Below are 88,626 nucleotides of genomic sequence, written 5' to 3'. Positions count from 1 at the left end.
CGACTACCCCGTGCACCTCGAGGTGGTGGCCGTCGGAGCGTCCGTCCCCGCCTCCGGCGCCCCCTCGCCGGCGGTCTCGCGGTGGTCCTCGCCGCCGCGGCGCTCACGCTGGTCGGCGCACCCCCCGCCTCCGCCAATCGGTTCTACGACGCGTGCACGACGGACGGCAGGTTCACTGTGCCTGCGAACGTCCACACCGCCGACGTCACCGCCCGGGGCAACCGAGGAGCCGACGGTCAGGACTTCGACAGCGTGGGGAACACCGGGGGCACCGGCGGCGCCGGCGCGGCTTTCACGCTCTACGACGTGAAGGTGACGCCCGGTCAGACGATCTACTGGGGAAGCCTCCGGAGCGGGGGCTTCGAGGGGGGTGGGGACGCCAAGTGGGTGTCCTTCAGCGAACCCGACGAGAACTGCGACCCCGTCGGCGGCGATGTCATCGCCGTCGCCGCGGGCGGAGGAAGCGGATCGAACGCGACCATCCTGTACGACGGCTCCGACGGCGGTGCCGCCGGCCGGCCGGGCGAAGCGGGCCACGGCACCGGCGGCTTCCCCGGGGGCGGCGGCGGCGGCGCGACGATCGACACCCCGGGGACCGGCGGCAGCGGTGGCGACACCGCCTACCTCGGCGGCTTCCTCGATGCCGTCCCGACGTTCGGCTCGGAGGCGAGCGGCGGGACCGGGCACATGTTCTGGGACGGCCTGGGCGCCGACCCTCACGGCTTCGGCGGAGCAGGCGCGCGGGCCTCGGGCGACGTCTACGCCAGCGGCGGACAGGGCGGCGCCGGATCGGCGGGCGGCGGCGGAGGCGGAGCGGGCGGCGGCGAGTTCATCTACACCAACCTGGGAGCAGCCGGCGGCGGAGGCGGAGGCGGAGGGAGCTGGCCGATCGCCGATCCCGGACTCAGCCCCTACAAGGTCGGCGACGCACTGGTCGCCTGGCTCCCCGACGCCACCATGACGGTGAGCGCGTCGACGACCGCGATCGACGTCCCCACGACCCTCACCGCCACTCTCTCGAAGAACTCGTACCGGGACGTCGACACCGGCTACACGAGGAAGCCGGACCAGATCGGCGGAGGATCGATCTCGTTCACCGAGTTCACCGGCCAGACGCAGCGACCGCTCGGCACCGTCACGCTGACCGGTGCGGAGACGTCCGAGACCGTGAGCATCGAGGTCCCGGAGGGATTCGCGCGCGGGAGCCACGAGATCCGCGCGCTCTACACCGGATTCAACGGGTACAACCGGGATCCCGTCGTCTACGCACGGACACCGATCACGCGCTCGACCTTCACCCTCACCGCGCAGACCGGGCAGACGATCGCGTTCCCGGAGCTGACCGGCCTCGACACCGACGGTCGGGACCTCGTCCTGCAGGCCACCGCGTCCTCGGGTCTGCCGGTGACCTACGTCAGCACCACTCCTGACGTGTGCACGGTGACCGCGGGACGCGCGGTCGGCCGGGTCGGCGGGCTCTGCTCCATCACCGCCTCCCAGGCCGGGGGCACGGGCTGGACCGCGGCTCCGGACGTCGTCCGCACCAGGACTCTCTCGCCCAGGTCCCAGTCGGTCGCGTTCGCTCTGGCGGGCTACGCGTACTCGACCGGCTCCTACTCGGTGACCGCGACGTCCACCTCGGGTCTCCCGGTGGACTTCACGACCACGACGCCGGAGGTCTGCCGGCTCGACGGCACTCCGTTCCTCTTCGAGGGACTGAGCCGGTCCGTGTTCGCGGGCGTCGCCGCGGGGACCTGCGTCGTCCGCGCCGGCCAGCCCGGCGACCAGCGCTACGCGGCGGCCCCGGCGGTCGAGACGAGCTTCACGGTGGTCGCGAAGCCGGTGGAGGAGGTGGTGCGGAAGGCGCAGAGCATCGACTTCCTCCTCCCCACGAGCGCTCTCACGACGGATGAGGACGCCGACCTCCGCGCCAGTGCCGGCAGCGGTCTGCCGGTCACGGTCACGAGCACGACCCCGGAGGTCTGCTCGATCATCGGCGGCACCTCCGTGCGCACCCTCCGCCCGGGCACCTGCACCATCCGCTTCGACCAGGAGGGCTCGGAGCTCTACCTCCCCGCGCCGCAGCGCACCGGATCGTTCACCGTCGACCGCCTCCCGCAGAGCATCGTCTACGACTACCCGCACGGCATCGACACCGCGCGCTCCGCCACCTACTCCCCCGTCGCGACAGCCACGTCGGGGCTTCCCACGACCTACGGCGCGACCGGCGGCTGCACCATCGCCGACGGCGTGGTGACCTTCACCGAGGTCGGCGAGGAGTGCGTCGTCACCGCCGACCAGCTCGGGAACGCGGACTACGCGCCCGCTCTGCAGCGGTCGTCCACCTTCACGGTGCGGAAGGGACCCCAGACGATCACCCTCGCCCCGACCCCTCCCACGACCGGAGCCGTCGGCGACACCGTCACCCTCACGATGACCGCGAGCTCGGGCCTGCCCGCCTTCGCCGTCGCGTACGACGCCTGCCGCACGACCCGGGTCGATCCGGGCTCCGTCGACATCCTCCTCACCGCTGTCGGCACCTGCTCGTACTACGCGTTCCAGCAGGGCGACTCCACCTATCAGCAGGCACCGAACGTCGCCGGCACCGTTCAGGTGACCCTCCCGGCCCAGACGATCGCCTTCACCTCCACTCCCCCCTCCCCCGCCGTCCCGGGCGGCACCTACACGCCCGCCGCGACGGGCGGCGCGTCCGAGCAGCCGGTCGTGCTCGCCGCCTCGGGCGCCTGCACCCTGACGGACGGCGTCGTCACCTTCGGAGGCGCCGGCACCTGCACCGTCACGGCCGATCAGGCCGGGGACTCCGGTCATCTCGCCGCTCCGCAGGTCTCGCAGACCATCGCGGTGGGCCTGGCCGCCGGGTCCGTCTCGTTCGGCGGCGAGGCTCCGGGCGACGCGGTCGTCGGCGGATCGTCCACGCCGGTGATCGTCCGAGGCCCCTCCTCCGCGGATCCCCGCCTCACCGCCTCGGGGGCCTGCTCGGTCTCCGGGGGCTCGGTCTCCTACGACCACGCCGGCACCTGCACCCTGACCCTCGAGCAGGCCGGCGACGCTGCGCACGCCGCTGCTCGCGCCGACCGCGCCTTCACGATCGGCAGGGCTGCGCAGACGGTCGCCTTCACCTCCACCGCTCCCGCGGCGGTCGTCGGAGGAACGTGGACTCCGACCGTCACCGGCGGCGCGTCGAGCGCCCCGATCGTCCTCGGGACCGCCTCCGCGGCCTGCACCGTCGCGAACGGCACCGTGACCTTCGCCGCTCCGGGAGACTGCGTGCTCACCCTGGATCAGGCCGGCGACGCCGACCGGAACGCCGCCCCGCAGGCGACCCGCACCCTCGTGGTGACCGCCGCGTCGATCCAGAAGAAGCCGCAGACCGTCGCCTTCACCGCGAACACGTCGGCGACCCCGACCACCGGAGTCGCCTACTCCCTCGCCGCGAAGGCCTCCTCCGGTCTCCCGGTGGCCTACACCGCCACCGGCCCGTGCACCGTCACCTCGGCGGGCACCGTCACCCTCACCGGGACCAGCGCCTGCACCGTCACCGCCGCTCAGGCCGGTGACGGCACCTGGGCCGCCGCGACCGCCACCCGCATCGTCAAGGTCGTCCCGGGCAGCCGCGCCGACCTCAAGGTCGCCCTCACCCCCACCGCCACGAGGATCACCGGGAGGACCCTCACCGCGACCGCCACCGTCACCAACGTCGGCACCCGCGACACCGGATCCACCGTCATCCAGATGATCGTCCCCACCAGCGTGACCGACACCGGAGGCGCCACCCGCACCCCCGGCAAGATCGCCGGGACCACGGTCCTCACCTGGAAGATCCCCACCCTCGCAGCCGGACAGAGCACCACCCGGACCATCGTCCTCACCCCCAGGACCGGCACCTCCACCATCACCGCCAAGAGCTCCACCGCGATCGGCGACCCCACCCCCGGCGACAACACCCTCACCAGGAGCTACAAGAAATAGGCACGGCCGGGGGCGGCAGCGGAGGCGGTCCGGCGCGGTCCGGCCTGCCGCCGTCCGTCGTCCCGCGACACCGACCGGGCGGGATCCGACAGGCCTGAGCCCCCGACGGCCCGGATGCGCCCCGCCGCGCCGGTCCGGAGGCGTCCGCACGGCCCGGCGCCGGTGACACGCGGCGCGGTTCTGCCAGGATCGACACCAGCACGCTCATCGTCTCGATCCGGTCCGCCGGGTCCCTCCTCGACAAGGACGGCACTGTGGGAATTCGCGAGTACGGACGTCTTCTCCGCCGGGGCTGGCTCGTCATCTCGATCTTCGTCGCCCTCGGCCTCGCGGCCGCCTCCGTGGCGACCATGGCGTCGGAGTCGGAGTACCGGGCGCAGACGACCGTGTTCGTCTCCGTCGCGACCGCCGACAACCAGTCCAGCGCCGAGGTCGGCGCGTCCTTCACCAGCGCCGAGGCCCGGGTGGCCTCCTACGTCGCGCTGGTCGACTCGAGCTCGGTGCTGCAGCCCGTCATCGACGACCTCGGACTCGACATGACCGTCGGCGACCTGGCGGGCGAGGTCACTCCGGCCGCGCTCCCCGGCACGGTCATCATGAGCATCGACGTGGTCGACGCCGACGCCCAGCAGGCCGCGCGGATCGCCGACGCGGTCGCCGAGAGCCTGCGCAGCTACGTCGCGCAGATCGAGCGCCCCGTCACGGGCGGCGCGAGCCGGGTCGACGTGAAGGTGCTCGAGGCCGCCTCCGTGCCGGGCTCGCCGCTCAGCCCCGACCTGCTCGTCTACCTGGTGCTCGGCGGAGCGACCGGCCTCATCCTCGGCGTCGGTGTCGTCGTGCTGCGCTCGCTCGGCGACTCCCGCATCCGCTCGGCGAAGGACGTCGCCGCTGGCACCACCCTGCCGGTGCTCGAGTCGATCCCCTTCGACACGGCCGTCCGCCGCTCCCCCCTCGTCGTGGACGGCCGCAGCGCCGTCGCCGAGTCGTTCCGGATGCTGCGCACGACGCTCCTCTTCGGCTCCGGCACCCACGAGCGCACCCTGCTCGTCACCTCCGCTCGCGAGGGCGACGGCAAGAGCACGGTGGCCGCGAACCTCGCCGTCTCGATCGCCCAGATCGGCCGCACCGTGGTGCTGATCGACGCCGATCTGCGCGACCCGGCGCTGTCGACCGTCTTCCGCCTCCCCACGGGCGGACCGACCCTCGCCGAGCTGCTCCGCACCGGCACCCTGCCCGCCGACGGGTCGCTGCCCGTCAGCGCGCAGGGCGTCACGGTGCTCACGGCCGGCGGCAGCCAGGCGAACCCGAGCGACCTGATCGGCACCCCCGCGATGGAGCGCGTGATCGCGCACCTCTCGCGCCGCTACGACCACGTGATCGTCGACTCCCCCGCGATCCTCTCGGCCACCGACGCGGTGCTGCTGGGCAAGATGGTCGCCACGACCGTCCTCGTCGCGGGCGCCGGCGTCTCGTCCTCGGCCGACCTCGTCGCCGCGGCCGACCGGCTACGGGACGTCGGGGGCGACGTCCTCGGGACCGTTGTCGCGCAGGCTCCCCGCAGCACGGTCGTCGCCGCCGCGGCGACGGCGTCCGCCTGAGACCCGCGAGCGCTGCAGCCGGTGCCGACGCCCCTCCCCGCGGGGAGTGACGACGTGCGCCCCGGTGCCGGCGCGCGGCCCGTCGAGGTGGGCGGCGTTGCGCGAGGGTGAGGGCTCGCGGACCCGGGCGGTGCCCGCGCGCACCGCCTGCTCGGCCCGCCCCGCCACGACGCCCATGCCGCAGACGATCCAGAGCGTGTACGCCACCGGACCCTCCTGGAGCGTCGGCAGCACCGTGTAGCTGACCAGCGTGCCCGCGACCACGGCCGTGGGCAGGAAGCCGTCGAGCGTCGGCGCGCGCAGCCCGCGGAGGAACAGGTACACCAGCAGCGCCGCGAACAGCAGCATCACGATGATCCCCGACTCGATCGCGAGCACGAGGAAGAAGCTCTCGACGAGGACGCTGTCGGTCGAGTACAGCTGCGCGCGCGGGCCGACCTTGCCGAGGCCGAAGCCGAACGGGTGCGCGACGAGCAGCGGGATGTTCTCGAGCAGGCTGTCGCTGTGGCCGATCAGCGACGGGTCGGCGACGTGCGAGATCACCTTGTCGATGTAGAGGTAGAGCGTGACTCCGCCGACGGCCGCGGCCGTGGTCACGGTGAGCATCGCCCACACCAGCATCGGCTTCGCGCGGAACAGCGCCCAGGCCACCAGGGTCACCGCGAGCATCGCCAGGCCGATGTAGCCGCTCCGGGACTGCGTCAGGTAGACGGCCACCAGCGGCAGGAGCGTCAGAGCGCCCTTCAGCCACAGCGGCCAGCGGGGGCGGGTCCACAGCACGGCGAGCGCGATCGTGACGGCGACGGCGCTCTCGTTCGGGGCGCTGTAGGGGCTGAAGCCGCGGGGCACGATGCTGCCGGCGACGAAGAGGGAGGAGGGGAACGGCGTCCCGGGAGCCAGCGGGAACACCCCGAGGGTGAACAGCCAGTCGAGCCCCTGGTTCCAGGTGAGGATGGTCGTGATCGAGGAGAGCTGCAGCGCGACGACGAACGCGGTCGCGAGGATCCCGAGGTGGCGCTTCTCGATCACCGCGGGCACCACGATGAGCGCGAGGAACGGCAGGAAGTCGTTGCGCCAGCCGTAGGCGGCCTGGATCGGGTTCTCGGTCCACACGGCCGAGACGGCGCCGAGGCCGACGATCATCAGCACGAGCACGACGATCGGCACCGGCACCCGCTTGATCCGCCCGCTGACCAGCACGAGCAGGAAGAGTCCGAGGATGGTGGCGTCCTTGATCGCGCCGAACGCGGTCGCCGAGGCGCCCGGCAGGAACGCGGAGGCGACTCCGTTCGCGGGGAGGGCGAAGACCAGCAGCAGGACGCCCAGCCACGGCAGGCCGAGCCCGTCGCGGCCGAGGAGGGCGCGGAGCGTGCGGCGGGTGCGCACCGCTCCGCGGGCGACCGTGCGGGAGCCGGCCCGGGGCAGCGGCGCCGCGGTGCGGGTCATGCCGCGCCGCCCCGCATCGTGAGGCGCCGGACGACCAGCGGGACGTCGGAGGGCCGCGGGACGATGGTCCGCGCCGGGGGCCGGATCGCGAGCACCATCACCACCAGCGCCATCAGGATCCCGCTCGCGTTGGCGATGGCGGCGGCGATCGCGCCGTTCGCCGGGCCGAAGGCGAACAGGAGCACGAGGCAGGTGATCAGCCCGGCGCCCTGCGCGACGGTGAGGCTGATGCCGCGGTTGCGCGCCGAGAGCACCTCGCCCGCGCTGACGGTGACGACCACGAAGACGGAGCCGAGGATCGCGAAGAAGACCGCGGGCATCGCCTCCGCGAACTCGTCGCCGAAGAGGAACGGCACGCCCCAGGGGGTGACGACGGCGAGGAACACGGCCGAGGCCAGGCCGACCGCGAAGGCCGAGCGCAGCGCGTCGCCGGTCGCGGTGACGCGGGCGCCGCCCTCCGTCCGGCTGATGTCCGAGAAGACCGGAGCGGCGACCGCGTGCGCGAGGAACACGGGCAGCGTGCCGATCGTCACGGCGACCGAGTAGAGGCCGGCCTGGTGCGAGCCGATCAGCGGCAGCATGATCACCTGGTCGAGGCGCTGGTACGCGGCGTCCGAGGCCTGCGCGCCGTAGAAGGTGACGGAGCCGCGGACGAGCGGCCGCCAGGGCGCCGGAGCGGCTCCGCGGGGTCGGTCGAGCAGCGAGCCGATCAGCGCGGTCATCACGGAGCCGGCGAAGTTCGACCAGATCACGCCCGAGACGGTGATCGAGTCGAGGAGGAACAGCACCACGATCCCGCCGACGTAGACCAGCGGCTGCGTGGCCTGGAGCAGCGCGACCGCTCCGAAGCGGCGCTGCGCCCCGACGACGCCGATGTCGATCATCCAGCAGACCATGAGCGGGGTCCCGGTGATCGCGACGAACACCGCGATCGTGGCCGCCTCGTCGAGCGCCGAGAGGAGGGTGGAGGTGAGCAGCCAGGCGATCAGCGCCGCCGGGATCGCGGTCAGCAGCGCGAGCCGCCTGGCCGTGCGCACAGCGCCGAGGTCGCCCGCCGCGGCGAGCACGCGCCGACGGATCTCGAGGGGCATGCCGAGCGCGAGCACGATCGGGATCAGGTACATCGAGGCGAGGGCCGCGGCCGTCTCGCCGCGTCCGCTCGGGCCGAGGGCCTGCGCGATCAGCGGGGCGCTGACCAGCCCGAGCGCCGCCACCGAGAGGCGGCTCGCGAGCATGGTGATCGGGGAGTTCAGGAGGCGCAGCAGCCCGCTCACGAGGCCTCCGCGGCCCGGGCGCCGACGGCGGCGAGCAGCCGCTCCTCGAAGCCGTCGAGAGCGAAGGTGCCGGTCTCGTCGTGGACGGTCAGGTGCATGCTGTCGCGCAGCGGCGCGACCTCGACCCAGACGCCGAGCGGGAAGCGCAGGTGGGCGGGCATCCCGCCGACCATGGTGTCCGGCTCGATCCGCGGCAGCAGCTCCTCCGGGACGGGCACCTCGGTGGAGGGGAGGGAGACGTGGATCTCCCACGGCACGCGGGGCGTCCCGCGCGGCGTGCGCAGGGGTGCCAGCGGGTGCTGCACGAGGGTCTTGATGCTCAGCAGCGCGCTCGCGAGCAGCCAGGTCGCGGGGAGGCCCGACCTGGTGGCCGCGGACAGCCGCTCGAGGAGTGAGGTCGCGGACCAGTCGTCGGCGCGGAGGCGGCCGAGCGGGAGGGACGGCGAGAGGTTGCCGCTGACGTCGGTGCCCTTCGCGACCCAGCGGCGGCCGTCGACGGGGACGACGACGCGGAAGTCGAGGCCGTCGGCGGCGCAGTCCTGCAGGCAGCGGAGCACGAGGCTCGCGGTCTTGAGCGACACCGGTGGGCGGGCGGGGCGCCGGCCGTCGCGCGCCTTCTCCGGGGTCGCGGCGATCGCCCGCAGAGTCTCGGGGCCGAGCACCGCGGTCACCAGGCGCGCGCGGCGGTCCGACTCCTCCTTCGAGAGGGTCGCGTCGAGCTGGTAGCCGGTGCCGGTCGCGGCGGTCAGGGTGCGGAAGGTGTCGCGGGCCCTCCTGGCGCCGGCGAGACCGGTGAGCTCGAAGCGCTCCACGATCTCGCGCAGCGGAGCGGCGGCGAGCGGCTTCGGAGCGGTGCCGTCGGCCCCCGGGGCGCCCAGCTTCTCGATCACGAGCGCGACGACCGCGGTCGCTCCGGTGCCGTCGAAGAGGCTGTGCGGGAGGGTGAAGCCGACCGTCGCGCCGTCGAACAGGATCCGGACCGGCAGCTCGCCCGGCGCGAACTGCGGGGCCAGCAGGCGGTGCGCCAGGTCCTCGCGCTCGAGCGGGCCGGCGACGATCCGCACGGCGCGCTCGGCGGCGTCCAGGGCGGCCGCCGCGTCGATGCGGCGCCACCCGCGGAGCCGGGTGCGGCGCCGCAGGAGCACGGCGCCCCGGGGCGAGAGGAGGAGGTCGCGCAGCGCGGTGCGCACACGCTCCGCGGTCACGCCCGTCAGCGGGCCGACGTGGTAGCTGATGAGGAGGTCGTCGTAGCCGAGGTCGCGCGGGGCCCTCACGCCCGGCTCCTGCTCGCTCCCGCGGAGGCCCGCTCGGCGATGACGCTGAGCAGCGAGCGCTCGTAGCCGGCGTTCACCTCGGCCCAGGAGTAGGAGTGCACGGCGCGCAGATGCCCGCGGTACGAGAGCCGCTCCTGCTCGATCGGGTCGTTCAGCACGGCGAGCACGCCCTCGGCGATCGCGTCCGGGGTCGGAGCGACGAAGCGCCCCGCCTCCTGGAGCACCTCGCGGTTGAAGACGGTGTCGCGGGCGACGACCGGAGCCCCGCAGGCCATCGCCTGCACGAGAGCCGGGTTGGTGCCGCCGACGCTGTGCCCGTGGAAGTAGGCCCCGGCGTGCTGCCAGAGAGAGTGGAGACGGGTGTCGTCGCTGACGTGCCCGAACCAGTGCACCCGCGCGTTCTGCTGCGCGAGGGCGCTGACCGCCTGGTCGATCGGACCGCCGTAGCCGGAGGAGCCGACGACGACCACGTCGTGGGTCCGCGCGATCCGCTCGGCCGCCTCGATGAACTCGGGCACCGTGTTCTCGGGGACGAAGCGCGCCACGATCAGCGCGTAGCCGCGGTGGGTGAGCCCCGGCTCGACCGGGTGCTCCGGCGGGACGTCGCCGCCGTAGGGGATGACGTCGCCGTCGCGGCCGAACTCCCGCTTCCAGCGCGTCTCGATCGCCGCGGCGTCGTAGACCATGCGGTCGCCGTGGCGGGCGGTCCAGACCGCGCCCTGGTGGAAGACGAACTTCGCGAAGCGGCCCCACTTGGCGCGGTCCCACTCGATGCCGTCGACGTTGACGACGGTGGGGATGCCGCGCCGCTTGAGGATCGGCAGCCAGAAGCCGTTGGCGCAGTTGAGCACCAGGGCGACGTCGGGCTTGCGCTTCGCCGCGTCGAGAGCGGCCGTGAGCCCGTAGGAGAGGGTGCTGAGCGACTTGCTCTCGACTCCCCGTGTCTGCCGGGTGATCACCCGCTCGTCGCGGTCCGGGTCCTGCAGGGCCGTGGTGCCCGGCCTTCCGTAGACCGTGACCTCCCATCCCTGCTCCGCCAGGAACGGCGCGAGACGTCGGACGGCTGTCTCGAATCCCCCGTAGTAACTGGGATAGCCCCGCGTGCCGATAATGGCGACCGACCTGCCCATGTCCCGGTTCTCCCTTTGTTGTGCGTCGCCTCGTCGCAGGCGATCGCCGGACGAAATCTGCTGTCGCAATACCAGGCGTATGCGACGGTGCACAGCATTCGTTCGACGGCCTAACTCGCACCCCCGAAGGCGGGTATTGGCGCTCATACTAGCGGCGAACGGACCGCCGTCCGCCACCGCTGGAGGGACAGGATCGCGACACCCATCAGGAAGAAGATCGAGAGGATCAGGACGGTCATCCCGACGATGATCCGCTCCCCGCCGGAGAGCTCCGGGTCGAGGAACTCGTACACGTAGCGCGACGTGAGAGCGCCCCGGGCGAAGGTGTAGGCGAACCACAGGACGGGGAACACCATCACCGCCCAGACCAGCCGGAGGTCGACCGGGCGGGCGCCCGGGACGGCGAGCAGCTCGACCAGCGCGAGCGCCGGCACGAGCACGTGCAGGACCACCGTGCTCGGGTTCAGCTGAGCCGGATCGCCGAGCACGGCGGGCCCGTAGATCACCAGGAACAGGCCCGACATGCTCAGCAGCGTGGCGGTGTTGAGGGTGCGCATCGCCGTGATCGCCCGCGACTCCCCGTGCGCCGCAGCACTCCTCCTGCCCCCGGATCGCGCGGATCGCCAGGCGCTCCGGCCCGCGATCGCGAAGGCGACCACCGAGAGGATGTTGGTCAGCGCCGTGACCGAGCTCAGGAAGTCGGCGGTCGCGTCCGAGCCCACCTGCGTCTGGGCGACGACGACCGCGTTGAGCACCACGACAGCCCCCAGCGCGGTGACGGCCCAGCGGACGAGTGCAGTGCGGCGTCGAGCTCTCATGGGGCCCTCTCCTCGGTGCGGCGACCCTCGGGCCGGTACTCGTGGGCGTCCGGGGCAGGAGTCCGTTCGCTACAGTCGGGACATCCATGAGAACCCATTCCCAGACAGGGGTCGAATGCCCGGCACAGGTTCGCACCGAGGATCCCTACGGGTCCTGCTCGATGGTAATTGGTGGATTCGCGGCCCGATCTCCAACCGTGAGGTCATGCGAGAGATCACCTTCTCCTGGGCGCGACTCTTTCCTGAGGATTCCCTTGTCATTGCCGTCCCCCTGACGGGGGTGGAGACGGCGAGACGTGAGTTAGCGGGACTCGCCCGAGTAGTGCCGACAAGACTCCGGCCGCAGGGGATCAGTGCTGTTCTCGAACTCGCTCTGCTCTCTCTCCGGCTCCGCCCGGACATCACCCTGGCGCACAACTTCACCCCCCTGACGGGGCGGTCCGCGGTGTTCATCCAGGACTTCCTCTTCCTCACGAATCCGGAGTGGTTCACGCGGAAGGAGCGCGCCTACTTCTCGCTCATGCCGCTCAGCGTCCGCCGCGCCGACGTGGTGATCGCGAGCAGCGTCGCGGAGTCGCGCCGCATCGTCCGCACGTCCGCCGCGACGAGCGCCGTGCCCGTCGGCCTCGGCCTCAACCGGGCGTTCGCCGCCGCGGAGCCCGTGGCGCCCGCCGGCGTCGACGGCCTCGACGGCTTCCTCCTCGCCGTCGGCCGCCTCAACGCGCGCAAGAATCTCGCGACCACGATCGAGGCCGCTCTCGCCTCGGGAGTGCTCTCCCCCTCCTTCCCGCTCCTCGTCGTCGGCGAGGCCTCGGGCGTCCGCACCGAGTTCCCTCCGGCCGTGCGCGCCGCGCTCGACGACGGCTCGGTGCGCCTGCTCGGACGGATCGAGACGGAGGAGCTCCGCTGGCTCTACGAGAACGCCGCGCTGTTCCTCTTCCTCACCCTCGACGAGGGCTTCGGCCTGCCGACCCTCGAGGCCCTGGCCTGCCGCACGCCGATCCTCGCCAGCGACATCCCCGTGTTCCGCGAGATCCTCGGCGAGCACGCCCGCCTGGTCGATCCGCGCGACGTGCCGGCGATCGCGGCGTCGATCCGCGAGCTCGTCGCCGACCCGCCCGAACCGCTCGATCCGGCTCCGGTGCTCGAGTACTACAGCTGGGACGCCGTGGTCGCCCGGCTGCGCGCCGCGATGGTGGCAGTGCTGCCGTGAGCGGGCCGTCCGTGTCGATCGTGATCGTCACCTACAACAGCATCGGCGTCATCCGCTCCTGCCTCGATGCGCTCGCCGGCCGTGACGAGAGCGTCGAGATCCTGGTGGTCGACAACCTCTCGCGCGACGAGACGGTCGCCGTGCTGCGCGCCGAGTACCCGGACGTCCATGTCGTCGAGAACTCCGAGAACGCCGGATTCTCGCGGGCCGTCAACCTCGGCGCCGCCCACGCCACCGGCCGCCACCTGCTGCTGCTGAACCCCGACGCGCAGATCTCGGCGGAGGTCGTCGGCTCGCTCGCGTCACTCCTCGACAGCGATCCGACGATCGGCGCCGTCTCCCCCCTCCTCGAGAACGAGGGCGAGGACGTCGTGATCGTCGCCGCCGGCCACGCCCCCACGGTCCGCCGGATGCTCCTGCACCAGACCGGCCTCTCGCGCCTCGGCCGGCGCTTCCCCTCCTTCGAGGGCCACTACCTGTTCGCCGCCGACCTGCACGGCCGCCCGCGCGACGTCGACTGGGTGAGCGGCGGCTGCCTGATGATCCCGCTGGCCGTCTGGGACCGCGTCGGCGGACTCACCGACCGCTGGTTCATGTACGCCGAGGACGTCGAGATCTGCCTCCGCCTGCGCGCCGAGGGCCTGCGCGTGGTCCTCGATCCGCGCCTGCACGCCCTGCACGCGATGGGCGGCTCCTCGAGCGGCGTCGACGGCCGCGTCGGCACCGCCTGGATCGTCAACCTCTTCGACCTCTACGGCTGGCGGATGGCGCGCTCGGACCTGCAGCAGCAGGTCTGGCGGGCGGTCGTGCTCGCGGGGATGGCGTCGCGGATGCTCGTGTACCGGCTGTCCGGCCTGCGCCCCGGACGCGCGGCGGCGGCGGCCGGCCAGCTGCGGCGGTACGGGATCTACATGCGGGCGCTGCGGGCGGCCCCGCTGACGCGCGACCGCGATCCGCTCGCCTGACGGCCCCGCTTCGTGCGGCGCTCCCCGCGCACGGTCCGCGGCCCGCGATCGAGGCGTCACGAACGGTCGCTTCCGGCCGTGCGTGACGACCGTTCGTGACGCATCGATGCCCGCCCTCGCGGCGGGAGACCGGGCGTGGTGCCGGACGCGTTCGTCGGACGTGCGATCCGGCAGCGGGCGCAGGAGAGGGGCGGCGGCCCGGGGTCCAGCCCCGAGCCTCCGCCCCTCTCCTCGCCGCTCGTCGCCGCTACTTGCCGGTGCCGCGGTACGCCACCCGGAAGGTCTCCCGGGTCCCGTCCGGTGCGGTCGCCGTCACGCGGAACGAGCCCGACGGCACCCGGGAGAGGTGCGTGTCGACCGAGACGGTCTTCGTGCGGCCCGCCGCCAGCGAGGCGACCTTCAGCTCACCGAAGGCCGTCGGGATGCTGAGACGGACCGGCGTGCTCCCCTCGTTCGTCGCGGTGGCGGTCAGCACGACCGAGCCGCCGCGCTTCACGCCGGTGATCGTCACGTCGACGTCGACCCGGGTCGCCGGGGCGACGACGGTGACGGCGGGGAGGAGCCGACTGACGCCTCCTGAGACCGCGGTGATCGAGACGGCACCCGTGCCGGGGCCCGCCGTGGCGGCGGGGAGCGGAGCGGAGCCGTCGGCGCCGGTCGTCGCGGCGGCGATCGTGCCTCCGTCGGCGAAGCGGGCCGGACCCTCGATCGTGTACGCGACGTCCGCGCCCGCCACCGGCTCGCCGGCCGCGTTCGCTGCGGTGACTCCGAGGCCGGTGATCGCCGCTCCGGTCTCGACGGTCTGCGCCGCGCCCGCAGGGGTCAGGGAGGCAACCGCCGCGGGGTCGGTGAACATCGACGGAGTGAGCGGTGTGACCGTCAGGCTCTCGAGGCGCGCCGACCCTCCGGAGGAGAGGAGCGAGACTCCCGTGCTGCTCGGGTCGGGGAAGACCTGGTCGGTGATCGTCGCGCGACCGCCCTGCGCGAACGTCTCGACGGAGGCGTGATCGACGTAGAGCTCGAGGTGCAGCTCACCGTCGTCGAGCGCCACCGGGGCGGTCTCTACCGACGGGAAGTCGGCGTCGAAGCCGACGTCGCCCGAGCGGGTGCGGTCGACGCTCAGCTGACCGGACGCGACGTCGTAGGTGATCGGCGTGCGCTGGGAGCCGTCGGCGGAGTTGCGGACCGAGAGGCCGAAGGAGTCCGCGTCCCCGGCGCTGAAGACGGCGTCGAGCTTGTAGACGCTGCCCTCGACGGCGGCCGGGAGCGCGGTCTCACCGTCGGCGATGTCCGTGGCGCCCAGCGTGAACGCCTCGTCGCCGCGCTCGAGGGCCGCGGTCTGATCGACGACCTTCTGCACGAGCTTCGGGGCGCCGTCGACGGTCTCGAGGGAGAGCTCGCGCGGGAGGGCCATCGCTCCCCGCCAGGTCCCGGTCGGGATGGCCTCGCCGTACTGCCAGTTGTTCATCCACGCGATCATGATCCGCTTGTCGTCGGGCGCGTTGTCGAAGGTGACCCCTGCGTAGTAGTCGCGGCCCCAGTCGAGCCAGTCGTAGTCGACGAGGCGGCTCTGCGCGGGCTCGTCGGACAGCATGAACTGGTCGGCGAGGATGTGGCCCCAGCCGGCGCGGTTGTTGTCGACGACCTGCAGGTGCGCCGTGCGGCCGGCGAGGTCCGCGACGTCCCAGCTCTTCCAGTCCAGCGTCTCGCTGTCGCTGCCGGTCGCGGTGCGGACGATCTCCCCGTCGACGACGAGGTTCACGCTCGTCTCGTTGGAGCGGACCTGCGCCGGGGTGTCGGCGAGCACGATGTGGTCGACCGTCAGGTGACCCCAGCCGCCGGTCGCGTCGTCCACGACGACGATCCGCGCCGCCTTCCCCTGGTAGGCCGAGACGTCCCAGCTCTTCCAGTTCAGGGCGCCGTCGTTCGTGCCGGCGGTGGTCTGAACGACCTCGCCGTCGACGACGAGCTGCACCTCGAGGGTCTGGGCGTCTCCCTCGGGGCGGAAGCCTCCGCCGACGAGCATGCTCAGGTGGCTCTTGTCGATCGTGAACTCCGGCGAGGTCAGGGTGCCGAGGTTGTCGTCGCCCTTCGGTCCGCCGTCGAAGGTGTTGATCCGCTTCTGGCCGAGGAAGAACTCGCCGCCGCTGGTCGAGGGGTTGGTGCCGCCGGCGAGGTCGCCGGTCACGGTCCAGCCGTTATCCGCGAGGCCCTGCTGGTCCGGGAACTCGAAGCCCTCGAAGAGCAGCTCGCTCCCGGCGGGCGGGTCGTTGGCGAGCTGCGTGCCGTCGACGTGCGGGTGGTTGCCGCCGCCGACGAGGAAGTTCAGGTGGTCCTGGTCCACGGTGAAGTCGGGCGACTCCATCGAGCCGATCGGCCAGTCGCCGTCGTTGAACCCGTTGATCAGTCCCGTCCCCGAGAAGCCGGTGACGGTCTGCTGGCCGTCGATCGGCCCGGTGGCGGGGGCGGAGGCGAAGGGCCCGTTCTTCCAGTTGCCGGCCTCGTTGTCCACGGTCCAGCCGTTGTAGGTGCCGTCGTCGAAGCCGGCGAGGGTCGTGCCCTCGGGGAGGGTGTCGGAGCCGACGGTCGACTCGGAGGTGAAGGTGGTGCCGTCGAAGTCGCCGACGAAGTACTGGCCGCCGGAGCCGCCGCCCACCGCCCCCGGGTTGAGGTTGACGACCATGACCCACTTGATGTTCGAGGGGTCGCCGTCGACCGCCAGCGGGAACAGGTCCGGGCACTCCCAGACGCCGCCGGTCGCGTTGGCCGGGCCGAACTCGCTGAGCTCGGTCCAGTTCCGCAGGTCCGTCGACTTGTGGAGGAGGACCTTGTGGTCGTCGGCCTCCACGGTGACGACCACCCAGTAGGAGGATTCCGGAGTGCCGCCGTCGTACCAGAACACGTGCGGGTCGCGGAAGTCGTTCTGGTCCCGGTCGATGACCGGGTTGCCCTCGTACTTCGTCCACGTCTGCCCGGCGTCGGTGCTGTACGCGAGCGCCTGCGCCTGCTTCCCGGTCTTGTACGCGGCCGTGTACATCGCCACCAGGGGCGGGTTCTCGGCGGTGCCGAATCCGGAGGTGTTGTCCTTGTCGACGACGATCGAGCCGGAGAAGATGTCCGACTCCGCGTCGCCCGGGATGGCGAGCGGCTGCTCGGTCCAGTGCGTGAGGTCGGTGCTGGTGGCGTGGCCCCAGCTCATGTTGCCCCAGCGCGTCCCCTGCGGGTTGTACTGGTAGTAGAGGTGGTAGACCCCCTCGTAGTACACGAGCCCGTTCGGGTCGTTCATCCAGTTCTTCGTCGGCGAGTAGTGGATCGCCGGACGGTAGGTCTCCGCTGCCGCGTCGAGCGGAGCGGCGGAGACGGCGGGGACGGAGAGCCCGCCGCCGACGAGGCAGAGCGCGGCGGCGACGGCCACCAGGCCGCTGCGCCGTGGGAGCGAGCGATGAGGAGAAAGCACGGAAGAACGCCCTTCGTTGCGCGTGTCACGAGTGACAACGTTGTCAATTGCTGGGCAATCTACGGACTGTCCTCCGGACAATTCAAGAGCGGTCTGCGAAAAGGATCAGATCCCGCTCCACCTCCTCTCAGTCGGGGCAGGGCACCTCGCCGGAGCCGCGGGCGATCAGCTCGGTGGGGATCACGAACGTCCGCGCCGGCTCGTCCTCGCCGTCGAGCCGGAGGAACACCCGCTCGGCGGCCGTCCGCCCCATGACCGCGGGGTTCTGCGCGATCACCGAGACGGCGGGCTCGAGGAGCTCCGCCAGGGGGATGTCGTCGAAGCCGATCAAGGCGACTCTTCCGTGCGCGCCACGACGGCGGAGCGCGGCGAGCACGCCGATCGTGATCAGGTTCTGCCCGCCGACGATGGCGGTCGGCGGCACCTCGAGGTCGAGCAGAGCGGTCGCCATCTCCTCCGCCGCGTGCTCGTCGTGGGCGCCGTGGCGCACGAACGCGGGCGGCACCGGCAGGCCGAGCCGGCTCATCTCCTCGAGGAAGCCGCGCTCCCGCTCCTGAGCGGTGAAGATCTCGGGCCGGTCGCCCAGGAACGCGATGCGGCGATGCCCGAAGGAGGCGAGGTGCCCCACTGCGCGGGCGATACCGGCGGCGTTGTCGGTGATCACCGCGTCCGCCGTGATCCCCGAGGGGACGCGGTCGACGAACACCGCAGGCGTGCCGCGGTCGACCTCGACGCCCAGGTAGGCCTGGCTGGGCGCGACCGTGGTCAGGATGAGCCCGTCGACGCGCCGCGAGACGAAGGCGTTCACCGAGGAGCGCTCACGGGCCGGGTCGTCGTCGAGGCTCGAAGCGAAGACCGCGACCCCGCGCTCGTTCGCGAGGTCCTCGACGGCACGGTGGAGAGCACCCGAGAAGGGGTTCGCCACGCTGCCCACCAGCAGTCCGAGCGTGTTGGTGCGCCCGTTGGAGCGGCGGAGGTTCCCGGCGTGCAGATCCGGCTGGTACTGCAGCTGCGAGGCGGCGGCCTGCACCCGCTCGATCGTGGCGGCCGACACGTTCGGCTCGCCGTTGATGACCCGGGAGACCGTCTTGATGCCCACTCCGGCCAGAGCGGCGACGTGCTTCATGGTCGGACGGCGGCCTGCACCGGCGCCGCTTCGATCTGACAACGATGTCACGGTCGGGTCTCGCTTTCTGGAGGATCGCTTGACCTTAGCGTCACCGAACCGATAGACCTACCTCTGACATCGTTGTCGGGAGGCTGCTCCCGCCTTATGAACAGGACTTTCAATGACGAACCGTTCCCCTCGCCTCACCCGGTACATCGGCCTCGGCTCCGTCGCGATCCTCGCGGCCCTGGGCATGACCGCCTGCTCCAGCTCCGGCCCCGGCTCGTCCGACGCCGGCTCCACCGCTGGCAGCGGAGACGGCGTCGGCGTCACCCTCATCGTCAAGACGACGACGAACCCCTTCTTCGTCGCGATGGAGGACGGCGCCAAGGAGGCGGCCACCTCCGCCGGCGTGAACCTCACGCTCGCCGCGGGCAAGGAGGACGGCGACGAGGACACCCAGATCCAGGCCATCGAGAACGCGATCTCGAAGGGCGACAAGGGCATCCTGATCACCCCGAACGGCCCCTCCGTCGTCGACGCCATCCAGAAGGCGCGCGACGCCGGTCTCTTCGTCATCGCCCTCGACACGGCGCCCGACCCCGCCGACGCCGTCGACATCACCTTCGCCACTGACAACTTCAAGGCCGGCGAGGCCATCGGCGAGTGGACCGCCGCGCAGCTCGACGGGAAGAAGGCGACCATCGCGATGCTCGACCTCTTCGACGACAAGGTCGTCTCGGTCGACTACAACCGCGACCAGGGCTTCCTCACCGGCATGGGGATCGACGTCGCCGACGACCAGACCAACGGCGACGAGGCGAAGACCGGCAGTTACAGCGGCGGCGACTACGAGATCGTCGGCAACGAGGCCACCCAGGGCGCCGAGGACGGCGGCCGCACCGCCATGGAGACGCTCCTGTCCAAGAACCCCGACGTGAACGTCGTCTACACGATCAACGAGCCCGCCGCCTACGGCGCGTACCAGGCCCTCCAGGCCGCGGGCAAGGAGAAGGACGTCCTGCTCGTCTCGATCGACGGCGGCTGCGCCGGCGTGAAGAACGTCAAGGAGGGTCTCATCGGCGCCACAGCGCAGCAGTACCCGGTGAAGATGGCCCAGCTCGGCGTCGAGGCGATCGCCCAGCTCGCCGAGGACGGCACCAAGCCCAGCACCAGCGAGGGCCTCGACTTCTTCGACACCGGCTCGCAGCTGGTGACCGACACCCCCGTCGACGGCCTCGACAGCATCACCTCCGACGACGCCGCCGGGATCTGCTGGGGCGAGTAGCCCACCACGGGCGGGGCGCTCCGGCGCCCCGCCCTCCTCCTCCCGCTCCCAGCGACTCCAGAAAGGCCATCGTGGCTCAGAAGACCACCGACCCGAATCCGCCGACCTCCGCACTCGACCTCGCGAGCGAGTTCCTCGACCGCCGCACGCCGCTGGACCGCGTCCGCGGAGTCCTGCACCGCTATCCGGCCGTCAGCCCGGCGGTCGTCCTCGTCCTGGCCGTCATCGTCTTCGGGCTCCTGAACGACCGCTTCCTCGACCCGTCGAACCTCTCGCTCATCACGCAGCAGGTCGCGGTGGTCGGCACCCTCGCCGTCGCGCAGACGCTGATCATCCTCACCGCCGGCATCGACCTCTCGGTCGGCGCGGTCATGGTCCTCACCTCGATGGTCATCGCGCAGACCGCGACCGAGAACGGCCTCCCGGCGGTCGTCGCCCTGCTCCTGGGCCTGGTCGTCGGCCTCGCGGCGGGCGCCTTCAACGGCCTGCTCGTGACGAAGCTCCGGCTCCCCCCGTTCATCGTCACGCTCGGCACGCTCAACATCTTCGTCGCGCTCACGCTCCTCTACTCGAGCGGCTCGACGGTCCGCGGCACCGACATGCCGGCTCTGCTGCCCTCCACCGGCGGCACCTTCGACATCCTCGGCGTCCGCATCAGCTACGGCGTCCTGCTGATGCTCCTCGTCTACATCGTGATCGCGTTCATCCTCGGCAAGACCGCCTGGGGCCGCCACGTCTACGCGGTGGGCGACGACAAGGAGGCCGCCCGCCTGGCCGGCATCAGCGTGAACCGCGTCCTGATGAGCGTCTACCTCGCCGCCGGCGCGATCCTCGCCATCGGCGCGTGGATCCAGATCGGCCGCACCAACGCGGCGAGCCCGAACGCCGGAGCCGACCTCAACCTCGACTCGATCACCGCGGTCGTCATCGGCGGCACCAGCCTCTTCGGCGGGCGCGGCACGGTCTGGGGCACGCTCCTCGGCGCCCTCATCGTCGGCGTCTTCCGCAACGGGCTCTCGCTCGCCGGACTCGACGTCCTCTACCAGACGCTCGCTGTCGGCGTCCTCATCATCGTCGCCGTCTCGGTCGACCAGTGGATCCGGAAGGTTCGCAAGTGACCCTCATCGACGCCGCGGGCACCGCTCCCGCCGCCGCCCGCACCCCCGTCCTGCAGGCCAAGCGCCTCGTCAAGACCTTCGGCCGCGTGGTCGGGCTCGACGGCGTGAGCCTCGAGCTCTACCCCGGCGAGGTCCTCGCCATCATCGGCGACAACGGCGCCGGGAAGTCGACGCTGATCAAGTGCCTCACCGGCGCCGAGATCCCCGACGAGGGCGAGATCCTCCTCGACGGGCAGCCGGTGACCTTCAAGCGCCCGCAGGACGCCCGCGGCGCCGGCATCGAGACGGTCTACCAGAACCTCGCCGTCTCCCCGGCGCTCGACGTCGCATCGAACCTCTACCTCGGCCGCGAGAAGCGCAAGAAGGGGATCCTCGGCTCCGTCTTCCGGATGCTCGACACCGCCGGAATGCGCAAGGAGGCGCGCGCCGAGCTGACCGAGCTGGGCATCTCGACCCTCCAGGACGTCACGGTCCCGGTCGAGAACCTCTCCGGGGGACAGCGCCAGGCCGTGGCAGTCGCCCGCGCCGCCGCGTTCGGCTCGAAGGTCGTCGTCCTCGACGAGCCGACCGCCGCCCTCGGCGTCCGCGAGTCGAACCAGGTGCTGCAGCTCGTGCGCAATCTGCGCGACCGCGGCATCCCGGTCATCCTGATCAGCCACAACATGCCGCACGTCTTCGACGTGGCCGACCGGATCCACATCCAGCGCCTCGGCAAGAAGGCCGCGACGATCACCCCGCAGTCGCACTCGATGACCGATGCGGTCGCGATCATGACCGGGGCGGCGACGGCATGAGCGCTCGCATCCTCTACGCCGAGTTCACCGCGAAGCCCGGTCACGAGGAGACGGTCGCCGGCATGATCGCCGACCTCGCCGTCCTGGTCCGCCGGGAGCCGGGCAATGTCGAGTTCACGCCCTACCGGCGAGAGGACGATCCGGCCCGGTTCTTCGTCTACGAGGTCTACCGCGACGAGGACGCCTTCCAGGCGCACATCTCGGCCGACTACGGAGCCGAGTTCAACAGGGAGCTCGGCCCGCTGATCGTCGAGCCGCACTCGCAGCTCACCTGGCTCGTCGCGGTCTGATCCGTCGCAGAAGCGCACCGTCTCTCCGGGGGCGGTGCGCTTCCGCGTCCCTCGACTTCTTCCACGCCGACGGGAGCGCCCTCGAGTTCCCCGGCAGCGACCGGATGGTCCGCGTCTCCCGCGAGGATCTGGCGGCCGTGCCGCACGCCGTGGGCGTGGCGGTCGGGGCCGAGAAGACCGCGAGCATCATCGGCGCCGTCCGCGGCTCGCTGATCAACACGCTCGTGACGGACGCAGCCACGGCGGCGGCCATCCTCGCCGCCCTCTGAGCGCCGGCCGTCGCTCCCCACTGTCCAGAAGTCGTCGCACTCGACGCCGAATGCGACAACTCCTGGGGAGTCGAGGAGGGCGATCCGCGTCAGGGCTGCGTGAACGCGACCTTCTGCACGCTGGTGCGGCCGTCGAGCGTCGTCGTCGTGATGCGCATGCTGTACGACCCGGCCGGGGCGACGGCGCCGTTCGTCAGGCGTCCGTCCCAGGCGAGGGTCTGCCGGCCCGCGAGGTGGCGGATCGACGAGGTCAGCTGCTTCGCGACTCCGCCGGACGCCGTGAGCACCGCGACACTGGTCGTCGCGCCGTCGCCGGTCATCCAGTCGAGCGTCGTCGTGCCGCCGGGGCGGGTCACCGCGGGCGCCGAGACCACGAACGCCGGCGTCCGGCCGAGCGTCGCGGTCGCGTGGCCGTCGGCGACGGCCAGCGCCGTGCTGCCCGCGGTGGTCCGGATCGACGCCGTCGCCCCCGAGACCTGCACCGAGGCCGTCGACGGGCCCGCGGTGTAGAGCGCCTGCACCGTCTCGGTCGGCGTCTGCAGCACCGTCCCGTGCAGATTCACTCCGTAGTCGGCCGTCACGTCATCGATCGAGACCGTGCCGGAGGAGATGCCCGACATCGCCTTGTAGACGAAGGCGTCCACGAGCTTCACCGGGTAGTCCCACACCCCGTCCCCGTCGCCGCCGGAGTGCGTGTAGTTGGCGTTCAGCCCGTCCGAGAACAGCGTCATCTTCTGCCACGGCGAGCCGCCGACGTTGCCGACGAGGCCCTGGAAGGTCTCCCCGGTCGCGTCCTGCAGCTTCAGGTAGACGGGGCTGGTGCTCGCGTCGCCGCTGACCCAGACCGAGACCGCTGTCGGCGAGCCGGGGAGGGTGCGCGAGGTGTGCAGCTGCGCGCCCTTCGAGGCGCCGGAGAAGTCGTACGTCAGCTTCAGCGCGCCCGAGCCGGAGTAGCCGGTCGACGTCGCGGCCAGCGAGGCGGTCCCGCCGCCGATCGGCGCCACGGCCCACCCGCTCGTGGAGGAGAGGTCGTCGACCTTCACCGGCGAGGCGGAGGCGGTCGCGCTCGCCCGGCCGACCGCGGTGCCGGTCGCGAGGACCGCGCCGACCTCCTTCAGCGCCGCGTACGCGGGCTTCTGCCGGCCGGAGCGCTCGGTCACCGAGAAGGTGTCCAGCGGCGCCTGCGGGTCGGGGCCTCCGACGAGGTTGTACCAGGCGATCGCCTTGATCCCGCGGGCCGCGGCGTCGAGGTAGGAGCGCGAGAGGTACGACGCCTGGTCGGCCTCGCTGGTGGCGCCGGTGCAGGTGGTGCAGGTCGCCCAGCTGACCTCGGTGATCCACAGGCTCCGGCCCGGCGCGCTGCGGGTGAGGAAGTTCTGCGCCGCGTCGAGGTAGGTCGGGATCGCTCCCGTCTCGGGCGCTCCGTCGACCGTGTACGTGTGGATCGCGAGTCCGTCGAAGGAGTCGCCCGCCCCGGCCGCCAGCACGCCCGCCATGAACGGGTCGCTGAACTGGTCGAGCCCGCCGACCAGCACGGTCGCGGTCGGGTCCACGGCCTTGATCGCCGTGTACGCGGCCTTCAGCATCTCGCCGTACTGGCCGGCCGTGGCGCCTCCGCGCCAGTAGTAGTCGGTGTTCGGCTCGTTCCACACCTCCCAGACGTGCACGCGGTCCTTGTACCGGGCCACGGTCGCCGCCGCGTACGACGCGAAGTCGGCGTTGCTGCGCGGCGGGTAGTACTGGGCGTCCTCGGCCGCGGTGCCGGCCGGGGCCGACGAGGCCCAGGGCGCGGAGTAGGCGAGCTTCCCGATCATGTCGACGTTGCGCGCCTGGCTGATCGCGACGGCCTGGTCGAACTTCGCCCAGTCGTAGAAGCCCTTCCGCGGCTCGACGCGCTTCCACTCGAACTCCTCGCGGGCCCAGCGCACCTGCGCGTCCTCGAGGAGGGCGGCCTGCCGGTCGGCCTCGACGGGCGAGTCCTGCTCGGTGAGGAAGCTGTTGATGCCGCTGATCGACGTGGGCGACGCCTCGGTGACCCGGGCGCTCACTCCGGTGAGGTAGGGGCGGGTCGCCGTGGCGGCTCCCGAGAGCGCGCCGTCGGCGGTCGTGTCCCAGGTGAGGCGTCCGGCGATGCTGCCGGCCATCGCGGCTCCGCTGTCGTCGGTGCCGTCGTAGGTCGCGGTGATCTCGCCCGCGGCGGCGGCGGTCCCGCCGTAGGTGCGGGTGCGGCCGGCGCTGTCGCGCAGCACCAGGGCGTAGTCGCCGGGCCCGCCCGCCGTGAAGCGGACGGTCGTGGTGGCCGCGTTCTCGCGGGAGAAGCGGGCGGCGCTCGCGGTCGGCAGGGTCCAGTCCTTGTCGAGGACGCGCAGGTTGTCGAGCACGACGGTGCCGGTGGCGGGGGCCGAGGCGCCGTTGCGCACCACGTTGATCCGCACCAGCGAGACCGGGTAGTCGAGCACGCCGTCGTCGTTGCCGAGGTGGGTGTTCGCGGCGGGCGACCGGAGGTCGATCGTCGCGGTCGTCCACCGGCTGAGGCTCATCGCGTCGACGCGGTAGAAGAACATCTCGCCGGTCGCGTCCCGCAGCTTGAGGAACACGGTGTTCCAGCTGCTGTCGCCGAGCAGGTCGACCTTGAGCGCGGTCGCGGGCTGCGTCAGCAGCGGCACCGGAGTCGTCGCGGTCTCGATCTCGGCGTCGGCGCGGGAGAGGTCGTAGGCGATCCTCAGCGCGCCCGAGCCCTCGGTGCGGGTGGCCGAGGTCGAGGGGGTCGCGGTGCCGGCGGCCTGCACCCAGTCCGTCCCGGCGGAGTCGAAGGACTGCGCGAGGCTCGCGTCCGCGTCGATCTCGGCGAGGGTCAGCAGGAGCGGGATCCCGCTGCGGGTGGCGTTCGAGGCGAGGACGCCGTCGTCCGTCCCGTCCTGCGAGAAGACGCCGCTGACGTCGCCGCGCATGCGGGTCCCGGAGTCGTCCGAGCCGTCCCAGGTCAGGGTGACCGGGCCCGCCGCGGCCGCACGCCCGGTGATCGTCTTCACGCGCCCCTCCTTGTCGCGCAGCTCGAGGCGGTGGTCGCCCGGGCCGGCCGCGGTGAAGGAGAACGAGGTGGTCGCCGAGGCGCCGGGGGTGAAGAACGCGGTCGCGGCCGTCGGCAGCGACCAGCCGGTGGCGAGGGTGCGCAGGTTGTCGAGCACGACGGTCCCAGTCGCGGGCTGGCTGCCGTTGCGCACGATGATCACGCCGGAGAGCTTCACCGGGAAGTCGAGCACCTGGTCGCCGTCGCCGCCCTCGATCAGCGCGGCCGGGGCGGTGAGGTCGACGTCGATCGTCGCCCACGCCGTCGAGCGCATCGCGTCGAGCCGGTAGGTGAAGGTCTCGCCCGAGGCGTCGCGGAGGCGCGTGTAGACGGTGTTGTAGGTGCCGTCGCCCTTGAGGTCGATCCGGAGCGACGAGGCCGGCTTCGCGATCACGGTCGCGGGGGTGGTCTGCACCGTCTCGACCAGGCCCGACGAGACGTCGTAGTCGATCCGCTGCGCGTAGGAGCCCTGGGTCTTCTGCGCGCTGGTGCGCGAGACGGCCGCCGAGCCCATCGCGACGCTCCAGCCCGACGCCGCGCCCTCGAAGCCCTCGACCACGCTGGTCGTCGACGGCTGCGCCGCGGCGACGGTCAGCAGGGTCGGAGTCGCCGAGCGGGTCCGCGACGCGGAGAACTGCCCGTCCGGGGTCGAGTCCTGCAGGAAGGTGCTGCGGATCGGGCCGTCCATCTCCTGTCCGTCGTCGGCCTTCCCGTCCCACTGCACGGCGGTCTCGCCAGGCTCTGCGAGGGTGCCGGTGAGGGAGCGGCTGCGGCCGGTGCCGTCGCGGAGGACGATCATCCAGTCGCCGGCCGTGGCGGCCGAGAACGCGAGGCTGGCGACTCCGCCCTCCGACGGCACGAGGAACTCGGTGTCGGCGACCGGCATCGTCCACCGGCTGCTCACCGCGCGCAGGTTGTCGAGCACGAGCGAGCCAGTGGCGGACTGCTCTCCGTTGCGCACGACGTAGAAGCCGGTCAGCGTCAGCGGCATGTCGAGCACGGAGTCGGCGTTGCCTCCCTCGGCGAGCACCGGGTCCTGGGTGAGGTCGATGGGCACCGTGGTCCAGGTGGTCTGCCGCATCGCGTCCATCCGGTAGGTGAACGCCTCGCCGCTCGCGTCGGTGACGCGGAGGTAGACCGTGTTGTAGCTGCCGTCGCCCTTGAGGTCGACCTTCAGCCCCGTGACCGGGCCGGTGGCGACCTCGAGCGGAGCGGTCCGCGTGATGCCGGCCATGCCGTCGGTGAGGTCGTAGTCGACGGCGAGCGCGTCGGTGCCCTCGGTGCCGGCCGCGCCGCCCCCGGCCGCGGAGGCGCGGCGCAGGGTGGCGGATCCGGTGGCGACTCCCCAGCCGGCGTCTCCGCCGTCGAAGGCCTCGACCACCGAGGTCGCGTCGGGGTCGTCGGCCGCGGCCAGGGTGAGCAGGAACGGGACGCCGGTCGTCGTCGCGGCGGCGAGGGAGCCGTCGGCCGAGTCGTCCTGGCGGAGCACCGCGCGCACGTCGCCGGTCATCGCGGCTCCGGAGTCGTCGCGTCCGTCCCAGTCGACGGCGACGGGACCCGCCGCGGCGGCCGTGCCGGTGAGGGTGCGCGAGAGCCCGGCGGCGTCCGCGAGCCGCAGCTCCCAGTCGCCCGCGGATCCGGCGTCGAAGGAGATCGCGGCGCTCGCCCCGGCGGCGACGTAGGTCGACGCGGCGACGGGGAGGGTCCAGCCGGTGGTGTCCGCGCGCAGGTCGTCGAGGGCGAACGTGCCGGTCGGCGGCTGCTCGCCGTTGCGGACCACGAGGACGCCGGCCACGGTGAGCGGCGCGTCCATGACTCCGTTGCCGTCGCCGCCGTCGCGGGCCACCGGCTCCGCGGTCAGGTCCACGGTGAGCGTCTGCCACTGGGTCGAGCGCATCGCGTCGACGCGGTGCACGAAGGTCTCGCCGCTCGTGTCGCGGACCCGCAGGTAGACGGTGTTGTAGGAGCCGTCGCCGCGGAGGTCGACCGTCAGGGACGAGGCGGGCGCGGGGATGACGGGCGCCTGCAGCGGGTCGAAGCCGAGCTCGGCGAGCCCCCCGGTGACGTCGTACGAGACCTCGAGCGACGAGTCGCCCTCCGTGCTGTCGTCGGAGACGGCCGTGGAGGCCGTGCCGGTCACCGTCGAGAGCGCGGGCGAGCCGCTCTCGAAGCCCGTCACGGGACTGGTCCCGGGAGTCGCGGCCGACGCGGCGCTCGGCGCCGTGAGCAGGCCCGCGACGAGGGCGGCGGTGACGAGGAGGACTGTTCGGGCACGGGACATGGGGGCACTCCGCTGGGCGTCGGATCGAGGATCGAACGCTCGCCTGGGGGTGGTGGCGAGCCGGCCGCATCGACGACCTGCGCGTCACGCTAGGACCGGCGGAGGTGCTCGGAAGGGCGCGGAGGAAAGCTCGATTCGCCCGCACTCGAAGAGGGGTGGCGGGCCGGGGCGGATCCCCTCGGGCGATATCACGAGGGCCGATCCGCGCGCCAGCCCTCGCAGAGAGGGCAGACGGGGCGCTGAGAGGAACGCTATCCCGTGCGGCGCCGGAGCGCACGCCTCACTTCGTTCGAGTGCTCTCAGGTCCAGTCGAGAGCGGAGCGCTCGGCCCAGTAGCGGGCCGGATCCACGGCGAGCGCCGGGAGGTCCGGGAGCTCCAGGGGCCGCGCGCGCAGGTTGTCCCGCAGCTGCTCCGGAGTCGCCGCGCCGCTCAGCACGACGTCGGCCCAGGGCTGCGCGAGGGCGGCCCCCAGGGCGACGGCGTCCGGCGCGGCGCCGGCGTGCTCGATCGGGTGCGCGACGAGCCTCCCGTTGGCGAGGGCCTCCTTGACCACCACCAGCCAGCCGTCGTCGTGCGCGGCGGCGAGCGCCCGGCCCGCGGACTGCTCGAGCGGGTTCCACGTGCTCTGGACAGCGCTGAACGGCGACTCCGGGATCGCGCGGGCGAGCTCGATCACGCGCGCCTGCTCGGGTCCGCTCGTCGAGAGGCCGACCCGCACTCCGGAGCCGGCGAGGCCGCGCAGGCGGTCCAGCAGCGGGCGGTCGGTGAGGGCCGGGCTCTCGGGAGTGATCGAGTGGACGAGGTAGGAGTCGGGCGCCGAGCCGAGCGCGTCGAGCGTGAGCGGCCACTGGCGGTCGAGCATCGCGACCGAGTGCTCCTTGCGCTCGTGCACCGGCGCGTCCATCGCCCACCCGCCGACGTACTCGTAGCCCCACTTCGACTCGATCGTGAGCGCCGCCCGCCGCTCCGGATGCCGGGCGAGCCAGCCGCCGAGGAACTCCTCCGCCCGCCCGTAGGAGCGCGCGGCGTCGAGGAAGCGGACGCCGGCGTCCCACGCCGCGTCGAGCAGCAGGTGCGTGCGCTCGCGCAGCGCGTCGACGCTCCGCTCGGCCGCGGGGCCGAGGTCGTCGTCGCGCCCTGCCGTGATGTACGCCGGCCGGCCCACGGCCGCCAGCCCGATCCCGAAGCGCTGCATCCCGCCCACGGTACGCCCGTCCCGGAGCTGCGGCAGCCGCTAGCGTCGAGCGGTGACCTCCGCCCTCGACCGCAGCATCCTCCGGCTCGCCGTCCCGGCGCTGGGCTCGCTGGTCGCCGAGCCGCTGTTCCTGCTCACCGACTCCGCCCTGGTCGGCCACCTCGGCGCCGTCCCGCTCGCCGGGCTCGCGCTGGGCGGCACGGTGCTGCAGACGATCGTCGGCCTGATGGTCTTCCTCGCGTACAGCACCACTCCGCGGGTCGGCCGGGCCCTCGGCGAGGGCGACGAGCGGAGGGCCGTGGCGGCCGGGATCGACGGCGGCTGGCTGGCCCTGCTCCTCGGCGCCGGCATCGCCGTGGTGGGCGCGCTCACCGCTCCGGCCGTCGTGGCGCTCTTCGGCGCGGAGCCGGCGGTGGCCGAGGCGGGCGTGCGGTACCTGGCGGTGAGCATGGCCGGGATCCCCGCCATGCTCGGCGTCTTCGCGCTCACCGGGCTCCTCCGCGGCTTCCAGGACACCCGCACTCCGCTGGTGATCGCGGCCGGAGGATTCGCCCTCAACGCCGCTCTCAACGCCGTGCTGATCTACCCGGCCGGCCTGGGGATAACCGGCTCCGCACTGGGGACGGTGATCGCGCAGTGGGCCATGCTCGCGGCCTACGCGGGAGTCGCGCTGCGGCTCGCCCGGAGGGTCGGCACGCCGCTGCGGCCGCACCTCGCGGGCCTGGCCTCGTCCGCGGGATCCGGCGGCTGGATGCTGCTGCGCACAGCGAGCCTCCGCGCGGCGATCCTGCTCGCGGTCGCGACCGCCACCTCGCTCGGGGCGGAGGAGCTGGGCGCCTTCCAGGTGGCGATGACGCTGTTCTCGACGGTCGCCTTCGCCCTCGACGCGGTGGCGATCGCCGCGCAGGCGCTGCTGGGCCGCCTCCTCGGCGCGGGCGACGCCGGGCAGGCCCGCGCCGTCACGAAACGCTGTGTGACCTGGGGAATCGGTGCGGGAGTAGTGCTCGGAGCGCTGGTCACCGGTCTGAGCGGCGTCCTGCCGTACGTCTTCTCGAGCGACCCGGAGGTGCTGCGGCTGCTGCCCGCGGCGATCGCCGTCGTGGGCCTCACCGCTCCGCTCGGCGGCTACGTCTTCGTGCTCGACGGCGTGCTGATCGGCGCCGGCGACGGCCGCTACCTGGCGCTCAGCGGCCTCGCGAACCTCGCCGTCTTCGTCCCGCTCGCCCTGCTCGCCCCCGCCGCGCCCGCCGAATGGCGCCTCCTCGCGCTCTGGCTCGCCTTCGCCGTCGGCTTCCTCGGCGCCCGCGCGGTCACCCTCGGGCTCCGGGTCCGCAGCGACGTCTGGCTCCGCTGACCGCACTCCTCCCCTGTGGAGAAGCCTGTGGACAACTCCGGTCAGCGCGGCGGTGCGCTGGTGTTCCCGCGGTGGAAGACGGCGTGGAAGCAGACCGCCTCCGCCTCCTCGTCGGCCAGGAGCGCGACCGCGGCCCGTCCCGCCGCACGGCCCTTCTCGACCGCGGGCTGGGCCATCGTCGTGAGGTCGTACTCGGCCGCGAGACCGGGCACCTGCACGCCGTCGAAGCCGACCACCGAGAGGTCCTCGGGCACGCGCAGCCCGCGCTCCTCCGCCGCGAGGATCACGCCCGCGGCCAGCAGATCGCTCTGCGCGACGACCGCGGTCGGCGGCTCCGCCCCCTCGAGCAGCGTGCGGCCCGCGGCGACGCCCTCGTCGACCGAGCTCGCGGCGGCGGCGACGACCGACACCTCCGGGAAGACGTCCTGCACTCCGAGGAGGCGGTCGACCGGAGTGATGCTGGGGCTCGAGCGCCAGCCGGGCGGGATCGCGCCGCGGCGCCGGTCCTTCGCGAAGGGGAGCGAGACCACCGCGACCCGCTCGTGGCCGAGCTCGCGCAGGTGCTCCGCGAGGGTGCGGCTGGCCTCGCGGTTGTCGAGCGAGATCACGGCGCCGCCCAGATCCGAGAGACCCTCGACCACGACGACCGGCACCCCCCGGCGGCGCAGCACGGCGACGGAGTCGTCGACCGACGGGCTGCAGCCGACCAGGATCATCGCGTCGACCGGGGCGGTCGCCAGCAGGCCCGCGCCGTCGCCGGTCTCGGTGAGCAGCAGGATCCCGGCGTCGACCCCGCCGAGCACGTCGGCGATCCCGTCGAGCATGGCGATCTTGATCGGGTCGCGGAACGCGTGCAGCATCCGCTCGTCCACGACGACCCCCACGATCCCCGAGCGGCCGCGGCGGAGCGAGCGCGCCCGCGGGTCGGGACCGGCGTAGTCGAGCTCGGACGCCGCGCGCAGCACCCGCTCCTTCGTGGCCTCCGAGACGGGGCCGGAGCCGCTGAAGACCAGCGAGGCGGTGGAGGGGGACACTCCGGCCCGGCTCGCGACGCGGGCGAGCGTCGGCCGGGGGCTCTTGCGGGGTTCCACGTTCCTCCTCGTGGGGGCGGCGCGCTCGTCATCGGTTGACCGTCCCCGGGGTTCCGGATAGCTTAGACCGGCTCGCTTCGAATCGATTCGACCGTGCCTCTCGATCCGGTGTCCGGATCCCGCCCGCACCAGGAGAACCGCCATGACCTCGACGTCCGCGCTCACGCGCCCGCAGCTGGTCGCCTGGCGCAACGCCGTCTTCACGATCTTCGTCCTCAGCGGGATCTCGATCGCCACCTGGGTCTCGCGCACGCCCGCCATCCGCGACGAGCTCCAGCTCTCGACCGCCGGAGTGGGCCTGCTGATCCTCTCGATGTCGATCGGCGCGATCGTCGGACTCGCGTTCTCGACGCCGGTCATGGGCGCGATCGGCGCCCGGCGCGGCATGGCGCTCGGTCTCACCGTCTCGGCGGCGGGGCTCGCGGTGCTGGGCGTCTCGGCCGACGTCATCGGCGTCCTCCCCGCGGCCTTCGCCGGCATGGCGATGCTCGGCTTCGGCAATGGAGCGGTCGACGTGATGATGAACGTCGAGGGAGCGGCCAACGAGAAGGCCTTCGGCAAGACGCTCCTGCCGCTGTTCCACGCCTTCTTCAGCCTGGGCACCGTGGCCGGCGCGCTGATCGGCGCGGGCGCCTCCGCCCTGGCCGTGCCCGTCGCCGTCCACCTCGGCGCGATCGCCGTGGTGATCGCCGTGACCGCGGTGATCGCGATCCGCTTCGTCCCGGTCCGCGAGGAGCTCGACACCTCCGGCGCGGCGACCACGGTGAAGCCGCCGGTCCGCGAGCGCGTCGCCGCCTCCCTCGGCGTCTGGCGCGACGGCCGCCTCGTCCTCATCGGCCTGATCATGCTGGGCATGGCCTTCGCCGAGGGCTCCGCGAACGACTGGCTGACCCTGGCGATGGTCGACGGCCACGGCACCGACAAGACGACCGCCGCCGTCGTGTTCGGCGTGTTCGTCGCCGCCATGACCGTCGGACGCGTGATCGGCGGACCCGTGCTCGACCGCTTCGGCCGCGTCCCGGTGCTGCGCGCCTCCGCCGGGCTCGCGATCGTCGGCATCCTGCTGTTCATCCTCGCCCCGGTCGACGCGCTCGTCGTCGTCGGCGCGGTCGCCTGGGGTCTGGGCTGCTCGCTCGGCTTCCCGGTGGGCATGTCGGCCGCGGCGGAGGGGCCGCACTCGGCCGCCCGCGTCAGCGCGGTGGCGATGCTCGGCTACGTCGCGTTCCTGGTCGGACCGCCGGCCATCGGCTTCCTCGGCGAGCACTACGGCCTGCTGAACGCCCTCTTCCTGGTGCTGGCCCTGGTGGTCGTCGCCGGGCTCGCCTCCCCCGCCGCCCGCAGCCGACGGAGCTGACCGCCCCGCTCCACGCGCCTCCGCAAGCCCCCGTGCGGCCCGGGCGCCCCGGCGCGCCTCCCCCTAGGCTTCCCAGGACGGCGGCGGAGGGGGAGCGGATGCGGTACCGAGCGCGCGACGGCGCCCTGCTCCACGTCGACGAGCACGGAGCCGGTCAGGGGCGGCCCCTGGTGGTCGTCCCCGGTGAGCCGGAGCGCCACCCCTCCTACCTCGGCTCGTTCGCCTCGATCGCCTGCACGCGCCGCGTCCTCGTGCTGCACCCGCGCGGAGTGGGCGGCTCCGCGGAGCTGCCTCCCGCTCCCCCGGCCACGACGGCCGCCGACGTGGAGGACCTGCGCCGTCACCTCGGCGTCGACGAGCTCGATCTCGCCGCGCACGACTCCGGATGCCGCGCCGTCCTGCTCGCCGCCGTGGGCGCGCCCGAGCGCGTCGCCCACCTGCTCCTGATCGCCCCCGGCACCGCCTGGCTCGGGATCGACGACCACGCTCCCCGTGAGGAGCACACCGCTCCCGCGGGCTCCGACGACACCGCGGCGATCCGCGACGCTCTGCAGCGCCTCGACTGCCCCGCCGTCGTCCTCGGCGGCGAGGACGATCCGGTGACGGGCGTCGCCGCTCTGGAGGCGCTCACCGCGCTCCTGCCGCAGGCGAGCCTGGCCGTCATCGAGTCGAGCGGCCACCACCCGTGGGCGGAGGCGCCGGCCGAGTTCGCGGTCGCGCTGCGCGCCTCGCTCTCGGTGCCGCCGCCCGCTCCTCCGCTCGGCCGCCGGCCTCCCGTCGCCGCGCGCTGAGCCGGGAGCCCGCCGGAGCCGCGCCGTCTATCCTCGACGGGTGCGTCTCGTCATCGCGCGCTGCTCCGTCGACTACACCGGCCGTCTCAGCGCCCACCTCCCGCTCGCCACCCGCCTCCTGCTCGTCAAGGCCGACGGGAGCGTCCTCATCCACTCCGACGGCGGCTCCTACAAGCCGCTGAACTGGATGAGCCCTCCCTGCACGCTGATCACGGGCGAGCCCGACGAGGAGGCGCGCGCCGCGGGAGTGACGCAGCAGTGGACCGTCGCGCACCGCAAGACCGGCGACGCTCTCGTCGTCTCGATCCACGAGGTGCTGCACGATTCGGCGCACGAGCTCGGCGTCGATCCGGGACTCGTGAAGGACGGAGTGGAGTCGCATCTCCAGCGCCTTCTCGCCGAGCAGATCGGCCTCCTCGGAGAGGGGCACACTCTCGTCCGGCGCGAGTACATGACCGCGATCGGCCCGGTCGACATCCTCGCCCGCGATTCCTCGGGAGCCGCCGTCGCCGTCGAGATCAAGCGCCGCGGCGAGATCGACGGAGTCGAGCAGCTCACCCGCTATCTCGAGCTGATGAATCGCGATCCGCACCTCTTCCCGGTGACGGGAGTCTTCGCCGCTCAGGAGATCAAGCCGCAGGCGCGGACTCTCGCCGAGGACCGCGGAATCCGCTGCGTGGTGCTCGACTACGAGGCCATGCGCGGCACCGACGACTCCCACACGCGCCTGTTCTGACAGGCACGGCGAAGGCCCCCGCGATCGGATCACGGGGGCCTTCCGCTCACCGGGCGCGAGGCCCGGGAATGCGGCGTCTCACCGGGCCGAGAGCCCGGCGGCCGCTACTTGTGGGCGGCCTGGTAGGCGGCCTGGACCTCGGAGGGGATGCGTCCGCGGTCGGAGACCGGGTGGCCGTTGGCGTTCGCCCACTCGCGGATGGCCTTGAGCTGCTTGGGGTCGCTCTTGGAGGCGGTCGCGACGCTCGTGGCGGCCGCGGGCCGCGAGCCGACGCGGCGGGCGCTCGAGACGAACTTCTCGAGCGCCGAGTGGAGCTCGGCGATGTTGTCGGGGCCGAGATCGATCTCGTAGTTGGCGCCCTCGATGCTGAAGCGGACGGTACCGCCGTCACCGGAATCGATAAGGGTTCCGTCGATATCGTCGACAAGCGTGATCTTCTGGGCCACTTTTCCTCCTGGAGTTCGCGGGACCGGACTGTCTCGACCCGGACCGGAAGAGACATTACCCCCTTTCACAATCGAGTGCGCCATGAATGGCGCCATTCGTCCCTTTCTCGCGCCATGTCGAGGGGAATGTTCAGGATAAGCGGAGGCAATCACGGCGGAATCGAGCTGTTCGCCACCAGCCGTCGAATAGAGGACACGGTGTCCGCAGACGGCCGTAACGATTCCGGACACCGATCGCGCGCATTCCCGGGAACCGGTCCCGGCGATTCCGATCACGCCGCGGTCTTCGTTAGCGTGGAGCCATGGCACGACGAGGCGGACCCCCTGCACGCCCGGCGCGACCCGGTCCGTACCGCAATGCGGAGGCTCGGGAAGCACTGGAGGCGCTCGTCGCCGCTCCCACCGCCGAGGCCGTCGACCGGCTGCTCGAGGCCTGCCTCGACGGCTCCCTCGTGGTCGACGTCACGGGCTCCCAGCCCGGAGGCGTGCCGCACGTCCGCACCGTCGCGACGACCACCGGGGAGCAGGTCCTGCCGCTGTTCACCTCCACGGACGAGGTGCGCACCGCGGTCCCCCGGCAGCAGCATCCGCGGGTGCAGATGCTGGTCCTCCCCGGACGCGAGGCCTTCGCGCTGATCCGCACCGCCGACTTCGTCGCCGTGCAGCTCGACCCCGGCTCGATCGCCCAGGTCGTCACCCGTTCGTTCGTCGAACGGGCTCTGGACGCCGAACGGCCGTAGAGTGTGGCCCCCGGCGGGGCAGCGCCGGCGTCACCCCGTTCTCCGAGGTCAGGAGCCCGCCATGTCCGACACGACCCTCGCCGCCACCGGCCTCGACGCGCGCGCCGGCACCTGGTCCTGCATCCTGTTCGACCTCGACGGCACGATCACCGACTCCGCCCCCGGCATCACCGGCACCCTCGTCGAGACCTTCGTCGAGCTGGGCCGCCCCGTGCCCGCTCCGGCCGAGCTGCTGGCCTACGTCGGCCCTCCGCTGCTCGAGGCGTTCCGCGAGCTCGGCGGGATGACCGTCGAGGAGGCACAGGCCGCGCTCGTGGTCTACCGCCGCCGCTACAACGCGGGCGGACTGTTCGACTCCTCGGTCTACCCGGGGCTGCCCGAGGTGCTCGCGCGCATCGCCGAGGCCGGCGTGCCGCTCTCGCTCGCGACCTCCAAGCCGGAGTCGGCGGCCACGCGCATCCTCGAGCACTACGGACTGGCGCAGTACTTCACGGTGATCTGCGGCGCCTCCGAGGACGAGGTCCGCAGCGCCAAGGCCGACGTCGTGGAGGAGGCGCTGCGCCGGCTCCGCGAGCTCGGCGTCGACCTCTCGGCGCCGGTGATGGTGGGCGACCGCGAGCACGACGTGCAGGGCGCCGCCGCCCACGGCGTGCCGACGATCATGGTCGAGTGGGGCTACGGATCGCCGCTCGAGGCGGTCGGGACGATCGCGCTGGTGTCCGGCGCCGAGGAGCTCGCGGACCTCCTGCTCCCGTGACCTGCGTACGATGAGGGCATGACTGGTCTGGGCGTCGTCCTCTCGTTCGTGCTGTTCCTCGGCGGGATCCTCGTTCTCGGCAACTCGTTCCTGCTGCCCGACATCGCCGGATTCCTCTTCGTCGGCGGCATCCTGATGATCTCGGGATCGCTCGCCGTCGCGTTCCACGTCCTGCCGAAGTCGCAGTAGCCGGGTCGCTCCGGGCGGCCGCCTCCGCGGCTCGCCGCTCCGCTCAGCCCAGCGTGCTCGCGTCGAGGTTGACGACTGCATTGATGTAGACCGCCTCGCCGGCTCCGGCGATCGTCGGGTTCATCCGGAGCAGCTGCTGCACCGGGATCCCGAAGCGCTGCGCGATGTCGAAGAACGTGTCACCCTGCACCACGGTGTAGCTCACGATGTCGCCCGCGCCGTCGCGGGTCGGCTGGCCGTTCGCCCCGGGAACCGCGCCGTTGTCGACGGCGAAGGCCGTCTCGGGGATGTCCGGCGTCGCGTTCGGCGTGAAGGTGACCGTCGCCTCGGGGACCGGCGCGAAGACCGTGGCCGTCGCTTGCGGGAGCGCCGCCGTGACGGTCGGGTCCGGCACCGGGGTCGGCGTCGCCGTGGCGAACACGGTGACCGTGACCGTCGGAGCCGGAGCGGGCGCCGAGCACCCCGCGAGCGCGAGCACACCGGCCAGTGCCGTCGCTCCGATGACCGTCCTGCGCATGTCCCCCGCCCTCCGCACGCCCCGCGGCGCCCGCTCCACCCTAGGAGACGGGGCTGCCGGGGGCACGTGCGCTGTCGCAGGAGGGCGGTGCTGCGGATCCACCCTCGTGCAGGGAGCTCCGCGGTCGTCCGGACCGGGTCGGCCTCACCGGGACCGGGTCAGGACGGGGGCTCGGGGAGCAGGCGCAGCCCGCCGCCGCTGTTCGCCGCGTCCATCAGGAGCTCGACCCAGGTCGGGTTGATCGTCGGCTGCCGGCTCCCCGCGAAGTGGAACTGCAGGGCGATGTTCGGGTTCATCCAGAAGGAGTGGCGGCCGCGCGCGCCCTCGGGCATCGAGTCGAGGGTGAGGCTGAAGCGCTCGTCGCGGCGGAACTTAGCGTAGATCACGATCTGGAGGTGGGCCAGGGTCCGGTCCTCGATCTCGATGACGGCGGGAGGAGTGCCGTAGAGGAATTGACCCATGCCGCCAGACTATAGGCCCCTCGGCTTATTACTAGTCCGTCTAGCTATTTCACCGCGGAGGGTTCCGCCGGGTCGGCTTCGTCCGTATCGTGCCCGTCGCCGTGCTCCGCGTCGATCTCGTCGACGGCCGCGCTCATCCGGCGGAGGAAGTTGACGACGACCTCGGCCTCGGGGGCGTCCAGGTCCTCGGCGATCTCGAGCATCCGGCGGTGCATCTCCTGGAGCGTGGCGCGCACCTCGTCGTCGCTGTCGACGGTCGCCTCCACGACGATCCCGCGCCGGTCGGTCGGGTTGGGCTTGCGCACGAGGTGGCCGCTGCGGACCAGGCGGTCGATGAGGACCGTGGTCGACGCGGACGAGATGGAGAGGTGCGAGGCCAGATCCTTGCCGGTCACCAGCTCGCCCTTGCGCTGCTGGCGGAGCAGGTACTGGATGGCGATCAGGTCCGTCTCGCCCATCGCCATCCGCTCGCGCGTGCGGCGGCGCATCGAGACCTCGGAGACGCGGTACGTGCGCATGGCGCTCAGCACCTCGACCGCACGGCGGGTGGACGACTCGTCCGGGTACCAGTACCCGGCGCCGCTCCGCAGGCTCGTGTCGCTCATCCGCACATCCTAGACCGGCTGATCACCAGGCCGTCTAGCGAGTCGCCCGCGCCTACGCTGGACCGGTGACCGCCACCCTCGTCGCCAAGGGCCTCTCCGGAGGCTATGCGCACCGCACCCTGTTCGACGGACTCGACCTGACGGTCGCCCCCGGGGACGTGGTGGGCGTCGTGGGGGCGAACGGAGCCGGCAAGTCGACGCTCCTGCGCATCCTCGCGGGCGAGACGGCTCCGCTCGAGGGCTCCGTCGTGCTCTCGCCGGGCGACGCCTTCGTCGGCTGGCTGCCGCAGGAGCACGAGCGCCGCGAGGGCGAGACCGTCGCCGGCTACATCGCGCGCCGCACCGGCTGCGCCGAGGCCTCCGCCGAGCTCGACGCCGCCGCCTCCGCCCTGGCCGACCCCGATCCCGACGGCTCGATCGCCGACCGCTACGCCCTCGCGCTCGACCGCTGGCTCGCGAGCGGCGCGGCCGACCTCGACGAGCGCACCCCGGTCGTCCTGGCCGACCTGGGCCTGTCGCTCGGCGCCGCGGCCGCCTCCTCGACGATGACCTCCCTCTCCGGCGGGCAGGCGGCGCGGGTGGGCCTCGCGGCACTGCTGCTCTCGCGCTTCGACGTGGTGCTGCTCGACGAGCCGACCAACGACCTCGACCTCGACGGCCTGGAGCGCCTGGAGGCCTTCGTCCGCGGGCTCCGCGGCGGCGCGGTCCTCGTGAGCCACGATCGCGAGTTCCTCGCCCGCAGCGTCACCCGCGTGCTCGAGCTCGATCTCGCGCAGGGCACCAACCGGGTCTACGGAGGCGGCTACGACGCGTTCCTGGAGGAGCGCGAGACCGCGCGCCGCCAGCGCCGCGAGAAGTACGAGGACTTCGCCGAGCAGAAGGCCGACCTGGTCTCCCGCGCCCGCACCCAGCGGGAGTGGTCGAGCCAGGGCGTGCGCAACGCGATGAAGAAGGCCCCCGACAACGACAAGATCCGCCGCAAGGCCTCGGCGGAGTCGAGCGAGAAGCAGGCGCAGAAGGTGCGCCAGATGGAGAGCCGGATCGCGCGGCTCGAGGAGGTCGAGGAGCCGCGCAAGGAGTGGCAGCTCGCCTTCACGATCGGCAGCGCCCCGCGCTCGAGCTCGGTCGTCTCGACGCTGAACGGCGCGGTCGCCCGCCGCGGCGCCTTCACGCTCGGGCCGGTGTCGCTCCAGGTCGACGCAGGCGACCGGATCGGCATCACCGGGCCCAACGGCGCCGGCAAGTCGACGCTGCTGTCGCTCCTCCTCGGCCGCGCCGAGCCGGAGGAGGGCGGCGCCTCTCTCGGAGCGAGCGTGGCGATCGGCGAGATCGATCAGGCCCGCGGGATGCTCGCCGCCGAGGTGCCGCTCGCGGACGCGTTCGAGGCGCTGGTGCCCGAGTGGCCGACCGCCGAGGTCCGCACGCTGCTGGCGAAGTTCGGGCTGAAGGCCGACCACGTCGGCCGCCGCGTCGGCGAGCTCTCGCCGGGCGAGCGGACGCGGGCCGCCCTGGCGCTCCTCCAGGCCCGCGGCACGAACCTCCTGGTGCTCGACGAGCCGACCAACCACCTCGACCTCGTCGCCATCGAGCAGCTGGAGGAGGCGCTCGAGGCGTACGAGGGCACCCTGCTGCTGGTCACCCACGACCGGCGGATGCTCGAGACGGTGCAGCTGACGCGGCACTGGCACGTCGAGGCGGGCGTCGTCACGGAGGCGTGACGCCCGCCGCCGCGTCAGTCCCCGGAGGCGCGGGCCGCCTCGTCCTCGCGCCAGCCGGCCTCCTTCTGCACGTACTCGTTGTCGGCGAACTCCGCGAAGTCGCTCTCGTCGGTGATCCGGCGCACCTCGAGGCGGTTGCCGGGCACCAGCGGGCAGCGCAGCGCCCACTCGCGGGCCTGCTCCTTGGAGTCGACCCCGATGATCCAGAAGCCGTTGAAGAGCGACTCGGTCGGGCCGTAGGCGCCGTCGACGACGGTCGGCGGCTCGGAGGAGAAGTCGACCACGAAGCCGGAGGAGGCGACGTCGTCGGCCAGGCCGTCGCCCGAGAGCAGCACGCCCGCCTCGATCATCGCCTCGTTGTACTGCCCCATCCGGGTGATGATCTCGTCGAACGGGATGGAGGCGTAGGCCTCCTTCGCCGCATCGGTCGCGCGCATGATCAGCATGTACTTCATCGGGTCTCCCTGGGGTCGGTGCGCGGGGGCGCACCGCTCACTCTGGCGCGTCGCGGGCACGAGCGGAACAGCGGATCCGGAGGCGCATCGTCCTCGGCGCGGCCGTGAGCCGCAACCCCCGCGCAGACCCTCGCCGAGCGGCGGAGACTGGCGACGGCCCGTTGCTCGACGGGCGCTCATCGACGGAAGGAACGACCCCATGGTGGATCTCGGAGGACTCGCGGACAAGGCGAAGAACGCCGCGAGCAGCGACAAGGGCGAGGAGCTGACCGACAAGGGACTCGACAAGGCGGGCGACGCCGCCGACTCCGCGACCGGCGGGAAGTTCGCCGGGCAGGTCGACAAGGCCCAGGAGGCCGGCGACCAGCACGTCGGCAACGACTGACCCCCGGGGCGGCCCTTCCGCGCTGTCGCGGAGGGCCGCCCGTCCGTCAGTCCCGGTCGCCCAGCCCGACGAGCAGCGCCCGCACCACGGCGACGGAGCGATCGGCCGCGTCGTCGACGTGCGCCTCGAACTCGCCGGGGGCGCAGAGGTCCGAGATCCCGCGGACCGAGACGAACGGCAGCCCGTGCACGTGCGCCGTCTGCGCGAGCGCGACCGACTCCATGTCGGTGGCGAGCGCGCCGGGGAAGTCGCTCCGCACGCGGTCCACGTGGGCGCTGGAGACGAAGACGTCGCTCGAGACGATCAGGCCGCGGCGCACCGGCGGCCCCTCGGGCAGCTCGAGCTCCGCGGCGAGCGCCGCGTCGTCCCCGGAGTAGCGGGCGGGCATCCCCGGGACCTGCCCGAGCGCGTAGCCGAACGCCCGCGCATCGGCGTCGGTCTGCACGTACTCGGCGCCGATCACGACCTCGCCCACGCGGACGTCGGCGCCCAGGCCGCCGGCGGTCCCCGCGCTCACCACGAGCGGCCGCTCGCCGGCCTCCCGCAGGATCGCTGCGGTGAGACCGCCGGCCGCGTTGACGAGGCCGATGCCGGTGCGGACGAGCAGCACCGCGCGGGAGTCGAGCTCGAGCTCCCACTGCAGGGCGTTGCCGACGGCGCGCGGCTCGGAGGCTCTGGACGCGGCGGCGAGGAACGGCGAGGCCTCCTCGTCCATCGCGACCAGGACGATCGCCGTGCTCACGCGGTGACCGTCTCCCACTCCGAGCGGTGCGCGAGGAACGTGCGCGCCGCCTCCTGCGCCCCCTCGAGGGAGTGGTTGGCGCCCCAGCCGCACTGGGTCTCGTTGGCGGCCGGGACCTCGTCGGCCTCGGTGATGTCCTGGAGCGTCGCCTCGACCAGGCCGAGCACCTCGGAGAGCTCGGGCTCGCCCGAGAGGAGCAGGTAGAAGCCGGTCTGGCAGCCCATCGGCGAGAAGTCGATCACGCGGTCGGAGTGGTTGCGGGACTTCTCGGCGAACAGGTGCTCGAGCGAGTGCACGGTGGCCATCTCGAGGTGCCCGCGGTTGGGCTGGGTGAAGCGCACGTCGTACTTGACGAGGTGGTCGCCTCCGGGCAGCGTCTTCGCGTCGGCGAGGCGCACGTACGGCGCGGCGACGGTGCGGTGGTCGAGGTTGAACGACTCGACGTTCATGCGCGGCTGATCCACGGTGGTCTCCTTCGCTGGGGGTCCCTCCATTGTCCTCCGCTCCGCGGAGCAGAGGCGGACCCCGGCGGATCCGGCTGCTTCTTCTCCGGGGCTGCGCCCGGATGCGAAGAGCTCCTCGCCGGCCACGACGAGGTACGCCGTGTCGAGCGCGATGATCACCAGGACCGCCCTGAACAGGCGCGCGGAGACCGTGCGGTCGTCCAGCGGGACCCCGCCGCCCAGACCCGCACGGAGGCGTGGAGCACCCCGGACAGCACCAGCGCGACGAGCGCCGTCACGCCGAGCACAGTGTCCGGAACGACCACCGCCACCACCTCCTCCGTCGACGGGTCAAGCGTGCCGTCGCGCCCGACGCGGCGGGGACCCGGACCCCTGAGCGGTGGAGAACGGGCCGCTCCGATCCCTGGGGAGGAGCCTCGGCCGCTCCTCAGAACAGGTCCGAGAACCCCATCGCGACGAGGTTCGCGTGCGAGGTCCGCAGGCAGTCGAGCGCGCTCCGCCCGTAGCGCTCGTCCTGCTCGACGAGGAGGTGGTCGACGCCGAGCGCGAGGCTCGTCCCGATGATCCCCGGGAAGTCGAGATTGCCCTCCCCCACCTCGGCGAACTGCACGTTCGAGGTGAAGGCGTGCACGGACCACCCGCCGGACACATCGGCGGGCGGCCCGACCCGGTAGTCCTTCAGGTGCACCAGGGCGACGCGCTCCCCGTACCGGCGCAGCGTCGTCACGGGATCGAGCCCGCCCCGCTGCACCCAGTGCACGTCGAGCTCGAGCCCCAGCAGCGGAGCCCGGTCGGCGACGACGTCGAGCAGGAGGCGGTCGTCGTGCCGCGCGAACTCGTGGTGGTGGTTGTGGAGCAGCAGCCGCAGCCCGTCGTCGCGGAGCCTCGCCGCGGCGGCCTGGCAGCGGTCGGCGAAGTCGAGCAGGGCGGCCGGCGAGGCCGCCGCGGAGGCGGGCAGCATGCCGATCCGGACCGTGCGGGTGCCGAGCGCACGGGCGTCGGCGACGATCCCGGCGAGCCCGCCCTCGAGCGCGGCGCCCGGGGAGTCTTCCGGTGCCAGGCCCGCCGAGATCGCCGCGATCTCCACGCCGAGCTCGTCCCGCGCCCGCTGCAGCTCGGCCACGGTGGCCGCCGTCAGCGGGATCTGCGAGATCTCCACCGACCGGTAGCCGATCGCTCGGACCTCCCGGAGCGTCGCGAAGGCGCCCGCCGAGGCGAACGCGTCCTTCAGCATCATCGCCTGCACGCCGATCCTGGTCACGGCAGTCCTCCCGGTCGCGGTGGGGGCCGGCGTCTCCGCGGCCCGGAACGCCCCCGACGGTAGAGGCGTGCCTCCGATCTTGTCAATCGGTTGCCAATACCCGTATGGTCGTGGCACGGCGGCGCTCCTGCCCGCCGGTTCCCGACGACGAGAACGAGGCACGCACCGTGACCACCGCACCCGCGACGACCGCACCCGAGAACCCCGCACCCTGGACCCTCTCCGGCTTCGGCGACGAGATCGACCCCGACCCGGTCGTCCAGGTCGCCGTCCTCCGAGCGCTCGGCGCACACAGCATCGAGGTGCGCAGCGCCTGGGGCCGGAACGTCGTCGACCTCGACGACGAGCGCCTCGCCCGCCTGGCCGCCGTGCTCGAGCGCGGCGGACAGTCCGTCTCGGCCGTCGCCTCGCCCATCGGCAAGGTCGACGTCGCCCTCGACCCCGAGCTCGAGGTGGCGCGCCTCGACCGCGTCATCCGCGCCGCGCACGCCCTCGGCACACCGAGCATCCGCGTCTTCTCGTTCTACCGGGGCGAGGGAGTGCCGGTCGAGAGCATCCGCGACGGCGTCCTGCTGCGCATGCGCAGGCTCGCCGATCGCGCCGAGCGCGAGGGCGTCGTGCTGCTGCACGAGAACGAGAAGGACATCTACGGCGACGTCCCCGAGCGGATCCTCGACCTGGTCGAGTCCGTCGGCTCGCCCGCCCTGCGCCTCGCCTGGGACAACGCGAACTTCGTGCAGTGCGGGGTGCGGCCCTTCGACGACGGCTGGACGGCGCTGCGGCCCTACGTCGACTACCTGCAGGTGAAGGACGCGGTGGCCGCGACCGGCACCGTGGTGCCCGCCGGCGAGGGCGACGGCCAGCTGCGCGAGACGCTCACCGCCCTGCGCGACGACGGCTGGACGGGCGTCGCCTCGCTGGAGCCGCACCTCGCGATCACGGACGCCCTCGGCGGATTCTCCGGCCCCGAGTCGTTCGGGGTGGCCGCTCGGGCCTTCCGGGGGCTCGCCTCCTCGCTCGGGATCGACCTGCGATGACCGTCCGCGCGGCGGTGATCGGCTGCGGCGACATCTCCTCCGTCCACCTCGCGGCGATCGGCACCGCACCCGGCGCGGAGCTGGTGGCGGTCTGCGACACCGACCCGGGCCGGCTCGCCGCGGCCGCCGAGAGGCACGCGGTGCCGGGCTTCCCCGAGGCGGTCCGGATGCTCGACTCCGTCCGCCCCGACGTCGTGCACGTCTGCACTCCGCACAGCACGCACGCCGCGCTGGCGGTCGCGGCCCTGGACCGCGGCGTCGCGGTGCTCCTCGAGAAGCCGCTCGCCTCCTCCGTCGCCGAGGGCGAGCAGGTGATCGCCGCGGCCGAGCGGGGCGGGGCGCGCATCGGCGTCTGCTTCCAGAACCGCTACAACCCGCCCGTGCAGCGCCTCCGCGAGCTGCTGGTGTCCGGCTCCCTGGGCGCCGTGACGGGTGCGGCCGCGACCGTGCTCTGGCACCGCACTCCCGGCTACTACCTCGACCGCCCCTGGCGCGGGATGCGGGCCGAGGGCGGCGGCGGGATGCTGATGAACCAGGCGATCCACACCATCGACCTCCTGCAGTGGCTCCTCGGCGAGGTGGTCGCGGTGAGCGGCTCCGCCTCCACGCGCCTGCTTCCGATCGAGGTCGAGGACACCGCCGACCTGGTGCTCACCCACGCCTCCGGCGCGCGCAGCGTCCTCTACGCGACCGTGGCGAACGCGTGGGACGAGCCGGTCGAGCTCCGCCTGCGCACCGAGCGCGCCACCGTCTCGCTGCGCGGTGCCCTCACCGTGCGGCGCGACGACGGATCCGTCGAGGTCGTCCCGGACACGGAGCGCCGATCCGGCGGGCGCTCGTACTGGGGCGCCTCGCACGAGCTGCTCGTGCACGACTTCTACGCCCGCCTCGGCGAGGACGAGCCCTTCTGGATCTCGCCCCGCGAGGCGGCGAGGTCGCTCGCGATCGTCCAGGCCGCCTACGCCCCGAGCGCGCCCGCGCGGATCCCCCATTCCACCCCGAACGAAGGACTCCTCCCATGACCACCGTCCGCCTCGGCATCATCGGATTCGGCGCCCAGGGCTCCTCCTACGCCCGCTTCCTCGCCGACGGCAGGGTGCGCGACCTCGTCGTCACCGCCGTCGCCGACGTCGACCCCGCCCGGGAGGCGGCGGCCGCCGCGCTCGCGCCCGGAGCGTCCTTCCACGCCGACCACCGCTCCCTCCTCGCGAGCGGGGAGGTCGACGCCGTCGTCGTCTGCACTCCGCACTACCTCCACCCCGGGATCGGCATCGACGCTCTCGAGCACGGGCTGCACGTGCTGGTCGACAAGCCGGCGGGCGTCTACGCCGCGCAGGTGGCGGAGCTGAACGAGGCCGCCGCCGCCCGTCCCGGGCAGCGCTTCGCGATCATGTTCAACCAGCGGGCTAACCCGCTCTACCGCCGGCTCAAGGAGGTCGTCGACGAGGGCGGGATCGGCCGGATCCTGCGCTCGAACTGGATCATCACCACCTGGTGGCGGCCGCAGGCCTACTTCGACCAGAGCGCGTGGCGCGCGACCTGGGGAGGCGAGGGCGGAGGCGTCCTGGTCAACCAGGCGCCCCACCAGCTCGACCTGTGGCAGTGGCTGTGCGGAGTGCCGGAGTCGGTGGTCGCGAAGGCCGGCTACGGGCGGTGCCGCGACATCGCGGTGGAGGACGAGGTGACGGTGCTCGCCGACTTCGGCGGGGGCACGACCGGCGTGCTGGTCACCACGACGCACGACCCGATCGGCACCGACCGCCTCGAGATCGTCGGCGACCGCGGCCGGATCGTCGTCGACGACTCCCGGGTCGCGACGATCACCCGGCTGAACGCCCCCGAGCGCGAGGTCAGCGCCGCCCTCAGCGCCGAGGACGTGGGCCTCCTGCTCAGCGGTCGCTACGACACCGCGGGCCTCTCCACGACGGAGCGGATCGAGTCGGCGTCGGTCTGGGGCGAGCAGCACACGGCCGTCCTGCAGGACTTCGCGGACAGCATCCTGCACGGCACGCCGCTGCTCGCACCCGGGGCGGAGGGGATCCTCGGGGTCCGGCTCGCCAACGCCATCCACTACTCGAGCTGGACGGGACGCGAGGTACCGCTCGACCTCGACGAGGGCGTGTTCCTGGCGGCGCTCAACGAGCGGATCCGCGAGGAGGGGGCGTTCCCGGAGCGGAGCTGACGGGGCGGAGCCGCGCGGACCCGCGCTGGAGGGGCCGGAGCGGTGGGCGGCCGACCGGCGACGGCGGCCTCCCGGAGCGCGGGCTCCCCGATCCGGCCCGACCCGGACGCGAGCGACGGGCCGGGCGGGCTTCTCGGCCCTGTGGCAGCATGGGCGGCGGACGGCGCCCCGTCCGCCGCCGTGCCCCTCGAGAGAAGACCGCGATCGTGCCCAGCGAAGACGCGCCCACCGGCCCCTCCGCCGCGAGACGCCGCGGCCGCTCCGCGACGACGATCTACGACGTCGCCCGACTCGCCGGCGTCGCCCCCTCCACCGTCTCCCGCGGGCTGAGCACGCCCGGACGGCTGAACGCCGCGACCGAGCAGCGGATCCGCGCCGCCGCGAAGGAGCTGGGCTACCGGCTCAATCCGATGGCGCGCGCGCTGCCGACGGGCCGCACCTCGACCCTCGGGCTGCTGGTGGCCGACATCACCAACCCGGCCTTCTTCCCCGCCGTGCGCGGAGCGGAGCGGGCGGCGTCGCTCCGCGGCTTCACGATGATCCTCGCCGAGTCGCAGGAGTCCGGGGAGCGCGAGGCCGAGGCGGCCGACCGCATCGCCGCCTCCACCGACGGGCTCGTCCTCGTCAGCACCCGCCTCAGCGACGAGGAGATCATCGCGCTGGCCGGGCGCATCCCGGTCGTCGTCCTCAACCGCGTGGTCCCCGGCGTCGCGGGGATCGTGCCCGATCTCGCCCCCGGGATCGACGCCGCGCTCGACCACCTCGCGGCCCTCGGCCACCGCTCCCTCGCCTTCATCGCCGGTCCGCCCGACTCGTGGATGAGCGCCGCGCGATGGGAGCTCCTCCTCGACCGCGCTCCGCAGCGGGGCATGACGGTCGTCGAGATCGGGCCGGGCGTCTCGACCCTCGAGGGCGGGAGGAGCGCGCTCGCGAGGGTGACCGCCTCCGGCGTCGGCGCGGTGATCGCCTACAACGACCTGGTCGCCATCGGACTGATGCGCGCGGCTCAGGAGTCGGGCGTCGCGATCCCGGAGCAGCTCAGCATCATCGGCTTCGACGACATCTTCGGCAGCGACTTCACCTCGCCGCCGCTGTCGACCATCAGCGCACCGCTGGGCCGGATGGGCGAGCGGGCGGTCCGCCGGGTGCTCGGCGACGAGGAGCCTCCGGAGCGGGCCGACGACCTGCCGACGGAGTTCGTCCCGCGCGCCTCGACGGGGCCCCGCCGCGACTCCTGACCCCGGTCCGCGCCCGGCGCGCCATCCGGTGCGACACCTCTGGCAATCGGTTGACACTCCTCGGCACCCATACTTGGATGGCCCCGTGCCGACGAAGCTGCTGAACGATCCCGACCGACTCCTGCCGATCGACCCGACGACCCGGGCGATCGCCCGCGATCTCCACGCGAGCGTCGCCGACCTGCCGATCCTCTCCCCGCACGGGCACGTGGATCCGCGCCTCCTGCTCGAGGACCGCCCCTTCGCCGACGCGTCCGAGCTCTTCCTCCGGCACGACCACTACGTCACCCGGCTGCTCCACTCCGCCGGGATCGACCTGGGCGATCTCGGCATCCCGGGAGGCGAGCGCCTCGCCGGCCCGGAGGAGGTGTGGCGCACGTTCTGCGCGCACTGGCGGATCTTCGCGGGAACCGCCTCGGGCTACTGGCTCCAGTCGATCCTCGCCGAGCAGTTCGGCATCACCGAGCAGCCCGACGCCTCCACCGCCGACGCCCTCTTCGCGGCGATCGGGGTCCGGCTGGCGTCCGACGCCTTCCGCCCGCGGGCGCTCTTCGAGCGGTTCGGGATCGAGGTGCTGGCGACGACCGACGATCCGCTGGACGACCTGGCCGTCCATCGGGCTCTGGCGGAGGATCCGGCGTTCCCGGGCCGCGTGCTGCCGACCTTCCGCCCCGACGCCTACCTCGATCCCTCCACCCCCGGCTGGCCCGAGCGCATCGCCGCCCTGGCCGCCGCCACCGGAACGAAGGAGTCCAGCTTCCCCGGATTCCTCGAGGCCCTCCGCGCCCGGCGCCGGTACTTCCTCGACCACGGCGCCGTCTCCGCCGACCACGGAGTGCTGGAGCCGCTGACCGTCGACCTCGACCCCGCCGAGGCGCAGTCCCTCTTCGCCCGCGCCCGCGCCGGCACGATCGACGCCGAGGGCAGCCGCGTCCTCGCCGCCCACCTGCTGCTGCAGTCCGCCCGCATGAGCGTCGACGACGGCCTGGTGATGACCGTCCACGCCGGGGTGCTGCGCAACCACGATCGGCCGACCTTCGAGCGCTTCGGTCCCGACACCGGCCACGACATCCCCGTCGCGACCCGGTTCGCCGAGCCCCTCCGCCCGCTGCTGCAGGAGCTCGGCAACGCACCGGGCTTCCACCTCGTCCTCTTCGGGATCGACGAGAGCACCCACTCGCGCGAGCTCGCTCCCCTCGCCGGCTACTACCCGTCGGTGTTCCTCGGAGCGCCGTGGTGGTTCCTCGACGCGCCCGACGCGGTGCTGCGCTTCCGCGCCGCCGTGACGGAGACCGCCGGCTTCTCGCGGAGCTCCGGCTTCATCGACGACACCCGCGCGTTCCTCTCCATCCCGGCCCGTCACGACATGGCGCGGAGGCTGGACGCCGCGTTCCTCGCGCGCCTGGTCGCCGAGGGGCGCATCGACTCCGAGACGGCGAGCGCCGTCATCCTGGACCTCGTCGACGCCCAGCCGCGGAAGGTCTTCAAGCTGTGAGCGGGCACGGCGGAGGAGGCGGTCTCGATCGCGCGTCCGCGGGCCTGCCGGCGGCTCCCGTCCGCATCGTCCACCTCGGCCTCGGCGCCTTCCACCGAGCGCACCAGGCCTGGTACACGCACGCCGTCGACGACGACCACGAATGGGGCATCGCCGCATTCACCGGCCGGAGCCCCCGCGCGGCCGAGGAGCTCGCCGCGCAGGACGGCCTGTTCACGCTGATCGAGCGCGGACCGGAGGGCGACTCGGCGACGGTCGTGGGCAGCATCGTCGAGGCGGTCGACGGCGCGGACGTCGCGCGTCTCGTCGAGCTCGTCGCGGCTCCAGGGACGGCGATCGTCACGCTGACGATCACGGAGGCCGGGTACCGTCTCGCCGCGGACGGCGGCCCCGACCTGGACGACCCCGCCGTCCGGAGCGACCTCGATGCCCTCCGATCGGGAGGAGCGCCGACGACCGCGCTCGGCCGCCTCCTCCTCGGCCTCACCGCCCGGCGCGACGCCGGCTCCGGCCCGCTCGCCGTCGTCTCCTGCGACAACCTCTCCGGCAACGGCCCTCTCGTGCGCCGTGGGCTGCTCCTGCTCGCCGAGCGGCTCGACCCGTCGCTCGCCGACTGGATCGACCGCACCGTCTCGTTCGTGTCGACCTCCGTCGACCGGATCACTCCGGCCGCCACGGCGGCGGACCGGGAGGCGGCGGCCGAGCTCACCGGCATCAGCGACGCCGCGTCCGTCGTGACCGAGCCGTTCCGCGACTGGGTCCTCTGCGGCGGCTTCCCCGCCGGCCGACCCGCCTGGGAGCGCGCCGGAGCCCGCTTCGTGGACGACATCGAGCCCTTCGAGCGGCGCAAGCTGCGACTGCTCAACGGCGCGCACACGCTCCTCGCCGCCACCGGCCGCCGGCGCGGCCTCGCCACCGTCGCGGAGGCGATCGCCGACCCCGCCTGCCGGAGCGCCGTCGAGGCGTTCTGGGCGGAGGCGGCGGCCGGCCTCCCCGCCGGTCTCGACGCGGACGCCTACTGCGCCGCCCTCCTCGAGCGCTTCGGCAACCCCCGGATCGAGCACCGCCTCGAGCAGATCGGCGCCGACGCGACCGCCAAGCTCCGCATCCGGATCGCGCCCGTGCTCCTCGCCGAGCGCGCGGGCGGACACGACGGAGCCGCCTCCCTCCGTGCCGTCGCCGACTGGATCGCACTGCTGCTCCAGGGCGACCGCCTGCCCGACGCGCAGCGCCCCGCCCTCGACCGCGCCCTCGGCTCCGCCCGGCCCCTCGAGGCGCTGCTGCGGCTCGTCGACCCGCGCCTCGTCGACGACCCGGCCCTCGTCGCCGCGGTCGCCGCTCAGGCGGCCTAGACCTCCACCCCGCCTCTCCGCGCGGCGCCTTCCGGCGCCGTCGGCAACCGATTGCCACCCTCGCACCGTCTCGACGCGGCGCGGATCCCGACGGGTCCGCGCCCGGGTAAAGGAGCCCGCATGACCCCCCGCACCACCGCGCCCGGAGCGCCCGCCGCTGAGAAGCTCTCCAAGCTGAGCATCGTGGGCTACGGCGCCGGCGACACGGCGAACAACCTCGCCTTCACCACCGCCACGATGTTCCTGCTCGTCTACTACACCGACGTCGCCGGGATCTCCGCGGCCGCGGCGGGCACGCTGCTGCTCGTCGTGCGGATCTTCGACGCGTTCGCCGACGTCTTCGCCGGCCGGGTCGTGGACCGCACCTACAGCAGGCGCTTCGGCAAGTTCCGGCCCTTCCTGATGTTCGGGTCGGTTCCGCTCCTGCTGCTCTCGGCCGCGACCTTCTCCGTCCCGCAGATCGGCGAGAGCGGAACCCTGCTCTACGCCTACCTGAGCTACGCCGCGCTCGGCCTCGCCTACAGCCTCGTCAACATCCCCTACGGCTCGCTCGCCGGAGCGATGACGCAGGTCGGCACCGAGCGCGCGAAGCTCGCCAGCGCCCGCGCCATCGGCGGCGCGATCGTGGGGGCCGGGCTCGGCACCTTCATGGCCCCGCTGGTCGTCCCCGGCGCCGATCTGCAGTCGCTCTTCTCGATCGTCACGCTGAGCTTCGTCGTCGTCGGCTCCGCGCTCTACCTCTTCACGATCCTGACCGCGAAGGAGCGCGTCCAGCGCGACGTCGCGCACGTCACGTTCCGTCAGAGCATGACGACCCTCCGCTCCAACCGGCCGCTGCTCTTCCTCTGCCTCAGCTCGTTCCTGTTCCTCACCGGGACGCTCGCGCTCCAGACCGTGCAGCTCTACTACCTGCGCGACGTGCTCGGATCGGTCCAGCTCTACGCCGCGATGTCGCTGATCCAGCTCGCCCTGACCTTCGGCCTGGCCGCCCTCGTCCCGACGATCGTGCGGCGGTTCGGCAAGCGCAACGCCTACATGGCCGGAGTCGGGGTCCTGATCAGCGGCGGAACGGTCGTCTTCCTCGCCCCGGGCGACGCGGTGGCGGTCGGCTTCGGCGGACTGGTCCTCGCCTACGTCGGCATCCAGCTCGTCAACATGCTCGTCTGGGCGATCGAGGCGGACACCGTCGAGTACGGGGAGTGGAAGACCGGCATCCGCTCCGAGGGCACGATCTACGCCCTGTTCTCCTTCACCCGCAAGACCGGCCAGGCGGTCGGAGGCGCCCTCGCCGCGTACGCGCTGGCCTGGGGCGGCTACGTGGCCGGGGCCGCGGAGCAGAGCGAGCACGCCGAGTGGGGCATCCGCGCCGCCGCCGGCCTCATCCCGGCCGTCGCGGCCCTGCTCGCGGTGCTGATCATGGCGTTCTATCCGCTGACCGACCGCCGGCACGCGCAGATCGTCGCCGAGATCGCCGAGCGCCGCGAGAGCACGGGGCAGGCCGCGCCCGTGGCGCCCGGCCTCTCGACCGCCGCGTTCTCGATGGACCGCGCTCCCGGCCGGAACCCCTGACCCGATCCCCCACCACGAAAGGCATCCCATGAAGATCGACAAGGCCGAGGTCGTCGTCACCAGTCCCGACCGCAACTTCGTCACCCTCAAGCTCACGACCGACGACGGGCTGACCGGCCTCGGCGACGCGACCCTCAACGGCCGCGAGCTCGCCGTGGTCTCCTATCTCGCCGACCACGTCGTGCCGCTGCTCCTCGGTCGCGACGCCTCGCGCATCGAGGACACCTGGCAGTTCCTCTACCGGTCGTCCTACTGGCGCCGCGGGCCGGTCACGATGGCGGCGATCGCGGCGGTCGACACCGCCCTCTGGGACATCAAGGGCAAGGCCGCGGGCATGCCGCTCTACCAGCTGCTCGGAGGCGCGTCCCGCACCGGCCTGCTCGCCTACGGCCACGCGTCCGGGCGGACGGACGCGGAGCTGTTCGACAGCATCCGCGAGCACCAGGAGCAGGGGTACCGCGCGATCCGCGTGCAGACCGCGGTGCCGGGGCTGACCTCGATCTACGGCATCGCCTCCAACGCCGTCCTCGAGGGCAACACCGGCGTGCGCTACGACCACGAGCCGGCGCAGCGCGGCGGCCTGCCGACCGAGGAGGACTGGGACACCCGCGCCTACCTGCGCCACGTCCCCCGCGTCTTCGAGGCCGTCCGCAACGAGTTCGGGCCGGGGCTCCCCCTCCTCCACGACGGCCACCACCGGATGACGCCGATCCAGGCCGCGGCCCTCGGCAAGTCCCTCGAGCCGTACGACCTCTTCTGGCTCGAGGACTGCACGCCCGCCGAGAACCAGGAGGCCCTCCGCCTCGTCCGGCAGCACACCACCACGCCCCTGGCGATCGGCGAGGTCTTCAACACCGTCTGGGACTACCAGCTCCTGATCCGCGAGCAGCTGATCGACTACATCCGCAGCGCGGTCACGCACACCGGAGGCGTCTCCCACCTCCGGAGGATCCTCGACCACGCCGCGCAGTACCAGATCAAGTCCGGGATGCACGGACCCACCGACGTCTCCCCGGTGGGCATGGCGGCCGCGATGCACCTGGGCCTGGCGATCCACAACTTCGGGATCCAGGAGTACATGAAGCACGGCGAGCGGACCGACAGCGTCTTCCAGCAGTCGTTCACCTGGAGCGAGGGACGGCTGCACCCGGGCGACGCCCCGGGTCTGGGCGTGGAGCTCGACGTCGACGCCGCCGGGAAGTACCCCTACGTGCGCGCGTACCTGCCCTTCAACCGCCTCGCCGACGGCACCGTCCACGACTGGTGACCTGCCCCCCTCCGCCGAGGCGATCCCGGACCGTCGCGGGAGCCACGGCCAGCGGGCTCCCTCGACGGTCCGGGGTTCCCCCGCTGAGCAGAGGCCGGTCAGGGCACGAAGCGGTAGCCCATGCCGGCCTCGGTCAGCAGGTGCCGCGGATGCGCGGGGTCGGGCTCGAGCTTCTTGCGCAGCTGCGCGAGGTAGAGGCGCAGGTAGCCGGTGTCGGTGACGTGCGCGGGGCCCCAGATCTCGGCCAGCAGCGAGCGGCGGGTGACCAGCTTGCCCGCGTTGCGGATGAGGATCTCGAGCACCTGCCACTCCGTCGGGGTGAGCCGCACGGAGACGCCGTCCCGCGTTGCGCTCTTGGCCACCAGGTCCACGGTCACCTCGCCGATCACGACCAGCGGCTCGCCGTCGGCCGGCTGCACGCGTCGCGAGAGGGCCCGGATGCGCGCGAGCACCTCGTCCATCGAGAACGGCTTGGTCACGTAGTCGTCCGCGCCGGCGTCGAGCGCGCCCACCTTGTCGGCCGCGCCCGTCCGCCCCGACACCACCAGGATCGGCGCGCTCGTCCAGCCACGCAGCCCGTGGATGACCTCCACCCCGTCGAGCCGGGGCATGCCGAGGTCGATCATGTAGAGGTCCGGATGCTCGTCCACCGCGCGGTTGATCGCCTCGGTGCCGTCGCCGGCCGTCACCACGTCGTATCCGCGGGCGGTGAGCGTGATGCGCAGGGCGCGCAGGATCTGCGGGTCGTCGTCGGCGATCAGGATCTTCATGCGGCTCCTCCGGAGTCCTCGTGCGGAGCGGTGCCCGACCCGCCGTCGTGCGGGGCGGCCGGAGCGACGTGAACCGCAGGAGCAGCGGCAGCAGTCTCCGGCGCCAGCGGCAGCGTCACCACCATCGTCAGCCCGCCCCCCGGAGTGTCCTCCGTCTCGAGCGTGCCGCCCATCCCCTCCGTGAACCCCTTCGAGAGCGCGAGGCCGAGGCCCAGGCCCGTCAGGTTGTCGTCGTCGCCGAGTCGCTGGAACGGCACGAAGATCTCGGCGCGGCGCTCCTCGGGCACCCCGGGGCCGTGGTCGACGATCCGCAGCTGCGCGCTCCCGCCGAAGGCGCTGGCGGCCACGCGCACCCGGGTGCCGGACGGCGCGTAGCGGACGGCGTTCGCGAGCAGGTTGACCACGACGCGCTGCAGCAGAACCGCGTCGGCGAGCAGCGCCGGGCCCTCCGGATCGAGGTCGAGGTCGACCTCGCCGGGACCGAGCCCGAGCTCGTCGAGCGCGGGGAGCACCACGTCGGCGGCGTCGAGCGGAGCGAGCGCCACGGCGAGCGCCCCCGCCTCCAGCCGCGTCACGTCGAGCAGGTCGGTGACCAGCGCGGCCAACACGGTGAGGCTCTCGTCGGCGGTGGCGAGCAGCTCCTCCCGGTCGCGCTCGCTCCAGACCACCTCGGGCGAGCGCAGACCGCTGACCGCCGCGGTGGCCGCGGCGAGGGGCCGGCGCAGGTCGTGGCTGACGGCCGAGAGCAGGGCGCTGCGCACCCGGTCGGTCTCGGCCAGCGGAGCGAGGGAGCTGGCCGTCTCGCTGAGGGCCGCGTTCTCGAGCACCGAGTCGAGCTGGGCGGCGACGACCTGGAGCAGCCGCCGCTCGCTCCCCTCCAGTTCGCGGCCGTGCAGCTCGAGCACCGCGCCCTCGCCCACCGCGATGCGCGCGGGATCGCCCTCCGGCTGCGGCTCGCCGTCGGCCGCGACGAGCTCACCGCCGCGCAGCAGCCGCACGCCGGTCAGCCCGAACGCCTCGCGCGAGCGCTCGAGGATCGCCTGCAGCGCCCCCTGCCCGCGGATCACGCCGCCCGCGATCGTCGCCAGCAGCTCCGACTCCGCCCCCGACCGCTTGGCGGCCCGCGCCCGCCGGGCCGCGCGGTCGACCACGGCGCTGACGAGCGCCGCGTTCAGCACGTAGAGCACCAGCGCCAGCGCGTGCAGAGGCTCGTCGACGGTGATCGTGTAGAGCGGATCGACGAAGAAGAAGTCGAGGGTCAGCCCCGAGAGCACGGCCGCGAAGAGGGCCGGCCAGAGCCCGCCGACCAGCGCGACCACCACCACCAGCAGCTGGTACGAGAGCACGTCGCTCGTGATCGACTCGTCGCTGCGGAGGCTCGAGAGCAGCCAGGTCACCAGCGGGCCGCCCACGAGGGCGAGGGCCAGTCCCAGGAGGCGGCGCCGCAGCGTCAGGGCCCCGTCGAGCCTCGGCAGCACCGCGGTGCGCCCGGCGGCGGAGTGGCTGACGATGTGCACGTCGATGTTGCCGGACTCGCGGATCACCGTCGACGCCGTGCCGGGCGTCAGCGCCGAGGCGAGACGGCTCCGCCTGCTCACGCCGATCACCAGCTGCGTCGCGTTGACCGAGCGGGCGAACTCGACCAGCGTGCGCGGCACGTCCTCGCCGACCACCTGGTGGTAGCTGCCGCCGAGCTTCTCGACCAGCACCCGCTGCGCCTCGAGCACGTGCGGGCGTGGGGTGCGGAGGCCGTCGGGGGTCACCACGTGCACGGCGAGCAGGTCGCCCCCGGAGGCGCGGGCCGCGATCCGCGCACCGCGCCGCAGCAGGGTCTCCCCCTCCGGGCCGCCGGTGAGGGTCACGACCACGCGCTCGCGCGCCTCCCAGGTGCTGTCGATGCCGTGCTCGACGCGGTAGTCGCGGAGCGCGCTGTCGACCTCGTCGGCGAGCCAGAGCAGCGCGAGCTCGCGCAGGGCGGTCAGGTTGCCGAGCCGGAAGTAGTTGGACAGCGCCGCGTCGATGCGCTCGGGCGGGTAGACGCGGCCGTCGGCGAGGCGGTCGCGCAGCGCCTGGGGCGCAAGGTCGACGACCTCGATCTGATCGGCGGCGCGGAGGACCGCGTCCGGGATCGTCTCGCGCTGCGGCGCTCCGGTGATCGCGTGCACCACGTCGTTGAGCGACTCGATGTGCTGGATGTTCACGGTCGAGAAGACGGTGATGCCGGCGTCGAGGAGCGTCCGCACGTCCTCCCAGCGCTTCTCGTGCCGGGAGCCGGGGGCGTTGGTGTGCGCGAGCTCGTCGACCAGCGCGACGTCGGGCCGGCGGGCCAGCACCGCGTCGAGGTCCATCTCGTCGAGCAGCACGCCGCGATGCTCGACGGCAGTCCTCGGCACGACCTCCAGCCCCTCGACCATCGCGGCGGTGGCGGAGCGGCCGTGCGTCTCGACCACGGCCACCACGACGTCGCGACCCTCGGCGGCGAGCCGGCGGCCCTCCTCGAGCATCGTGTAGGTCTTGCCCACTCCGGGCGCGGCTCCGAGGAGCACGCGCAGGCGGCCCTTCGTCATGCTCCCGGCCTCCCCTCGTGCTCGCGGCTCCGGGGCGTCCCGGGCTCGCGGGACCGGCGTCGATCCGCTCGATCGGACGGTCCCGACGAGCCGATCGCGATTCTACGAGCCGGAGGCGCCACCGGAGCGGTCACAGCCGCGCGAGAGCGGCGTTGAGCTCGAGCACGTCCACCGTCGGCTCGCCGAGGTACCCGAGCTCGCGGCCCGCGGTGTGCTCCTCGACCAGCGCGCGCACGGCGCTCACGTCGAGCCCGCGGGCGGCGGCGACGCGGGGCGCCTGCAGCTGCGCGTAGGCGGGGCTGATCGCGGGGTCGAGCCCCGAGGCGGAGGCGGTCAGCGCATCGGCCGGCACCGCGGCCGGGTCGACGCCCTCGAAGGCGGCGATCGCGGCCCGGCGCTCCTCGACGGACGCGACCAGGTCGGCGTTCTCGGGGCCGAGGTTGCTGCCGGTCGAGGCCGCGGCGTCGTAGCCCGCGGCGGAGGGACGCGACTGGAACCACTCCGGCAGGGGCGCTCCGTCGGCGTCCGTGAACGACTGGCCGATCAGCGACGAGCCGATCACCGCGCCGTCCTGGCGCAGCAGCGAGCCGTTCGCCTGGGCGGGCAGGGCGAGCTGCCCGATCCCGAGCACCGCGAGCGGGTACGCCGCTCCCAGCAGCACGGTGAGCACGATCATCGCGCGCAGCGCGACACCGTAGGGACGGAACATGGTCTCTTCTCTCTGTCTTCAGTGGTCGGGACGGGCGGGTCAGAAGCCGGGGATCGCGGCGACGATCAGGTCGACGAGCTTGATCCCGAGGAACGGAGCGATCACTCCGCCGAGCCCGTAGACCAGGAGGTTGCGGCTGAGGATGCGCGAGGCGGCGACCGGGCGGTACGCCACTCCGCGCAGCGCGAGCGGGATCAGCACGACGATCACCAGCGCGTTGAACACGATCGCCGAGAGGATCGCCGAGGCCGGCGAGTGCAGCTGCATCACGTTCAGCACCGCGAGCCCGGGGAAGACCCCCGCGAACATCGCCGGGATGATCGCGAAGTACTTCGCCACGTCGTTCGCGATCGAGAACGTGGTGAGCGCGCCGCGGGTGATCAGCAGCTGCTTGCCGATCCGCACGATGTCGATGAGCTTGGTGGGGTCGGAGTCGAGGTCGACCATGTTGCCCGCCTCCTTCGCCGCCGAGGTGCCGGTGTTCATCGCCACGCCCACGTCGGCCTGCGCGAGGGCCGGAGCGTCGTTGGTGCCGTCGCCGGTCATCGCGACCAGCGCGCCGCCCTCCTGCTCGCGCCGGATCAGGGCGAGCTTGTCCTCGGGGGTCGCCTCGGCGAGGTAGTCGTCGACTCCCGCCTCCGCCGCGATCGCCTTCGCGGTCAGCGGGTTGTCGCCCGTGATCATCACGGTGCGGATGCCCATCGCGCGCAGCTCCGAGAAGCGCTCGGCGAGCCCGTCCTTCACCACGTCCTTCAGGTGCACGACGCCGAGCAGGCGGGCGCCGTGGGCGTCCTTCACCGCGACGACGAGGGGCGTGCCGCCGCTCTCCGAGACGCCGTCGACGAGCACCGTGAGGCGCGCCGCGACCGCGGACGGCAGCGGCCCCTCCTCCTCCACCCAGGCGCGCACGGCCGAGCCGGCGCCCTTGCGGATGGAGGAGCCGTCGGGGAGGTCGAGCCCGCTCATCCGGGTCTGCGCGGTGAACGGCACCACGGCGGCCTGAGCGGGCTCGACGGCGGGGCGGCCCGAGTCTCCCGCGAGGTCGACGATCGACTTCCCCTCGGGCGTCGGGTCGCTGAGCGAGGAGGAGGCTGCTGCGTCGACGAGGGCGGCCTGCGCCACTCCGTCGAGGGGGAGGAACGCCACCGCGCGGCGGTTGCCGTAGGTGATCGTCCCCGTCTTGTCGAGCAGGAGCGTCGTGACGTCGCCCGCCGCCTCCACGGCCCGGCCGGACATCGCGAGCACGTTGCGCTGCACGAGCCGGTCCATGCCGGCGATGCCGATGGCCGAGAGGAGGGCGCCGATGGTGGTCGGGATGAGGCAGACGAGCAGGGCGACCAGCACCGGGACGCTCACGGAGGCTCCTGCGAACGAGGCGATCGGGTTCAGGGTCAGCACGACCACGACGAACACGATCGAGAGGCTCGCCAGGAGGATGTCGAGCGCGATCTCGTTCGGCGTCTTCTGCCGCGACGCGCCCTCGACCAGGCCGATCATCCGGTCGACGAAGGTCTCGCCCGGCCGGGAGGTGATGCGCACCACGATCCGGTCCGAGAGCACTCGCGTGCCGCCCGTCACCGCACTGCGGTCGCCTCCGCTCTCGCGGACGACCGGGGCCGACTCGCCCGTGATCGCCGACTCGTCGATGGAGGCGATGCCCCAGACGATGTCGCCGTCGCCGGGGACGAGGTCGCCCGCCTCCGCCACGACCACGTCGCCCAGCTGCAGCTCGGCCGAGGAGACCTCGACCAGGCGGGCCGACAGGGCGGAGGGGTCCGCGGCGTCGTAGTCGGCCACGCGCCGGGCCGGAGTGCTGGTGCGGGTGGCGCGCAGACTCTCGGCCTGCGCCTTGCCGCGGCCCTCGGCCACCGACTCCGCGAGGTTCGCGAACACCACGGTGAGCCAGAGCCAGATCGCGATGCCGCCCGTGAAGGTGACGGGCACCGTCGATCCGCCCGACTCCTCCGGCCCCCCGAGGAACGGCTCGGCGATCGCCAGCAGCGTGGTCAGCGCGGCGCCGACCTCGACGATGAACATCACGGGGTTGCGCCACATCAGGCGCGGATCGAGCTTGCGCAGCGCTCCGGGGAGGGCAGCGGCGAGCTGGCGCGGCCCGAGGGCGGCGCGGGTGGGGCGCGCGGGTTCCGCGGGGGCCTCGGTGAGTGCAGTGGTCATCGGAGTCGCAGTCCTTCCGCCAGGGGGCCCAGCGCGAGTACGGGGAAGTAGGTGAGCGCGGTCACGACGACCGTGACGCCCACGAGGAGGCCGACGAACTGCGGCCGGTGGGTGGGCAGCGTGCCGGCGCTGGAGGGCACCGGCGACTGCGCCGCGAGCGAGCCGGCCAGGGCGAGCACCAGCAGGATCGGGAGGAAGCGGCCGAGGAGCATCGCGACGCCGAGCGCCGTGTTCAGCCAGGGCGTGTTCGCCGTCAGCCCCGCGAACGCCGAGCCGTTGTTGTTGGACGCGGAGGTGAAGGCGTAGAGAACCTCCGAGAGCCCGTGCAGACCGGGGTTCAGGATCGACGTGCTCTCCACGTCCTCCCGTACCGCCGGGATCGCGAAGCTCAGGGCCGTGCCGGCCAGCACGAGCGTCGGCGTCACGAGGATGTAGAGGCTCGCGAGCTTGATCTCGCGCGGGCCGAGCTTCTTTCCCAGGTACTCGGGCGTCCGGCCGACCAGCAGCCCGCCGACGAACACGGCCAGCACCGCGAGCACGAGCATCCCGTAGAGGCCCGAGCCGACGCCGCCGGGGGCGACCTCGCCGAGCATCATGTTGAGCATCGGCAGCATGCCGCCGAGCGCGGTGAAGGAGTCGTGCATCGCGTTGACGGCGCCGGTCGAGGTGAGCGTCGAGGCGGTCGCGTAGAGGGCGGAGCCGGCGATGCCGAACCGCGTCTCCTTGCCCTCCATCGCGGCTCCGGCGGCCTGCGCCGCGGATCCGCCGCCCGCCGCCTCCAGCGCGGTGAGGGCCGCGAGCGACACGACGAAGATCGTCGCCATCGCCGCGAGGATCGCGCGGCCCTGCCGCACGTCGCCGACCATCCGGCCGAAGGTGCGCGGCAGCGAGAACGGGATCGCGAGGATCAGCACGATCTGCAGCAGCGACACCCACGCCGAGGGGTTCTCGAACGGGTGCGCGGAGTTGGCGTTGAAGTAGCCGCCGCCGTTGGTGCCGAGCAGCTTGATCGCCTCCTGCGAGGCCACCGCGCCGCCCGGGATGCTCTGCTCGCCGCCGGTGAGCGTGGTCACCGTCAGCGGGCCGTTCAGGTTCTGGATCACGCCGCCCGCGATCATCACGACCGCCGCCGCCACCGCGAGGGGCAGCAGGAGGCGCAGCGTGCCGCGCACGAGGTCGACCCAGAAGTTGCCGAGCGTTCCGGAGGAGCGGCGCGCGAATCCGCGGATCAGCGCCACCGCCACGGCCAGGCCCACGGCCGCCGAGACGAAGTTCTGCACGGCGAGGCCGCCGAGCTGCACCGCGAAGCCGAGGGTCGCCTCCGGGGAGTAGGACTGCCAGTTGGTGTTGGTGACGAACGAGACGGCGGTGTTGAACGCCAGCCCCTCCGGCACCGCGGGCAGGCCGAGGGAGCCGGGCAGGACCGCCTGGAGGCGCTGCATCCCGTAGAGCAGGAGCACGCCGACGAGCGAGAAGGCCAGCACGGCCCGGAGGTAGGCGCGCCAGCTCTGCTCGCCCGCGGAGTCGACGCCGATGAGGCGGTAGACGCCGCGCTCGAGGGCGAGATCGCGCGTCGAGGTGTAGACGCGGAACATGTGGTCGCCGAGGGGGCGGTGGAGGAGGGCGACGGCCAGGCCGACGGTCGCGACCTGGAGGACGGCGAGGAGCGGATCCATCAGAAGCGCTCCGGTCGGATCAGGGCCGCGACGAGGTAGACGACGGCGGCGAGCGCCAGCACGGCCGCGAGGGCGTTGAAGACGATCACCGGCCCGCCTCCTTCTCGCGGGTCCCGCGGGTCGCCGAGGGGGGCGGTCCGCCCAGCCGCTCGACCCCCTTCGCGGCGAGAGCGATGAGCGAGAAGAGGGCGAGCACGCCGAGGAGGTAGGCGAGGTCGAGCACGGAGGACTCCATCCGGGGAGCGGACGACGCCCGGGACCGGACGCCTGCCGGGAAGCGGCACAGGAAGCGATGCAACACCTCGCGGGGGCCCCTCGGAGCGGTCCTCACGGTTCTCCTACAGCCCGGCCCGGAGTCCTCGCGTTTCCCTCACGCGGACGGCGGGGGGCGCCCGGCGGAGGGGCGGGAGCCAGCGGTGAGAGCGTTCTCCCCCAGCAACGGCGGGGATCGGCGTCCCGAAGATCACATTTCGGCATCGCCTGGACAAATTCGCCGCCCGCGCTTTACTCCCCCCGATCGAAGGAATATGTTCTCTCCGTGGACAAAGCCCCTCGGGGCTCTCCCGCCCTCCCGGGCGACGACACGACGACGTGCGCCACACGTGCACGCCTCTTGTCGTCCTCTCCCTCGGACACTGCTTTCAGAGAGGAATGCACTCCATGAAGTTCTCCCGCGGCATCACCACGCTGGCCGCCGCCGGCATCATCTCCCTCGGCCTCGCGGCCTGTTCCGCGAGCCCCGCCAACTCCGGAGGCGCCGCTGCCGGCGCCGGCGCGGAAGGCGACTGCACCGTCGGCATCTCGATGCCCACGCGCAGCCTCGAGCGCTGGATCAACGACGGCGAAGGCCTCCAGTCGCAGCTCGAGGGCGACGGCTGCACCGTCGACCTCCAGTACGCCGACAACAAGACCGATCAGCAGATCTCGCAGATCCAGAACCAGATCGCCGGCGGCTCCAAGATCCTGGTCATCGCCGCGATCGACGGCGAGGCGCTCGCGCCCGTCCTCGCCGAGGCGAAGAAGCAGAACGCCACCGTCATCGCCTACGACCGTCTCATCAACGGCACCGCGGACGTCGACTACTACGCGACCTTCGACAACTACAAGGTCGGCCAGCTCCAGGGCCAGTACATCGAGTCGACCCTCGACCTGAAGAACGCCGCGGGTCCCTTCACCCTCGAGCCCTTCGCCGGCAGCCCCGACGACAACAACGCGAAGTTCTTCTTCTCCGGCGCGTGGGACGTCCTGCAGCCCTACATCGAGAGCGGCAAGCTCACCGTCCCCTCGGGCAAGTCGCCCGCGTCGGACGACGACTGGGCCTCGATCGGCATCCAGGGCTGGGCCTCCGACAAGGCGCAGTCCGAGATGGACAACCGCCTCTCCTCCTTCTACACCGGCGGCCAGAAGGTCGACGTCGTGCTCTCCCCCAACGACAGCCTGGCCATCGGCATCGAGGCCTCGCTGAAGTCGGCCGGCTACACCCCCGGCGCCGACTACCCGGTCATCACCGGCCAGGACGCCGACAAGGCCAACGTCAAGGCGATCCTCGCCGACGAGCAGTCCATGACGGTCTGGAAGGACACCCGCACCCTCGGGGACCGCGTCTTCCAGATGGTGCAGTCGATCGTCGCGGGCGAGGAGCCCGAGGTCAACGACACCGAGACCTACGACAACGGCGAGAAGGTCGTCCCGTCCTACCTGCTGGAGCCGCAGGTCGTCACGAAGGACGACGTGCAGTCGGTCCTCGTCGACTCCGGCTTCCTCAAGGCCGGCGACGTCGGACTCTGATCCGTCGGGCGGGGGCGGGGAGGAGCGATCCTCCCCGCCCCCGCCTCCCCGTCCGCACACCACTCCCCCCCAACGAAGTGAGGCCCTGTTGGCCAGTCCCATCCTCATCATGCGCGACATCGTCAAGGAGTTCGGCGGCGGCGTCCGCGCCCTCGACGGCGTCTCGCTCTCGGTCCAGCCCGGCGAGGTCCACGCCATCTGCGGCGAGAACGGCGCCGGCAAGTCGACCCTGATGAAAGTCCTCTCCGGCGTGTACCCGTACGGCAGCTTCGAGGGCACCATCGAGTTCGAGGGCGAGGAGGCGCAGTACCGGTCGATCAACGACAGCGAGGCCGACGGCATCGTGATCATCCACCAGGAGCTCGCCCTCAGCCCCTACCTCTCCATCGCCGAGAACATCTTCCTCGGCAACGAGAAGTCGACCCGCGGCGTCATCAACTGGAACGCGACCAACGCGGAGGCGGCCAAGCTGCTCGCCCGCGTCGGCCTCGCCGAGAGCCCCGCGACCAAGATCCTCGAGCTCGGCGTCGGCAAGCAGCAGCTCGTCGAGATCGCCAAGGCCCTCGCCAAGGAGGTGAAGCTCCTCATCCTCGACGAGCCCACCGCCGCCCTCAACGACGAGGACAGCGACCACCTGCTCGGCCTGATCGACCAGCTCCGCAAGCAGGGCATCACCTGCATCATCATCAGCCACAAGCTGAAGGAGATCCGCGCCATCGCGGACACCGTCACGATCATCCGCGACGGCCGCACCATCGAGAGCTTCCCGATGGCCGGCGAGGAGGCGTCCGAGAGCCGGATCATCCGCGCGATGGTCGGCCGCGACCTCAACAGCATGTTCCCGCCGCGCGACCCGCAGATCGGCGAGGAGAAGCTGCGCGTCGAGAACTGGACGGTCCACCACCCGGTCGACATCAACCGCGTGGTCGTCGACGACGCCTCCTTCACCGTCCGCGCCGGCGAGATCGTCGGCTTCGCGGGCCTGATGGGTGCCGGACGCACCGAGCTCGCGATGAGCATCTTCGGGAGGAGCTACGGCACCGGCATCTCCGGCCGCGTCTACAAGGACGGCAAGGAGATCCAGACCCGCACCGTCGACGAGGCGATCCGCAACGGCCTCGCCTACGCGACCGAGGACCGCAAGCGCTACGGGCTCAACCTCATCGGCGACATCACCGTCAACGTCTCGGCCGCCGCGCTCTCGCGCCTGGCCCGGCTCGGCGTGATCGACAAGCACCGCGAGTACAAGGTCGCCGACTCGTACCGATCGAAGATGAACATCAAGGCGCCGACCGTCTCGGCCGTCACGGGGAAGCTCTCCGGCGGCAACCAGCAGAAGGTCGTCCTCTCGAAGTGGATCTTCTCCGGTCCCGACGTGCTGATCCTCGACGAGCCCACCCGCGGCATCGACGTGGGAGCCAAGTACGAGATCTACGGGATCATCAACGAGCTCGCGGCCCAGGGCAAGGCGGTCGTCGTCATCTCGTCCGAGCTGCCCGAGCTGATCGGCCTCGCCGACCGCATCTACACCATCTCCGAGGGACGGATCACGGGCGAGATCGATCGCGCCGACGCCACCCAGGAGCACCTCATGCACTACATGACCGCCGGAAAGGAACAGGCCCGATGAGCGCCACGACCACCACAGCGCCGGCGGACACGCCCGCCAACACGCCCTCCACCCCGCCCAAGCGCTCGCGCCGGCTGAACATCAACCTCCGGCAGTACGGCATCCTCGCCGCGCTGGCCATCATCATCCTGCTCTTCCAGGTGCTGACCGGCGGGCGCCTGCTCCTGCCCGGCAACGTCAACAACCTGATCCAGCAGAACGCCTACGTGCTGATCCTCGCGATCGGCATGGTGATGGTCATCATCGCCGGCCACATCGACCTCTCGGTCGGCTCGGTCGTGGCGATGGTCGGCGCCATCTCGGCGATCGCGATGAACAACTGGGGCCTGCCCTGGTGGGCGGCCGTCGTCGTCGCCCTCGTCACCGGCGCCGCCGTCGGAGCCTGGCAGGGCTTCTGGGTCGCCTTCGTCGGCATACCGGCGTTCATCGTGACCCTCGCGGGCATGCTGATCTTCCGCGGCTTCACCCTCGTCCTCCTCACCGGCGGAACGATCAACGGCCTCCCCACCGAGTTCACCGCGATCGGCGCCGGCTGGCTGCCGGGCGTCCTCGGGGGCATCGCCGGCCGCGACGCGCTCACCCTGGTCCTCGGCCTGATCGTCTGCGTCGTCCTCGTGGCCCAGCAGCTCCGCAGCCGCGCGACCCTCCGCCGCCTCGAGCTGCCCCGCGAGCCCATCGGCTCGCTGGTCGCGAAGTCGGCCATCGCCGTCGTCGCGATCATGGCCCTCTCCTGGCTGCTCGCCGGCTACAGCGGAACCCCGATCATCCTGATCGTGCTCGCCGTGCTGATCCTCGCCTACAGCTTCGTGCTCGGCCGGACGGTCTTCGGTCGCCACATCTACGCGATGGGCGGCAACCTGTTCGCCGCGATGATGTCCGGCGTCAAGACGAAGTGGGTCAACTTCTTCATCTTCGTCAACATGGGCGCACTGGCCGGAGTCGCGGGCATCGTCAGCACCGCCCGCGCCGGCGGTGCGGTCGCCTCGGCCGGACAGAACTACGAGCTGGACGCGATCGCCGCGGTCTTCATCGGCGGCGCCGCCGTCCAGGGAGGCGTGGGCACCGTCGTCGGAGCCGTCATCGGCGGACTCGTGATGGGCGTGCTCAACATGGGCCTGTCCATCCTCTCGGTCGACGCGGCCTGGCAGATGGCGATCAAGGGCTTCGTGCTCCTGCTCGCGGTGGCGTTCGACATCTTCAACAAGCGCCGCGCCGGCGGCCGCTAGGCGAACGCCGGGCGCCGCCCAGCGGCGCTCCTCGTCCTTCTCTTCTACAGTTCTCGGGCGCGGCTTCTCCTCGGGGGAGCCGCGCCCGAGTGCATCCGAGACCCGTCGGGGTCCAGCGACAGGCAGGCGATCATGGCAGGAGCAGTCGGAGCCTCCAGCAACGCGCTGCTGCGCCGCACGAACCTCGCGAGCCTCGCGACCCTGGTGCACCGCTCCGGTCCCACCAGCCGCGCCGAGCTCGGCCGCCTCACCGGGCTGAACCGCTCCGCCGTCGCGAACCTGGTCGGCGAGCTGAGCGAGCTCGGCTGGGTGGCGGAGGAGACCACCGCGCCCGACGGCCGCATCGGCCGCCCCAGCGCCACCGTCGTCCCCGGCGACCGGTTCGCGGCCGTGGGCGTCCACCTCGACACCGACGCGATCATCGTCGGCCTCGTCGGCCTGCACGGCGAGCTGCTGCGCCGCGTCCGCTTCGACACCCCCAAGCCCGCGAGCCCGGCCACGGTGGTCCGCGTCGTCACCGGAATCGTCGAGGGCTTCCGCTCCGAGCGGGAGTCGCTGCGCACGCTGGTCGGCGCGGGCGTCGCCGTCCCCGGCCTCGTCCAGGCCGACTCCGGCTTCGTCCACCGCGCCCCGCACCTGGGCTGGCGCGACGTCGACCTCGCCACCCAGCTGAGCCGCGCCCTCGACCTCCCGGTCGCCGTCGGCAACGACGCGACCCTCGGCGCCATCGGCGAGTCCCTCTTCGGAGCCGCGCACGGCGTGGCCGACGTCGTCTACGTCACCGGCGGCGCGGGCGGCATCGGCGGAGGAGTCATCATCGGCGGCGTCCCGCTCCAGGGCTCCTCGGGGTTCGCGGCCGAGCTGGGCCACACCCTCGTCGCCACGAACGGCCGCCTCTGCGGCTGCGGCCGGCGCGGCTGCCTCGAGGCCGAGGTCCGGATGCGCTCCCTCCTCGACGTCCTCGGCGCCCGCGTCCTCGACCAGGACGAGCTCGACATCGCCCTGGGCACCTCCCGCGACCCCGCCGTCCTCGGCGAGGTCGCCCGCCAGGTCGACCTGCTCTCGGAGGGCCTGTCCACCTACATCAACCTCTTCAACCCCACCGCGGTCGTGCTCGGCGGCTTCCTCGGCTCGCTGCTCACCGTCGACCGCGAGCGCCTCGCCGCCCGCGTCTCGGCCCGCGCCCTGAGCGACCTCGCGCGCGGCGTGCGGATCGAGCGCGCGGCCCTGCGCTCGAGGCTGGAACTCGTCGGCGCCGCGGAGCTACCCTGGCGGCGGGCGCTGGCGGATCCCGCCGCCGTTACCGGGGGCGCACAGCCGCCGGGTGGGAGCAGCAGCCGCGAGGACGCTCTGGGCGCCCGCGCCTGACCCCGGCACTCGAGTGCCGGCACCGCGCCGAGGAGGACGAGCATGGCCGACTGGAACGACACGATCATCGAGGAGTTCCGCGCGAACGGCGGGACCGTGACCACGGGCGGCTTCGGGAGGAGCCTCGTGCTGGTGCACCACCGCGGCGCCCGCTCCGGCGAGGAGCGCGTGACCCCGCTGATGGCGCTGCACCCCTCCGAGGACGTCTGGCTGCTCGCCGCGTCCGCCGCCGGTGCGCCGAAGCACCCCGCCTGGTTCCACAACACGATCGCCCACCCGGACCTGGCGATCGAGACCCCCGACGACGGCACCGTCGACGTCCGGGCGCGCGTCCTCGCCGGGGAGGAGCGCGACGCCGGCTGGGCCCGCTTCACCACCGCCTCCGCCGGCTTCCTCGACTACGAGAAGCGCACCACCCGCATCATCCCGGTCGTGGAGCTCACCCGCCGCTGACCGCGGCTCGTCAGCGCAGCGGCACGGGCACCGTGTCCGGCGTGCTCCAGCGCAGCGCGATCCGCTCGCGGAAGCCGCCGCTGCGCAGCTCCGCCTCGAGCGCGTCGATCACCACGGGGAGCAGCGCGCGCCGCTCGATCAGCAGGTCGAGCACGAGCCGGTCGCCCGCCGTCAGCAGCACCGGGCCCGATCCGGGCAGCACCGCGATCCACTGGCACTCCCCCACCTGCACGCTCCGGTGCCGACGGAGGCGTCGGAGCAGCTCGGGCAGCGCCCGCGGATCGAGGGCGGACACGTCGGCACGGAGGGCGATCACTCCGCAAGCGTGCCCGCGCCGAACGACCTCCCGCCGACCTCCCGGTGAACACCGCGCCTCCGCGGGACGCCGTCCGCGAGAACGACACGACAGGAGCCCGCCCCGCGGCGCACCGCACCCGGGAACGGGAGAAGCCCTCGACCGGACATCCGATCGGGGGCTTCTCTCTGGTTCTCGTGAACTCTGGTGCGCGAGGGGGGAGTTGAACCCCCACGCCCTTTCGGGCACACGGACCTGAACCGTGCGCGTCTGCCTATTCCGCCACTCGCGCTCACCAGCGGCACCGAAGCGCCGACGAGAAATCGTAGCATCCCCCGGCCCCGGAGCCGAACCGGCACCCGCCGCCCCGGGTCGGAGCTCCCCCGGGAGCCGCCACCGGGCCGTGCCGGTGAGAGCGCGCACACGGCACTCCGGCCGCGAAACCACCGCGGAGGATCGCGCATCCAGACCATCCCAGTAACATGCCCGTAGCCGTGCGCGGCGCAGACCAAGAAGAGGAAGCGGCGACGGGCGCGCAGACATCTCGATCCGTGCGCGACCGCCGAGAAGGCGAAGAACCGGAAGATCGGAAGACTGTGGGCATACTGGACAACTTCGAGAAGGGACTCGAGCGCGTCGTCAACGGCGCGTTCGCGCGGACCTTCAAGTCGGGTCTGCAGCCGGTCGAGCTCGCCTCCGCCCTCCGCCGGGAGCTCGACACCACCGCCGCCGTGGTCAGCCGCGACCGCATCCTCGTCCCCAACAGCCTCGTCCTGCGGATGTCCGCGACCGACCTCGACCGGATGCAGCGCCTCGGCGCCACCCTGATCGACGAGCTCACCACCGTGGCCACCGAGCACGCCACCAAGCAGGGCTTCCGCTTCCCCGGCCCGATCGACATCTCCCTCGCCGTCGATCCGGCGCTCAGCGACGGCATGGTCGAGGTCGACTCCCGCAGCGTGAAGGGCACCGTCGCCTACACGCCCGTCCTCGACATCGACGGCCGGCGCCACCCGATCACGAAGGCGCGCACCGTCATCGGCCGCGGCAGCGACGCCGACATCACCGTCGACGACTCGGGCACGTCCCGCAAGCACGTCGAGATCCTCTGGGACGGCTCCCGCGCCCAGGTGCACGACCTCGGGTCCACGAACGGCTCCAAGCTCGACGGCCGGCCCGTCACGCAGGCGCCCCTGGCCCCCGAGCAGACCATCACGATCGGGCGCACCTCGATCGTCTACCGCGTCGTGCAGGGCTCCGCGCCCGCACGCACCGACCGCCCGTCGTCCGGCAGGGCAGCCGGACGCGGCTCCGAGGGATTCTGGGACGACCGGCTATGAGCGAGCTCACTCTCTTCCTCCTGCGCATCGCGTTCCTCGCGCTGCTGTGGTTCTTCGTGTTCGGCATCGTCTACGCGCTGCGCTCCGACCTGTTCGGGCAGCGCGTGCGCAAGCTGCCGCCCGGCACGCAGGCCGCGTCCCCCGAGGCCCCGTTCGTGACGGCCGCCCAGCCCGTGGTCGCCGCGGCCGCCGCGGCTCCCGCGCCCGCGCAGCCCGCCTCCCCGTCGGCCCCCTCGGCCCGGAGGAGCCGCGAGGCCGCCGCCGAGCGCGCCGAGCAGGGAGGCGCCGCCACCGTCCACACGGCGCAGCGCCTCGTGATCACCTCGGGCCCCAAGCGGGGCACCGAGCTCGAGCTGACCGGCGACCCGCTGACGATCGGCCGCTCCGCGGAGTCGACGCTGGTCATCCGCGACGACTACACCTCGACCCACCACGCGCGCCTGCTCCTCTGGAACGACGAGTGGATGATCCAGGACCTCGACTCCACCAACGGCACCTTCCTCGACGGCCGCCGTGTCGGCGCGCCCACCAAGGTGCCGCTGGACACGCCCGTGAAGGTCGGCACCACCACCTTCGAACTGCGGCGGTCGTAGCGCGTGGCCCCCACTCCGGAGAGCGCCTCCGGCCACGGCGCGGTGCGCGAGAGCGCCGCCGTCTCGCACGTCGGCAGGATCCGCTCGAACAATCAGGACTCCGGCTACGCGGGCCGGCAGCTCTTCGTCGTCGCCGACGGCATGGGCGGCCACGCGGGCGGCGACGTCGCCTCCTCCATCGCGATCAAGCGCATCGCGGAGGCGGACCGCGTCTACGCCTCCACCTACGAGGCCGAGGACGAGCTCAAGCGCACCCTGCTGGCGGCCAACACGCTGCTGGCCGACGCCGTCGTCGACCACCCCGAGCTCACCGGCATGGGCACCACCGTCAGCGCGATCGCCCGCGTCGGCGAGTCGGTGGCGATCGCGCACATCGGCGACTCCCGCATCTACGTCCTCCGCGACGGCCGGCTCGAGCAGGTCACGACGGACCACACCTTCGTGCAGCGCCTCGTCGACTCCGGCCGCATCACGGAGGAGGAGGCGATGACGCATCCGCGCCGCTCCGTCCTGATGCGGGTCCTCGGCGACGTGCACACCAACCCCGAGATCGACACGCTCACGCTCGAGACCGAGCCGCACGACCGCTGGCTGATCTGCTCGGACGGCCTCTCCGGCGTCGTCCCGCACGACGAGATCCTCAAGGAGCTCAGCCGCGACGAGACCGCGCAGCAGGTGGCCGACCGCCTGATCCGCGACAGCCTCTCGCACGGCGCCCCGGACAACGTCACCGTCGTCGTCCTCGACATCCCCGGGGCGGGCGACACCGCGCGCATCCTCGCCCCCGTGGAGGAGCCGGTGGTCGTCGGATCGGCCGCCGCGCCCACGCCCTTCAGCACCGACGACTCGCAGAACCGCGTCCGGATCCCCGGCCTCCGCCTGCACACCCGGGCTCCCGCCGCGCAGGGCCCCACCCACTTCGAGCCCGCGTCCGAGGACTACCTCGACGAGCTGATCGAGGAGGACCGCCGCCGGCACCTGCGCCGCCGCATCACCTGGCTCGTCGGCCTGTCCCTCGTGCTCATCATCGGATTCCTCGGGATCCTCTTCGCCTACGACTGGACGCAGTCCCGCTTCTACGTCGGCACCGACGGGGACACCGTGATCATCTACCAGGGCATCCAGCAGTCGGTCGGCCCGCTCTCGCTCTCGGAGGTGAAGGAGGACACGGGCATCCCGCTCGACTCCCTCCGCGCCTACGACGTCGAGCAGCTGGAGCAGACGATCAGCGCCGACTCCTACGCCGGCGCGGTCGACATCGTCGAGCGCCTCACGGACGCGAACGGAGCACCATGACGGACGCCGCCACGGCCACCGCCCGCCCCGCCCCCGAGCGGCAGGGCTTCTTCCGCCAGAAGCTGCGCAATCTCGAGCTCCTGCTCCTGATCGGCGCATGCCTCATCGACGCCGGCGCGATCGTGCTCGTGCAGCTCGGCGCCCTCGGCTCGATCGACACCACGCTGGTCTCGCTGGGCGCCGGCCTCTCGGCGCTCGTGCTCGCCGTGCACGTCGTGCTGCGCTTCGCGGCCCCGGCGGCCGACCCCTTCCTCCTCCCGATCGCCACCGTGCTGAACGGCCTGGGCGTCGCCGAGATCTACCGGATCGACATCGCCGACGGCGCGACCGGCTGGGAGTCGGTGGCGGTGCGGCAGATCTTCTGGAGCGCCCTGGCCGTCGTGGCGGCGATCGCGGTGCTGCTGGTCATCCGCAACCACCGCGTGCTGTTCCGCTACACCTACGTCGCCGGGTTCGCGGCGATCGTGCTGCTCCTCCTGCCGCTCCTGCCCTTCATCGGCCGTGAGGTCAGCGGCGCGCGCGTCTGGATCGGGATCGGCGACGTGGCGAGCTTCCAGCCCGGCGAGATCGCCAAGATCGCCCTCGCGGTCTTCTTCGCCGGCTACCTCGTGCGCAACCGCGACTCCCTCTCGATGGTGGGCCGCACCGTCCTCGGGATGCGCTTCCCGCGCCTGCGCGACCTCGGCCCGATCCTGGTGGTCTGGGCGGTCACGATGGGCGTCATCGTCTTCCAGCGCGACCTGGGGACGGCTCTGCTCTACTTCGGCCTGTTCCTGGTCATGCTCTACGTCGCGACCGGGCGCACCAGCTGGGTCCTCATCGGCGTCGGCCTGTTCCTCGGCGGCGCGCTGCTGGCGAGCCAGACGCTCGACTACGTGGGCAACCGCTTCGCCAACTGGCTCGAGCCCTTCAGCGCCGAGCGCTACGGGGCGGATCCGGGCGGCAGCTACCAGCTCGTGCAGGGCCTCTTCGGGCTCGCGCACGGCGGGCTGCTCGGCACGGGCCTCGGCCAGGGGATGCCGGATCTCACGCCGGTCCCGCAGTCCGACTACATCATCGCCAGCCTCGGCGAGGAGCTGGGCCTCGCCGGGCTCTTCGCGATCTTCGGCCTCTACCTCCTGCTGGTCTCGCGCGGGTTCCGCATCGGCTTCGCCGGGCAGGACGACTTCGGGCGCCTCCTGGGAGTCGGCCTCTCGTTCGTGATCGCCCTGCAGTGCTTCATCGTCATCGGAGGCGTCACCCGCGTCATCCCGCTGACCGGCCTGACCACGCCGTTCCTCGCCGCCGGCGGCTCCTCCCTCGTGGCGAACTGGATGATCGTGGCGGTGCTGCTGCGCCTGTCCGACACAGTCCGCAGTCAGCCTCGTCTGGTGGTGTGATCCGTCGATGAACCGAGAACTCAAACGGGTGAGCCTCGTCGTGCTGACGATGTTCGTGGCCCTCTTCCTCTCCACCACCACCATCCAGGTGATCCAGGCCGACTCCCTCGACGAGGACGGCCGCAACACGCGGACCCTCTACGAGAGCTTCTCGACCGAGCGCGGCGCGATCCTCGCCGGCGGTCAGCCGATCGCCTCCTCGACGCCGTCGGACGACCTCTACAAGTTCCAGCGGCAGTACGCGAACGGCCCGCTCTACTCCGCCGTGACCGGCTACTTCACTCTGAACCAGGGCACCACCGGCATCGAGCGCACGCTCAACGACTACCTCTCGGGCACCTCGAACTCGCAGTTCTTCGACGAGATCAACAACCTCGTCACGGGCCAGGACCCGAAGGGAGCGTCGGTCGAGCTCTCGATCGACCCGGTCGCCCAGCAGGCCGCCTTCGACGCGCTCGGCGACTACACGGGGGCCGTCGTCGTGACGGAGCCGGCGACCGGACGCATCCTCGCGATGGTCTCGAAGCCCACCTTCGATCCCACCGCGCTGGCCTCCCACGACACCGACGACGTCCTCGCCGCCTACCGGGCGCTGAACGACGACTCCTCCGAGCCCCTCGTGAACCGGGCGATCGGCGGCTCGCTCAACCCGCCCGGCTCCGTCTTCAAGCTCGTCGTGGCCTCGGCCGCCCTCGAGTCCGGCCGCTTCACGGCCGACTCGAGCTTCCCCAACGTCGAGTCGTACACGCTGCCCGGCTCCTCGTCGCAGGTGATCAACTCCGGAGGCGGTCTCTGCGGCTCCGGAGAGACGGTCACGCTGGCCACCGCCGTCTCGCTCTCCTGCAACGTCCCGATGGCCGAGATGGGCGTGCAGCTGGGAGCGGACGCGATCCGCTCCCAGGCCGAGAAGTTCGGCTTCGACACCGAGCTCGAGATCCCGATGTCGGTCGAGGCGAGCACCTACCCGACGAAGACGGACGACGCCCAGACGGCCCTCACCGCCTTCGGGCAGTACGAGGTGCGCGCGACGCCGCTGCAGATCGCCATGGTCTCCGCGGCGATCGCGAACGGCGGCGAGGTGATGCAGCCGAACCTGGTCGACTCGATCCGCTCGCAGGACCTCAGCGTGCTGCAGCAGTTCCAGGAGAAGTCGCTCGGCCGGGCGGTGAGCACGCAGACCGCGGACGCCGTCAAGGCGATGATGGTCGCCAGCGTCCAGGGCGGCGCGGCGACGAATGCAACAATAGGGGGCGTCACTGTGGCCGGTAAGACCGGTACCGCCGAGAACGGCGGGGACGACCCGTACACCCTCTGGTTCACCGGCTTCGCGCCTGCGGACGACCCGCAGTACGCCATCACCGTGCTCGTGGAGAACGGTGGAGGGCTCGGCCAGACCGGGTACGGCAACCTGATCGCCGCACCCATCGGACAACAGGTACTAGAGGCGGTGCTGAACAAATGAGACCCACGACAGGCCTCACCTTCGGGGGACGCTACGAGCTGCAGTCCCGGATCGCCATCGGCGGCATGGGAGAGGTGTGGCAGGCGACCGATCTCGTCATCGGCCGCACCATCGCGATCAAGATCCTGAAGGACGAGTACCTCGGCGACCCCGGCTTCCTCGAGCGCTTCCGCGCCGAGGCCCGCCACGCGGCGCTGGTCAACCACGAGGGCATCGCCAACGTCTACGACTACGGCGAGGAGGACGGCTCCGCCTACCTGGTCATGGAGCTCGTCCCCGGCGAGGCGCTCTCGACCGTCCTCGAGCGCGAGCGCGTCCTCTCGACCGACAAGGTCCTCGACATCGTCGCGCAGACCGCGCTCGCCCTGCACGCCGCGCACGCCGCGGGCCTCGTGCACCGCGACGTGAAGCCGGGCAACCTGCTCATCACGCCGGACGGCCGCGTCAAGATCACCGACTTCGGCATCGCGCGCATCGCCGACCAGGTCCCGCTGACGGCGACCGGCCAGGTCATGGGCACGGTCCAGTACCTGTCCCCGGAGCAGGCGAGCGGCCAGCCCGCCTCCCCCGCCACCGACATCTACTCGCTGGGCATCGTCGCGTACGAGTGCCTGGCCGGGCGCCGCCCCTTCACGGGCGAGTCGCAGGTCGCCATCGCGATGGCGCAGATCAACGACACCCCGCCGGAGCTGCCGGTCACGGTCGCGGAGCCGGTGCGCAACCTCGTCTACTCCTGCATCGCCAAGAAGCCGGCCGACCGCCCCGCCACCGCCGCGCACCTCGCGCGGGCGGCCCAGGCGCTGCGCTCGGGCGACGTGCGCGGAGCGGCGCTGGCCGTCCCCGCGGTCCTCAGCGACCTTCCCGCGACGCAGGCGACCACGGTCCTCCCCTCCAACCAGGGCGCGACGCAGGCGACCACGGTGCTGCCCTCCGGCGCGCCCGCGGCCGCGGCCGCCGCTCCGTTCGTGCCGATCGAGGAGCCGCTCGAGCCGGCCGAGGAGCCGCGCAGGCGCAGCCCCTGGACCTGGCCGCTGATCGCCCTCATCGTGATCCTCGCCGTCGTCATCGCGGGCACGATCTTCGCTCTGACGACCGGCGGGAGCAGCGACCCGGCCGCCTCCCCCACCGCGACGACCAGCACGGCCCCGTCGCCGACGCCGTCCGAGACTCCGAGCCCCACGCCGACGCCGACCTCGAACACGGTGGTCATCGACAAGGCCGACTACGTCGGGCGCTCCTTCGACGACGTCGAGACCGAGCTCGAGGCCCTGGGCATGGGCGTCCGGCGCGCGGACGGCCCGAGCGCCCCCACCGCCGAGCAGGTCGGACTCGTCGAGGACGTGAACCCCACCGCGAACGTGGTGAAGGGCACGACCATCGAGGTCTCCGTCTTCACCGAGGTCGCGACCCCGGACGCTCCGACCGCCGTGCCGACCGTCACCCCCGCCGCCTCCAGCGTCGAGGCGGGCGCGACGTTCAACGTCACCTGGAGCAACTACAACCAGTGCCCGAGCGGAACCTCCGTGAGCGGTTACCGGGTGACCGCGACCGGTGAGGGCGCGAGCGTGACGAGCACCAACCCGTCGAACTCGACGACCGCGACGATCCAGGCCGGCACCACGGCCGGCACGATCGACGTCACGTACACCGTGCTCTGCGGCGAGTCGGAGTCGGCGGCCTCGCCCACCCTCTCCGTCACCGTCGAGGAGCCGGCTCCGACCCCGGCGCCGACCCCCACCTCGAAGGCCACCTCGACGTCCACCCCCTCCGAGTAGCGGCGGCGCGCCGGGTCGGGGCACCGCTCCGGCCCGGCGCCTCGCGGCCGTCGCGTCGCGCCCCCGCCCGGAACACCAGGGGCCCATAGGTACACTTGCCGTGGCTCCTCGGGGCCGCACCACACGGAAGTACAGGGCGGGAGCGTGCGCGTGACGGATGAGGGTCGCCTGATCGCGGGACGGTACCAGGTCGGGCCCCGGCTCGGCCGCGGCGGCATGTCCGAGGTGTATCTCGGCACCGACACCCGGCTCGGCCGCACCGTCGCCATCAAGGAGCTGAAGCTCTCCCTCTCCTCCGACTCCGCCTTCCGCCTGCGGTTCCGGCAGGAGGCGCAGTCCGCGTCGCGCATGTCGCACCCCACGATCGTCCGGGTCTTCGACGCGGGCGAGGAGGTCTCGCTCGACGACAACGGCGCCGAGTCGCGCCGGCCCTTCATCGTCATGGAGCACATCGAGGGCCGCCTCCTCAAGGACCTGATCGCCGAGGGCCCCCTCGACGTGGACGAGGCCGTCCGCATCACGGAGGGCATCCTCACCGCCCTCGAGTACTCGCACCGCGCAGGCGTCGTCCACCGCGACATCAAGCCCGGCAACATCATGCTGACCCCGTCGGGCCAGGTGAAGGTGATGGACTTCGGGATCGCCCGCGCCGTCTCCGACTCCGCCGCCACGGTCGCTCAGACCACGGCGATCCTCGGCACCGCGGCCTACTTCTCCCCCGAGCAGGCGAAGGGCGAGCAGGTCGACGCCCGCAGCGACCTCTACTCCGCCGGCATCGTGCTCTTCGAGCTCCTCACCGGGCGTGCGCCCTTCCGCGGCGACACCCCGGTGGCCGTCGCCTACCAGCACGTCAGCGAGACGCCGCCGGCGCCGAGCTCCATCAACCCGGCCGTCACGCCGGCGCTCGACGCGGTCGTCGCCCGCGCACTGTCGAAGGACCGCTACGAGCGCTTCCAGGGAGCTGCGGAGTTCCGCGACGACCTGCGCGACGCCGCCGCCGGACGCCTCCCCGACCACCGCCCGATCGACGAGCTGACCACCTCGCTCTTCGCGGCCCGCAGCCAGGGCGGAGTCAACGACTCCGAGCTCGCCCTCCGCCAGCTGGCCGAGGACAACTCGATCGTCCGCACCCAGCGCCGCCCGCCGGTCCTCTGGATCTGGTCCTCGATCGTCGTGCTGGCCGTGATCGTCGCCGCACTCGTGATCTGGGTGCTGACGCTCCAGCCCGCGTCGACCCTCCCTTCGCAGTCGCGCGAGGTCCCCACCCTCACCGAGACCACCTACGACAGCGCGCAGTCGACCCTGACCGAGCTCGATCTCGTGCCGAGCCAGGTCGCGGAGTACAGCTCGACCGTCCCCGAGGGCGAGGTGATCCGCACGGATCCGGGCTCGGGCACGATCGTCGCACCCGAGACGGTCATCCGCATCGTCGTGTCCCAGGGCCCGCAGCCCGTCGCCGTGCCGGACACCGTCGGGCAGAACCTCGCCGAGGCGATCGACGCGCTCACCGCCGTCGGCTTCGTCGAGGGCTCCCAGACCCGCGAGAACTCGCCGACCGTCCCGGGCGACGTCGTGCTCTCCGCCTCCCCCGGAGCGGGACAGCAGGTCGCCCCGGGCACGCCGGTCGACCTCACCGTCTCCTCCGGCCAGGTCACGCTCCCCGACCTCGTCGGGACGTCCCTCAGCAGCGCGCTGGCCACCCTCGCCTCCGAGAAGCTGCAGCTCGTGGGGGTCGAGGTCCCGGACGAGACCTGCGACGCGACCCGGGCGAACCCGCCCATCACGACCCAGTCCCTGGCTCCGGGCGACGTTCCGCAGGGATCGACCGTCCAGCTCGGATACTGCGCGGGCTGACCCGGCCTGCAGCCCGTTGCGGCTGCGGCGTCGGCCGACGGCGCCCGGTGGAGGCCGGGCCGCTGCTCTGCGCGCCGAAGAGGGCTCGTCCGGACGTTGCTCGTCGGGGTCGATGCTCCGCGACGCCGACAGCCCCGAGGTGAACGGCTACGCCCGGCGCGCGTCGGCGAGCGGGGGCTGGAGCCGCACGACCTCGCCGACTGCCGCTCCGTCGGCGGGGCGTGCGATCCTGCCGCGGATGTCGCTCGGGGTGAGCCCCTCGCGGCGCTTGAGCGCACGGCGGAGGTGGTCCGCCGAGGAGAATCCGGACGCGGCGGCGATCGCCTCGAGCGGGACCTCCCGCGGGCGGCGGCGCAGGAGCTCCACGGCGCTGGCGACCCGGGAACGCTCGATCTCGCTCGCGACCGTGGTGCCCGCGTCCTCGAAGAGCCGCTGGAGGGAGCGGGTGGACACGTTGACCGCGTCGGCCACCGCCTCCGGGGTGCAGCGCGGCGTGCGGTGCGTTCGGTCGATGACCGTGCGCGCGCGCCCGAGCGTGGCGGCGCGCACGCTCGTGGTGCCGGGCTGCGAGCTCGCCGCCGCGAGGAACGCGCTGGTGAGGAGCTGCTTGACCACGTGGGCGAAGCCGGTGACCTCGCCCTCGCCGGGCAGCCCCGTCCCGGACTCCGCCGCGAGGGCGAAGGCGGTCGTGAAGGCGTATGCGGCGCGGGTGGACCGGGCGTCGGGATCGAGCGCGTAGACCGGGGCCGATGTGTCGAAGCCGTAGCGGCGCATCTCGTCGGCGCGCAGTGAGAGGTGGAGGATCGTGGCCGGAGTCGTCGACTCGGTCGTGAACGTCGTCGTCCCCGGCTGGTACGAGATCGAGCCCGGACGCAGCAGCACCGTTCGGTCCGGGGCGACCATGCGCACGAAGCCGTCGATGAGGAAGCTGAAGGTGAGGAAGGAGGTGTCGTCGGCCGGCCACGTCCCGCGGAGGACGCGCAGCGGCGAGACCGTCATCAGCACGACGCTCAGATCGGCGGTGCCGAATCCCGAACCGGTGATGCTCGGAACGGTGCCGGGTTTGACGACGATGCGCGGTCCGAGATTCTCGAGCTCTCGGATTCCCGAGAAAGCCCAGGAGATCGATGCGACCATCTGGTCCCCCCGGACTTCTCTTGTGGCGCCGACCCCCTGTCGACGCCCTCTGATTATGCAGGGAAAAGGGGCCGCATCCTCCGCCGGGAGCCCGTCAAATCCCGCCACCTGATCGGGGGGTGCGCAAGGGGGTGGACAAGGTCGCGCTCATACCCTGTCCGGGCGGACTCCTCGGCGCACGATCAATTAGCCGTCACATGGCGGTTTTCTGCGTGAGAACGCGCTCAGGCCTTCATCCCCGTTCGGGGGACGACCGACACTGATCATTCTCAGCGCTCTCGATTTGATAAGCAGCCCGATAAGCCCGGCGAATTCCGCCTCATCGAGCCGGGATCGAGAGTCCGGGCGTGTCGTCGGCCGATACGGACGCTCCGCCCGGCCTCACCTCGCGCAGCCAGTTCTCGAGAAGGCGCCGCCCGCCCTCGGTGAGGACCGACTCCGGATGGAACTGCACGCCCACGAGCGGAGCACTCCGGTGCCGGACGGCCATGACCACTCCCTCCGGTGTCCGCGCCGTCACCCGCAGCTCCTCGGGAAGGCTCTCGCCGTCGACCGCGAGCGAGTGGTACCGCATCGCGGCGAATCCGGAGGGCAGGCCGTCGAAGAGCGGATCTCCGTCGTGGAGGACCGCGGACGTCCGGCCGTGCAGCAGCTCCGGCGCCTCCGTGACGCGGGCGCCGAGAGCGTGGGCGAGCACCTGATGGCCGAGGCAGACTCCGAGCAGCGGCCGCCCGGTCGCCTCCGCCCGCTGCACGAGCGCCGTCGACGCGGGGACGTCCTCGGGACGGCCCGGCCCGGGAGAGACCAGGACTCCGTCCGCCTCCTCCGCGCGAGCCAGGAGCGCCGTCGTCCCGAGGTCGTCGCCCTCGACCACGTCGACCTCGGCACCGAGCTCGCGGAGGTACGAGACGAGCGTGAAGACGAAGCTGTCGTGGTGGTCGACGACCAGGATCCGCGGGGCCGCGCCGGCGGTCACGAGCCGACGGTCACGTTCCGGTCGAGCACGAGCGACTGCACCCAGGGGAACACCCACTCGTCGAGCGCCACCAGGACCGCCGCGACGAGGACGAGGACGATCAGGAGCCGGACCCACCACGGCCCGGGCAGGAGCCGCCACAGCGCTGCGTACACGGTCAGCCCTCCTCAGCCAGAGAGGCGGCGATCTCGGCGGGGGCGCCCGCCGACCGCGGCTGGAACGAGTCGAAGACGCCGTACGCGATGATCCGCTCGGCCGTCGAGTAGAGCGGGTTGCAGCTCGTCAGCGTGATCAGGCGGTCGGTCGGAGCCGCGTCCGGAGTCCACGGGACGGGGTCGATCACCTGGACGTCGGAGGGCTGGACGTACTCGAGGTTGCGGAAGCGGTAGGTGTACCAGCCGTCCGCCGTCTCGATGTAGATCGGGTCGCCGAGCTGGAGCTCGTCGATCAGGTGCATGCCTCCGCCGTACGCGCTGCGGTGCGCGGCGAGCGCGAAGTTGCCGGCCTGGCCGGGCATCTGCGTCCCGGGGTAGTGGCCGATGCTCCCCTCGTCGAGCACGTTCTCGGCGTCGATGCCCTCGGCGATCGTGCGCACCCACCCCTCGCCGTAGCGGGGGATGTAGAGGTTGCCGAAGGAGGTGTCGAGGGCGGCGACCGACGCGACGACCGGCTCCGCCGGGGCGGCCTCGGTCGGCTGCGGTGCCGGAGAAGAGTCGCTCCAGGTCTCGCGGAGCTCCGCGGCCTGCGTCGTCTGCCGGCCGGCGATCACCGCGTCGTTCCACCAGAGCTGCCAGGCCAGGAAGAGCAGGACCAGGACGCCGGCGGTCATCAGGAGCTCGCCGACGACTCCGAAGAACGAGAGTCGTCGGACCGGGCGGGCCCTCCGTCGCTTCGCTCGCGGCCGCAGAGCCGCCCCGTCGGGGTTCTGGGCGGTCATGCGACGAGTCTAGGCGCGAGCCGTGACCGGCTGTGGCGCACGATCCGGACCTGTGGAGAGCCCTCCAGAATGGCCGTCTGAGGAGGCCCGATGGGATCACTCGAGCGCCTGCACCGGCCGCTCCGTGAGTCCGCACAGCACCCGCGCAGCCCCGGCGCTCCCGGCCCGGAGCCTCCGCCCGGTACAGTGGTCGGCATGGCACGAGCGACGAAGAGCCCGAAGCCCGAGCGCGACGAGGCCCGGACCGGCGAGAACGCACCGAATCCGGTCTGGTTCAAGCCGGTGATGTTCGGCTTCATGCTGCTCGGACTCGCCTGGATCATCGTCTTCTACGTGAGCCAGGGCACCCTGCCGATCCCCGATCTCGGCAACCTCAACATCCTGATCGGCTTCGGCATCGCGTTCATCGGCTTCCTGATGACGACGCGCTGGCGCTGAGCCTCCCCCAGTCGTGAACGACGCCCCGTCCGGTCCGCCGACGGGGCGTTCGTCGTCGGTGGAGCGTCTGCGCGCCGCCGGCTGCGTCTTCGCCGAGGAGGAGGCGGGTCTGCTCGAGGAGGCCGCCGGCTCCCCCTCCGACCTCGAGCTGCTGCTCCGCCGCCGCGAGACGGGCGAGCCCCTCGAGCAGATCCTCGGCTGGGTCGCCTTCCGCGGCCTGCGCGTCCCCGTCGCACCCGGCGTCTTCGTGCCCCGCGTGCGCACCGAGTGGCTGGTCGACTGCGCCCTGGAGGTCCTCCCGGACGGCGCGGTGGTGCTCGACCTCTGCTGCGGATCCGGCGCCCTCGCCCGGTCGATCTCCGAGGAGCGGCCGGACGTCCGCCTGCTCGCGGCCGACCTCTCCCCCGCCGCCGTCGCCTGCGCGCGCCGCACGCTCGCAGGCCGCGCCGACGTCCACGAGGGCGACCTCTTCGACGCGCTCCCCGGGAGTGAGCGCGGGCGGATCGACGTCGTCGTCGTCAACGCCCCCTACGTCCCCACCGCGGCGATCGCGCTCATGCCGCCGGAGGCCAGGGTGCACGAGCCGATGCTCACGCTCGACGGCGGGTCGGACGGGCTCGCCCTGCACCGCCGCATCGCTCAGGAGGCGGGGGCGTGGCTCGCACCCCACGGCGTCGTCGTGATCGAGGTCGGCGCGGATCAGGCCGCTGCGAGTGCCTCGGCGTTCCAGGCGGCCGGGTTCGCCACCTCGCTGCACCGCGACGACGACCGTGAGGCGACGGCCCTGGTGGCCGTCCGCCGGAGAACTACACCGCTGTAATTATCCCCAGCTGTGGAATCTCCTGTGGAGAACTCCGCGGTCTCCGCGGCGCTGGCCTACTCGAGGCGAGGAGGGCCCGGATCCGCACCAGTCCGCCGGTCCTCGGACGCGCCGCCGTCCCCGGATCGTCCTCCCGAGGAGGACACCCGGAACGTTCTCCCCAGTGTTAACAACTCTGTGGATAACTTCCTCCCCACTTGTTGAGAGCACCTGTGGACAGCGGTGGAGACGGTCGCCGCGGGAACGACGAAGCGGCGGGCCCGGGAGTGCGCGAGGCACTGCCGGACCCGCCGCTGCGGGAGGGGACGGGATCAGCCGAGGACGTAGGCGCCCGCGGTGATCGCCACCAGTCCGACTCCGATGAGCCCGACGAGGAGGTTCTGCGTGCGCCGTTGGGCGCGCTGCCGGGTCTTCGTGAAGACCAGCCCGATGAGCGCGCCGGCCACCAGACCGCCGACGTGCGCCTGCCACGCCACGTTCATCCCGGGCAGGAAGCCGATGACGAGGTTCAGTCCGACCAGCACCAGCAGCTGCGACGCCTGACCGCCCAGGTGCCGAAGGATCACCAGGTACGCGCCCATCAGCCCGAAGATCGCACCGGAGGCGCCGATCACCGGGGTGAGCGGGTTCGCGAGGAGCAGGACGCCCACCGACCCGGCGAACCCGCTCAGGAGGAAGAGGGTGAGGTAGCGCCCGCGGCCCAGCATCCGCTCGAGCACCATGCCGAACACCCACAGCGTGTACATGTTCAGCACCAGGTGGAACGGGATGACGATGAAGAGCGACGTGCTGTGGAGGAACACCGAAGTGAGCATCCGCCACGGCTCGAAGCCGGCGCCGAAGCCGGGGAGCGTGTAGGCGGGGGCGTACAGGAGCGCGTTGACCGCCGGCCCGCCGACGAAGGGGAGGATCTCGACGATCCACAGCACGATGCAGAGCGCGATGATCGCGTAGGTCACCGTCGGCTGGTCGGCGCGGGTCATGGCCCGCACGCGGGAGAGGAGGGGACCGCGGGTGCGCGGCGCGGTGGCGCGCTGCTGCGCCATGTCGTCCGGGCAGATCACGCCGACCGGAGCGGGCGTCTGGCACTCGCCGCAGATGGTGCGGCCGCACCGCTGGCAGCGCACGAAGCTCTGCCGGTCGGGGTGTCGGTAGCAGGAGTAGGTGCTGCTCGGCGGGACCTGGGTCACGGACGTGCCTCCGGGGAGAACGAGGGCCGGGCCCTGACGGACCCGGCCCTCGAATGAGTGGTGGATGAGGCGATCAGACCTCGGTGATCTCGACGCTCTCGATCACGACGTCCTCGAGCGGCTTGTCACGGCCGTCGGTGGGAACAGCCGAGAGCGACTGCACGAGCTTCTTCGACTCCTCGTCGGCGACGGCGCCGAAGATGGTGTGCTTGCCCTGGAGCCAGGTGGTCGGCGCCACGGTGATGAAGAACTGCGAGCCGTTGGTGCCGCGGCCCGCCTGCTTGCCGGCGTTCGCCATCGCGAGGATGTAGGGCTGGGTGAAGTCGAGCTCCGAGTTGATCTCGTCGTCGAACTGGTACCCCGGGCCGCCGATGCCCTGACCGAGCGGGTCGCCGCCCTGGAGCATGAAGTCGGGGATGATGCGGTGGAAGACGGTGCCGTTGTAGAGCGGCTCCTTCGTCTTCGCACCCGTGGCGGGGTGGGTCCACTCGATGTCGCCGGTCGCGAGACCGACGAAGTTGCGGACCGTCTTGGGAGCGTGGTTCCCGTAGAGGTTGACGACGATGTCGCCCTTGTTGGTGTGGAACGTCGCGACTGCGGTGTGCAAAGGCATGCTCGGATTCTCGCACAGCGCGTCTGTAGGCCCCTGCAACGCCCGGTGTCAATGCGTTGGGTGCGCGATGCGGACGCCGATCGATGAGTGGCAGTATTGAGGCGTTCGCTGCTCGTAGCCGATGGAGGACCAACATGGGTCTGTCACGTAAGCACAAGAAGGACCTCAAGCGTCTTCGCAAGAACGCCGAGGCGGTCTGGGGCGAGCAGCAGGAGGTGCTGGCGCACGCGGCCTCCGTGCTCGAGAAGAGCCGCCGCCACGCGTCGAAGTACGCCAAGAAGGAGCTCGTCCCCTTCGTCAAGGACACGTACGACTCGCGCGTCAAGCCGGTCTACGACAACGGCGTCTCGGCCGTCGAGGGCACGTACTCCTCGGCACGCAACGCCTACAAGCACAAGGTCGTCCCGACCTTCGCCGCTGTGGGCGGCACGGCCGCCGCCGCCTTCGAGGCCGCCAAGGACTCGAAGAACCGCGCGAAGCTCGCCGAGATCTCGAAGGCGCGCTGGGAGGAGCTCACCACTCCGCCGAAGAAGAAGAGCAAGGTCGGCACGGTCTTCGCGATCGGCGCCGCGCTGGTCGCCGTTGGCGGCATCGGCTACGCCGTCTGGCAGACGTTCCGCGCCGACGACGAGCTGTGGGTCGCCGAGGACGAGCCGCAGAGCGCCGCGCAGAACGCGGCCTCGACCGCTTCCTGACGTTCTCGTCGCTGGAGCCGGGCCCCTCAGGGGGTCCGGCTCCTTCGCATGCCCGGGTTAGGCTTCTGCGGTGGACATCCGGGTCGCCGCGTACGGCGTGATCATCGACGGCGAGCGGATGCTGCTCGCGCACTGGAGCCAGGGCCCGTGGTCGGCCTGGACGCTTCCGGGCGGCGGGATCGACGAGGGCGAGTCGCCCGCCGACGCCGCGGTCCGCGAGATCTTCGAGGAGACGGGCTACCGCGCCGAGCTCGAGGCCCTCATCGGCGTGGACTCGCACGTGATCCCCGCGCACCGGCGCAGCGATCCCGAGGCCGGCCCCCTGCACGCCATCCGCGTCGTCTACCGCGCCCGCATCGTGGGCGGCGAGCTCACGCACGAGGTGGACGGCTCCACGGACGCCGCCGCCTGGTTCCCCCTGAGCGACGTCGAGGAGCTGGAGCGCGTCGAGCTCGTCGACGCGGCCCTGACCATGAACGAGGCCTGGCTCCTCCGCTGACGGTGCCCGGGAATCCCCGGCCGCGCCCCGGCGTTCCCTTCGTCGTGATCGTCGAGCTCTACACCTCCGCCTTCTGCGGCGCCTGCCATGCCGCGCGCTCGGTGCTGGAGCGGGCCGCGGAGCTCGTCCCCGCCGCCGAGATCCGCGAGCGCGACGTGGCCTTCCACCCCGTCGAGGCCGAGGCCGCCGGTGTCCGCTCGACCCCCACCGTCGTCGTGCGGGACACGGCCGGAGAGGTGGTCTTCCGGGCGGAGGGCGCTCCCTCCCTTCCGCAGGCTCTCGCCGCTCTGGCCCTCGCCCTGCCCGCGTAGGGTGGCCGCGGGAGGACCGATGCACCGTCGCGCTGCGCTCGCGAGCACCGTCGTTCTGCTCGGCGCCCTCGCGCTCTCGGGATGCGCCTCCGAGGAGCCGGTGACCACGGCCGCGGTCGGGCTCGGACGGGGCGGCGAGCGGGGCGAGGTCCTCGGCGTCGTCGTCGTGTGCTCGGGGTCCGTCGACGGCCTCGACCTCGCCGCCTCCGACTCCGCCCCCCTGACCATCGGCGACGGGCTGCGGAGGGTCACCCGCTGGGTCTCCCCGTCACCGGTCACGCAGCTGGGCGCGACCGACCTCTCCGGATCCACGGTCTGGCCGGCCGACACGGTGATCGAGCGGTTCCCGCTCGGCGTCGACCTCGCGCTGGGCGCCTACGCGACCGACCGCTCCGTGCTCGCCCGCCCGGTCGTCTTCACGGCCGAGCAGTTCGACACGCTCTCCGTCGGTGAGATCATCGTCGGCGACATCCGCGACGGCACGTCCGAGACCCTCTCGGTCCAGCAGTTCCTCGGCCTCGCCTGCGTGGACCGCTGAGCGTGCGGCTCGGCCGTCCGAGTGGCGACCTCGATCGCGGGGACCGCACGGTCGGCGACAGGAGAGGCCGCCGGCTCGTGGACCCCGACGCGGACCCTCCGCGACCAACGGCGGTCAGGCGACGGCGGAGAACTCGCGGTGGAGCCGTCGCGCGCAGGAGATTCGACGTAGTGGCTAGCTGCGCCGCGACGTACTCGCACCCGTGTCGGTGTCTGCTCACCCCGAAGATGCGCGACGACACCGCTCAATCGTCAGCACGGCGCACCCCTCTCGCGTGCGAGCCGAGGTTGAGCCGAGGCTCCACCGCCCGATCGTCGTGTTGATGTCTACGCCGTCGGTTGTGAGCGCGTCATGTGAAGTCGGGTGCCTCATTGAGAGGCACCCAGCGCGCATCCTCACCTTCGCCCATCAGACGCTTCACGACTGGTGTTCGCTCGGTCTGGCCGCGTCGGAGACGACCGGATCTCGACAGGTAGTACGTGACGAGAGTGTCGTGCGACGGACGGAAGGTGACGTACCAGGGCGCGCCCTGCAACGACCGGCGCCCTTTGGCCAGAGCCTTCGCTGAGTACGAGCGGTACGCGCCGACGAGCGCGCCCACCTTCCACTGAGCCTTCGACTCGGGATAGGCGGCTTCCCACCCGTCGAAGATGTCGGCGAGCACGCCGATGGGAACAGCACCGACAGGATAGAAGACACCCTCGCGCATTCTCACCTCTTCGAGCAGTCGGTTGTCCGCGAGAGCGTGAGTATCGAGCGGGAGGTTCGAGATGTCGCCATCGCGGACACCTTCGAGCGACAGGTCGTCGAAGAGCGCGTCAGTCTCGGACTCCGTCGTCGATGACGTTCCCGGATCCGGCTCCGGCTCCGACCGGCTCGCGGCTTGAGCTGACTCGATCTGCGACCCGAGGAGTTGCTTCATGTCCTTGACGTCCACTCCCGTCTCGCTGACGGCGACCTGCGTTCTCTCGGCGATGGCCTCGACCCGCCTCAGCACTTCTTCATGCTGGTCCTGGCGGGTCTTCGTCTCGCGGTCGGCTCGCGCGGCTTCGCGATTCTGCACGCGAAGGATGGAGAGAGTGAGTCCGATGGCAACCATGGCGAGACCGAGCGAAATGAGCCCGATGGAGTCCCATAGTTGCGACAAGCGAAGCGACAGGTCCCCCTCGACGCTTGCGCGAAGAACCCACACCCAACCGCCGAGCACGACCAGAGCCGCGCCGATGACGTAGACCACGATCTCCCAGAACCGCAGACCGCGCCTCTGAGCCTTCTTCTCCGTCGCGTCCCCCACGGCGGTCACACTATCGTCCCAGCACGGAGATGCGGTGGTCGCTCCGAGTGGACGGCCCGCGGCGCCTTGCTGTGAGGATGTGCCTGCGTCGTGCACCCTCGAGAGCCGTCCGAGCTGCATCGGCACAACTGCATGGGCGCATCTGGCGACTGGGAGCACCCGCGAGAGGGGAGGAAGTGTGGAGCCTAGGAGATTCGAACTCCTGACATCCTGCTTGCAAAGCAGGCGCTCTACCAACTGAGCTAAGGCCCCGGGCCGGAGACGGGGCGATCCGTCTCCGAGAGTCGAACGGCCCGCCACCGCGAGGTGACGGGCCGTTCGGACCGGGTGGGGGTACCAGGACTTGAACCTGGGACCTCTTCATTATCAGTGAAGCGCTCTAACCGCCTGAGCTATACCCCCGGAATGGCCAGAGGAGACTCTACCCGACATCGAGCAGGAATCCCAATCGGCCGGACCGTGCGCCCTACTGGTTGGTGAAGCCCACCAGGAGGCCGCCGGTGATCTTGACGCTGAGGTTGTACAGCAACGCCACGATCGCGCCGAGCGCGGTGGTGACGATGGTGTTCAGCACCGCGACGACGATCGCGAAGCCCATGACCTGCGGCAGCGAGATGATCGTGTTGAGGTCGAACGCCTCCGCGCCGGCGATGTCCTGCACGAGGCCGTTGACCTCGTCGAACACGCCAGTCTGGGCCAGGACCGTGTAGACCAGGTAGACGACGACGATCGTGATGATCGCGAGCGTCAGGCCCAGCAGGAACGAGAGCTTCACGGCCGACCAGAAGTCGACGTAGACGAGCTTCAGGCGGACCTGCTTCGCCGCCGGGCTCTTCGCGGACTTCCTGGCGAGCTTCTCGGCGACGGTGCTACTCATCTACGGACCCATCCTCCTCCGACACCGGAGCGGACTCGGCCGGCGCCGCGGCGTCGGGATCCTCGTCCTGGGCGTCGAGATTGCGTTCGGTGTTCTTGGCGAGTGCGATGATGCGGTCGTCCTCAGCGAATCGTGCGAAGACGACTCCCATGGTGTCGCGACCCTTGGCCGGTACCTCGGCCACCGCAGAGCGTACCACCTTGCCGCTGGCGAGCACGACGAGCACCTCGTCGTCCTCTCCGGTGATGATGGCGCCCACGAGGTCGCCGCGCTTCTCCTCCAGCTTGGCCACCTTGATGCCCAGCCCGCCGCGTCCCTGGAGGCGGTACTGGTCGACCGCGGTGCGCTTGGCGTAGCCGCCCTCGGTGACCACGAACACGAAGCCCTCGTCGCTGACGACGTTGGCGTCGAGGAGGCGGTCCTCCCCGCGGAACGACATGCCGCGGACTCCGGAGGTGGAGCGGCCCATCGGACGAAGCGCCTCGTCGGACGCGGTGAAGCGGATCGACATGCCCTTGCGGGAGACCAGCAGCACGTCGCTGTCCTCCTCGACCAGGAGCGCCGAGACGAGCTCGTCGCCGTCGCGCAGCTTGATCGCGATGATGCCGCCGGAGCGGTTCGTGTCGTACTCCGAGAGGGCCGTCTTCTTCACGAGGCCGTCGCGCGTGGCGAGCACGAGGTAGCGGGCCGCCTCGTAGTCGCGGATGTCGAGGATCTGCGCGATCTGCTCCCCCGGCTCGAGCGCGAGCAGGTTCGCGATGTGCTGGCCCTTGGCGTCGCGGCCGGCCTCCTGCAGCTCGTAGGTCTTGGCGCGGTACACGCGACCGGTGTTCGTGAAGAACAGCAGCCAGTGGTGCGTGGTGGTGACGAAGAAGTGCTCGACGATGTCGTCGGCCTTCAGCTGCGCGCCGCGCACGCCGCGGCCGCCGCGGTGCTGCGCCCGGTAGGAGTCGCTCCGGGTGCGCTTGAGGTAGCCGCCGCGGGTGACGGTGACGACCATCTCCTCCTCGGGAATCAGATCCTCGACGCTCATGTCGCCGTCGAACCCGAAGAGGATCTCGGTGCGGCGATCGTCGCCGAAGCGGTCGACGATCTCGTCGAGCTCATCCGAGATGATCGTGCGCTGACGCTCGGGGCTCGCGAGGATCGACTTGTAGTCC

Annotated in this window: 79 protein-coding genes and 3 tRNA genes (1 of these 82 only partly in view); 44 read left to right on the top strand and 38 right to left on the bottom strand. The window is 72.2% G+C overall.

Features of this window, described 5'->3' with window-relative positions; translation table 11 throughout:
* The first annotated feature begins 177 nt into the window (after positions 1-177).
* Together C5B92_RS17780 and C5B92_RS05805 are read left to right on the top strand one after the other, a co-directional pair.
* Complete coding sequence (locus C5B92_RS17780; RefSeq protein ID WP_181028747.1) at positions 178-3,990, top strand: DUF11 domain-containing protein; 3,813 nt, start codon at positions 178-180, stop codon at positions 3,988-3,990.
* A 254-nt stretch (positions 3,991-4,244) separates the two neighbouring features.
* Positions 4,245-5,588, top strand: a complete 1,344-nt coding sequence (locus C5B92_RS05805; protein WP_104350147.1) for a polysaccharide biosynthesis tyrosine autokinase — start codon at positions 4,245-4,247, stop codon at positions 5,586-5,588.
* Here C5B92_RS05805 and C5B92_RS05800 read toward each other — a convergent pair.
* From C5B92_RS05800 to C5B92_RS17230, 5 genes are all read right to left on the bottom strand, one after another.
* On the bottom strand, positions 5,496-7,034 hold the full coding sequence (locus tag C5B92_RS05800) for an O-antigen ligase (RefSeq protein WP_104350146.1): 1,539 nt from the start codon (positions 7,032-7,034) through the stop codon (positions 5,496-5,498). The two genes, C5B92_RS05805 and C5B92_RS05800, sit on opposite strands and share 93 nt — an antisense overlap.
* Entirely contained in the window at positions 7,031-8,308 is a 1,278-nt protein-coding gene (locus tag C5B92_RS05795; protein ID WP_104256436.1) for a lipopolysaccharide biosynthesis protein, read from the bottom strand. Before C5B92_RS05795 ends, C5B92_RS05800 begins: the two co-directional genes overlap by 4 nt.
* Positions 8,305-9,582: a hypothetical protein gene (locus tag C5B92_RS05790; protein WP_104350145.1), complete on the bottom strand. Its 1,278-nt coding sequence runs from the start codon at positions 9,580-9,582 to the stop codon at positions 8,305-8,307. The genes C5B92_RS05795 and C5B92_RS05790 overlap by 4 nt, the downstream gene beginning before the upstream one ends.
* Positions 9,579-10,712, bottom strand: a complete 1,134-nt coding sequence (locus C5B92_RS05785) for a glycosyltransferase (RefSeq protein ID WP_104350144.1) — start codon at positions 10,710-10,712, stop codon at positions 9,579-9,581. Before C5B92_RS05785 ends, C5B92_RS05790 begins: the two co-directional genes overlap by 4 nt.
* A 143-nt stretch (positions 10,713-10,855) precedes the next feature.
* A complete protein-coding gene (locus C5B92_RS17230; protein WP_181028746.1) occupies positions 10,856-11,530 on the bottom strand; it encodes a Pr6Pr family membrane protein in 675 nt (224 codons plus the stop codon).
* 322 nt (positions 11,531-11,852) lie between these two features.
* Here C5B92_RS17230 and C5B92_RS17225 point away from each other — a divergent pair, with 322 nt between their 5' ends.
* Together C5B92_RS17225 and C5B92_RS05770 are read left to right on the top strand one after the other, a co-directional pair.
* Complete coding sequence (locus C5B92_RS17225) at positions 11,853-12,743, top strand: glycosyltransferase family 1 protein (RefSeq protein ID WP_181028745.1); 891 nt, start codon at positions 11,853-11,855, stop codon at positions 12,741-12,743.
* A complete protein-coding gene (locus C5B92_RS05770) occupies positions 12,740-13,708 on the top strand; it encodes a glycosyltransferase family 2 protein (RefSeq protein ID WP_181028744.1) in 969 nt (322 codons plus the stop codon). The genes C5B92_RS17225 and C5B92_RS05770 overlap by 4 nt, the downstream gene beginning before the upstream one ends.
* Positions 13,709-13,955: 247 nt before the next feature.
* Here the strand turns inward: C5B92_RS05770 and C5B92_RS05765 are convergent, their stop codons facing one another.
* Complete coding sequence (locus C5B92_RS05765; RefSeq protein WP_374952919.1) at positions 13,956-17,165, bottom strand: GH32 C-terminal domain-containing protein; 3,210 nt, start codon at positions 17,163-17,165, stop codon at positions 13,956-13,958.
* Positions 17,166-17,292: 127 nt separating this feature from the next.
* A complete protein-coding gene (locus tag C5B92_RS05760; protein ID WP_104350142.1) occupies positions 17,293-18,291 on the bottom strand; it encodes a LacI family DNA-binding transcriptional regulator in 999 nt (332 codons plus the stop codon).
* A gap of 163 nt (positions 18,292-18,454) precedes the next feature.
* On the opposite strand from C5B92_RS05760, the gene C5B92_RS05755 reads away from it, so the two are divergent.
* From C5B92_RS05755 to C5B92_RS05735, 5 genes are all read left to right on the top strand, one after another.
* Positions 18,455-19,561 carry a substrate-binding domain-containing protein gene (locus C5B92_RS05755; protein WP_104238959.1) on the top strand — a complete coding sequence of 369 codons (1,107 nt, stop codon included), beginning with the start codon at positions 18,455-18,457 and terminating at the stop codon, positions 19,559-19,561.
* 71 nt (positions 19,562-19,632) lie between these two features.
* Complete coding sequence (locus C5B92_RS05750; RefSeq protein WP_104238958.1) at positions 19,633-20,679, top strand: ABC transporter permease; 1,047 nt, start codon at positions 19,633-19,635, stop codon at positions 20,677-20,679.
* Positions 20,676-21,473, top strand: coding sequence for an ATP-binding cassette domain-containing protein (locus C5B92_RS05745; RefSeq protein WP_104238957.1), 798 nt, complete (start codon positions 20,676-20,678; stop codon positions 21,471-21,473). The genes C5B92_RS05750 and C5B92_RS05745 overlap by 4 nt, the downstream gene beginning before the upstream one ends.
* Positions 21,470-21,763 carry a putative quinol monooxygenase gene (locus tag C5B92_RS05740; RefSeq protein ID WP_104250283.1) on the top strand — a complete coding sequence of 98 codons (294 nt, stop codon included), beginning with the start codon at positions 21,470-21,472 and terminating at the stop codon, positions 21,761-21,763. Before C5B92_RS05745 ends, C5B92_RS05740 begins: the two co-directional genes overlap by 4 nt.
* The gene (locus C5B92_RS05735; RefSeq protein WP_104350141.1) at positions 21,745-22,032 is read left to right on the top strand and encodes a sugar-binding domain-containing protein; all 288 of its coding nucleotides are present in this window, start codon (positions 21,745-21,747) and stop codon (positions 22,030-22,032) included. Before C5B92_RS05740 ends, C5B92_RS05735 begins: the two co-directional genes overlap by 19 nt.
* Before the next feature lie 89 nt (positions 22,033-22,121).
* Here C5B92_RS05735 and C5B92_RS16860 read toward each other — a convergent pair whose 3' ends face one another.
* Both C5B92_RS16860 and C5B92_RS05725 read right to left on the bottom strand, forming a co-directional pair.
* Positions 22,122-27,383 carry a FlgD immunoglobulin-like domain containing protein gene (locus tag C5B92_RS16860; RefSeq protein ID WP_146079263.1) on the bottom strand — a complete coding sequence of 1,754 codons (5,262 nt, stop codon included), beginning with the start codon at positions 27,381-27,383 and terminating at the stop codon, positions 22,122-22,124.
* A gap of 299 nt (positions 27,384-27,682) precedes the next feature.
* Entirely contained in the window at positions 27,683-28,579 is an 897-nt protein-coding gene (locus tag C5B92_RS05725; protein WP_104350152.1) for an aldo/keto reductase, read from the bottom strand.
* Between the two features lie 52 nt (positions 28,580-28,631).
* Here C5B92_RS05725 and C5B92_RS05720 point away from each other — a divergent pair, with 52 nt between their 5' ends.
* Positions 28,632-29,933 carry an MATE family efflux transporter gene (locus C5B92_RS05720; protein WP_104350140.1) on the top strand — a complete coding sequence of 434 codons (1,302 nt, stop codon included), beginning with the start codon at positions 28,632-28,634 and terminating at the stop codon, positions 29,931-29,933.
* Between the two features lie 41 nt (positions 29,934-29,974).
* Here C5B92_RS05720 and C5B92_RS05715 read toward each other — a convergent pair whose 3' ends face one another.
* The gene (locus C5B92_RS05715; protein WP_258061270.1) at positions 29,975-31,024 is read right to left on the bottom strand and encodes a LacI family DNA-binding transcriptional regulator; all 1,050 of its coding nucleotides are present in this window, start codon (positions 31,022-31,024) and stop codon (positions 29,975-29,977) included.
* 142 nt (positions 31,025-31,166) lie between these two features.
* Between C5B92_RS05715 and C5B92_RS05710 the strand changes: the two genes are divergently transcribed.
* From C5B92_RS05710 to nucS, 3 genes are all read left to right on the top strand, one after another.
* Positions 31,167-32,378, top strand: coding sequence for an MFS transporter (locus C5B92_RS05710; protein WP_104225755.1), 1,212 nt, complete (start codon positions 31,167-31,169; stop codon positions 32,376-32,378).
* Positions 32,379-32,476: 98 nt separating this feature from the next.
* A complete protein-coding gene (locus tag C5B92_RS05705; RefSeq protein ID WP_104256425.1) occupies positions 32,477-33,169 on the top strand; it encodes an alpha/beta fold hydrolase in 693 nt (230 codons plus the stop codon).
* Between the two features lie 40 nt (positions 33,170-33,209).
* On the top strand, positions 33,210-33,905 hold the full coding sequence (gene nucS / locus C5B92_RS05700) for an endonuclease NucS (RefSeq protein WP_104222623.1): 696 nt from the start codon (positions 33,210-33,212) through the stop codon (positions 33,903-33,905).
* A gap of 104 nt (positions 33,906-34,009) precedes the next feature.
* Here nucS and C5B92_RS05695 read toward each other — a convergent pair whose 3' ends face one another.
* Positions 34,010-34,351, bottom strand: a complete 342-nt coding sequence (locus C5B92_RS05695) for an Lsr2 family protein (protein ID WP_104222624.1) — start codon at positions 34,349-34,351, stop codon at positions 34,010-34,012.
* Positions 34,352-34,653: 302 nt separating this feature from the next.
* Here C5B92_RS05695 and C5B92_RS05690 point away from each other — a divergent pair, with 302 nt between their 5' ends.
* The 3 genes from C5B92_RS05690 (at position 34,654) to C5B92_RS17220 (ending at position 36,037) form a co-directional block, all read left to right on the top strand.
* On the top strand, positions 34,654-35,091 hold the full coding sequence (locus tag C5B92_RS05690; protein ID WP_104222625.1) for an SseB family protein: 438 nt from the start codon (positions 34,654-34,656) through the stop codon (positions 35,089-35,091).
* A gap of 61 nt (positions 35,092-35,152) precedes the next feature.
* On the top strand, positions 35,153-35,848 hold the full coding sequence (locus tag C5B92_RS05685) for an HAD hydrolase-like protein (protein ID WP_104222626.1): 696 nt from the start codon (positions 35,153-35,155) through the stop codon (positions 35,846-35,848).
* Positions 35,849-35,866: 18 nt separating this feature from the next.
* Positions 35,867-36,037 (top strand): hypothetical protein, encoded by a 171-nt coding sequence (locus C5B92_RS17220; RefSeq protein WP_159911733.1) that lies wholly within the window; start codon positions 35,867-35,869, stop codon positions 36,035-36,037.
* A 43-nt stretch (positions 36,038-36,080) separates the two neighbouring features.
* Here the strand turns inward: C5B92_RS17220 and C5B92_RS05680 are convergent, their stop codons facing one another.
* The 3 genes from C5B92_RS05680 to C5B92_RS05670 all read right to left on the bottom strand — a co-directional run bounded on the left by C5B92_RS05680 (position 36,081) and on the right by C5B92_RS05670 (position 37,620).
* Positions 36,081-36,554: a LysM domain-containing protein gene (locus C5B92_RS05680; RefSeq protein ID WP_104350138.1), complete on the bottom strand. Its 474-nt coding sequence runs from the start codon at positions 36,552-36,554 to the stop codon at positions 36,081-36,083.
* A 158-nt stretch (positions 36,555-36,712) separates the two neighbouring features.
* Positions 36,713-37,015, bottom strand: a complete 303-nt coding sequence (locus tag C5B92_RS05675; RefSeq protein WP_104225758.1) for an ATP-dependent DNA ligase — start codon at positions 37,013-37,015, stop codon at positions 36,713-36,715.
* Positions 37,016-37,059: 44 nt separating this feature from the next.
* Positions 37,060-37,620, bottom strand: a complete 561-nt coding sequence (locus tag C5B92_RS05670) for a MarR family winged helix-turn-helix transcriptional regulator (RefSeq protein ID WP_104350137.1) — start codon at positions 37,618-37,620, stop codon at positions 37,060-37,062.
* A gap of 65 nt (positions 37,621-37,685) precedes the next feature.
* On the opposite strand from C5B92_RS05670, the gene C5B92_RS05665 reads away from it, so the two are divergent.
* A complete protein-coding gene (locus C5B92_RS05665) occupies positions 37,686-39,338 on the top strand; it encodes an ABC-F family ATP-binding cassette domain-containing protein (protein WP_104222629.1) in 1,653 nt (550 codons plus the stop codon).
* A 14-nt stretch (positions 39,339-39,352) separates the two neighbouring features.
* Here C5B92_RS05665 and C5B92_RS05660 read toward each other — a convergent pair whose 3' ends face one another.
* Positions 39,353-39,793 carry a YciI family protein gene (locus C5B92_RS05660; protein ID WP_104222630.1) on the bottom strand — a complete coding sequence of 147 codons (441 nt, stop codon included), beginning with the start codon at positions 39,791-39,793 and terminating at the stop codon, positions 39,353-39,355.
* 199 nt (positions 39,794-39,992) lie between these two features.
* Between C5B92_RS05660 and C5B92_RS05655 the strand changes: the two genes are divergently transcribed.
* The gene (locus C5B92_RS05655; RefSeq protein ID WP_104282784.1) at positions 39,993-40,178 is read left to right on the top strand and encodes an antitoxin; all 186 of its coding nucleotides are present in this window, start codon (positions 39,993-39,995) and stop codon (positions 40,176-40,178) included.
* A 46-nt stretch (positions 40,179-40,224) separates the two neighbouring features.
* On the opposite strand, the gene mtnN is transcribed toward C5B92_RS05655, so the two are convergent.
* From mtnN to C5B92_RS05640, 3 genes are all read right to left on the bottom strand, one after another.
* Positions 40,225-40,920 (bottom strand): 5'-methylthioadenosine/S-adenosylhomocysteine nucleosidase, encoded by a 696-nt coding sequence (gene mtnN, locus C5B92_RS05650; protein ID WP_258061269.1) that lies wholly within the window; start codon positions 40,918-40,920, stop codon positions 40,225-40,227.
* Positions 40,917-41,414, bottom strand: coding sequence for an S-ribosylhomocysteine lyase (locus C5B92_RS05645; RefSeq protein ID WP_308471279.1), 498 nt, complete (start codon positions 41,412-41,414; stop codon positions 40,917-40,919). Before C5B92_RS05645 ends, mtnN begins: the two co-directional genes overlap by 4 nt.
* Positions 41,415-41,811: 397 nt before the next feature.
* Positions 41,812-42,645 carry a sugar phosphate isomerase/epimerase gene (locus tag C5B92_RS05640; protein ID WP_258061268.1) on the bottom strand — a complete coding sequence of 278 codons (834 nt, stop codon included), beginning with the start codon at positions 42,643-42,645 and terminating at the stop codon, positions 41,812-41,814.
* Between the two features lie 167 nt (positions 42,646-42,812).
* On the opposite strand from C5B92_RS05640, the gene C5B92_RS05635 reads away from it, so the two are divergent.
* The 8 genes from C5B92_RS05635 (at position 42,813) to manD (ending at position 52,785) form a co-directional block, all read left to right on the top strand.
* On the top strand, positions 42,813-43,682 hold the full coding sequence (locus C5B92_RS05635; RefSeq protein WP_258061267.1) for a sugar phosphate isomerase/epimerase: 870 nt from the start codon (positions 42,813-42,815) through the stop codon (positions 43,680-43,682).
* Positions 43,679-44,704: a Gfo/Idh/MocA family protein gene (locus C5B92_RS05630; protein WP_104350134.1), complete on the top strand. Its 1,026-nt coding sequence runs from the start codon at positions 43,679-43,681 to the stop codon at positions 44,702-44,704. Before C5B92_RS05635 ends, C5B92_RS05630 begins: the two co-directional genes overlap by 4 nt.
* Entirely contained in the window at positions 44,701-45,864 is a 1,164-nt protein-coding gene (locus C5B92_RS05625; protein ID WP_104225764.1) for a Gfo/Idh/MocA family protein, read from the top strand. The genes C5B92_RS05630 and C5B92_RS05625 overlap by 4 nt, the downstream gene beginning before the upstream one ends.
* A 206-nt stretch (positions 45,865-46,070) precedes the next feature.
* Entirely contained in the window at positions 46,071-47,102 is a 1,032-nt protein-coding gene (locus C5B92_RS05620; protein ID WP_159940282.1) for a LacI family DNA-binding transcriptional regulator, read from the top strand.
* Positions 47,103-47,187: 85 nt separating this feature from the next.
* The gene (gene uxaC / locus C5B92_RS05615; RefSeq protein WP_104350133.1) at positions 47,188-48,597 is read left to right on the top strand and encodes a glucuronate isomerase; all 1,410 of its coding nucleotides are present in this window, start codon (positions 47,188-47,190) and stop codon (positions 48,595-48,597) included.
* The gene (locus C5B92_RS05610) at positions 48,594-49,949 is read left to right on the top strand and encodes a mannitol dehydrogenase family protein (RefSeq protein ID WP_258061266.1); all 1,356 of its coding nucleotides are present in this window, start codon (positions 48,594-48,596) and stop codon (positions 49,947-49,949) included. The genes uxaC and C5B92_RS05610 overlap by 4 nt, the downstream gene beginning before the upstream one ends.
* A 120-nt stretch (positions 49,950-50,069) precedes the next feature.
* Positions 50,070-51,518, top strand: a complete 1,449-nt coding sequence (gene uidB / locus C5B92_RS05605) for a glucuronide transporter (protein WP_104257955.1) — start codon at positions 50,070-50,072, stop codon at positions 51,516-51,518.
* Positions 51,519-51,546: 28 nt separating this feature from the next.
* A complete protein-coding gene (gene manD, locus C5B92_RS05600) occupies positions 51,547-52,785 on the top strand; it encodes a D-mannonate dehydratase ManD (RefSeq protein WP_104323855.1) in 1,239 nt (412 codons plus the stop codon).
* A gap of 98 nt (positions 52,786-52,883) precedes the next feature.
* Here the strand turns inward: manD and C5B92_RS05595 are convergent, their stop codons facing one another.
* The 7 genes from C5B92_RS05595 to C5B92_RS17215 all read right to left on the bottom strand — a co-directional run bounded on the left by C5B92_RS05595 (position 52,884) and on the right by C5B92_RS17215 (position 60,917).
* Positions 52,884-53,555 (bottom strand): response regulator, encoded by a 672-nt coding sequence (locus tag C5B92_RS05595; RefSeq protein ID WP_104222647.1) that lies wholly within the window; start codon positions 53,553-53,555, stop codon positions 52,884-52,886.
* Positions 53,552-56,122 (bottom strand): ATP-binding protein, encoded by a 2,571-nt coding sequence (locus C5B92_RS05590; RefSeq protein ID WP_104350132.1) that lies wholly within the window; start codon positions 56,120-56,122, stop codon positions 53,552-53,554. Before C5B92_RS05590 ends, C5B92_RS05595 begins: the two co-directional genes overlap by 4 nt.
* A 130-nt stretch (positions 56,123-56,252) precedes the next feature.
* The gene (gene kdpC / locus C5B92_RS05585; RefSeq protein ID WP_104225770.1) at positions 56,253-56,831 is read right to left on the bottom strand and encodes a K(+)-transporting ATPase subunit C; all 579 of its coding nucleotides are present in this window, start codon (positions 56,829-56,831) and stop codon (positions 56,253-56,255) included.
* A 39-nt stretch (positions 56,832-56,870) separates the two neighbouring features.
* Entirely contained in the window at positions 56,871-59,006 is a 2,136-nt protein-coding gene (kdpB, locus tag C5B92_RS05580) for a potassium-transporting ATPase subunit KdpB (protein ID WP_104350131.1), read from the bottom strand.
* Positions 59,003-60,682 carry a potassium-transporting ATPase subunit KdpA gene (gene kdpA / locus C5B92_RS05575; RefSeq protein WP_104268826.1) on the bottom strand — a complete coding sequence of 560 codons (1,680 nt, stop codon included), beginning with the start codon at positions 60,680-60,682 and terminating at the stop codon, positions 59,003-59,005. Before kdpA ends, kdpB begins: the two co-directional genes overlap by 4 nt.
* On the bottom strand, positions 60,682-60,771 hold the full coding sequence (gene kdpF / locus C5B92_RS05570) for a K(+)-transporting ATPase subunit F (protein WP_104350130.1): 90 nt from the start codon (positions 60,769-60,771) through the stop codon (positions 60,682-60,684). Before kdpF ends, kdpA begins: the two co-directional genes overlap by 1 nt.
* Positions 60,768-60,917 carry a hypothetical protein gene (locus tag C5B92_RS17215; protein WP_167299012.1) on the bottom strand — a complete coding sequence of 50 codons (150 nt, stop codon included), beginning with the start codon at positions 60,915-60,917 and terminating at the stop codon, positions 60,768-60,770. Before C5B92_RS17215 ends, kdpF begins: the two co-directional genes overlap by 4 nt.
* Before the next feature lie 425 nt (positions 60,918-61,342).
* Here C5B92_RS17215 and chvE point away from each other — a divergent pair, with 425 nt between their 5' ends.
* The 5 genes from chvE (at position 61,343) to C5B92_RS05545 (ending at position 67,147) form a co-directional block, all read left to right on the top strand.
* Complete coding sequence (chvE, locus tag C5B92_RS05565) at positions 61,343-62,470, top strand: multiple monosaccharide ABC transporter substrate-binding protein (RefSeq protein ID WP_374952918.1); 1,128 nt, start codon at positions 61,343-61,345, stop codon at positions 62,468-62,470.
* A gap of 109 nt (positions 62,471-62,579) precedes the next feature.
* Complete coding sequence (gene mmsA, locus C5B92_RS05560; RefSeq protein WP_104255654.1) at positions 62,580-64,100, top strand: multiple monosaccharide ABC transporter ATP-binding protein; 1,521 nt, start codon at positions 62,580-62,582, stop codon at positions 64,098-64,100.
* A complete protein-coding gene (mmsB, locus tag C5B92_RS05555) occupies positions 64,097-65,326 on the top strand; it encodes a multiple monosaccharide ABC transporter permease (RefSeq protein ID WP_104255653.1) in 1,230 nt (409 codons plus the stop codon). Before mmsA ends, mmsB begins: the two co-directional genes overlap by 4 nt.
* A 132-nt stretch (positions 65,327-65,458) precedes the next feature.
* Positions 65,459-66,694, top strand: coding sequence for an ROK family transcriptional regulator (locus C5B92_RS05550; RefSeq protein ID WP_104222655.1), 1,236 nt, complete (start codon positions 65,459-65,461; stop codon positions 66,692-66,694).
* 42 nt (positions 66,695-66,736) lie between these two features.
* Positions 66,737-67,147 carry a nitroreductase/quinone reductase family protein gene (locus C5B92_RS05545; RefSeq protein WP_104255652.1) on the top strand — a complete coding sequence of 137 codons (411 nt, stop codon included), beginning with the start codon at positions 66,737-66,739 and terminating at the stop codon, positions 67,145-67,147.
* Positions 67,148-67,157: 10 nt separating this feature from the next.
* Here C5B92_RS05545 and C5B92_RS05540 read toward each other — a convergent pair whose 3' ends face one another.
* The gene (locus C5B92_RS05540; RefSeq protein ID WP_104255651.1) at positions 67,158-67,463 is read right to left on the bottom strand and encodes a hypothetical protein; all 306 of its coding nucleotides are present in this window, start codon (positions 67,461-67,463) and stop codon (positions 67,158-67,160) included.
* A gap of 184 nt (positions 67,464-67,647) precedes the next feature.
* Positions 67,648-67,734: transfer RNA gene (locus C5B92_RS05535), tRNA-Leu, on the bottom strand.
* 304 nt (positions 67,735-68,038) lie between these two features.
* Between C5B92_RS05535 and C5B92_RS05530 the strand changes: the two genes are divergently transcribed.
* The 7 genes from C5B92_RS05530 (at position 68,039) to pknB (ending at position 77,141) form a co-directional block, all read left to right on the top strand.
* Positions 68,039-68,782, top strand: a complete 744-nt coding sequence (locus C5B92_RS05530) for a DUF3662 and FHA domain-containing protein (RefSeq protein ID WP_104222658.1) — start codon at positions 68,039-68,041, stop codon at positions 68,780-68,782.
* On the top strand, positions 68,779-69,375 hold the full coding sequence (locus C5B92_RS05525) for an FHA domain-containing protein (RefSeq protein WP_104274437.1): 597 nt from the start codon (positions 68,779-68,781) through the stop codon (positions 69,373-69,375). Before C5B92_RS05530 ends, C5B92_RS05525 begins: the two co-directional genes overlap by 4 nt.
* Positions 69,376-69,378: 3 nt before the next feature.
* Positions 69,379-70,671 carry a Stp1/IreP family PP2C-type Ser/Thr phosphatase gene (locus C5B92_RS05520; RefSeq protein ID WP_244230547.1) on the top strand — a complete coding sequence of 431 codons (1,293 nt, stop codon included), beginning with the start codon at positions 69,379-69,381 and terminating at the stop codon, positions 70,669-70,671.
* Positions 70,668-72,050 (top strand): FtsW/RodA/SpoVE family cell cycle protein, encoded by a 1,383-nt coding sequence (locus C5B92_RS05515; RefSeq protein WP_104274436.1) that lies wholly within the window; start codon positions 70,668-70,670, stop codon positions 72,048-72,050. Before C5B92_RS05520 ends, C5B92_RS05515 begins: the two co-directional genes overlap by 4 nt.
* A 7-nt stretch (positions 72,051-72,057) precedes the next feature.
* Positions 72,058-73,512 (top strand): penicillin-binding protein 2, encoded by a 1,455-nt coding sequence (locus C5B92_RS05510; RefSeq protein WP_104232999.1) that lies wholly within the window; start codon positions 72,058-72,060, stop codon positions 73,510-73,512.
* On the top strand, positions 73,509-75,287 hold the full coding sequence (locus C5B92_RS05505; RefSeq protein ID WP_104350129.1) for a protein kinase: 1,779 nt from the start codon (positions 73,509-73,511) through the stop codon (positions 75,285-75,287). Before C5B92_RS05510 ends, C5B92_RS05505 begins: the two co-directional genes overlap by 4 nt.
* 150 nt (positions 75,288-75,437) lie before the next feature.
* The gene (pknB, locus tag C5B92_RS05500) at positions 75,438-77,141 is read left to right on the top strand and encodes a Stk1 family PASTA domain-containing Ser/Thr kinase (protein WP_104274123.1); all 1,704 of its coding nucleotides are present in this window, start codon (positions 75,438-75,440) and stop codon (positions 77,139-77,141) included.
* A 147-nt stretch (positions 77,142-77,288) separates the two neighbouring features.
* On the opposite strand, the gene C5B92_RS05495 is transcribed toward pknB, so the two are convergent.
* From C5B92_RS05495 to C5B92_RS05485, 4 genes are all read right to left on the bottom strand, one after another.
* Positions 77,289-78,278: a helix-turn-helix domain-containing protein gene (locus C5B92_RS05495; protein ID WP_104274119.1), complete on the bottom strand. Its 990-nt coding sequence runs from the start codon at positions 78,276-78,278 to the stop codon at positions 77,289-77,291.
* Between the two features lie 319 nt (positions 78,279-78,597).
* A complete protein-coding gene (locus tag C5B92_RS05490) occupies positions 78,598-79,254 on the bottom strand; it encodes an aminodeoxychorismate/anthranilate synthase component II (RefSeq protein ID WP_104222665.1) in 657 nt (218 codons plus the stop codon).
* Positions 79,251-79,409, bottom strand: a complete 159-nt coding sequence (locus C5B92_RS17210; RefSeq protein WP_167299010.1) for a hypothetical protein — start codon at positions 79,407-79,409, stop codon at positions 79,251-79,253. Before C5B92_RS17210 ends, C5B92_RS05490 begins: the two co-directional genes overlap by 4 nt.
* Positions 79,410-79,411: 2 nt before the next feature.
* Positions 79,412-80,191 carry a class E sortase gene (locus tag C5B92_RS05485; protein ID WP_104274118.1) on the bottom strand — a complete coding sequence of 260 codons (780 nt, stop codon included), beginning with the start codon at positions 80,189-80,191 and terminating at the stop codon, positions 79,412-79,414.
* 195 nt (positions 80,192-80,386) lie between these two features.
* Between C5B92_RS05485 and C5B92_RS05480 the strand changes: the two genes are divergently transcribed.
* Together C5B92_RS05480 and C5B92_RS05475 are read left to right on the top strand one after the other, a co-directional pair.
* Positions 80,387-80,629: a cell division protein CrgA gene (locus C5B92_RS05480; protein ID WP_104222667.1), complete on the top strand. Its 243-nt coding sequence runs from the start codon at positions 80,387-80,389 to the stop codon at positions 80,627-80,629.
* 58 nt (positions 80,630-80,687) lie between these two features.
* Positions 80,688-81,449: a putative protein N(5)-glutamine methyltransferase gene (locus C5B92_RS05475; protein WP_104274117.1), complete on the top strand. Its 762-nt coding sequence runs from the start codon at positions 80,688-80,690 to the stop codon at positions 81,447-81,449.
* Positions 81,450-81,760: 311 nt separating this feature from the next.
* Here C5B92_RS05475 and C5B92_RS05470 read toward each other — a convergent pair whose 3' ends face one another.
* Both C5B92_RS05470 and C5B92_RS05465 read right to left on the bottom strand, forming a co-directional pair.
* Entirely contained in the window at positions 81,761-82,639 is an 879-nt protein-coding gene (locus tag C5B92_RS05470) for a rhomboid family intramembrane serine protease (RefSeq protein WP_104222668.1), read from the bottom strand.
* Between the two features lie 73 nt (positions 82,640-82,712).
* A complete protein-coding gene (locus C5B92_RS05465; RefSeq protein ID WP_104222669.1) occupies positions 82,713-83,252 on the bottom strand; it encodes a peptidylprolyl isomerase in 540 nt (179 codons plus the stop codon).
* A gap of 134 nt (positions 83,253-83,386) precedes the next feature.
* Between C5B92_RS05465 and C5B92_RS05460 the strand changes: the two genes are divergently transcribed.
* From C5B92_RS05460 to C5B92_RS05445, 4 genes are all read left to right on the top strand, one after another.
* Positions 83,387-83,947 carry a hypothetical protein gene (locus C5B92_RS05460; RefSeq protein WP_104232995.1) on the top strand — a complete coding sequence of 187 codons (561 nt, stop codon included), beginning with the start codon at positions 83,387-83,389 and terminating at the stop codon, positions 83,945-83,947.
* A gap of 70 nt (positions 83,948-84,017) precedes the next feature.
* Positions 84,018-84,446 carry an NUDIX hydrolase gene (locus C5B92_RS05455; protein ID WP_104222671.1) on the top strand — a complete coding sequence of 143 codons (429 nt, stop codon included), beginning with the start codon at positions 84,018-84,020 and terminating at the stop codon, positions 84,444-84,446.
* Between the two features lie 2 nt (positions 84,447-84,448).
* Entirely contained in the window at positions 84,449-84,757 is a 309-nt protein-coding gene (locus tag C5B92_RS05450) for a thioredoxin family protein (protein ID WP_258059787.1), read from the top strand.
* Between the two features lie 19 nt (positions 84,758-84,776).
* Positions 84,777-85,295: a hypothetical protein gene (locus tag C5B92_RS05445; protein ID WP_104222672.1), complete on the top strand. Its 519-nt coding sequence runs from the start codon at positions 84,777-84,779 to the stop codon at positions 85,293-85,295.
* A 349-nt stretch (positions 85,296-85,644) separates the two neighbouring features.
* On the opposite strand, the gene C5B92_RS05440 is transcribed toward C5B92_RS05445, so the two are convergent.
* The 5 genes from C5B92_RS05440 to gyrA all read right to left on the bottom strand — a co-directional run.
* Entirely contained in the window at positions 85,645-86,589 is a 945-nt protein-coding gene (locus tag C5B92_RS05440; protein WP_146079262.1) for a hypothetical protein, read from the bottom strand.
* Between the two features lie 179 nt (positions 86,590-86,768).
* Positions 86,769-86,841, bottom strand: a tRNA-Ala gene (locus tag C5B92_RS05435).
* Positions 86,842-86,917: 76 nt separating this feature from the next.
* Positions 86,918-86,991, bottom strand: a tRNA-Ile gene (locus C5B92_RS05430).
* Positions 86,992-87,055: 64 nt separating this feature from the next.
* Entirely contained in the window at positions 87,056-87,466 is a 411-nt protein-coding gene (locus C5B92_RS05425; RefSeq protein WP_104222673.1) for a DUF3566 domain-containing protein, read from the bottom strand.
* Positions 87,459-88,626 carry the final stretch of a DNA gyrase subunit A gene (gene gyrA, locus C5B92_RS05420; RefSeq protein WP_104222674.1) on the bottom strand. Its footprint extends 1,433 nt past the window's final position, so 1,168 of the gene's 2,601 nt are visible here — the last part of the coding sequence; its start codon lies beyond the right edge, outside the window; the stop codon is at positions 87,459-87,461. Before gyrA ends, C5B92_RS05425 begins: the two co-directional genes overlap by 8 nt.

Origin of the sequence: Rathayibacter sp. AY1A4 (assembly GCF_002930955.1) — a bacterium.
Taxonomy (GTDB): Bacteria; Actinomycetota; Actinomycetes; order Actinomycetales; family Microbacteriaceae; genus Rathayibacter.
Note: the sequence above shows the minus strand (reverse complement) of the source record. Positions and strands in the feature narration are given on the sequence as shown.

Bases quoted from the DNA above. Each gene is read 5' to 3' on its own strand.
- C5B92_RS05800 (WP_104350146.1), bottom strand. From the start codon at position 7,034: ATGACCCGCACCGCGGCGCCGCTGCCCCGGGCCGGCTCCCGCACGGTC.
- C5B92_RS05785 (WP_104350144.1), bottom strand. From the start codon at position 10,712: ATGGGCAGGTCGGTCGCCATTATCGGCACGCGGGGCTATCCCAGTTAC.
- C5B92_RS17230 (WP_181028746.1), bottom strand. From the start codon at position 11,530: ATGAGAGCTCGACGCCGCACTGCACTCGTCCGCTGGGCCGTCACCGCG.
- C5B92_RS05760 (WP_104350142.1), bottom strand. From the start codon at position 18,291: ATGAAGCACGTCGCCGCTCTGGCCGGAGTGGGCATCAAGACGGTCTCC.
- C5B92_RS05755 (WP_104238959.1), top strand. From the start codon at position 18,455: ATGACGAACCGTTCCCCTCGCCTCACCCGGTACATCGGCCTCGGCTCC.
- C5B92_RS05740 (WP_104250283.1), top strand. From the start codon at position 21,470: ATGAGCGCTCGCATCCTCTACGCCGAGTTCACCGCGAAGCCCGGTCAC.
- C5B92_RS16860 (WP_146079263.1), bottom strand. From the start codon at position 27,383: ATGTCCCGTGCCCGAACAGTCCTCCTCGTCACCGCCGCCCTCGTCGCG.
- C5B92_RS05725 (WP_104350152.1), bottom strand. From the start codon at position 28,579: ATGCAGCGCTTCGGGATCGGGCTGGCGGCCGTGGGCCGGCCGGCGTAC.
- C5B92_RS05710 (WP_104225755.1), top strand. From the start codon at position 31,167: ATGACCTCGACGTCCGCGCTCACGCGCCCGCAGCTGGTCGCCTGGCGC.
- C5B92_RS05705 (WP_104256425.1), top strand. From the start codon at position 32,477: ATGCGGTACCGAGCGCGCGACGGCGCCCTGCTCCACGTCGACGAGCAC.
- C5B92_RS05690 (WP_104222625.1), top strand. From the start codon at position 34,654: ATGGCACGACGAGGCGGACCCCCTGCACGCCCGGCGCGACCCGGTCCG.
- C5B92_RS05685 (WP_104222626.1), top strand. From the start codon at position 35,153: ATGTCCGACACGACCCTCGCCGCCACCGGCCTCGACGCGCGCGCCGGC.
- C5B92_RS17220 (WP_159911733.1), top strand. From the start codon at position 35,867: ATGACTGGTCTGGGCGTCGTCCTCTCGTTCGTGCTGTTCCTCGGCGGG.
- C5B92_RS05680 (WP_104350138.1), bottom strand. From the start codon at position 36,554: ATGCGCAGGACGGTCATCGGAGCGACGGCACTGGCCGGTGTGCTCGCG.
- C5B92_RS05675 (WP_104225758.1), bottom strand. From the start codon at position 37,015: ATGGGTCAATTCCTCTACGGCACTCCTCCCGCCGTCATCGAGATCGAG.
- C5B92_RS05670 (WP_104350137.1), bottom strand. From the start codon at position 37,620: ATGAGCGACACGAGCCTGCGGAGCGGCGCCGGGTACTGGTACCCGGAC.
- C5B92_RS05660 (WP_104222630.1), bottom strand. From the start codon at position 39,793: ATGAAGTACATGCTGATCATGCGCGCGACCGATGCGGCGAAGGAGGCC.
- C5B92_RS05655 (WP_104282784.1), top strand. From the start codon at position 39,993: ATGGTGGATCTCGGAGGACTCGCGGACAAGGCGAAGAACGCCGCGAGC.
- C5B92_RS05645 (WP_308471279.1), bottom strand. From the start codon at position 41,414: ATGGAGGGACCCCCAGCGAAGGAGACCACCGTGGATCAGCCGCGCATG.
- C5B92_RS05630 (WP_104350134.1), top strand. From the start codon at position 43,679: ATGACCGTCCGCGCGGCGGTGATCGGCTGCGGCGACATCTCCTCCGTC.
- C5B92_RS05625 (WP_104225764.1), top strand. From the start codon at position 44,701: ATGACCACCGTCCGCCTCGGCATCATCGGATTCGGCGCCCAGGGCTCC.
- uidB (WP_104257955.1), top strand. From the start codon at position 50,070: ATGACCCCCCGCACCACCGCGCCCGGAGCGCCCGCCGCTGAGAAGCTC.
- manD (WP_104323855.1), top strand. From the start codon at position 51,547: ATGAAGATCGACAAGGCCGAGGTCGTCGTCACCAGTCCCGACCGCAAC.
- C5B92_RS05595 (WP_104222647.1), bottom strand. From the start codon at position 53,555: ATGAAGATCCTGATCGCCGACGACGACCCGCAGATCCTGCGCGCCCTG.
- C5B92_RS05590 (WP_104350132.1), bottom strand. From the start codon at position 56,122: ATGACGAAGGGCCGCCTGCGCGTGCTCCTCGGAGCCGCGCCCGGAGTG.
- kdpC (WP_104225770.1), bottom strand. From the start codon at position 56,831: ATGTTCCGTCCCTACGGTGTCGCGCTGCGCGCGATGATCGTGCTCACC.
- kdpB (WP_104350131.1), bottom strand. From the start codon at position 59,006: ATGACCACTGCACTCACCGAGGCCCCCGCGGAACCCGCGCGCCCCACC.
- kdpA (WP_104268826.1), bottom strand. From the start codon at position 60,682: ATGGATCCGCTCCTCGCCGTCCTCCAGGTCGCGACCGTCGGCCTGGCC.
- C5B92_RS17215 (WP_167299012.1), bottom strand. From the start codon at position 60,917: ATGGAGTCCTCCGTGCTCGACCTCGCCTACCTCCTCGGCGTGCTCGCC.
- chvE (WP_374952918.1), top strand. From the start codon at position 61,343: ATGAAGTTCTCCCGCGGCATCACCACGCTGGCCGCCGCCGGCATCATC.
- mmsA (WP_104255654.1), top strand. From the start codon at position 62,580: ATGCGCGACATCGTCAAGGAGTTCGGCGGCGGCGTCCGCGCCCTCGAC.
- mmsB (WP_104255653.1), top strand. From the start codon at position 64,097: ATGAGCGCCACGACCACCACAGCGCCGGCGGACACGCCCGCCAACACG.
- C5B92_RS05550 (WP_104222655.1), top strand. From the start codon at position 65,459: ATGGCAGGAGCAGTCGGAGCCTCCAGCAACGCGCTGCTGCGCCGCACG.
- C5B92_RS05545 (WP_104255652.1), top strand. From the start codon at position 66,737: ATGGCCGACTGGAACGACACGATCATCGAGGAGTTCCGCGCGAACGGC.
- C5B92_RS05525 (WP_104274437.1), top strand. From the start codon at position 68,779: ATGAGCGAGCTCACTCTCTTCCTCCTGCGCATCGCGTTCCTCGCGCTG.
- C5B92_RS05515 (WP_104274436.1), top strand. From the start codon at position 70,668: ATGACGGACGCCGCCACGGCCACCGCCCGCCCCGCCCCCGAGCGGCAG.
- C5B92_RS05510 (WP_104232999.1), top strand. From the start codon at position 72,058: ATGAACCGAGAACTCAAACGGGTGAGCCTCGTCGTGCTGACGATGTTC.
- C5B92_RS05505 (WP_104350129.1), top strand. From the start codon at position 73,509: ATGAGACCCACGACAGGCCTCACCTTCGGGGGACGCTACGAGCTGCAG.
- C5B92_RS05495 (WP_104274119.1), bottom strand. From the start codon at position 78,278: ATGGTCGCATCGATCTCCTGGGCTTTCTCGGGAATCCGAGAGCTCGAG.
- C5B92_RS05485 (WP_104274118.1), bottom strand. From the start codon at position 80,191: ATGACCGCCCAGAACCCCGACGGGGCGGCTCTGCGGCCGCGAGCGAAG.
- C5B92_RS05480 (WP_104222667.1), top strand. From the start codon at position 80,387: ATGGCACGAGCGACGAAGAGCCCGAAGCCCGAGCGCGACGAGGCCCGG.
- C5B92_RS05465 (WP_104222669.1), bottom strand. From the start codon at position 83,252: ATGCCTTTGCACACCGCAGTCGCGACGTTCCACACCAACAAGGGCGAC.
- C5B92_RS05460 (WP_104232995.1), top strand. From the start codon at position 83,387: ATGGGTCTGTCACGTAAGCACAAGAAGGACCTCAAGCGTCTTCGCAAG.
- C5B92_RS05445 (WP_104222672.1), top strand. From the start codon at position 84,777: ATGCACCGTCGCGCTGCGCTCGCGAGCACCGTCGTTCTGCTCGGCGCC.
- C5B92_RS05425 (WP_104222673.1), bottom strand. From the start codon at position 87,466: ATGAGTAGCACCGTCGCCGAGAAGCTCGCCAGGAAGTCCGCGAAGAGC.